The 115,343-nt window shown below is 59.8% G+C and carries 100 protein-coding genes and 1 pseudogene (1 of these 101 cut by a window edge); 52 read left to right on the top strand and 49 right to left on the bottom strand.

Annotated elements, in window-relative coordinates:
* The 5 genes from Q7W83_RS13935 to Q7W83_RS13915 form a co-directional block, all read right to left on the bottom strand.
* Nucleotides 1-762 carry the 5' portion of a lactonase family protein gene (locus Q7W83_RS13935; protein WP_458377482.1) on the bottom strand. Its footprint begins 408 nt before the window's first position, so 762 of the gene's 1,170 nt are visible here — the first part of the coding sequence; the start codon lies at nt 760-762; its stop codon lies beyond the left edge, outside the window.
* The gene (locus Q7W83_RS13930) at nt 755-1,066 is read right to left on the bottom strand and encodes a DUF5629 family protein (RefSeq protein WP_458377483.1); all 312 of its coding nucleotides are present in this window, start codon (nt 1,064-1,066) and stop codon (nt 755-757) included. Before Q7W83_RS13930 ends, Q7W83_RS13935 begins: the two co-directional genes overlap by 8 nt.
* 200 nt (nt 1,067-1,266) lie before the next feature.
* Nucleotides 1,267-2,847 (bottom strand): aldehyde dehydrogenase (NADP(+)), encoded by a 1,581-nt coding sequence (locus Q7W83_RS13925; RefSeq protein ID WP_473656205.1) that lies wholly within the window; start codon nt 2,845-2,847, stop codon nt 1,267-1,269.
* Nucleotides 2,848-2,857: 10 nt separating this feature from the next.
* Nucleotides 2,858-3,850 (bottom strand): AraD1 family protein, encoded by a 993-nt coding sequence (gene araD1 / locus Q7W83_RS13920; RefSeq protein WP_473656204.1) that lies wholly within the window; start codon nt 3,848-3,850, stop codon nt 2,858-2,860.
* Between the two features lie 153 nt (nt 3,851-4,003).
* Nucleotides 4,004-5,326, bottom strand: a complete 1,323-nt coding sequence (locus Q7W83_RS13915; protein WP_150630586.1) for an MFS transporter — start codon at nt 5,324-5,326, stop codon at nt 4,004-4,006.
* 192 nt (nt 5,327-5,518) lie between these two features.
* Between Q7W83_RS13915 and Q7W83_RS13910 the strand changes: the two genes are divergently transcribed.
* The 3 genes from Q7W83_RS13910 (at nt 5,519) to Q7W83_RS13900 (ending at nt 13,095) form a co-directional block, all read left to right on the top strand.
* The gene (locus Q7W83_RS13910) at nt 5,519-7,255 is read left to right on the top strand and encodes an IlvD/Edd family dehydratase (protein ID WP_150630585.1); all 1,737 of its coding nucleotides are present in this window, start codon (nt 5,519-5,521) and stop codon (nt 7,253-7,255) included.
* A 208-nt stretch (nt 7,256-7,463) separates the two neighbouring features.
* On the top strand, nt 7,464-8,183 hold the full coding sequence (locus tag Q7W83_RS13905; protein WP_084320617.1) for a FadR/GntR family transcriptional regulator: 720 nt from the start codon (nt 7,464-7,466) through the stop codon (nt 8,181-8,183).
* A 214-nt stretch (nt 8,184-8,397) separates the two neighbouring features.
* Nucleotides 8,398-13,095 carry a dermonecrotic toxin domain-containing protein gene (locus tag Q7W83_RS13900; RefSeq protein ID WP_473656203.1) on the top strand — a complete coding sequence of 1,566 codons (4,698 nt, stop codon included), beginning with the start codon at nt 8,398-8,400 and terminating at the stop codon, nt 13,093-13,095.
* Nucleotides 13,096-13,156: 61 nt separating this feature from the next.
* On the opposite strand, the gene Q7W83_RS13895 is transcribed toward Q7W83_RS13900, so the two are convergent.
* The 8 genes from Q7W83_RS13895 to Q7W83_RS13860 all read right to left on the bottom strand — a co-directional run bounded on the left by Q7W83_RS13895 (nt 13,157) and on the right by Q7W83_RS13860 (nt 23,705).
* Entirely contained in the window at nt 13,157-15,541 is a 2,385-nt protein-coding gene (locus tag Q7W83_RS13895) for an efflux RND transporter permease subunit (protein WP_150630583.1), read from the bottom strand.
* A gap of 28 nt (nt 15,542-15,569) precedes the next feature.
* The gene (locus Q7W83_RS13890) at nt 15,570-16,643 is read right to left on the bottom strand and encodes a WD40/YVTN/BNR-like repeat-containing protein (RefSeq protein WP_150630582.1); all 1,074 of its coding nucleotides are present in this window, start codon (nt 16,641-16,643) and stop codon (nt 15,570-15,572) included.
* A 544-nt stretch (nt 16,644-17,187) separates the two neighbouring features.
* Complete coding sequence (pepN, locus tag Q7W83_RS13885; RefSeq protein WP_473656202.1) at nt 17,188-19,845, bottom strand: aminopeptidase N; 2,658 nt, start codon at nt 19,843-19,845, stop codon at nt 17,188-17,190.
* Nucleotides 19,846-19,855: 10 nt separating this feature from the next.
* Nucleotides 19,856-20,686, bottom strand: a complete 831-nt coding sequence (locus Q7W83_RS13880; protein ID WP_150630580.1) for a DUF2797 domain-containing protein — start codon at nt 20,684-20,686, stop codon at nt 19,856-19,858.
* Nucleotides 20,683-20,943, bottom strand: a complete 261-nt coding sequence (locus tag Q7W83_RS13875) for a YeaC family protein (protein ID WP_150630579.1) — start codon at nt 20,941-20,943, stop codon at nt 20,683-20,685. The genes Q7W83_RS13880 and Q7W83_RS13875 overlap by 4 nt, the downstream gene beginning before the upstream one ends.
* 34 nt (nt 20,944-20,977) lie before the next feature.
* Complete coding sequence (locus tag Q7W83_RS13870) at nt 20,978-21,847, bottom strand: rhomboid family intramembrane serine protease (protein WP_150630578.1); 870 nt, start codon at nt 21,845-21,847, stop codon at nt 20,978-20,980.
* The gene (locus tag Q7W83_RS13865) at nt 21,844-22,818 is read right to left on the bottom strand and encodes a metallophosphoesterase (RefSeq protein ID WP_473657624.1); all 975 of its coding nucleotides are present in this window, start codon (nt 22,816-22,818) and stop codon (nt 21,844-21,846) included. Before Q7W83_RS13865 ends, Q7W83_RS13870 begins: the two co-directional genes overlap by 4 nt.
* Nucleotides 22,815-23,705 carry an NAD(+) kinase gene (locus Q7W83_RS13860; protein ID WP_007906781.1) on the bottom strand — a complete coding sequence of 297 codons (891 nt, stop codon included), beginning with the start codon at nt 23,703-23,705 and terminating at the stop codon, nt 22,815-22,817. The genes Q7W83_RS13865 and Q7W83_RS13860 overlap by 4 nt, the downstream gene beginning before the upstream one ends.
* 112 nt (nt 23,706-23,817) lie before the next feature.
* Here Q7W83_RS13860 and Q7W83_RS13855 point away from each other — a divergent pair, with 112 nt between their 5' ends.
* Nucleotides 23,818-24,768, top strand: coding sequence for a DUF1853 family protein (locus tag Q7W83_RS13855; protein WP_150653303.1), 951 nt, complete (start codon nt 23,818-23,820; stop codon nt 24,766-24,768).
* 113 nt (nt 24,769-24,881) lie between these two features.
* Here Q7W83_RS13855 and Q7W83_RS13850 read toward each other — a convergent pair whose 3' ends face one another.
* The 3 genes from Q7W83_RS13850 to Q7W83_RS13840 all read right to left on the bottom strand — a co-directional run bounded on the left by Q7W83_RS13850 (nt 24,882) and on the right by Q7W83_RS13840 (nt 27,777).
* The gene (locus tag Q7W83_RS13850; RefSeq protein ID WP_150630575.1) at nt 24,882-26,165 is read right to left on the bottom strand and encodes an arsenic transporter; all 1,284 of its coding nucleotides are present in this window, start codon (nt 26,163-26,165) and stop codon (nt 24,882-24,884) included.
* Nucleotides 26,166-26,197: 32 nt separating this feature from the next.
* Nucleotides 26,198-26,545, bottom strand: coding sequence for a metalloregulator ArsR/SmtB family transcription factor (locus Q7W83_RS13845; RefSeq protein WP_473656201.1), 348 nt, complete (start codon nt 26,543-26,545; stop codon nt 26,198-26,200).
* Between the two features lie 128 nt (nt 26,546-26,673).
* Entirely contained in the window at nt 26,674-27,777 is a 1,104-nt protein-coding gene (locus Q7W83_RS13840; RefSeq protein ID WP_473656200.1) for a DUF2855 family protein, read from the bottom strand.
* A 55-nt stretch (nt 27,778-27,832) separates the two neighbouring features.
* Between Q7W83_RS13840 and Q7W83_RS13835 the strand changes: the two genes are divergently transcribed.
* The gene (locus Q7W83_RS13835; protein ID WP_150630572.1) at nt 27,833-28,492 is read left to right on the top strand and encodes a TetR/AcrR family transcriptional regulator; all 660 of its coding nucleotides are present in this window, start codon (nt 27,833-27,835) and stop codon (nt 28,490-28,492) included.
* Between the two features lie 16 nt (nt 28,493-28,508).
* Here the strand turns inward: Q7W83_RS13835 and Q7W83_RS13830 are convergent, their stop codons facing one another.
* Complete coding sequence (locus Q7W83_RS13830) at nt 28,509-29,069, bottom strand: NADPH-dependent FMN reductase (RefSeq protein ID WP_150653300.1); 561 nt, start codon at nt 29,067-29,069, stop codon at nt 28,509-28,511.
* A 176-nt stretch (nt 29,070-29,245) separates the two neighbouring features.
* Between Q7W83_RS13830 and Q7W83_RS13825 the strand changes: the two genes are divergently transcribed.
* Both Q7W83_RS13825 and Q7W83_RS13820 read left to right on the top strand, forming a co-directional pair.
* Nucleotides 29,246-29,497 carry a hypothetical protein gene (locus Q7W83_RS13825; RefSeq protein ID WP_150630570.1) on the top strand — a complete coding sequence of 84 codons (252 nt, stop codon included), beginning with the start codon at nt 29,246-29,248 and terminating at the stop codon, nt 29,495-29,497.
* An 88-nt stretch (nt 29,498-29,585) separates the two neighbouring features.
* Nucleotides 29,586-30,479 (top strand): LysR family transcriptional regulator, encoded by an 894-nt coding sequence (locus Q7W83_RS13820; protein ID WP_150630569.1) that lies wholly within the window; start codon nt 29,586-29,588, stop codon nt 30,477-30,479.
* Here the strand turns inward: Q7W83_RS13820 and Q7W83_RS13815 are convergent.
* The 5 genes from Q7W83_RS13815 to Q7W83_RS13795 all read right to left on the bottom strand — a co-directional run bounded on the left by Q7W83_RS13815 (nt 30,445) and on the right by Q7W83_RS13795 (nt 35,654).
* Complete coding sequence (locus Q7W83_RS13815) at nt 30,445-31,059, bottom strand: GNAT family N-acetyltransferase (RefSeq protein WP_150630568.1); 615 nt, start codon at nt 31,057-31,059, stop codon at nt 30,445-30,447. The two genes, Q7W83_RS13820 and Q7W83_RS13815, sit on opposite strands and share 35 nt — an antisense overlap.
* A gap of 14 nt (nt 31,060-31,073) precedes the next feature.
* Entirely contained in the window at nt 31,074-33,329 is a 2,256-nt protein-coding gene (locus Q7W83_RS13810) for an Orn/Lys/Arg family decarboxylase (protein WP_150639191.1), read from the bottom strand.
* 128 nt (nt 33,330-33,457) lie between these two features.
* Complete coding sequence (gene dnaQ / locus Q7W83_RS13805; protein WP_150630566.1) at nt 33,458-34,216, bottom strand: DNA polymerase III subunit epsilon; 759 nt, start codon at nt 34,214-34,216, stop codon at nt 33,458-33,460.
* A 136-nt stretch (nt 34,217-34,352) separates the two neighbouring features.
* Nucleotides 34,353-34,805, bottom strand: a complete 453-nt coding sequence (rnhA, locus tag Q7W83_RS13800) for a ribonuclease HI (RefSeq protein ID WP_008028618.1) — start codon at nt 34,803-34,805, stop codon at nt 34,353-34,355.
* 90 nt (nt 34,806-34,895) lie between these two features.
* Nucleotides 34,896-35,654, bottom strand: coding sequence for a methyltransferase domain-containing protein (locus Q7W83_RS13795; RefSeq protein ID WP_150639192.1), 759 nt, complete (start codon nt 35,652-35,654; stop codon nt 34,896-34,898).
* A 65-nt stretch (nt 35,655-35,719) separates the two neighbouring features.
* Here Q7W83_RS13795 and gloB point away from each other — a divergent pair, with 65 nt between their 5' ends.
* The 8 genes from gloB to fabI all read left to right on the top strand — a co-directional run bounded on the left by gloB (nt 35,720) and on the right by fabI (nt 46,550).
* Complete coding sequence (gene gloB, locus Q7W83_RS13790) at nt 35,720-36,487, top strand: hydroxyacylglutathione hydrolase (protein ID WP_473656199.1); 768 nt, start codon at nt 35,720-35,722, stop codon at nt 36,485-36,487.
* 98 nt (nt 36,488-36,585) lie between these two features.
* Nucleotides 36,586-38,031 (top strand): transglycosylase SLT domain-containing protein, encoded by a 1,446-nt coding sequence (locus tag Q7W83_RS13785; RefSeq protein WP_150630563.1) that lies wholly within the window; start codon nt 36,586-36,588, stop codon nt 38,029-38,031.
* A 346-nt stretch (nt 38,032-38,377) separates the two neighbouring features.
* A complete protein-coding gene (locus Q7W83_RS13780) occupies nt 38,378-40,186 on the top strand; it encodes an extracellular solute-binding protein (protein WP_412072590.1) in 1,809 nt (602 codons plus the stop codon).
* The gene (locus tag Q7W83_RS13775) at nt 40,183-42,024 is read left to right on the top strand and encodes an extracellular solute-binding protein (protein WP_150630561.1); all 1,842 of its coding nucleotides are present in this window, start codon (nt 40,183-40,185) and stop codon (nt 42,022-42,024) included. The genes Q7W83_RS13780 and Q7W83_RS13775 overlap by 4 nt, the downstream gene beginning before the upstream one ends.
* Nucleotides 42,025-42,027: 3 nt before the next feature.
* A complete protein-coding gene (locus Q7W83_RS13770; protein WP_150630560.1) occupies nt 42,028-43,101 on the top strand; it encodes a microcin C ABC transporter permease YejB in 1,074 nt (357 codons plus the stop codon).
* Between the two features lies 1 nt (nt 43,102).
* Complete coding sequence (locus Q7W83_RS13765) at nt 43,103-44,122, top strand: ABC transporter permease (protein ID WP_010459784.1); 1,020 nt, start codon at nt 43,103-43,105, stop codon at nt 44,120-44,122.
* Nucleotide 44,123: 1 nt separating this feature from the next.
* Nucleotides 44,124-45,734 carry an ABC transporter ATP-binding protein gene (locus Q7W83_RS13760; RefSeq protein ID WP_150630559.1) on the top strand — a complete coding sequence of 537 codons (1,611 nt, stop codon included), beginning with the start codon at nt 44,124-44,126 and terminating at the stop codon, nt 45,732-45,734.
* Nucleotides 45,735-45,755: 21 nt separating this feature from the next.
* Entirely contained in the window at nt 45,756-46,550 is a 795-nt protein-coding gene (fabI, locus tag Q7W83_RS13755; RefSeq protein WP_008152082.1) for an enoyl-ACP reductase FabI, read from the top strand.
* 60 nt (nt 46,551-46,610) lie between these two features.
* Here the strand turns inward: fabI and Q7W83_RS13750 are convergent, their stop codons facing one another.
* Nucleotides 46,611-47,501, bottom strand: a complete 891-nt coding sequence (locus Q7W83_RS13750; RefSeq protein ID WP_150639195.1) for a LysR family transcriptional regulator — start codon at nt 47,499-47,501, stop codon at nt 46,611-46,613.
* A gap of 115 nt (nt 47,502-47,616) precedes the next feature.
* On the opposite strand from Q7W83_RS13750, the gene Q7W83_RS13745 reads away from it, so the two are divergent.
* Nucleotides 47,617-48,042 carry a VOC family protein gene (locus tag Q7W83_RS13745; protein ID WP_458377492.1) on the top strand — a complete coding sequence of 142 codons (426 nt, stop codon included), beginning with the start codon at nt 47,617-47,619 and terminating at the stop codon, nt 48,040-48,042.
* Here Q7W83_RS13745 and Q7W83_RS13740 read toward each other — a convergent pair.
* The 5 genes from Q7W83_RS13740 to Q7W83_RS13720 form a co-directional block, all read right to left on the bottom strand.
* A complete protein-coding gene (locus Q7W83_RS13740) occupies nt 48,020-48,610 on the bottom strand; it encodes a GGDEF domain-containing protein (protein WP_150630555.1) in 591 nt (196 codons plus the stop codon). The two genes, Q7W83_RS13745 and Q7W83_RS13740, sit on opposite strands and share 23 nt — an antisense overlap.
* 74 nt (nt 48,611-48,684) lie before the next feature.
* Nucleotides 48,685-49,263, bottom strand: a complete 579-nt coding sequence (locus Q7W83_RS13735; RefSeq protein ID WP_150630554.1) for a hypothetical protein — start codon at nt 49,261-49,263, stop codon at nt 48,685-48,687.
* Between the two features lies 1 nt (nt 49,264).
* Entirely contained in the window at nt 49,265-51,433 is a 2,169-nt protein-coding gene (locus tag Q7W83_RS13730; protein ID WP_473656198.1) for a xanthine dehydrogenase family protein molybdopterin-binding subunit, read from the bottom strand.
* Nucleotides 51,434-51,448: 15 nt separating this feature from the next.
* Complete coding sequence (locus Q7W83_RS13725; protein ID WP_045061614.1) at nt 51,449-51,904, bottom strand: (2Fe-2S)-binding protein; 456 nt, start codon at nt 51,902-51,904, stop codon at nt 51,449-51,451.
* A 242-nt stretch (nt 51,905-52,146) separates the two neighbouring features.
* Nucleotides 52,147-52,992, bottom strand: coding sequence for an oxidoreductase (locus tag Q7W83_RS13720; protein WP_150630552.1), 846 nt, complete (start codon nt 52,990-52,992; stop codon nt 52,147-52,149).
* A gap of 113 nt (nt 52,993-53,105) precedes the next feature.
* Here Q7W83_RS13720 and Q7W83_RS13715 point away from each other — a divergent pair, with 113 nt between their 5' ends.
* On the top strand, nt 53,106-54,029 hold the full coding sequence (locus tag Q7W83_RS13715) for a LysR family transcriptional regulator (protein ID WP_150630551.1): 924 nt from the start codon (nt 53,106-53,108) through the stop codon (nt 54,027-54,029).
* Here the strand turns inward: Q7W83_RS13715 and Q7W83_RS13710 are convergent.
* Both Q7W83_RS13710 and Q7W83_RS13705 read right to left on the bottom strand, forming a co-directional pair.
* Nucleotides 54,013-55,167, bottom strand: coding sequence for an NnrS family protein (locus Q7W83_RS13710; protein ID WP_150630550.1), 1,155 nt, complete (start codon nt 55,165-55,167; stop codon nt 54,013-54,015). The genes Q7W83_RS13715 and Q7W83_RS13710 overlap by 17 nt on opposite strands.
* Nucleotides 55,167-55,415 (bottom strand): transmembrane sensor/regulator PpyR, encoded by a 249-nt coding sequence (locus Q7W83_RS13705; RefSeq protein WP_150639198.1) that lies wholly within the window; start codon nt 55,413-55,415, stop codon nt 55,167-55,169. Before Q7W83_RS13705 ends, Q7W83_RS13710 begins: the two co-directional genes overlap by 1 nt.
* 282 nt (nt 55,416-55,697) lie before the next feature.
* Between Q7W83_RS13705 and Q7W83_RS13700 the strand changes: the two genes are divergently transcribed.
* The 5 genes from Q7W83_RS13700 to Q7W83_RS13680 all read left to right on the top strand — a co-directional run bounded on the left by Q7W83_RS13700 (nt 55,698) and on the right by Q7W83_RS13680 (nt 61,266).
* Nucleotides 55,698-56,222, top strand: coding sequence for a sigma-70 family RNA polymerase sigma factor (locus Q7W83_RS13700; protein WP_150630548.1), 525 nt, complete (start codon nt 55,698-55,700; stop codon nt 56,220-56,222).
* Nucleotides 56,223-56,226: 4 nt separating this feature from the next.
* Entirely contained in the window at nt 56,227-57,210 is a 984-nt protein-coding gene (locus Q7W83_RS13695; protein WP_473656197.1) for a FecR domain-containing protein, read from the top strand.
* A gap of 103 nt (nt 57,211-57,313) precedes the next feature.
* Nucleotides 57,314-59,800 (top strand): TonB-dependent siderophore receptor, encoded by a 2,487-nt coding sequence (locus Q7W83_RS13690; protein WP_473656196.1) that lies wholly within the window; start codon nt 57,314-57,316, stop codon nt 59,798-59,800.
* 93 nt (nt 59,801-59,893) lie between these two features.
* The gene (locus Q7W83_RS13685; RefSeq protein WP_150630545.1) at nt 59,894-60,397 is read left to right on the top strand and encodes a VOC family protein; all 504 of its coding nucleotides are present in this window, start codon (nt 59,894-59,896) and stop codon (nt 60,395-60,397) included.
* A 35-nt stretch (nt 60,398-60,432) separates the two neighbouring features.
* Nucleotides 60,433-61,266: an AraC family transcriptional regulator gene (locus tag Q7W83_RS13680; RefSeq protein WP_150639201.1), complete on the top strand. Its 834-nt coding sequence runs from the start codon at nt 60,433-60,435 to the stop codon at nt 61,264-61,266.
* An 8-nt stretch (nt 61,267-61,274) separates the two neighbouring features.
* On the opposite strand, the gene Q7W83_RS13675 is transcribed toward Q7W83_RS13680, so the two are convergent.
* A complete protein-coding gene (locus tag Q7W83_RS13675; RefSeq protein ID WP_150639202.1) occupies nt 61,275-61,862 on the bottom strand; it encodes a LysE family translocator in 588 nt (195 codons plus the stop codon).
* Nucleotides 61,863-61,947: 85 nt separating this feature from the next.
* Nucleotides 61,948-63,279: an aminotransferase-like domain-containing protein gene (locus Q7W83_RS13670; RefSeq protein ID WP_473656195.1), complete on the bottom strand. Its 1,332-nt coding sequence runs from the start codon at nt 63,277-63,279 to the stop codon at nt 61,948-61,950.
* 101 nt (nt 63,280-63,380) lie between these two features.
* On the opposite strand from Q7W83_RS13670, the gene Q7W83_RS13665 reads away from it, so the two are divergent.
* The 12 genes from Q7W83_RS13665 (at nt 63,381) to Q7W83_RS13610 (ending at nt 75,263) form a co-directional block, all read left to right on the top strand.
* Nucleotides 63,381-64,277: a DMT family transporter gene (locus tag Q7W83_RS13665; RefSeq protein WP_150639204.1), complete on the top strand. Its 897-nt coding sequence runs from the start codon at nt 63,381-63,383 to the stop codon at nt 64,275-64,277.
* A 91-nt stretch (nt 64,278-64,368) separates the two neighbouring features.
* Nucleotides 64,369-64,989 (top strand): LysE family translocator, encoded by a 621-nt coding sequence (locus Q7W83_RS13660; protein ID WP_458761475.1) that lies wholly within the window; start codon nt 64,369-64,371, stop codon nt 64,987-64,989.
* Nucleotides 64,990-65,188: 199 nt separating this feature from the next.
* The gene (locus Q7W83_RS13655) at nt 65,189-66,271 is read left to right on the top strand and encodes a bifunctional transcriptional activator/DNA repair enzyme AdaA (RefSeq protein ID WP_473656194.1); all 1,083 of its coding nucleotides are present in this window, start codon (nt 65,189-65,191) and stop codon (nt 66,269-66,271) included.
* 33 nt (nt 66,272-66,304) lie between these two features.
* A complete protein-coding gene (locus Q7W83_RS13650) occupies nt 66,305-67,117 on the top strand; it encodes an isocitrate lyase/PEP mutase family protein (RefSeq protein ID WP_458377499.1) in 813 nt (270 codons plus the stop codon).
* Entirely contained in the window at nt 67,114-67,731 is a 618-nt protein-coding gene (locus Q7W83_RS13645) for a DNA-3-methyladenine glycosylase family protein (protein ID WP_150630537.1), read from the top strand. Before Q7W83_RS13650 ends, Q7W83_RS13645 begins: the two co-directional genes overlap by 4 nt.
* Before the next feature lie 203 nt (nt 67,732-67,934).
* Nucleotides 67,935-69,524 (top strand): lactate dehydrogenase, encoded by a 1,590-nt coding sequence (locus Q7W83_RS13640; protein WP_150630536.1) that lies wholly within the window; start codon nt 67,935-67,937, stop codon nt 69,522-69,524.
* A gap of 165 nt (nt 69,525-69,689) precedes the next feature.
* Nucleotides 69,690-70,295: an SCO family protein gene (locus Q7W83_RS13635; RefSeq protein ID WP_150630535.1), complete on the top strand. Its 606-nt coding sequence runs from the start codon at nt 69,690-69,692 to the stop codon at nt 70,293-70,295.
* The gene (locus tag Q7W83_RS13630) at nt 70,295-70,783 is read left to right on the top strand and encodes a copper chaperone PCu(A)C (RefSeq protein ID WP_150639209.1); all 489 of its coding nucleotides are present in this window, start codon (nt 70,295-70,297) and stop codon (nt 70,781-70,783) included. Before Q7W83_RS13635 ends, Q7W83_RS13630 begins: the two co-directional genes overlap by 1 nt.
* A 227-nt stretch (nt 70,784-71,010) precedes the next feature.
* A complete protein-coding gene (locus tag Q7W83_RS13625) occupies nt 71,011-71,412 on the top strand; it encodes a PaaI family thioesterase (RefSeq protein WP_150639210.1) in 402 nt (133 codons plus the stop codon).
* Between the two features lie 57 nt (nt 71,413-71,469).
* Nucleotides 71,470-71,958, top strand: coding sequence for a GFA family protein (locus tag Q7W83_RS13620; RefSeq protein WP_150653281.1), 489 nt, complete (start codon nt 71,470-71,472; stop codon nt 71,956-71,958).
* Nucleotides 71,959-72,065: 107 nt separating this feature from the next.
* Complete coding sequence (locus tag Q7W83_RS13615; protein WP_473656193.1) at nt 72,066-74,315, top strand: TonB-dependent siderophore receptor; 2,250 nt, start codon at nt 72,066-72,068, stop codon at nt 74,313-74,315.
* Nucleotides 74,316-74,474: 159 nt separating this feature from the next.
* On the top strand, nt 74,475-75,263 hold the full coding sequence (locus Q7W83_RS13610; protein WP_458377501.1) for a MipA/OmpV family protein: 789 nt from the start codon (nt 74,475-74,477) through the stop codon (nt 75,261-75,263).
* 120 nt (nt 75,264-75,383) lie between these two features.
* Here Q7W83_RS13610 and Q7W83_RS13605 read toward each other — a convergent pair whose 3' ends face one another.
* From Q7W83_RS13605 to Q7W83_RS13595, 3 genes are all read right to left on the bottom strand, one after another.
* Nucleotides 75,384-76,670, bottom strand: a complete 1,287-nt coding sequence (locus tag Q7W83_RS13605; protein WP_150630529.1) for an ATP-binding protein — start codon at nt 76,668-76,670, stop codon at nt 75,384-75,386.
* On the bottom strand, nt 76,671-77,378 hold the full coding sequence (locus Q7W83_RS13600) for a winged helix-turn-helix domain-containing protein (protein ID WP_150639214.1): 708 nt from the start codon (nt 77,376-77,378) through the stop codon (nt 76,671-76,673).
* A gap of 229 nt (nt 77,379-77,607) precedes the next feature.
* Complete coding sequence (locus Q7W83_RS13595; RefSeq protein ID WP_150630527.1) at nt 77,608-78,216, bottom strand: MiaE family protein; 609 nt, start codon at nt 78,214-78,216, stop codon at nt 77,608-77,610.
* A 160-nt stretch (nt 78,217-78,376) separates the two neighbouring features.
* Between Q7W83_RS13595 and Q7W83_RS13590 the strand changes: the two genes are divergently transcribed.
* The gene (locus tag Q7W83_RS13590) at nt 78,377-79,240 is read left to right on the top strand and encodes a universal stress protein (RefSeq protein ID WP_150630526.1); all 864 of its coding nucleotides are present in this window, start codon (nt 78,377-78,379) and stop codon (nt 79,238-79,240) included.
* 120 nt (nt 79,241-79,360) lie between these two features.
* On the opposite strand, the gene Q7W83_RS13585 is transcribed toward Q7W83_RS13590, so the two are convergent.
* Entirely contained in the window at nt 79,361-79,831 is a 471-nt protein-coding gene (locus Q7W83_RS13585; protein ID WP_008028699.1) for a DUF1289 domain-containing protein, read from the bottom strand.
* A 408-nt stretch (nt 79,832-80,239) separates the two neighbouring features.
* Between Q7W83_RS13585 and acnB the strand changes: the two genes are divergently transcribed.
* Nucleotides 80,240-82,849 carry a bifunctional aconitate hydratase 2/2-methylisocitrate dehydratase gene (acnB, locus tag Q7W83_RS13580; RefSeq protein WP_150639225.1) on the top strand — a complete coding sequence of 870 codons (2,610 nt, stop codon included), beginning with the start codon at nt 80,240-80,242 and terminating at the stop codon, nt 82,847-82,849.
* A gap of 70 nt (nt 82,850-82,919) precedes the next feature.
* On the opposite strand, the gene Q7W83_RS13575 is transcribed toward acnB, so the two are convergent.
* Both Q7W83_RS13575 and Q7W83_RS13570 read right to left on the bottom strand, forming a co-directional pair.
* Complete coding sequence (locus Q7W83_RS13575) at nt 82,920-84,590, bottom strand: SulP family inorganic anion transporter (RefSeq protein ID WP_473656192.1); 1,671 nt, start codon at nt 84,588-84,590, stop codon at nt 82,920-82,922.
* Between the two features lie 182 nt (nt 84,591-84,772).
* On the bottom strand, nt 84,773-86,053 hold the full coding sequence (locus Q7W83_RS13570) for a serine/threonine transporter (protein ID WP_150653278.1): 1,281 nt from the start codon (nt 86,051-86,053) through the stop codon (nt 84,773-84,775).
* Between the two features lie 370 nt (nt 86,054-86,423).
* On the opposite strand from Q7W83_RS13570, the gene Q7W83_RS13565 reads away from it, so the two are divergent.
* The 7 genes from Q7W83_RS13565 (at nt 86,424) to Q7W83_RS13535 (ending at nt 92,124) form a co-directional block, all read left to right on the top strand.
* Nucleotides 86,424-86,807: a tautomerase family protein gene (locus Q7W83_RS13565; protein ID WP_150639216.1), complete on the top strand. Its 384-nt coding sequence runs from the start codon at nt 86,424-86,426 to the stop codon at nt 86,805-86,807.
* Nucleotides 86,808-86,835: 28 nt separating this feature from the next.
* On the top strand, nt 86,836-87,420 hold the full coding sequence (locus Q7W83_RS13560; RefSeq protein WP_473656191.1) for a TetR/AcrR family transcriptional regulator: 585 nt from the start codon (nt 86,836-86,838) through the stop codon (nt 87,418-87,420).
* A gap of 447 nt (nt 87,421-87,867) precedes the next feature.
* Nucleotides 87,868-88,389 carry a DUF4822 domain-containing protein gene (locus Q7W83_RS13555; protein ID WP_191623652.1) on the top strand — a complete coding sequence of 174 codons (522 nt, stop codon included), beginning with the start codon at nt 87,868-87,870 and terminating at the stop codon, nt 88,387-88,389.
* A gap of 100 nt (nt 88,390-88,489) precedes the next feature.
* Nucleotides 88,490-88,930 carry a hypothetical protein gene (locus Q7W83_RS13550; protein WP_150639217.1) on the top strand — a complete coding sequence of 147 codons (441 nt, stop codon included), beginning with the start codon at nt 88,490-88,492 and terminating at the stop codon, nt 88,928-88,930.
* A gap of 211 nt (nt 88,931-89,141) precedes the next feature.
* Nucleotides 89,142-90,107 carry a 2-hydroxyacid dehydrogenase gene (locus tag Q7W83_RS13545; RefSeq protein WP_458377505.1) on the top strand — a complete coding sequence of 322 codons (966 nt, stop codon included), beginning with the start codon at nt 89,142-89,144 and terminating at the stop codon, nt 90,105-90,107.
* Nucleotides 90,108-90,250: 143 nt separating this feature from the next.
* A complete protein-coding gene (locus Q7W83_RS13540) occupies nt 90,251-91,318 on the top strand; it encodes a phosphotransferase family protein (protein WP_150639219.1) in 1,068 nt (355 codons plus the stop codon).
* A 38-nt stretch (nt 91,319-91,356) separates the two neighbouring features.
* Nucleotides 91,357-92,124: an SDR family oxidoreductase gene (locus Q7W83_RS13535; RefSeq protein WP_150630518.1), complete on the top strand. Its 768-nt coding sequence runs from the start codon at nt 91,357-91,359 to the stop codon at nt 92,122-92,124.
* A gap of 466 nt (nt 92,125-92,590) precedes the next feature.
* Here the strand turns inward: Q7W83_RS13535 and Q7W83_RS13530 are convergent, their stop codons facing one another.
* The 5 genes from Q7W83_RS13530 to Q7W83_RS13510 form a co-directional block, all read right to left on the bottom strand.
* A complete protein-coding gene (locus Q7W83_RS13530) occupies nt 92,591-92,842 on the bottom strand; it encodes a DUF1652 domain-containing protein (RefSeq protein WP_150639220.1) in 252 nt (83 codons plus the stop codon).
* A 184-nt stretch (nt 92,843-93,026) separates the two neighbouring features.
* The gene (locus Q7W83_RS13525; RefSeq protein WP_473656190.1) at nt 93,027-94,523 is read right to left on the bottom strand and encodes a helix-turn-helix transcriptional regulator; all 1,497 of its coding nucleotides are present in this window, start codon (nt 94,521-94,523) and stop codon (nt 93,027-93,029) included.
* 121 nt (nt 94,524-94,644) lie between these two features.
* Complete coding sequence (locus Q7W83_RS13520; protein ID WP_458377506.1) at nt 94,645-95,661, bottom strand: RHS repeat-associated core domain-containing protein; 1,017 nt, start codon at nt 95,659-95,661, stop codon at nt 94,645-94,647.
* A gap of 142 nt (nt 95,662-95,803) precedes the next feature.
* Nucleotides 95,804-97,087 (bottom strand): Zn-dependent hydrolase, encoded by a 1,284-nt coding sequence (locus tag Q7W83_RS13515; protein WP_150630514.1) that lies wholly within the window; start codon nt 97,085-97,087, stop codon nt 95,804-95,806.
* Nucleotides 97,088-97,253: 166 nt separating this feature from the next.
* A complete protein-coding gene (locus Q7W83_RS13510; RefSeq protein WP_150639222.1) occupies nt 97,254-98,738 on the bottom strand; it encodes an NCS1 family nucleobase:cation symporter-1 in 1,485 nt (494 codons plus the stop codon).
* 551 nt (nt 98,739-99,289) lie between these two features.
* Here Q7W83_RS13510 and hydA point away from each other — a divergent pair.
* The 3 genes from hydA to preA all read left to right on the top strand — a co-directional run bounded on the left by hydA (nt 99,290) and on the right by preA (nt 103,529).
* Nucleotides 99,290-100,729, top strand: a complete 1,440-nt coding sequence (gene hydA / locus Q7W83_RS13505) for a dihydropyrimidinase (protein ID WP_150630512.1) — start codon at nt 99,290-99,292, stop codon at nt 100,727-100,729.
* A 157-nt stretch (nt 100,730-100,886) separates the two neighbouring features.
* The gene (locus Q7W83_RS13500) at nt 100,887-102,254 is read left to right on the top strand and encodes an NAD(P)-dependent oxidoreductase (RefSeq protein ID WP_458377507.1); all 1,368 of its coding nucleotides are present in this window, start codon (nt 100,887-100,889) and stop codon (nt 102,252-102,254) included.
* On the top strand, nt 102,255-103,529 hold the full coding sequence (gene preA / locus Q7W83_RS13495; RefSeq protein WP_473656189.1) for an NAD-dependent dihydropyrimidine dehydrogenase subunit PreA: 1,275 nt from the start codon (nt 102,255-102,257) through the stop codon (nt 103,527-103,529). It begins immediately after the preceding gene.
* 115 nt (nt 103,530-103,644) lie between these two features.
* Here the strand turns inward: preA and Q7W83_RS13490 are convergent, their stop codons facing one another.
* The gene (locus Q7W83_RS13490) at nt 103,645-104,265 is read right to left on the bottom strand and encodes a TetR/AcrR family transcriptional regulator (protein ID WP_017339437.1); all 621 of its coding nucleotides are present in this window, start codon (nt 104,263-104,265) and stop codon (nt 103,645-103,647) included.
* Between the two features lie 146 nt (nt 104,266-104,411).
* Between Q7W83_RS13490 and copC the strand changes: the two genes are divergently transcribed.
* The 6 genes and pseudogenes from copC to Q7W83_RS13460 all read left to right on the top strand — a co-directional run bounded on the left by copC (nt 104,412) and on the right by Q7W83_RS13460 (nt 110,114).
* Nucleotides 104,412-104,777 carry a copper homeostasis periplasmic binding protein CopC gene (gene copC / locus Q7W83_RS13485; RefSeq protein ID WP_150640001.1) on the top strand — a complete coding sequence of 122 codons (366 nt, stop codon included), beginning with the start codon at nt 104,412-104,414 and terminating at the stop codon, nt 104,775-104,777.
* 3 nt (nt 104,778-104,780) lie between these two features.
* Nucleotides 104,781-105,637 (top strand): annotated as a pseudogene (gene copD, locus Q7W83_RS13480) (copper homeostasis membrane protein CopD).
* 255 nt (nt 105,638-105,892) lie between these two features.
* A complete protein-coding gene (locus tag Q7W83_RS13475) occupies nt 105,893-107,191 on the top strand; it encodes an OprD family porin (protein WP_150630507.1) in 1,299 nt (432 codons plus the stop codon).
* A 199-nt stretch (nt 107,192-107,390) separates the two neighbouring features.
* Nucleotides 107,391-108,209, top strand: a complete 819-nt coding sequence (locus Q7W83_RS13470) for an NAD-dependent epimerase/dehydratase family protein (RefSeq protein ID WP_412071787.1) — start codon at nt 107,391-107,393, stop codon at nt 108,207-108,209.
* A gap of 53 nt (nt 108,210-108,262) precedes the next feature.
* Nucleotides 108,263-109,150 (top strand): SMP-30/gluconolactonase/LRE family protein, encoded by an 888-nt coding sequence (locus tag Q7W83_RS13465; protein WP_150639997.1) that lies wholly within the window; start codon nt 108,263-108,265, stop codon nt 109,148-109,150.
* An 85-nt stretch (nt 109,151-109,235) separates the two neighbouring features.
* Nucleotides 109,236-110,114 carry an aldose 1-epimerase gene (locus Q7W83_RS13460; RefSeq protein WP_150639996.1) on the top strand — a complete coding sequence of 293 codons (879 nt, stop codon included), beginning with the start codon at nt 109,236-109,238 and terminating at the stop codon, nt 110,112-110,114.
* Here the strand turns inward: Q7W83_RS13460 and Q7W83_RS13455 are convergent.
* The 5 genes from Q7W83_RS13455 to pqqC all read right to left on the bottom strand — a co-directional run bounded on the left by Q7W83_RS13455 (nt 110,099) and on the right by pqqC (nt 115,318).
* The gene (locus tag Q7W83_RS13455) at nt 110,099-111,826 is read right to left on the bottom strand and encodes a PAS domain-containing hybrid sensor histidine kinase/response regulator (protein WP_150630503.1); all 1,728 of its coding nucleotides are present in this window, start codon (nt 111,824-111,826) and stop codon (nt 110,099-110,101) included. The two genes, Q7W83_RS13460 and Q7W83_RS13455, sit on opposite strands and share 16 nt — an antisense overlap.
* Nucleotides 111,810-112,973: an alcohol dehydrogenase-like regulatory protein ErcA gene (ercA, locus tag Q7W83_RS13450; protein WP_150630502.1), complete on the bottom strand. Its 1,164-nt coding sequence runs from the start codon at nt 112,971-112,973 to the stop codon at nt 111,810-111,812. The genes Q7W83_RS13455 and ercA overlap by 17 nt, the downstream gene beginning before the upstream one ends.
* A 203-nt stretch (nt 112,974-113,176) precedes the next feature.
* Complete coding sequence (gene pqqE, locus Q7W83_RS13445; protein WP_150630501.1) at nt 113,177-114,319, bottom strand: pyrroloquinoline quinone biosynthesis protein PqqE; 1,143 nt, start codon at nt 114,317-114,319, stop codon at nt 113,177-113,179.
* A complete protein-coding gene (gene pqqD, locus Q7W83_RS13440; protein WP_150630500.1) occupies nt 114,297-114,569 on the bottom strand; it encodes a pyrroloquinoline quinone biosynthesis peptide chaperone PqqD in 273 nt (90 codons plus the stop codon). The genes pqqE and pqqD overlap by 23 nt, the downstream gene beginning before the upstream one ends.
* Complete coding sequence (pqqC, locus tag Q7W83_RS13435; RefSeq protein ID WP_150630499.1) at nt 114,566-115,318, bottom strand: pyrroloquinoline-quinone synthase PqqC; 753 nt, start codon at nt 115,316-115,318, stop codon at nt 114,566-114,568. The genes pqqD and pqqC overlap by 4 nt, the downstream gene beginning before the upstream one ends.
* Between the last annotated feature and the right edge of the window lie 25 nt (nt 115,319-115,343).

Raw genomic sequence — 115,343 nt, 5'->3', positions numbered from 1 at the left:
GCTCATTTCCATGGTCAGCCACGCGTGTTTGCCATCGGCGCTGAACAGCAAGTGCCGCGGCCCGCTGCCGGGCGGCAACTGGACCGACGCGGGCGTCGCCGCGGTCAACGGCAAGTTCGGGTTGGCCTTCGGATCGAAGCGATAGACAAAAATCTTGTCCGCGCCCAAATCATTGGAGAACACAAACTTGCCATCCGGCGAGGACACCGTCGAATGCACATGCGCCGACATCTGCCGCTCGGGGTTGACCCGGCTGGACGGATGACTGCTCATTTGCACCACGCTTTTGAGCGTGCCATCGGCGCCCACCGGCAACACCGCCAGCGTGCCGCCCGGGTCTTCAGCCACTGAATAGTTGCTGACGAACAGGTGGCTGGCATCGCCACTGAGGCTCGAATGGGTCGGTTCGTTGCCCAGGCTTTGGACCTGATTGATCAGGCTCAGTGCGTGGGTTTTGGCGTCGATCGCGTAACTGCTGACGCGCCCGACCGGGTCTTTCTGTCCCGGGCCGTTTTCGTTGACCACGAACAGGTGACGCTGATCCTTGGACAGGGTCAGCCAGGACGGGTTTTCGCTGTTGACCACTTGCGACGGTTTGGCGTCGATCAGCCCTGTGCCGCTGTCGAAATTCAGGCGATAAAGGCCTTGGCTTTGCCCTGCGGTGTAGGAGCCCACGAGCAATTGATAGTTGTCGGCGCAGGCGGCCTGAACACCCAGTACGCCAATGCTGCCGGCGATCAACAGCGGCCAGAGGTTACGCATCCCCTTGCTCGTCGTCTTCGTCGTCTTCGTCTTCGTTGTCGCCGCTGACGCCGTCGCCAAGGCAGACCAAGCGGTGTTCGCCGCCGTTGTCCCTGATCAGCCAGCTCTGCAAAGTCGGGTCGAAGGTTGCCGCTTGAATCTGCGCGGGGGTGAATTCCCAATGCAGCGCATTTCTACCATCGATGCATTCGATATGCAGATTGTCATCCTCATCGAGGGCGAATTCGAAGGCATGCAACCCGTCGATTTCCACCATTCCGCAGTGTTCGAGGGCGTTGAGCAGGGTGTCGGTTGGGGCAGTCATGGCAGTCAATCTTTGAAGGGGAAAGACGCAATGATAGCTCAATGAGAGAGCGATCCAGTGCCGGTCACAAAATGCGTGTACACCCCTAACAACTGTGGGAGCGAGCCTGCTCGCGATGGCGGTGTACCAGTCAAAGAATTGTCGACTGACACTCCACCATCGCGAGCAGGCTCGCTCCCACAGGGGGCTGCGTTTAGTTTTTAGATTGCGTCGCGCGAAGGTTGTCCATCCACCAACCGCTGAATGCGCAGCGGATTGCCATTCTTCAACGCCTCCGGCAGCAAGTTGTCGGGATAGTTCTGGAAGCACACTGGCCGCAGGAATCGATCAATCGCCAGCGTCCCCACCGACGTGCCACGCGCATCGGACGTGGCCGGGTACGGCCCGCCATGGACCATCGAATCGCAGACTTCCACCCCGGTCGGATAGCCGTTCAGCAGGATCCGCCCGACCTTTTGCTCGAGCAAGGCCGTCAACTCACCGAATTGCTCGAAGTCGGCCGGTTCACCAATGACAGTCGCCGTCAGTTGCCCGTGCAGGCCATTTAAAGCAGCGCTGAGTTGCGCCTGATCCGCCACTTCGACAAACACGGTGGTCGGGCCGAAGACTTCTTCCTGCAGCACGTCATCACCGTCGAGCAACAAACTGACATCGGCCTTGAACAGCTGCGGCTGCGCCTGATGGCCTTGCTGCGGGCTGCCGGCCAGATGCTCGATGCCGGGATGCGCGAGGAGTTTTTGCAGGCCTTGGCCATAACTGCTCAAGGTCCCGGCATTGAGCATCGTTTGCGCGGGCTGATCGTTGATCAACCCCGTCACGTGCTGCACAAACGCACTGAACTGCGCGGAGCGAATGCCGATCACCAGACCGGGGTTGGTGCAGAACTGGCCGCAGCCTTGTACCACTGACGCGGTCAGGTCGCGGGCCACGCTTTCAGCGCGAACGGCCAGGGCCTGGGGCAAGACGATCACCGGGTTGATGCTCGACATCTCGGCAAACACCGGGATCGGTTGTGGGCGCGCCGCCGCCATGTCGCACAACGCGCGGCCGCCCTTGAGCGAACCGGTGAAACCGACTGCCTGGATCGCCGGGTGCTTGACCAGCGCTTCGCCGACCCCGCCACCGTAGATCATGTTGAACACACCGGCCGGCATACCGGTTTTTTCTGCGGCGCGGAGAATGGCGTCGGCCACGAGCTCGGCCGTGGCCATGTGACCGCTGTGCGCCTTGAATACCACTGGGCATCCGGCAGCCAAGGCTGACGCGGTGTCGCCGCCGGCGGTGGAAAACGCCAACGGGAAGTTACTGGCCCCAAACACGGCGACCGGGCCGAGGCCGATGCGGTACTGGCGCAGGTCGGGACGTGGCAGCGGCTTGCGCTCTGGCAGGGCCTGATCGATCCGTGCACCGTAGAAATCACCGCGCCGCAGCACCTTGGCGAACAAGCGCATCTGGCCGCTGGTGCGACCACGCTCGCCTTGAATACGGGCGGCGGGCAACGCGGTTTCCCGGCAGACCAGGGCGACGAAATCATCGCCCAGCGCATCCAGCTCATCGGCAATCGCATCGAGAAATTGCGCGCGACGCTCGGCACTCAGGCTGCGGTAGGCCGGGTAAGCAGCAGCGGCTGCCTTCGCGGCGGCATCGACTTCTTCCGGCGTGGCCTGGAAGAAATCGTGAGGCAATACTTCGCCGGTGCTGGCATCAACGCTGTTGACGATGATCGTACCGACAGCGCTGCGCTGGCCGCCGATGTAGTTGTGACCGAGTAGCTGGGTCATGGGTTGCTCCTTAAAGAATGCCGATGGTGCCGGGTTCGAAGGCCGCTGCAACCGGCGCGATGCCGTTGATCAACGGCGCACCGAACTCGGCCTGACTGATCTCGAACACGTCACCCGGTTGGGTGCGAATGCCGTCGGCAAAGGACAGGGTCGCGGTGCCAAAGAAATGAATGTGCACGTCGCCCGGACGCAGGAACTGGCTGTATTTGAAATGGTGGTATTCGAGGTTTTCCAGGCTGTGGCACATGTTGGCCTCGCCGCTGAGAAACTCGTTCTGCCACAGCACTTCGCCGTCGCGCAAAATGCGGCTGGTGCCCGCCAGATGTTGGGGCAACTCACCCACCCGAAGTTCCGGCCCATAGCTGCAACTGCGCAGTTTGGAGTGCGCCAGATAGAGGTAGTTCTTGCGCTCCATGACGTGATCGGAAAACTCGTTGCCCACCGCATAACCGAGGCGATACGGCTTGCCGTCGTGGCCGATGACGTATAGACCGCTGAGTTCCGGCTCTTCACCCGCATCTTCGGCAAACGGCGGCAGCGGGAACGGTTTACCCGGACGCACGACGATGCTGCCGTCACCCTTATAGAACCATTCCGGTTGCACACCGGCCTGCCCCGCTGCCGGTTTGCCGCCCTCCACGCCCCATTTGAAGATGCGCATCGTGTCCGTCATCGCCGCTTCATCACCGGCCTGCTGATGCATCTTGTCCCGCGCCGAAGCACTGCCCAAATGAGTCAGGCCGGTGCCACTGACGAGCATGTGCGCCGGGTCCGGATGGTCCAGCGGTGGCAGGATGCGCAGCTGGGTCAGCAGCTCTGCATACTCGTGGCTGATGCCCAGGCCCAGGGCATTCACCTGTTGCTCAAGACTGACGCCCGCCTCGATCGCCGCCAACGCGAGATCGCGCACCGCGCGCGCGTCCTGCACTTCGCGTACCAGACTGCCCTCGACCACGCCAACCCGGCGCTCGCCGTTAATCAATTCGAATTGAACCAAACGCATGGATTTTCTCCTGTTTATTGAGAACACCACGGCCCCTGTGGGAGCGGGCTTGCCCGCGATAGCGATCTGTCTGACACATCGTTGGTGCATGTGCCGCCGTCATCGCGGGCAAGCCCGCTCCTGCAAGATCTGCGGTGATTACCTTATTTCCTGTCAGGTGCGGGTCGCGCCACGCGCGCTGGCGGCAAACTGGTCGGCGGGCAACACATGCTTGCGCTCCAGCACGCGGTAGACCACGCCCGTCAAAATCAACCCGAACACCATCACTCCCGAAAGGAAATACAGCCCCGAAGCCAGGTTCCCGGTGTATTCCTTCAGCGCGCCAATCACGAACGGACCGATGTAACCACCCAGGTTGCCCACCGAGTTGATCAGCGCGATCCCCGCCGCAGCACTGGCGCCGGCGAAGAAACGACCCGGTAACGTCCAGAACACCGCAGTGCAGGAAAACAGCGCGAAAGCCACCAGGCACAGCGCCGCCAGTTGCAGCACCGGCACCGTCAGCCAGGCACTGAGAAACAGGCCGATGGCACCCAACACATACAACACCGCCAGATGGCCGTAGCGATCATTCAAACGGTCGGAACTGCGCGGGATGATCAACAGACCGATGATCCCGAAGATGTACGGCACCGACGACACGAAGCCCGTCACCAGGTCAGTGCCACCGAACTGCTTGATCAGCGTCGGCAACCACAGGCCCAGGCCATAAATGCTCAAGGTCACTGGCAGATAAAACAGCGCCAGCAGCAACACGCGTTTGTCCTTGAGCGCATGCAACGGATTGCCGTGACGGGTCTGGCCGTACTCTTCAAGGTCCTTCTTCAACTCGCCGGCCAGCCAGTCTTTCTCGGGCTGATCCATCCATTTCACCTGTTGCGGACCATCCGGCAGCCAACGCAGCACCGGCCAGGTCAGCAGGATCGCCGGGGAACCGATGACGATGAACAGCCACTGCCAGCCGTGCAATCCAAGGATGCCGTCCATGCCGAGCAGGCCGCCGGACACCGGGCCGGTGATCAGCATGGCGATCGGTTGGGACAGGATGAACAGCCCGAGAATCTTGCCGCGATGGCGAACCGGGAACCACTGCGTGATGTAGTACAGAACGCCCGGGAAGAACCCGGCTTCGGCGGCGCCGAGTAGAAAGCGCATCACATAGAAGCTGTGCGGCCCCTGAACGAAGGCCATGCCGATGGTGATGGCGCCCCAGGTGACCATGATCCGCGCAAACCAGCGCCGCGCGCCGAAGCGTTCGAGCATCAGGTTGCTGGGGATTTCCAACAGGAAGTAGCCAATGAAGAACAGCCCGGCACCGAGGCCGTACGCCGCGTCGCCAATACCGATGTCGGCGCCCATGTGCAGCTTGGCGAAGCCTACGGCGGAGCGATCCACATAGGCGATCAGGTACAGCAGGATCAGGAAGGGAATCAGTTTCAGCGTGATGCGACGAATAAGCCGCAGTTCCTGGCTCATGAGATCGGTCTCCGATTGTTGTTGTTATAGAACCTCGGGGGACACCTCTCGCCAAAAATGCCAGGGCCTTCCCTCCGTTGAATCGGACTATATAGTAATACTATTTGAGCAACAACACTTCCAAACAGGGGAAATTGAGCTTATGTTACGCCTCAGCCCGAACAATATAGTCATACAATAAGAGAATCGATCATGTCTGATAAGAAACCCACCCTGCGCTCCGCCCAATGGTTTGGCACGGCCGACAAGAACGGCTTCATGTACCGCAGCTGGATGAAGAATCAGGGCATCGCCGACCACCAGTTCCACGGCAAACCGATCATCGGCATCTGCAACACCTGGTCGGAACTGACCCCGTGCAACGCGCATTTCCGCCAGATCGCCGACCACGTCAAACGTGGCGTGATCGAGGCTGGCGGTTTCCCGGTGGAATTTCCGGTGTTTTCCAACGGTGAATCGAACCTGCGTCCGACCGCCATGTTCACCCGCAACCTGACGAGCATGGACGTCGAAGAAGCCATTCGCGGTAACCCGATTGACGGCGTGGTGCTGCTGACCGGCTGCGACAAAACCACCCCGGCGCTGTTGATGGGCGCGGCCAGTTGCGATGTGCCGGCCATCGTCGTCACCGGTGGGCCGATGCTCAATGGCAAGCACAAGGGCCAGGACATTGGCTCGGGCACCGTGGTCTGGCAGCTCAGTGAACAAGTGAAAGCGGGCACCATTACCCTCGATGACTTCCTCGCGGCCGAAGGTGGCATGTCCCGCTCCGCCGGCACCTGTAACACCATGGGCACGGCCTCGACCATGGCTTGCATGGCCGAAGCGCTCGGCACTTCCCTGCCCCACAACGCGGCGATTCCAGCGGTCGATGCGCGTCGCTATGTGTTGGCGCACATGTCCGGCATGCGTGCGGTAGAAATGGTTCGCGAAGACTTGAAGCTGTCGAAAATCCTCACTAAAGAGGCCTTCGAAAACGCCATTCGAGTCAACGCGGCCATCGGTGGTTCGACCAATGCCGTGATTCACTTGAAAGCCATCGCTGGCCGCATCGGCGTGGACCTCGAGCTGGACGACTGGACCCGCATCGGTCGCGGCATGCCGACCATCGTCGACCTGCAACCGTCCGGGCGCTTCCTGATGGAAGAGTTCTACTACGCCGGCGGTTTGCCTGCGGTGCTGCGCCGCCTCGGTGAAGCCAATCTGATTCCGCATCCGAACGCCCTCACCGTCAATGGCAAGACGTTGGGCGAGAACACCAAGGACTCGCCGATTTACGGTCAGGACGAAGTGATCCGTACCCTCGACAACCCGATCCGCGCCGACGGTGGTATTTGCGTATTGCGCGGCAACCTGGCGCCACTGGGTGCCGTACTCAAACCGTCCGCCGCCAGCGCAGAACTGATGCAGCATCGCGGACGCGCCGTGGTGTTCGAGAACTTCGACATGTACAAGGCGCGGATCAACGATCCGGAACTGGACGTGGATGCCAACTCGATTCTGGTGATGAAAAACTGTGGGCCAAAGGGTTACCCAGGCATGGCCGAAGTCGGCAACATGGGCTTGCCGGCCAAACTGCTGGCCCAAGGCGTGACGGACATGGTGCGCATTTCCGATGCGCGCATGAGCGGCACCGCGTACGGCACGGTGGTGTTGCATGTGGCACCGGAAGCGGCAGCCGGCGGGCCTTTGGCAGCGGTGAAGGAAGGCGACTGGATCGAACTCGATTGCGCCAACGGGCGCTTGCACCTGGACATTCCGGACGCCGAACTGGCGGCGCGCATGGCCGATCTGCAACCACCGCAGCAGATGATCCTCGGTGGATACCGCCAGCTGTACATCGACCATGTGCTGCAGGCTGATCAAGGGTGCGACTTTGACTTCCTGGTCGGTTGCCGCGGGGCCGAAGTCCCCCGCCACTCTCACTAACCTCGCAAAACCCTGTGGGAGCGGGCTTGCCCGCGATTGCGGTGGATCAGTCGCCTTCAATGGTGAATGTGATGGACCCATCGCGGGCAAGCCCGCTCCCACATTTTGATCTTCATTGGACGCAGGACCGTGCTTGCTCGGGCGACCGTCCTCGCCGCGCCTGCTATCATGCGCGGCACCTCCATCGCACAGGATCGCGCCGTTCCCCATGGATTACCGCAAACCCTCCGACCGCAAAAGCATGCACTCGCGCATCGTCCAGGAACTGGGCATGCAGATCGTTTCCGGACGCTTCAAACCGGACGACAAGCTGCCCGCAGAAGCCCTGTTGTGCGAGGAATACGCGGTCAGCCGGCCGGTGCTGCGCGAAGCCACGCGTGTATTGGTCGCCAAAGGCCTGGTGTATTCCCGTCCGCGGGTCGGCACGGTGGTCAAGCAGCGCAAGGAATGGCACATGCTCGACCCGGATGTGCTGCACTGGCTGATGCAAAGCAGCCCGCAGAATCAGTTCTTCGATCTGCTGACCAGTGTGCGCAGCATCATCGAACCGGCTGCCGCAGCCCTCGCCGCGCAGTTCGCCACCGACGCGGACATCGCCTCCATCGGTGAAGCCTACCAACGCATGGAAGCCGCGCCGACCCCCGAAGCGCTGTTGCAACCGGACCTGGATTTCCACAGCCGCATCGCCGACGCAACGCACAACGATTTGCTAGCGAACCTGTGCAACATGCTGTCGGTAGCAATTGCCGAAGCGTTGAAGCATTCCAACCAGCGGCCGAACCTGCATGAATTGGCCTTGCCACGGCACAAGGCGATTCTCACGGCGATCGAAAATCGCGATGCGCTGGGTGCACGGCATGCGACGCTGGTGCAGCTGGATGATGCGCGCAGTGCGTTGAATGTGGTGCTGGGCACCGATCCTTCGTAAACCAACGCGATCCCTTGCAGGAGCCGGCCTCTACAATGGGTTGTGTGAATCTTCAGATGTAAAAAAGCCGCAACCCTGAGGTTGCGGCTTTTTCGTTTCCGGCCTGAAAACCTTCCTTGCCCCATCGAATCGAACAATGTGCGGTAACCCGCTACCGCACATCCCTTTCGATTAGGTTTTACGTTGAGCAACCACTCATGCAAAGGATTGCATCATGCCCACACCTGCATCACCGCCCGCCACCGCGAGCAACACAGACATCATCGCGCGGGCGGTTCACAACCGATTCAACACCCGACCGACATTGCGCTCGCAAACCGCCCGCATGCTCAAGGACGGCATTCTGGAAAAATACCCGCAACTGGCGTTCGACCCTGACCTGACCAAAGTCGCCCAACCGACCCCGGAGGGAGGCTGGCGGCTCACGCCGCTTATGGATTTGGTGCTTGAGTATCTCGCCAGCGGTACATTCCCGGATTTTAGCGAGCAATTCGGTCGCATCTGCTTTTTGACCAACCGTGCCCCTGCACGACTCGCCGTCAACAGCACCTCATCGCGGCGGCCTGAGCTGCAAGTGATCGCGGATGTCATCCGCGAGTTACCCGACATTCTCTACATCGGCGCTCAGGAATCATTGAAGGACTGCTGGAACGAAAAAGACCAGACCGGCGTCAGCCGCTGGCAATGGCTGGGGGATCTGCTCGCCGGCGTGCTGAAAACGTCCGCGACGCGTCTCGCGGAGACTAATGCGTCCCAGGCCGAGATTCTCCTGGAGTTGGCGCGCCAACCCGACAACCGTGAACGCCTTCAGCGACCCTGGGTCAAAGGTGCTATTGAAGCCTGTACGCTTCAAATCACGCTGAGCAGAGGTGAAGTGACGATCACGCTGCAGACGTCGGATATCCTGGTGATTTACGGTGATACCCATTTGTTGTGCAGCGTGACCGGCGACATCGAGTCGTTCCCGTCCAAGCAAGCCTTCGGTGCTGCATGGAATGCGCGGTTGCAGCAAGACTTCACGGCCGATTCCATCACCTGGAAACGTTTTGCACCGGACGGCAACATTTTTGATACCCAGGCAGCCCTGCTGCTGAACCAGCAACTGCAAGACCTGGAATCGCTGAAACTGCCCGCACGCCAGAGCCTGGCGGAACTTGAAAAACGTTTTGATGCAATCACCGATGTGGCTGCACGGTTTATCGGCAGCGACCACCACCCGATGCACCTTCAATCCCTGCAGGCGTCGATGCCCGAGTGGTTGCAGGGTGCGGGCGGCAGTGATCGCATGGCGTGGCGCAAATACACGTTATCGATGGCCAGCGCCAAACAACAGACACAGGGACGTTCGTTGCGCGACGGCGTCGTTGACCTTCGCACGTTCACCAGAAATGCACTGCATGAGCAAATGCTCAAAGACCAGCCCCTGGCCCCCGGCTACAAGTCCGATGAGCTGGAACTGACCTTTCATGTGCCCGTTGGCGACTTGGGCAGTGGCTACCTCGAACCAGTCCAGATGTCGCTGACCGATCTTGCGATCAAAAATCTCGCCGGCAAACCCAAAGGCCGGATGACCATCCGCCACACCGCAAACCAACTGATTCAAGACTGGACCACCGAGGCTTATTTACTGGAGCTGGTGAATCGAGTCGATGTCGGAAAACATTACCCCGAGTACTTAGAAGCGCAACTGCTTGGCGATAGTCCCGAGGCCAAGGAACGCCAGCGACTGTTCGGTCTTGAACTTAGCGTAGGTATGCCGCTGCGCGCCCTGGAACATTCGATCAAGGGTGAACACGGCTTCACTTTCCCGGGCTATCGATATGTCGATGCATTGTTCCAGCCGTTGGCTGCCGAGCGCGTCGTCGAGGAGCAGTCGATTGTCATCAGGCCTTTGGCATTTCAACGCAAGGCTGGCGCCACCTGTGATGTCGTCAGCAACATGTTCATCATCGAGCCCAAAGACCTGACGGCGGGCGGCCCGCATATTCTTTACCGACCGCTGTACCCGGATCCCCTGCACCAATACCCCAGCCGTCAGGACTTGCTGAGCGCCATTGCGCAAACCGGCCCTTTGCAAACCAGTGTGCTGACCTGGCTGCCGGATCGCGCACGGCCGATCTACGACAACAACGGGTTCATCGAACCCCACATTGTTCACTTTCATGCCGGCGACGAATTCTCACCACCGGATAAGCCGAAACCGGCGATTCTCGCAGGCGACGAAGCGGTCGGTGACTGGCTCACCGCGCTGGAAGAAGGTCGATTGCTGGCCAGTCTGTTCGTCAGCAATGCACGTGCACTGATTGATCTGGCAGACCGGCAATCGGTGTCGAATGCCGAGAGCCGTTGGGCGATCATCCTCGAGGGTGGCTGGCTGGTATTCAACAACGTGATTCTGCCGCTGTTACGCGGCCCCGCCATGGTCGTGGGCTGGATGCTGCAAATCGCCCACAGCCTGATCAACGATCTTCCCGCACTGGACAGTGATGACCCAAAGGCGCGGAACCAGGCATGGGTCGACGTGCTGTTGAACATTGGCCTGGTGGTTCTACATGTGGCCCGAGAGCAAGGTGCCCCGGCACTTTCCGACAGCACGGTGACGGAAATTCAGGGCCCCCTCGCCTCCCTGCGCCGTCCTTCACAGACATTCTCATGGCCCACCGAACCGACCATCACCGAGGACTCCCCGGGCCTGCCTTCCGAACCGCCGGGCAGTGGCAATACCCTGCTCGACTTCAACCTGTCGAGCGCTCGCGATTCGGCATCGGCCCGGTTGTTCAACACGTTGCGGGAACTCCAGGTGCCATGGCCGACACCTCTGCCAGCGCGCATTACAACCGGCACCTTCAAAGGCTTGTACCGGATTGGCAACACCTGGCACGCCACCGTCGCCGGCCTGCTGTTTCGCGTCAGTATCGTGCCCGGCTTCGGCGAAGTGTATTTGATTCACCCGGAACACCCGGATCATCCCGGCATCAAGCTCAAGACCGATGGCAATGGCCACTGGACCCTGGATCAGGGGTTGAAGCTGCTTGGCGGCGGGCGCAATGCGCGAATCAATGCCCAGCGAGAAATGACGCAACAACGCATCAGCCTGCTGCAACTCAATCGTCAGGAGTTCGTGGATCAACAAACGCGGGTGCAGAAGCGTGTCGACATCGCTGAGAACCTGATGCAGCTGAAAAAAAACGATCCTGCCAGCACCGAGCTCGATCGCGCCACGTATAGGCAACGCTTCGTTGATGAGCTGGACAAACAGACCGAAACCTACGCCACGCTATTGGCCGAGATCAGGGAATTGAGCGAATTGACCAAATCCGATCCCGATCCCCTGCAATTGTGCAACCTGTCAGAAAACCTCATCAACAACGCTCGCAAACGGGTCGTCATCCTTGACTGGGAGCGCGAAGCTATCGATAGCGAATACACGGACTTGAAAGACGGGATCAGGCATCTGCATGAAGCGATAATTCGCGAGGGCGACGTGGTACTGGATCGCTACTTTGAGTTCATGCGCAAAACCGCCGAAATCAACGAAACCATGATCAAGCTTTTTGAACAGGTAGACGGTCGGCTGCTGGAACTCAAGCAGATCCCTCGCCTGGGCATGGAGTACTGGAAGCGACTGACCAGCAACAGGCCCGAGAATGAAATGACGGCACTGCGAATCAAGAGCTATCAATTAAGCGTCTTGCGCCTGCTCAGCCTCAAGGCCCTCGGAAGCAATACCATGGGTGTGCTCGAACGCACCCTCAGCCCCCTGCTGTTGCTGTCTCGGTCCCATGCCGAACTGCAAACGGACCACACCTACATCAATAGCGATCGAATCGCCGTTCTGGATAACCTCGTCGATCAGTACAACAAGGCACAGGATGGTCTGGAAGCGATAGGCATTTTCAGTACCGATGAGCTGCAAACACACCCTTTCAATCGACTGCGCGAACTCATTGATCAGTTGCGTGTGGATGCCGAGCGACGTCTGGCGCAAGCGCTTCAACTGCAGCCACAACCGGAGGAACCGCCCGCGTCAGCATCCGGCTCCAGGCCGCCGGTGAAACGTCCTGATTCACGGCCCAGCCGCAAGCGGGTTATCAACACCGCCAAGGGCGCGTTTATCGGCGATCTTCGCCAACGGGTGGCCAACCAGGGAGGAGACATTGTCGACATCAACGACCCTTTCGAGGAAAAGCCACTGGCTTCGTTTCATGAACACGAGCCTAACGTCTGGGTAGAAGTTGTCGATGTCAGGCCCGTAACACCCAAGGCTCCACGCCCCTATCAGCAGGTCAAGGGCGATGCTCGCAAAGCCTTGGCCGATACCGATAAACACGTGCAAAAGATCGAGGGTTACGCGCAACGCGCCAGTTCTCCCAAGGAAATCGAAGAGCAACTGCAGCGCGAGGCACAAAAACTGATCGGGTACGCCGATAGCCTGGAACATCACGAAAGCCCGCCGGCCAACCGGGCTCCCGACGTTTCGCTGATCCACGGCCTGCGGGACAAGGCGCGCAACCTTTACACCCAGGCGAGTGACCTTCGTACTCGCATGACCCTCGCCCGGCCGCCCACTAGCGAGGGTGTGGAGTTCCTGCTGCGCAACAATGCGATTTTTGCGCGAATCATCGGCCAGCGGGTTCAGCTCAAAACCGGACGCAAGGATTTCATGCAGGAGTACGTCTTGTTGAATAAAGAAAATCAACCCTGGTGGTACGCACATTTTCACTACGCCAACGCAGAGGACGCCAAGGCTGACTACAGCCAGGCGCATCTGAAAACCAGGGAGCAACGTTTCGAAACCTACGAATCGGCCATGGCCAAGGCAAAAGATCCGAAGCAACAAATCGCCATTCATCATGGAATCATCAGCAAGGAACTGGCCAGCAGCGATTTCTTGCCGCTGCTACCGCGCTGAGCTGTTCAATCGCCCATAAAAAAGCCGCAACCCGTGTTGCGGCTTCTTGTTTTGCTTGAGGTTAGTGAGCAAACAACGAATTGCCCTTCTGTCCTGCCAGTTTCTCCGGCTTGATCAGGAACCGCGCCAGCGCTGGCAGCAGCCACAGCGCGCCGAACATGTTCCAGAGCAGCATGAAGGTCAGCATCAGGCCCATGTCGGCCTGGAACTTGATGGCCGAGAAGATCCAGGTGCACACGCCGATGGCCAGGCACAGACCGGTGAACAATACGGCTTTACCGGTGGACTTCAGCGTTTGGTAGTACGCCTCTTGCAACGGCAGACCGGCACGCAGGAAGCTTTCCAGACGGCTGTAGATGTAAATGCCGTAGTCCACGCCAATCCCCACACCCAATGCCACCACCGGCAAGGTCGCGACTTTCACGCCGATGCCCATGAAGGCCATCAGGGCGTTGCCGAGTACCGAGGTCAGCACCAGTGGCAAAACGATGCACAAGGTCGCCGCCCAGGAGCGGAAGGTGATCATGCACATGGTCGCGACGCAGATATAGACGAGGATCAGGATGGTCAGTTCGGATTCCTTGATCACCTCGTTGGTGGCCGCCTCGATGCCGGCGTTACCGGCGGCGAGGATGAATTCCAGGCCTTCCTTGTTGTTCTCCTTGGCGAAGTCCTGAACGGCATGGACCGCACGATCCAGCGTTGCAGCCTTGTGATCGTTGAGGAACACCAGCACCGGCGCCAGGGAGCAACTGTTGTTGTACAGGCCATCAGCCCGGGCGATGGAGTTGTTCAGCACGTCCGGGTTGCGCGACAGGGTTTCCCATTTCAGGTTGCCCTCGTTCATGCCCTTGATCATCTGCTTGGACACGGTCACCAGCGAGATCGCCGACTGCACGCCCTCGGTGTTCTGCATCTTCCACATCAGCTCGTCGATCGGCGCCATCGCTTCGTAGCGCGAGCAACCTTCGGACTTGGTCTTGACCATCACCACCAACACATCGGAACTGGTGGAGTAGTTGCTGATGATGAAGTTGTTGTCCTTGTTGTAGCGCGAATCCGGACGCAACTCTGGAGCACCCTGGTCGAGGTCGCCGATTTTCAGGTTCTGGCTGTACCAGAGGCCGCCACCGAAGGCCAACAGGGCCAGGACAATCGACACCGGGGCGACTTTCGGGCTGGCGAAGTTCGACAGCAGGCGCCAGAACGGGTGTTCGCGGTGCGCGTCTTTCTTGCTGCGCTCGACAGCGCGCTTGCTGATGCCGGCGTAGGAAATCGCCACCGGCAGCAGGATCAGGTTGGTAAATACAATCACCGCCACGCCAATGGATGCGCCGATGGCCAGCTCGCGAATCACGCCGATGTCGATGATCAGCAGCGTAATGAAGCCCACCGCATCCGCAAGGATCGCGATCATCCCCGGCAGGAACAATTGGCGAAAGGTGCGCCGCGCCGCAGTCAACGCGTTGTCGGCTTCACTGGACTGCAACGCGATGCCGTTGATCTTCTGTACGCCGTGGGAAATACCGATGGCGAAGATCAGGAACGGCACCAGCATCGAGTACGGATCCAGCCCGAAGCCGAAGAAGTGCATCAGGCCGAGCTGCCAGACCACCGCCACCAGCGTCGTGGTCAACACCGCCACGGTGCTGCGCATGCAGTTGGTGAACCAGTACAACAGAATCAGGGTGATGACGAAGGCGACACCGAAGAACATCACCACCATCACCAGACCATCAATCAGATCGCCGACTTTCTTGGCGAAACCGACGATGTGGATCTGCACGTTGGGGTTCTGTTTCTCGAACTTGTCGCGGATCTTTTCTTCCAGCTCGTGGGAGAACTTGCGGTAGTCCAGGGCCAGCAGCTTGCCCTGGTCCTGCGGGTCCGGGTAGGACTCCAGCAGCGGGATATCGACGATGCTCGACTTGAAATCGTTCGCCACCAGACGCCCGACCTGCCCGGACTTGAGCACGTTGTTGCGCAACAAATCGAGACTCTGCTGGGAGCCGTTGTAGCTCTGCGGGATCACTTCACCCCCGGCGAAGCCCTCCTCCGTCACCTCGGTCCAGCGTACGCTCGGACTCCACAGCGACTTGAGACCGGAACGGTCGACGCCGGAGATGTAGAACACTTCGTCGTTGATCTGACGCAGGGTCTCCATGTACTCCTTGGAAAAGATGTCGCCGTCGGTGGCTTCAACCGAAATGCGAACGGTGTTGCCCAGGTTCGCCAGATCGTTACGGTGCTCCATCATCTTTTGAATGAATGGATGCTCGAGCGGGATCATCTTTTCGAAACTGGTGGACGGCCGGATCAGCGTCGCCTGCCAGAACAGGAAAATACTGACCAACAGGCAGATCACAATCACTGCCGGGCGGTTGTTGAAAATCAGGCGCTCCAGAAACGTCGCCTTGTCTTGGTGATGGCTGCTCAAGGATGTCATAGACCCGCCTTCTTATTATTTGCCCGGCTCATTTGGACGACCCGTTTTTTCCATTCTCTGCGCCGGCGCCAGTTGGCGAGGTGACGCGAACGCCGCCCTGTCCTGCCAGAATCAGATTGCCGTTGCCTGCCGCGGTGACCGCCGAAACGGAAATGCGATCGGGACGGTTGAACACGCTGAAGGTTTCGCCGTTGTCGTTGCTGCGAATCACCGAGCCGCCGTTGCCGACGATCACGATCGAACCATCGTCAAGCAAGGTGGCGCCAGACAGACCGAACTCCAGCGCACCTCGGGTGGCTTTCAGCTCGACCGGCTCCCAGGTGCTGCCGAAATCGGTGGAGCGAAACAGGTTGCCGCGCAGACCGTAGGCCAGCAGCGTGTTGGCCTCGGCGGTGCCGATCACACCGAACAACGAGCCTTCGTATGGGCCTTCAAGCTTTTCCCAGGTCTGTCCCCAATCAGCGGAGCGGAACATGCTGCCCTGCTCGCCGACGATGAACAGCCCGGCATCCTTGACCGCGGCGATGCCGTTGAGGTGGTACTGGTCTTCGTTGTCCAGGCGATCGCTGACGTCTTCCCAGTTCTTGCCGCCGTCGGTGGTGGCCAGCAACGCGCCGTAAGCGCCTACGGCAAAGCCGCTGTTGGCGTCCTGGAACCAGACGTCGAGCAGCGGCGATTCGCGTTTAAGGTCTTCGTATTGTTTGGTCCAGGTGACGCCGCCGTCCTCGCTGGCGAGGATCTGTGCATCATGGCCGACGGCCCAGCCGTGTTGGTCATCGACAAAAAACACCGAGGTCAGCAGTGCACGGGTCGGCACCTTGGCCTGGGTCCAGGTTGCCCCTTGGTCATCGGAATAAAGAATGTGCCCGCGATCGCCGACCGCCACCAGGCGCTTGCCGGCGTGCACGACGTCGAGCATCAGGCTTTTGCTGGCCTTGGCGGATTCAACGGAATAGACAACGTCGGTGGCTGGCGCCGCAGCGGCCAGCGCAGGTGCCGACAACACGGCACAGCCCAACAGCGAGAGCGCTGTAGCCAGCAATGCGAATTTGCGCAGTGCCGGCGGGCGGCAGATACCCACACCCATGACAGGCTCACTCATAGACCTTCCCCCATTATTATTGTTAGGTCGTTCAACCTTTCAGGGCGCCGTTAGGGGTGCTCGCTGGGATTGAGTCGTTAGGAGCATAGTCCTGAAACCCGCAATCCAGAGCCCCTTCGGAAGCTGGCTTATCCTATCGGTGTTTGGAAAGGTCTGACAATCGACGCCACGTTATGTTTTGTTAACCTGGGGGGATGGGGGCAGGCTGAATGGTGGGGTATCAGGTAGGGTGATTGGTCTTGTCGGTTGGTGGTTGGTGTCCATAACCGTTGCTGCGGGGCTGCCTACCGGCCGGCCTGTCGTTTGAAGCGTTCGCGTTCCCCTGTGGGAGCTGGCTTGCCAGCGATGGACGTCCGGACACAGCGTTCATTCAGACTGCACGCGTAATCGTTAACGTCCATCGCTAGCAGGCTAGCTCCCACAGGGGTTTCGGGTACATCCGCGAGAACAGGCCGGCTGTCAGGCCGCCTTCGCGGGCAAGTCGGATCGCCGCACCGCCGCCCCCACAGGAGTCGAGTGAACACCTGCGGGAGCAAACCCAAACTCACGCCAGGCTTTTGCTGACCACTTCAAACACATCGCTGGACAGTTGACCCGAAGCGCGAATCCGCTCCAGCTCGCCTTTCATCAATGCCTGACGGGCGTCGTCATATTTGCGCCAGCGGGTCAGCGGCGCCAGTTGGCGCGAAGCGATCTGCGGGTTGAAGCCGTTCAGTTCGATCACCAGATCCGCGAGGAAGCGATAACCCGACCCATCTGCCGCATGGAAGTTGATCAGGTTCTGCCCGGCAAACGCACCGACCAGCGCCCGCACCTTGTTCGGGTTCTTGATGTTGAACGCAGGATGCTGCATCAACTGACGCACACGCTCCAGCCCACCCGGCAACGTGCTGCCCGCCTGAACACTGAACCACTGGTCCATGACCAGCGGGTTGTCCTTGAAGTGCTCGGCAAAACTCGCCAGCGCCCGCGCCTTGTCTTCTTCGAACGACGAGTTGACCAGCACGGCCAACGCTGTGAGGCGCTCGGTCATGTTGTCGCTGGTTTCGAACTGCTCAAGCGTCGCCGCCAGGACTTCAGGCTTACCGCTCAACATCAGGTAAGACAGCGCAATGTTCTGCAATGCGCGACGGGCAAAGTGCTCGGCCTCGGCCACGTACGGGGTTTGTTTCGACAGATCGCGGTTGGCCTGGTAACGCAGCCACAACGCTTCGAACAAGCCGTCCACCAATTGCTTGCGGGTAAACTCGCGGGCGATGTGGATGGCATCGACGTCCGCCACTTCGCTGATCTCGGTCAGATACGCTTCACCCGGCAACGACAGCATTTCAGCCACCATCGCCTGATCCAGTGTTTCGTCCGACAGTACAGTGCGCAACGCGGAAACCAGACGCTGATCCAGTACCAGCGTCTCGCCCTTCTGTTGCTGAGCGATCAGTTCCTGCAGCACTTGAACCGACAGTTGCTGACCCGCGTCCCAGCGATTGAAGCCGTCGCTGTCGTGCTGCATCAGGAACATGAGTTGATCGCGGTTGTACGGGAAGCTCAGTTTCACCGGCGCCGAGAAACCGCGCAGCAGCGAAGGCAACGGCTGTTCAGCGATGTCGACAAACGTGAAGGTCTGCTCCGCTTCAGTCACCGAAATGACCCGCGAAGTACCCTGAGCGCTGGCTTCACCGGAAAGACGCAACGCAATGGCCGCGCCTTTGGAGTCCAGCAGGCCCAACTCGACAGGAATCACGAACGGCAGTTTTTCAACCTTGTCCGGGGTGGCCGGGCAGCTCTGGCGGAAGGTCAGGCTATAGGTTTTTGCGGCGGCGTCGTAGGACTCGCTCACTGCCAAGCGCGGCGTGCCCGCCTGGCTGTACCAGCGTTTGAACTGGGTGAGGTCGACACCGTTGGCATCTTCCATGGCCTTGATGAAGTCGTCGCAGGTCACGGCCTGGCCGTCATGGCGGTCGAAGTACAGGTCACTGCCTTTACGGAACCCTTCGGCACCGAGCAAGGTGTGGATCATGCCGACCACTTCCGAGCCCTTTTCGTACACGGTCAGGGTGTAGAAGTTGGAAATCTCGATGAAGCTGTCCGGGCGCACGGCGTGGGCCATGGGACCTGCGTCTTCGGCGAACTGGTGAGTGCGCAGGTAAGCCACGTCCTGAATGCGCTTCACGGTTGCCGAATTCATGTCGGCGGAGAAACCGGAATCGCGGAACACGGTGAAGCCTTCCTTCAGCGACAACTGGAACCAGTCGCGGCAGGTCACGCGGTTACCCGACCAGTTGTGGAAGTATTCGTGGGCAACGATCGCTTCCACGCGCTGATGCGCGGCGTCGGTCGCGGTTTCGGCGCGGGCCAGCACGGCGCTGGAGTTGAAGATGTTGAGGCCCTTGTTCTCCATGGCGCCCATGTTGAAGTCGTTGACCGCGACAATCATGAAGATGTCCAGGTCGTACTCGCGACCGTAGACCTCTTCGTCCCAGCGCATGGACTTCTTCAGGCTGTTCATGGCGTGCTGGCACTTGTCGATGTTTTCCGGTTCGACATAAATGCGCAGCGCCACGGAGCGCTCGGTCATGGTGGTGAAGGTGTCTTCGACGCACCACAAATCACCGGCCACCAGCGCGAACAGGTAGGCAGGTTTCTTGAACGGATCTTCCCAGGTCGCCCAATGGCGGCCGTCTTCGCCCGGACCACTGGCAATCGGGTTGCCGTTGGACAGCAGCACCGGGTAGCTGTGCTGCTCGGCAACCACCGTTGTGGTGAACGTGCTCATCACGTCCGGACGATCGAGGTAATAGGTGATCTTGCGGAAGCCTTCGGCCTCGCACTGGGTACAGAACATCGTGCCGGACTTGTACAGGCCTTCCAGCGCGGTGTTGGTTTCCGGGTGGATCTTGACGCTGGTGTCGACGGTGAACGTGGTGCTGGTCGGCTGCAGGGTCAGGTGATTTTCGGTCAGTTGGTAATCGGCATCGCTCAACTCGCGGTCGGCCAACGTCACCGACAGCAGTTCGAGTTGCTGGCCGTCCAGCACCAGCGGCGGCAGGCCCGGACCACGTTCAGGGTTGCGGCGCATCACCAGTTGCGCATGGACCAGGCTGTGGTCCTCGAACAACTCGAAGGTCAGGTGCGTCTCGTCGATCAGGTACTCAGGCGCCTGATAGTCTTTCAAATAGATCATCTTCGGTTGTTCGGTGCGCATGCTGGAGTCCTTACTGATGCACGGCGAGCTGATAAGCCGTGTATTTACGAATATTGATCACGCCGGTGTCGAAGATCAGGTACTGGCCCTTGATTCCCAGCAGAGTGCCTTCGGCAATCGGGTTCTTGTCCAGGTTGAAGCTGACGATTTTGGCCGGGTACTGCTCGACCGGATAGCGGATTTCGAGCGGTTCCACATCGGCAATAGTCTGGATTGCCTGTAGGCCGAATCGTTCCTGCAAACCCTGCAAACCTTCGGCGCAGCTATCGAACAGCTGATCGCGAACCTCGGCCAGATCCACCGAAACCGCTTCGCCCTTGAGTAAAGCACGCCAGTTGGTCTTGTCCGCCACCTGACTGCGAAACAGGTCTTCGACGAAGCCCGACTGCTGGCGGGTCGAAACACGCATGATCGGCAACGCCTGACGGGCGCCCTGGTCGATCCAGCGGGTCGGCAGCTGAGTCGCGCGGGTAATCCCGACTTTGACCCCGGACGAGTTCGACAGATACACAATGTGATCGGTCATGCAGAACTTCTCGCCCCACTCCGGCTCACGGCAGGTACCCGCGTCGTAGTGGCAACGCTCCGGGCTCATGATGCAGATATCGCACTGCGCCAGTTTGGTCATGCACGGGTAGCAGTAACCCTGGCTGAAGCTGGTTTTGGTCTTGCGCCCGCAATGGGAGCAGTGGATCGCCCCGAGGTACTCAAGACGCACCGTCGTGCCGATCAACGGATTGACCGGTACCTCGACGTCGCCCAGACGAAACGCATACTGCACGTCGGACCCGTCCAGGCGCGCCGACATTTTACTGACTGCACCGCGGCCAATCTCGATCAATGGATGGCATCCGACTTGAACAGGATATTCGGCACTTCAATCGACTTCGAGCTGCATTCCTGCACCCCCATGTAACCGGTGCGCTGGTCTTCGGGCAGGTTCTGGATTTCCCAGGCGATCATCGCTTGCAGCGACAGTTCGCGTTGCTCGGCGGTGAGTTTGCCGCCATCGGACCATTTGCCGATTTCCACCGCCAGTTTCAGGCTCTGGTAGATGTCCGGGGTGATGTTCTTGATCATTTCGTTGAAAGAGGACATTGGGTCTCCGCGCTCTTTGATTCACGTAACTGTTTTAGACGGCCAGTTTACGGCGGTTGTACAAACCACCCAACAAACCGGTGAAGCATCCGATGAGTAACCCGCCGACGTGGGCGGCGTTGGCGATTTCACCGAAGCCGATCATCGAGACCAGCCCGGACAGGCACAGCAGCAGCCACACCAGCATCATCACCAGCACACCGCGCGGCAGGCGATAAGCCCGATTTGGCGACAGCAACTGGAAGATCCAGCAATGCCCGAGCAGGCCGTACAGCACGCCGGACAACCCGCCAAACAAGGTCGGGCCGCTGAAATAAAACTGGGCGTAGTTCGACACCAGGGCGAACAGCAAGGTCAGGCCGATCAGGTTGATTGCGCCCTGACGCGACTCGATGCGTCGGCCCAACTCCCAGTACCACATGCCGTTCATCGCCAGGTGCAGGAAACCGAAGTGAATCAGCATCGGCGTCACCAGGCGCCACCACTGCCCCGCCGCCAGGCTGTCGGCCAGTGGCACAAAATGGATGTACTCGCCAACCACCCGAAAATCGAGAAAGGTCAACCAGCGCATGGTGTCGAGGTTTTCGCCCAACAGCGTCACCGCGCCGACGATCAGGCTCAGCAACAGCACCAGCGCCGTCGCTTTGGCGTGGCGCAATTGCTCGACGAAACCGGGACGCTTCGTTGTTTTCGCCACCGGAATATCCAGCTGCTGATCGGGATCACCCGCTGGAAAACGCTCGTACAGCGCACGCACGTCTTCACTGATATTGGCGGGCACCCACAGCACCTGCTCGCCCTGCTCTTCACTGACCCGATGCGGCACCTGCATGCGTTGCAGCAGCTTGACGAACCCGCTCAGGTCCACCGCCAACGGCAGGCGTAAAACGGCCACGGCACTCATCGCAGGGCCTCCGGCCGTTCGACATCGACCCAGACGAACTTGTGCGGATCGAGCCGGGTTTCCTGGTCCAGGCGATAGGCAACCAGCTTGCCGTAAAGCACCGCGCTGTAATCCAGGCAGGCCAGGTTCGGGCGGATCGGCGCCGGTTTGCCGCTGCGCCAGTAGTGGCCGACGAACAGCAAGGGCTCGTCAACACCATAGCGCAGCAAGGTGTTTTTCTCGGTGGACGACAGCGGCGTCCGGGCGACGGGTTCAGGCAAGGCGTCAGGCTGGAACACAATGTCTCCGTAGGTTTGCGGATCGTCCTCCCAGAATTTGGTACGGAAGAACGAGCGCGTCAGGCCATCGCCACTGGTCATGGTCAAGCCGTCAGGCAAGCGCATGTCGGTGCCGCGCAACAAGCGATCGAACACGGTGCAGGCAAAACTGCCCGGCACCGCAGAGGCCTGGAGGAAATGTTCATCGACGCAACCGTCGGAAAACAGCGTGCGCAGCGGCTCGATGAGGCCCGAATCCCAACACGCGTGGACCACTCGGAAACGCCCGGCATCCACAAACAGCGGCAATTCGTAGAACCATTGCTGGAAGTCATGCCAGTCGGCGGGATGATCTTCAAATTGGGTCAGGGTTTCACCCAGCAGGCGCGCGTGCCGCGGCGTGTGTTCACGGACGAATTGCTTGCCGCTGCCCGGCGGCGCCGGTGTGCTCCAACCAAGCGCGTTGAATTCATGGTTGCCCATGATGCACAACGCCTGGCCGGCCTCGACCATGTCGTGGACGATGTGCAGCGCCTCGCGAATCCGCGGGCCGCGGTCGATGATGTCACCGACGAACACCGCCATACGCGACGAATGCCGCCAGACGCCACCCTGTTTGTGATAGCCGAGCCGGTCGAGCAAGTGCTCAAGGGTCAGAGCGCAACCGTGCACGTCACCGATCAGGTCATAACTTCGCGCGGGATCGAGCATCAGTCGCCTCCACCCCCCAACTTGCTGCCCCAGCCGAGTTTGGTCCGGCAGACTTCGTAGTAGTTGTGGTCCAGCGGATGAATCAGCCGCAGCTTCTGCGCTTTTTTGCTGATAGTGATGGTGTCACCCGGCGCGCAGGTGAAATGGTTCTGCCCGTCACAGGAGACTTGCGGGTAGATCTGCATATCCTTGGACACGACGATTTTCAGCTCACTGTTGCCATCGACCACAATCGGTCTACCTGACAAGGTATGGGGGTACATCGGCACAATCACAATAGCGTCGAGCTTGGGATGCATGATCGGGCCACCTGCCGACAGCGCATACGCGGTTGAACCGGTCGGCGTGGCGACGATCAGGCCGTCGGCCTTCTGGCTGCAGACGAACTGGCCGTCGATATACAGCTCGAATTCGATCATGCGTGTCGATTTGCCGGGATGCAGCACCACGTCATTCAGCGCATCGCCCTGGCCGATGGCCTCGGCGTGGCGGCGGACTTCGGCTTGCAGCAGGAAGCGGTTTTCCACCAGATAGTGGCCGTCGAGCACTTCGGCGACTTTGACTTCAAGTTCATCAGGGCGAATATCGGTCAGGAAACCGAGGCTGCCACGGTTGATGCCGAGCACCGGAATATTATGTCGGGCCAGTGCGCGCGCGGCGCCGAGCAGGCTGCCGTCACCGCCGACCACAATCACCATGTCGCAGACTTCGCCAAGCATCTTGCGCGACGAGGTTTGCAGGCCATGGCCCGGCAGGACCTCGGCGATGGTGTCTTCAAGGATCACATGCAGGTGACGATCGAGCAGAAACCGTTTCAGTCGGCGGACGGTATCCAGCACCTGCGAACTGCCCAGGCGACCGATGATGCCGATATTACGAAATTGCTCCATGGTGCCCCTACGGTCTGCGACGGCCAAAAGCACGATTATGGGCGAAAGCGCGGGATAGACAAAATCCTTTCAGCCACAAGGGTGTACTCATGTTTAGGGCTATGCTCGCAAGATGATCCTATTTCCCGATTTGCTGCTGTTACCCCACCAGTTGCGCCACCCCGAAGTGCGCGACCTGGCCTGGGTCATCCTCGCGCCACCGATGCTCGAGGCCACGCCGTGGCCGCAACGCCATCCACTGGCCGGCAGTGACTGGGTGCAGGCGCCGGAACGGCTGGAGCTGTGGCTGCGGCAACTGGATCGTGACAGTTATGACCTGCTGCACTGGCTGGCCCAGGCCCGGACCCGGCGCCTGGGTTTGTATTACGAACGGTTGTGGCAATACGCCGTGCGCCATGCACCGGGCATCGACCTGATTGCCGCGAACATGCCCATCCGCCGCGAAGGCCACACGCTGGGCGAACTGGACATGCTGCTGCGCGATCGCGACGGCGTGCATCACCTGGAACTGGCGATCAAGCTTTACCTCGGCCCGCAAGACGGCAATGGGCGTGACACCGCGCAATGGCTGGGGCCGGGCTGCCACGATCGACTGGACCGCAAACTGGCGCATTTGAGTCAGCATCAGTTACCGATTTCCGCCCGGCCGGAGAGCCGTGAAGTGCTGGCGGCGCTGGACATTCAACAGTTCAGTGCGCATTTGTGGCTGGGTGGGTATCTGCTGTATCCGTGGCCGGGGCAGTCCCAACCACCGGACGGCGCACATCCGCAACATTTGCGCGGAAGCTGGCTGCATCAAAAGGACTGGAAGGATTTTGTCGCACAGCGCCCGTCCGGGCGCTGGCAACCCCTGCCCCGCCATGCCTGGCTGGCGCCGGCGCATTATCCGGTGGAGCAGACCTGGAACACGGAACAGCTGGAGGCGTGGCTCGTCGATCTGGAGCCGCTGGCGCCGGCGCAATTGCTGGTGCGGTTGATCGAAAATGCCGATGGGGATTGGGAAGAGGCAGAGCGGTTGTTTCTGGTGGCGGATCTTTGGCCGAATGTGCCGGGCAGTGGTTGAGATTTGTAGCGGCTGTACCGACTCCATCGCGAGCAGGCTCGCTCTCACAGGGCCTTCATCATAAGGATGATCCAGTGTGGGAGCGAGCCTGCTCGCGATGGGGCCAACCCGGTCTAAACGGACAACCGCACAGCCAGCGCCGCCAACGTCACCAACAACACCGGCACCGTCAACACAATCCCGACCTTGAAGTAATACCCCCACCCGATCCGGATATTCTTGCGCTCCAGCACATGTAACCACAGCAACGTCGCCAGACTGCCAATCGGCGTAATCTTCGGCCCCAGGTCGCTGCCGATGACGTTGGCGTAGATCATTGCCTCCTTCACCACCCCGGTCGCCTGGCTGGCATCAATCGACAGCAAACCAATCAACACCGTCGGCAGATTGTTCATCATCGACGACAGCAGCGCCGTCAGCACACCCGTGCCCATGGCCGCGCCCCAGACGCCATAACCGGCGAAACCGTCCAGCCAACCCGCCAGATACCCGGTGAGCCCGGCGTTGCGCAGCCCGTAGACCACCAGATACATGCCCAGCGAGAAAATCACGATCTGCCATGGCGCTTCTTTCAGCACCTTGCGCGTAGAAATCTTGTGGCCTCGGGCAGCAATGGCCAGCAGCAACGCCGCGCACACCGCCGAAATGGCACTGATGGGAATGCCCAGCGGTTCCAGCGCAAAACAGCCAAGCAACAGGATCAGTAACACCGCCCAACCCGCGAAAAAAGTCGCCCTGTCGTGGATGGCGCTGGCCGGATGCGCCAGTTGCTCGGGATCGTAATCCTTGGGAATGTCGCGTCGAAAGAACCACATCAGCACCGCCAGCGTCGCCGCGACGCTGACCAGGTTGACCGGGATCATCACCGCCGCGTAGCGATTGAAACTGATGTGGAAGAAGTCGGCGGAAACGATGTTCACCAGGTTCGACACCACCAGTGGCAAGCTTGCGGTGTCGGCGATGAACCCGGCGCCCATCACGAACGCCAGGGTCGCCGCCGGGGAAAAACGCAACGCCAGCAGCATGGAAATCACAATGGGCGTGAGGATCAGCGCCGCGCCGTCGTTGGCAAACAGCGCCGAGACCAGCGCGCCAAGCAGCACCATGTAGGCAAACAGCTTGCGCCCACTGCCCCGCCCCCAACGGGCGACGTGCAGCGCCGCCCAGGCGAAGAACCCCGCCTCGTCCAGCAACAGGCTGATGATGATCAGCGCGACAAAGGTGCCGGTGGCGTTCCAGATGATCTGCCAAACCAGCGGGATATCGCTCAGATGCACCACCCCGAAAATCAGCGCCAGCACCGCACCGAGTACCGCACTCCAGCCGACGCCCAGGCCTTTGGGTTGCCAGATCACCAAGGTAATGGTCAGCAGGAAAATCAGCGACGCTACAAGCATCCGAAGCAGCCTTCAAAAAGTGGAAAGAAAAATCAGCAGCAGCGAACCGGCCGGTCAGCCATCGCCTGCAAACGTGCAACATCGGCGGCGAGCCATTCAACGTTGGCGGACAGCGCCCCCTGCAACAGCGTGATGACCCACGGCAATAGTTGCGGATGCAGGCGATAAAATACCCATTGCCCCTGACGACGATCCGCCAGGAGCCCGTTGCTGCGCAATTGCGCCAGATGACGCGAGATCTTCGGTTGGCTGAGGTCCAGCCCGGCAGTCAACTCACACACGCACAACTCGCCTTCGCGGGCAATCAGCATGGCGATACGACTGCGCGTGTCATCGGCCAGGGCCTTGAAAATATCGACGGGACCACGGGAATCGGACATGAGGGGGAACACGCCTCCAGACAAACGAGGCGTGAATATATGGAATTTCGAATATTCAGTAAAGCAAAGACTTGAAACACCTGCCCTGTAGCAGCTGCCGAGCCTGCCGCTACAGGAGGTCGCTGAACTTACAGCCGAATCACATGCCCTTCCACCGGCGCGACCTGTCCATGAAACAGCCGGGAAATGATGTTCTGCGCCGCTTCATAGCCTTCACGCTCAACCACGTGCAGCAACGGATTTTCCACCGCGGTCACGTGCCGATAAAAACGCTGCAAGCCCTCACCTATATGCCGACTGACGCCTTCGGGGCCCCAGTCGGCATTGCGCTTGCGGATCTGGATCGGTGCGAAAAAGAACACCGGCTGCGGCCCCTCGATGGCCGTCAACCGTGCCTCTTCGGTGCTCTGCGCAGACCCGGCGAAACAGCTGTAAACCAACTGCCCGGCAAAATGCTGGTGCACCCGGTCACGTAAATCCAGGTCGCCGGAAAAATCCACATAGAGCGTTGGACGGTCATTGGCCAGGCTCGCCAGCTCTGAGTAGGACACCGTTCGCTCATAACACCCGAGTTTCTCGACAAACGCCTTGTTGCCGGCGGATGTCAGCGCCACCCGTTCCAGATCGGGCTGATTGTCCAGACACACCGCCGTGCCATACGCGGTTTTGCTTGAAGCGCTGGAGAACACCAGCCGGATCGCGCCGAAGAACTGATTGTCCTGAAGGAAGTCCGCCAGCATCGACGAGGTCAGAAACAACGGTTTGAGCAAAATCTGCAGGTTTTCGGTTTCAGGGCTGTAGTACTGATCCCAACTGCAACGGGTGTATTGGTTGTAGGCCGACGTCAGCGCCTGCCGATGTTGCGCAGCATCATAGAAACCACGGTCGGTAACACGCTCCGGACGCATCCAAAGATGGCTGGCAATCGGAAAATAGCCGTAGAAACGCTCTCCTGTGCTTACGCCCTCAACCGTTGAAGCAATCACATCGGCAAAACCCCAGGCCGGTATGTGGCCCCATTCAGCCAGTCCCGTAGGAAAGAACCCCCAGTAATTCATCGAATCACCATACGCGGCGTAGGTAATGTTGTTGGTGGTCAATGCACAGCGGTCGATCTTCAGGATCACCTCCCCATCAGCCGGAATCAGACTACGCGGCTCCCGTTCGATTCGACTCTGGTCGAGGGCGTTTTTGCGGGTGATCAGCCGTGTTACCGTGCTCGGACGTTGCATCTTTCAAACTCCTGCTGCGAGTGAATGGCGGGTAGCACCAGAGTAGTGGCAGCCGATGAAGAGCGGGTTCGGAAACTCAAGGGGCAGCGTCCCCACCCTCAATCCCCGCGCCAAGCCGTTGAAACGGCCGAGTCAGGCTCGGGCGATTTTCACCGTCGAGGCGATTTACGAGGCGTTTGTTCGGATTTGGCTGCGCGACGGCTGGTCGGGGTTGACCACTCGCGAAGTGGCGCTGGAAGCAGGCGTTGCCGTCGGCACGCTGTACGACTATTTCCCGAGCAAGGAAGCTTTGTTGTCGGGGTATATCCGACATTGGCTGGATACCTTGTTACAGCACCTTGATGAGCACGTCATTCGAGCGGACGACCTGGCCTGGCCAACCCGCATCAAACGTCTGGTACGCCTGACCTGCGACGCGAGCAATGCCGGGCAGCCACTGTTTAACCATGAAATGCTGGCTTTAGAACACCAGATCGCCGAATCCAAGCATCATCGGCGGGTGTACCAGGAGTTGTCGCAAAAATGGCGCGAGGCCTTTGCAGCCTGTAGCGACTTGCCCACACAACCGTCAGAAACGACCATCGACGCCTGGGTGATCATGGCCTGGGGCGGGCGTCGTTATTGCGTCACCGCACAAGCGGCGGCGGAGCAAACCGCCGCATGGCTGTCGGAAATGGAAATGATGATCTGTAGCCGATTGCTAACAAAACCGTAGGAGCGAGCGGTATTTGTCAGACCTTCTTGTGCTGCTCGACCCACTTCCCATAAGCATCAATGAATTTCTGCAAGAATGGCCTGACCGACTCCGACAGATTGCCGGCCTCGTCGAACGCCGATCCCGCCCCGCTCAGGTAGGCTTCCGGCTGCTGCATGCACGGCACATCGAGAAACACCATGGACTGGCGCAAATGATGGTTGGCGCCGAACCCGCCGATCGCCCCCGGTGAAACGCTGATCACCGCACCTGGCTTGCCACCCCATGCACTCTTGCCATACGGACGCGAACCGACGTCAATTGCGTTCTTCAACGGTGCAGGGACCGAACGGTTGTACTCGGGGGTGACAAACAGCAACGCGTCGGATGAACTCACTTGTTGCCGGAAAGTGCTGTAGGCTGCCGGCGGTGATTCGCCATCGATGTCTTCGTTGTAGAGCGGCAGGTCGCCAATTTCGACGATGTTGAGTTTGAGATGTGCAGGCGCCAGATCGGTCAGGGCCAACGCCACCTTGCGATTGATCGATTCCTTTCTCAAGCTGCCGACCAGAACGGCGATCGTGTAGACGTTGCTCATGGAAGATTCTCGACTGTCCGATGGAAAGAGCTTGTAGTTATAGATGACGATTCAAGCAGTGGGCGACTGAAAAACGCCGCCACTGACTATTTTTTTCCTGTAGGAAAACTTACCTCGCCCAACCACGGTCTACAGAACCGCAAATTGAGTGATTTATCTCCAGAGGTTCTAAGCAGATGGCAGCAGTACTCGTCGGTCAGTTCCATGCAAGAGACGCGGAAGGCCGTGTCTATTCCGTGCATGAGTTCCAGGAATCCACCCCGTCGGCAGACGGTCTCACCGCTGTCACCACTTACAAGCTGGCCATTGGCGATCGTGTGAAGAAGCTCGATGACAACCAGTTTTTGCTGGTGCAATCGGACGTCACCATCGTGCGCGAACCCGACACCTATGTCGGCAACCTGCCGGAAACCAACGTCGCTTCATAACCTCGCGTTATGAGCAGAAGTCATATGCGCGGACTTGGGTTAGGATTCAGCCACTGACTCCCCCACCTGCTGAACATGGACTTCACGCATGCGTTTACGTCATATCGAAGTGATCCAGGCGCTCTTGCAGACCGGTCACCTGGGCACCGCCGCCGAATGGCTGCAGTTGCCAGTGGCCGAGGTCGAAAGCATTCTGCGCGACGCCGAGAGTCAGTTGGGTTTCATGCTGTTTTCCAGCGTGCGTGGACGCTTGCAGGCCACGCGCGAGGCGCGGGAGCTACAGGTCGAAATCGCCCACGTCTACGATGCGCTTGAGCCGGTCCAGCGACTGGCCAGCAGCCTCAAGCAATATCAGGCCCCACCCCTTCGCATCATTTGCACGCCGCCCCTGGCGCAACAGTTGTTGCCACAGAGCATCGCGGCGTTGCGCCGGCGTCTTCCCGACGTGCCTTGCAGCCTCCTGAGCCAACCCACCCGCGATATCGTCAGAAGCCTGCTGCTGCGCGAAAGCGATCTGGGCCTGAGCCTGCACGATCCCGATCACGCCGATGTTCATTGCCAGGTGATTGCCCAGGGCAAACTCCAGCTGCTGGCACCCCATGGCTGGCTGCAACCGAAGCAGAAGTACATTTCGCTGCAAGACCTGGCGGGGCAGTCGATGGTTGGCCTGGAAGGTCATGATCCGCTGAGCCCGGCGCTCGACAACAAACTGCATGCCCTGCGCCCTGCCCCGGTGATCCACACCCGGGTTCAGACACACCAGATGATGCGCAGCATGGTCGAAGCCGGTGAAGGCCTGGCGATTGTCGACCCGTTCACCGCGCTCGGGGCCAAGTCGGCCGGTCTGGACGCCTGCCCGTTGGCGCCCGCCGTGCCAATCAGCGTCTACGCCCTGACCCTGAAAAACGGCGAGCCGTCACCTGCTGTTCAAGCACTGTTGGACATTGTTACGGAACAAGCCGTGGCGATGTTGGCGAGCTGATCGGGTTTTCCAGCGGATTGTCGAATAATCGATACCAAAACAATGCGATTTCGGCGGTGTTCGGGTCGATGCCGCGATAGCGCAGATGATCCACGCCCCCCATCACATAACCGCAGCGTTCATACAGCCGGCACGCGCCCAGATTGTTGTTCTGGGTTTCGAGCATGATGCCCGGCAGTTTTTTCTTGCGACTCCAGAACTGCGCCACATCCAGCAGCGCCTTGGCCACGCCATGGCGGCGGGCTGGCGCATGCACCGCCAACTCGTCGATATGGGCGAAACCGTTCCAGTTGGTGCTGACCACCAGGTGGCCCACCGGCTCATCATCGAGATAAGCCATGAAAATCGCGCTGTCGGCGGCGTCGCGGAAACTGCTGAATTCCTCGGGATCAATGCCATAGCACTTGCGGTAAGGGGTGATCGGCGTCACCGGCCACTGCTCGACCGGCTTGCCGATGTCGGCTGCGCCATAGGCCGTGACTTCAAAACTGAAATCACTGCCCCAGATGTAAGCCGCAAAGCCGTCGTCAGCAACACGAACAGACAGGCCTGGGTATTTTGGATTCATGACCGGTTGCATACTGGGAAAGGTCCTCACTCCTTGATGCAATCGACGGTGTAATGCCGCCCATTGCCCTCGTCTTCGTGTTGCAAGCCGTGCACATCAGCGACAAACCCCGGAAAACTGCTGTCGAACGTGCGGGCAAACGCCAGGTAATCGATGATCGAGCGGGTCGACTCGGTGAAACGTTCGCCGGGCATGATCAACGGGATCCCCGGTGGGTACGGCACCAGCATCACGGCGGCGATGCGGCCGTCCAGCGCGTCGATCGACACCGCCTCCACCTCGCCCCGCACCAGTTGATCATAGGCGTCGGCCGGCTTCATGGCGATTTCCGGCAGCACGGTGTACATGCGTTTGAGGTGTTTGGCCGTGGCGTTGCTGCGGTAGCAGGCGTGCAGTTGATCGCACAAATCGCGCAACCCCATGCCTTTGTAACGAGCGCCATCCTGTTGCGCCACACAGGGCAGACAGGTCGCGAGACTGACATTGGCGTCGTAGCTGCGCTTGAACTCCAGCAACTCGGTCAGCAACGTGCTCCATTTGCCTTTGGTGATGCCCATGGAGAACAGCACCAGAAACGAATAGAGCCCGGTCTTCTCGACCACCAGCCCGCGCTCCCAGAGGAATTTGCTGACCACCGCCGCCGGAATTCCGCGCTCGCTCAACGCACCGCCGGCGGTGAGACCCGGCATTACCAGCGTGACTTTGACCGGATCGAGCAGCACATAGTCATCGGTCACGCCGCCAAAGCCGTGCCAGTCGGCATCGGGCTGCAGCAGCCAGTCTTCGGTGACGACACGCTCGATGCCTTCAACCGACGGCGGCTGCCAGATGGAGAACCACCAGTCATCAGCGGCAATGTGCTGACGCAAATTGGCCAGTGCCCGACGGAAACTCAGGGCCTCGTCGAACATTTCCTGTAACAGCGAGCGACCCGCCGGGCCTTCCATCATCGCCGACGCCACATCCAGAGAGGCGATGATGCTGTACTGCGGCGACGTCGAGATGTGCATCATGAACGCTTCGTTGAAGCGGTCGCGATCCAGTTGCCGGGCGCCGCCATCCTGAACATGAATCATCGAGGCCTGGCTGAACGCTGCCAGCAGCTTGTGGGTGGAATGGGTGGTAAACACCAGCGGGCTGTCCACGCTGCGCGAAGTGCCCATGCCGTAACGCCCGGCGAAGAACTCGTGAAACGCCGCGTAGGCATACCAGGCTTCATCGAAATGCAGCACTTCGACGCTGTTGCCCAGGCTTTGCTTGATCAGTTCGGCGTTGTAACACAGGCCGTCATAGGTGGAATTGGTCACCACCGCCAGTTTGACTCTGGGCTCACGGCCCTTGGTCAGCGGGCTGGCATCGATCTTGGCCTGGATCGATTCGCGGCTGAATTCACTCAGCGGAATCGGGCCGATGATCCCCAGTTCGTTGCGCTCCGGACACAGGTACAACGGGATGGCGCCGGTCATGATGATCGAGTGCAGCACCGATTTGTGGCAATTGCGGTCCACCAACACCAGGTCATCGCGGGCGACCATGGAATGCCAGACGATTTTGTTGGCAGTCGAGGTGCCATTGATCACGAAAAAAGTGTGATCGGCGCCAAAGTTACGCGCCGCTCGCGCTTCCGCCTCGGCCAGCGGCCCGGTGTGATCGAGCAGCGAACCCAGTTCCGGCACCGACACCGACAAGTCCGAACGCAGGGTGTTTTCCCCGAAAAACTGATGAAACGCTTGCCCCACCGGACTCTTGTGATAGGCCACGCCGCCGCCATGGCCAGGCGTATGCCAGGAATAATTGGAGTCGGCGGTGTGTTGCACCAAAGCCTTGAAGAACGGCGGCAGCAGGCCATCCAGGTATTTACGCGCGGCTCGCGCAACCTGCCGCGCCAGAAACGGCACGGTGTCTTCGAACAGATAAAGAATGCCGCGCAGCTGATTGAGCTCGTCCATCGCATCGGCCGGGGCGTTTTCCAGCGTCACTTGCTCGCCCAGCGCGAAGATCGGCAAGTCCGGCGCGCGAACCCGCGCCAGGCTGATCAGTTCGGCCATGTTCTGCAGCAGATGGGAATTGGCGCTAGGGTCCTCGGCGGCGATCAGCATGCACGAGAGGCCATGATGGGTCGACGCGACCAGCCGCCCCTCGGCGTAATCCACCGCCGAGACAATGCTGAAGCCTTCCTGCTCCAGCTCCCGGGCGATGCCACGCACGCGATCACCGGCGACGGTGTCGGCCTTGATGTCGCGATGGACGATCAGGACCGGGAATTTCAAATCTTTGTACATGGGGCTCAGTGTCCTGAGGCGGCAGACCATGGTCTGCCAATATCCTCAGGGTAGAGGGTTGGAGCGGATGTGGCGAGCGCCGATGCCCCGAAATGGGTCAACCGGCGCACCCTCATGTCGCCATCCACTCAGGCCTGCGCCTCAGCCTCGACGAGTTGTTGCCACAGCGATGGAGCACCCGCGGATTTGGCGATGACTTCCAGACGGGCCACGTGTTGCGCCAAATCATCTTCACTGGCGCGGATGATCCGGGTTGGCTGGCGATCGGCCGGCAAGCGACGGATTTCCGTGGCGGAATTGTCCGCGCCTTCACCGGAACCGTTGCCGTCGGACGCATTACCGGCCAGCGACAGGCTGGTCTGGCCGCCAGTCATGGTCAGGTAAACGTCGGCGAGAATCTCGGAGTCGAGCAAGGCGCCGTGAAGTTCACGGCCGGAGTTGTCGACGCCATAGCGTTTGCACAAGGCGTCGAGGCTGTTGCGCTGCCCCGGGTGACGTTCCCGGGCCATCATCAGGGTGTCGAGGATCGAGCAGTGTTGCGTGATGTCGGCGCGATCGTGCTGGCCCATCAGGGCGAATTCGTTGTTGATGAAACCAACGTCGAACGCCGCGTTATGGATGATCAGCTGCGCGCCCTTGATGAATTCGAAAAACTCATCAGCCACTTCATTGAAGCGCGGCTTGCCTACCAGGAATTCGTTGGTGATGCCGTGGACACCAATGGCGCCTTCGTCACTCTCGCGGTCCGGCTGCAGGTAAACGTGAAAATGCCGGCCGGTCAGGCGCCGACCAATCAACTCGACACAACCGATTTCGATAATCCGGTGGCCGTCGGTCACCGGCATGCCGGTGGTTTCGGTATCGAGTACAACGGATCTGGTGGCCATCAGTGCTCAGCTCTCAACGGGTCAACGTACAAAAGCGGCGATGTTAACACGCTCGCCGAGGCTTTCAGATAGACCGTGTCGCCCCAATCGCCGACAAGCCGGCGAAGGGGACGACGCGGTCATTGAGGCGTTTACGCTAGGCCTGCTTGTAACCACGCACTTCATCCACGCCACGGTTGGCCAACTGGTCGGCCCGCTCGTTACCGTGATGCCCGATGTGCCCGCGCACCCACTTCCAGGTGACATTGTGGCGGTTGACCTGCTCGTCCAGCAGCTTCCACAAGTCAGCGTTTTTCACTGGCTCTTTTGCCGCCGTTTTCCAGCCACGCTTCTTCCAGTTGTCCATCCATTCGTTGATGCCTTTCATCACATACTGCGAGTCCGTCACCAGCAGCACGTCGCAGGAACGCTTCAGTTCTTCCAGCCCGCGGATCGCGCCCATCAGTTCCATGCGGTTGTTGGTGGTGTTGGCTTCGCCACCCCAGAGTTCTTTTTCAACGCCCTTGCACACCAGCAGTGCGCCCCAGCCGCCTGGGCCAGGATTGCCCTTGCAGGCGCCGTCGGTGAAGAGTTCTACGCTATCGCTCATGCCAATCTATCCAGAAAATGCGGTGGCCCGCCGATCGTTGATCGACGATGCCCGAGGCCGGGACGCGCCCGGCCGGGAATATAAAAAGTGTTACGGCTCGATGTTGCGGCGGTTGACCTTGGCCATCGGCAATGGAATCAACTTGCCCATAGGCTCGCGACGCTCTTGACGCACCGGTCGCAGGCCAACCACGATCTTGCGTGCGACCAGTAAATAGAAGCCGCCACCCGAGAGTTGCCAGTCACCGGCCTTGCGCTCCCACCCGGCCAAACGGGCTTGCCAGGCGGGGGACGCAAGCGGCGGACGATAGCACCCGAAGCGGCGTTTCTCCAGCGCGAAGCCCAGCAGGTTCAGCCAGTCGGCGACCCGCGAAGGTGAAATGCATCGAGCCTTGCGCAGGGCGTCATGGGCGAATACATGACGCAAGCCCCAACTGCTCCAGGGGTTGATTCCGACGATCAGCAAATGCCCGCCGGGCCGTACGCTGCTCGCCGCTTCGCGCAGCAAACCATGGGGCGACAGGCAGAAATCCAGACCGTGCTGCAACACCACCACGTCGGCGGCATGTTCGCTCAACGGCCAGGCCTGCTCTTCACAAACAATTTCGACACCCGGCAATGGCGCACCCAGCCGCACATTGCGCTGAACCTGCGGCGCCGACGGCGGTGTCTCGGCCGAAGGACCGTAATGCACCAGATAGCCACCGAAGAAACGCCCAAGCTCGTCTTCGAGCATGCGTCGTTCTTCGTCCAGCAGGAATTGCCCGATGGGGCCGGACAGCCATTCACGGGCCGCGCTGATCAGGGCCAGCCAGTCAGGATCAGCCTGAGCGAACGCTTTATCAGTCATTGCATTCTCCAACGCGCCAGGAAGTTCTAAGATGCGCCATTGTTTTCCGCTTGGCGAATCCGACGATGATACAGATCAGTGCCCTGCCTGCCTTCTCCGACAACTACATCTGGTTGTTGCAAGACCCTGCCACACGACGCTGTGCGGTGGTCGACCCCGGCGATGCCGCGCCGGTTCAGGCCTGGCTCGCGGCGAATCCGGGTTGGGCACTGAGTGATATTCTGATCACTCACCATCATCACGACCATGTCGGCGGTGTCGAGCAGTTGAAAAAAGCGACGGACGCGAAGGTCTACGGCCCGGCCAGTGAAACCATCCCCGCGCGAGACGTCGCGCTCAAGGACAACGACCGTATCAGCGTGCTCGGCTGCGACTTTGAAGTCATCGAAGTAGCCGGTCACACATTGGGACACATCGCCTTCTATCACCAGGGCCTGCTGTTTTGCGGCGATACCCTGTTCGCCGCCGGTTGCGGGCGGTTGTTCGAAGGCACCCCCGAGCAAATGCACACCTCCCTGACACGCCTCTCGTCGCTTCCCGAAGATACTCAGGTGTATTGCGCGCATGAATACACCCTGAGCAATCTGCGCTTCGCCGCAGCGGTCGAACCCGGTAATCCGCACACGGCCGAACGACTGGCAAAAGTTACCGAACAACGCGCAGCGGGCATCATCACGCTACCTTCATCGATTGCTCTGGAAAAGCTGACAAACCCGTTTTTGCGTACCGGCGAAACATCCGTTAAAGAAAAATTGGACGAACGGAATGGCACCGATAACCGGGCTCCGAGTGCGGTTTTTGCTGCTCTGCGGGCATGGAAAGATACGTTCTGACAGGGCTGCGGTCGGTGCGAAAAATCTGAATGGTTGACCGCAGGGGGTGCGCTTTCTAGAATCGCCCGACATTTTTGCCCGGAACTTACTTCCAGCCAATGTCGTCATCTATTCGTAAAGCCATCAATTCAGACGCATTGACCCGCTTGGCTCAAGCCATAGCGGTGGCTGTGTCCGCCACTCTGGCGGGCTGTTCCAGCCAGGTGCCGCAGACCGACGCGGCCCACACCCCTAATATCGCCGCTCGAGCCAAACAGAAGCCCATCTGGCTCAGCGAAAAACCGACCCCGCAAATTCCACAGGACGTCTGGGAGCGCATGCGCCAAGGCTTCCAGTTGCAGGAAGGCCTGGGCGTCAACCCGCGCATCGAGCAACAGCGCCTGTGGTTCGCCAGCAATCCATCGTTCCTCGAAAACGCCGGCGAACGCGGCAGCCTCTACATTCACTACATCGTCGAACGCCTTGAAGAACGCAACATGCCGCTGGAGCTGGCGCTGCTGCCAGTGATTGAAAGCGCCTACAACCCGATGGCCTATTCCCGGGCCGACGCGGTTGGCTTGTGGCAATTCATTCCCTCTACCGGACGTTACTTCAACCTGCGCCAGACCCGCTTCTACGATGGCCGACGCGACATTACCGCTTCGACCACCGCTGCGTTGGATTACCTGACACGCCTGCACGACATGTTCAACGGCGACTGGCTGCTGGCCCTCGCGGCTTACAACGCGGGTGAAGGCACGGTCAGCCGGGCCATCGAGCGTAACGAAAAGCTTGGCCTGCCCACCGATTACTGGAACCTGCCGCTGCCGTCGGAAACCCAGGCCTATGTGCCGAAGTTGCTGGCCCTGTCGCAAGTGGTCCTGGCGCCAGAAGCCTACGGCGTGAACCTCAATCCGATCGCCAACGAACCGTATTTCCAGGTCGTCGAAATCAACCAGCGCATGGACCTGTCCAAGGTGGCTGCGGTGGCTAACATCGACGAAGACGAACTGTTCCAGCTCAACCCGGCCTTCAAGCAGCGCACCACCACTCTAGACGGCCCTCAACATTTGCTGGTGCCGACGTCCAAGGCGCAACTGCTGACGGCCAGCCTCTCGACCATGCGTCCCGAAGAGCTGATCAGCAAGAAGCCGCTCAAACCGGTGTTCGAAGGCGCAGACGACACCCAACTCGCCGGCCTCAAACGTGCCTACCGCGTCAAACGTGGCGACAACCTCGGCACCATTGCCAAGGCCAACAAGGTCGACGTGAAAGACCTGCAACGCTGGAACAAGCTGACCGGCAAGGACCTCAAGGTCGGTCAGACGCTGGTGATGCAGGACAAGACCAAGCGCAGCTCCGGGCGCGTCAACACCGTAGTGGCAGCCAACACCAAGACGAAGGCCAAAAAATCGCAGTCCCAATACAAGGTCCAGCAAGGTGACTCGCTGTACATCGTGGCCAAGCGTTTCAACGTTGAAATGCAACACCTCAAGCGCTGGAATCCGCGTGTCGGCCAGGCGCTGAAGCCGGGTCAGATGCTGACGGTCGCTTCGCCGCACTAAAAAAAGCCCCTGACTTCAGGGGCTTTTTTTTGTCGAAATACCATAAACAGGTTCACACAAACCTTGTAGGAGCCAGCCTGCTGGCGATGGGCTCAAGTGCGCCGTGTTCAACCAGATTTCACGCGTTATCGTTAACGACCATCGCCAGCAAGCTGACTCCTACAGGGTTTGTGTGCGACGAGCGATCAAATAGGCTTCCAAGCCTCCACGAGGAATCTGCGCCGGCAATTAAGGGGTCGTTAAACCCCTGTCTTTTTCCTGTCCATACAAGCTGTTACTGTACGGCCCACAAAGCCCAAGCCGCCTGGATCGGATCTCTGACTTGAAGCGTCCCCTCCTCCTTCTCCTGATCAGCCTGGCCTTGAGCTCCTCCGCAAGCGCGACGATCAGCGAAAGCCATGGTTATGCGCAGTTCGGCACGCTCAAGTACCCGGCCAGATTTACCCACTTCGACTGGGTCAACCCGCAAGCGCCCAAGGGCGGTACGTTGCGGGTGATGGCGTTTGGCACCTTCGATACGCTCAATCCCTACACGTTCAAGGGGTCGAGCCCGGTTTCCACCGCGAACTTCCTGCAATACGGCATCAACGAGCTCAACGAACCGCTGATGGTCGGCACCGGCCAGTACGCGCCGTCCGGCGACGAGCCCACGTCCAGTTATGGCTTGATTGCCCAATCGGTGGAATACAGCGAAGACCGCAGCTGGGTGGTGTTCAACCTGCGCCCCGAAGCGCGCTTTCACGATGGCACGCCGATCACCGCGTACGACGTCGCGTTCTCTTACCGGTTGCTGCTCAAGGAAGGCCACCCGCAATACCGCACCAATCTTCAGGAAGTGTTGCGGGTCGACGTGCTCAACCCGCAGCGCATCCGTTTCGTCTTCAAGCGCGCTGGCAATCCCTTGCTGATCCTGCGCCTGGGCGAGTTGCCGGTGCTGCCGCAGCATTACTGGAAAGGTCGCGACTTCAAGGCGACCACCTTCGAGCCGCCGCTGGGCAGCGGGCCGTACCGCATCACGGCGGTCACGCCCGGGCGCCAGATTGTGTTTGAACGGGTCAAGGATTATTGGGGCAAGGACCTGCCAGTCAATCGCGGCAAGTACAACGTCGACCGCATGGAAGTCGAGTTCTACCGCGACAGCGACGTCGCGTTCGAAGCCTTCAAGGCCGGCGAGTTCGATATCTACATCGAACACCAGGCGAAAAACTGGGAAAACGGTTACAACTTCCCGGCCATGCGACGGGGCGACGTCATCAAGGCGCAGATCCCGCATCAGATCCCGACCCAGAGCCAGGGCCTGTTCATGAACACCCGGCGACCGGCGTTTTCCGACGCCAGGGTCCGTGAAGCGCTGGGGCTGATGTTCGACTTCGAGTGGACCAATCGCACGCTGTTCAGCGGCGCCTACAAGCGCGCCATGAGTTACTACCCCAACAGCGAGTTCTCGGCCACCGGCCTGCCGGTCGGGCATGAATGGTTGATGCTCAAGCCGTACCGCGAGCAATTGCCCGCCAAGCTGCTCACCGAGCCGTTCAGCCTGCCGCAGACCCAAGGGCGCGGGATTCCGCGGGAAACCATGCGCCAGGCCCTGAGCCTGCTCGCCGAGGCCGGCTGGAAGCTCAACGGTCAGCGGATCGAAAACGCCAAGGGCCAGCCGCTCTCCCTTGAGATCCTGCTGGTCAACCCGAACCTGGAACGCATCCTCCAGCCTTATGTCGAGAACCTCGCCAGCATCGGCATCGACGCCCGACTGCGCACGGTGGATCGCGCCCAATACAAACAGCGCCTCGACCAGTTCGACTTCGACATGATCCTGATGACCCTGAACCAGACCCTCAGCCCCGGTCTGGAACAATGGCAGTATTTCCACTCCAGCCAGGTCGGGGTCAAGGGCAGCAAAAACTACGCGGGCATCGCCAATCCGGTGGTCGACCATTTACTCGAGAAACTGCTCTCCGCACAGACCCGCGATGAACAGGTTGCCGCCGGCAAAGCCCTGGACCGCGTGTTGTTGTGGCAGCACTACATCATTCCCAACTGGTACCTCAATTATCACCGCCTGGCCTACCGCAACCGGTTCGCCTTCGTCACCACGCCGCCCTATACGCTGGGCCTGAGCGCGTGGTGGCTGAAATCTTCGGAGAAAGATCGATGAAACCCCTACGCGCCCTGCTCTTGCAGGCCAGCGGCCTGTTGTTCGCCGGGCTGGCCTGCGCCGCCCCGCAACACGCCCTGACCTTGTACAACGAGCCGCCGAAATACCCGGCCGGCTTCAAGCATTTCGACTACGTAAACCCCGACGCGCCCAAGGGCGGGATCTTCCGTCAGGCTGGTTTCGGTGGCTTCGACAGCCTCAACCCGTTTATCAGCAAAGGTGTGCCGGCCGACGATATCAGCCTCATCTACGACACCCTGGCCAAGCAGGGCCTCGACGAACCGTTCACCGAGTACGGCCTGGTCGCCGGCAAAATCGAGAAAGCCCCGGGCAACGATTGGGTGCGTTTCTACCTGCGCCCCGAAGCGCGCTTCCATGACGGTCATCCGATTCGTGCCGAAGACGTGGTGTTCAGCTTCGAGACCCTGATCAAGGACGGCGCGCCGCTGTACCGCGGTTACTACAGCGACGTCGCCGAAGTGGTCGCCGAAGACCCGCTCACCGTGCTGTTCAAGTTCAAACACACCAATAACCGCGAACTGCCATTGATCCTCGGTCAGTTGCCCGTGCTGCCCAAACACTGGTGGGCGACCCGGGATTTCAACAAGGGCAACCTGGAAATGCCGTTGGGCAGCGGTCCGTACAAGGTCAGCGAGGTGAAGGCCGGGCGCTCGATTCGCTATGAGCGGGTCAAGGATTACTGGGGCAAGGACCTGCCGGCCAACCGCGGTTTCTTCAACTTTGACGTGATGACCACCGATTACTACCGCGACAACACCGTGGCCCTGGAAGCGCTCAAGGCCGGACAGTTCGATTACTGGCTGGAGATGAGCGCGAAAAACTGGGCCAATGCCTACAACATTCCGGCGGTCAGCGAAGGCCGACTGAACAAGGAACAGATCCCCAACGGTAACCCGACGGGCATGCAGGGTTTTGTCTTCAACCTGCGCCGACCGGTGTTCCAGGACGTGCGGGTGCGCCAGGCGCTGACGTTGCTGCTGGACTTTGAATGGACCAACAAGCAACTGTTCAACGGCGCCTACGTGCGCACCCGAAGTTTTTTTGAGAACTCGGAAATGGCCGCCACCGGTTTGCCAGATGCCGAACAGTTGGCGATCCTCGATCCGTTCCGCGGCAAGATTCCCGAGCAGGTGTTCACCGAGGCCTTCCAGAACCCGGTGACCGATGCCAGCGGCATGATCCGAACGCAGCAGCGCAAGGCCTATCAACTGCTGCAAGAGGCTGGTTGGCGGATCGTCGACGACAAAATGGTCGACGCCACCGGCAAACCGGTGACCATCGAGTTCCTGCTGGCCCAGACCGAGTTCGAACGCGTGTTGCTGCCGTTCAAGCGCAACCTCAGCGACCTCGGAATTGATATGGTGATCCGCCGGGTCGATGTCTCGCAGTACATCAACCGCGTGCGTTCGCGGGACTTCGACATGATCGTCGGCAGCTTCCCGCAATCCAACTCGCCGGGTAACGAACAGCGCGAGTTCTGGATGTCTGCCGCCGCCGACAAGCCCGGCAGCCGCAACTCCATGGGGCTGAAAGACCCGGTGGTGGACCAACTGGTCGAGCAACTGATCAACGCCGATTCGCGCAAAAGCCTGGTGGCCCACGCCCGGGCACTGGACCGCGTGCTGCAATGGGGCTATTACGTGATCCCCAACTGGCACATCAAGACCTGGCGCGTGGCTTACTGGAACCACATCGGTCATCCGAAAATCTCACCCAAGTACGACATCGGCACGGCCACCTGGTGGATCAAGCCCAACGTGACACCGGCGATAGAAGTCGAAACCAAACTGCAAGCCGACCCTGCGGGCACGGAGTAATAGATGCTGGCGTATATTTTTCGGCGACTGCTGCTGATCATCCCGACGCTGCTCGGCATTTTGCTGATCAACTTCGTGATCATCCAGGCCGCCCCCGGCGGGCCGGTGGAGCAGATGATTGCCAAGCTCGAAGGCTTTGAAGGTGCCACCAGCCGCATTGCCGGCGGCGGTGCCGAAGTGTCGGTGGCCGGTTCGGCCTATCGCGGCGCCCAAGGCCTGGACCCCGCGCTGGTGAAAGAAATCGAGCACATGTACGGCTTCGACAAATCGGCGCCGGAACGGTTGTGGATCATGGTCAAGAACTACGCCACCCTGGATTTCGGCGACAGCTTCTTCCGCGACGCCAAGGTCATCGACCTGATCAAGGAAAAGATGCCGGTGTCGATCTCCCTCGGGTTGTGGAGCACGCTGATCATGTACCTGGTGTCGATCCCGCTGGGGATCGCCAAGGCCACGCGGCACGGCAGCCACTTCGACGTCTGGACCAGCTCGGCGATCATCGTCGGCTACGCGATCCCGGCGTTCCTGTTCGCCATTCTGTTGATTGTGGTGTTCGCCGGCGGCAGCTATTTCGACTGGTTCCCGCTACGGGGACTGACCTCGAACAACTTCGATGAACTGAGCATGGGCGGCAAGGTGCTCGATTACTTCTGGCACCTCGCGTTGCCAGTCACCGCTCTGGTGATCGGTAACTTCGCGACCATGACCCTGCTGACCAAAAACAGCTTCCTCGACGAAATCAACAAGCAGTACGTGGTGACGGCCAAAGCCAAAGGCCTGACCAATCACCGCGTGCTTTACGGCCACGTGTTCCGTAACGCCATGCTGCTGGTGATTGCCGGCTTCCCGTCGGCGTTCATCGGGATCTTCTTCACCGGTTCGTTGCTGGTCGAGGTGATCTTCTCCCTCGACGGACTGGGGCTGATGAGTTTCGAAGCCGCGATCAACCGCGATTACCCGGTGGTCTTCGGCACGCTGTTCATCTTCACCCTGCTGGGCCTGGTGGTGAAACTGATCGGCGATCTGACCTACACCTTTGTCGACCCACGCATCGATTTCGAAAGTCGGGAGCATTGAGATGAACCTGTCCCCTCTCAATCGCCGGCGTTTCGAATTGTTCAAGGCCAACAAGCGCGGCTGGTGGTCGCTGTGGCTGTTTCTCGTGTTGTTCGGCCTGAGCCTCGGTGCCGAGCTGATCGCCAACGACAAACCGCTGGTGGTGCATTACGACAACGGCTGGTACTTCCCGGCGCTCAAGCGTTACCCGGAAACCGCGTTTGGCGGCGAGTTCCCGCTGGAAGCCAATTACAAGAGCCCCTACATCCGCGAACTGCTCAAGGCCAAGGACGCCTGGGTGCTGTGGGCGCCGATTCCCTACAGCTACCAAAGCATCAACTACGACCTGAAAGTCCCGGCCCCGGCGCCCCCGTCGGCCGACAACTTGCTGGGCACGGACGATCAGGGCCGCGATGTGTTGGCCCGGGTAATTTATGGGTTCCGGATTTCGGTGCTGTTTGCCCTGACGCTGACCATTCTCAGCTCGATCATTGGTGTGATTGCCGGCGCCTTGCAGGGTTTCTATGGCGGCTGGGTCGATCTGGCCGGGCAGCGTTTCCTGGAGATCTGGTCCGGGTTGCCGGTGCTGTATCTGCTGATCATTCTCGCCAGTTTCGTCCAGCCGAATTTCTGGTGGCTGCTGGGGATCATGCTGCTGTTCTCGTGGATGAGCCTGGTGGACGTGGTGCGCGCCGAGTTCCTGCGCGGGCGCAACCTCGAATACGTACGCGCGGCCCGGGCGCTGGGGATGCAGAATGGCGCGATCATGTTCCGCCACATCCTGCCCAACGCGATGGTTTCGACCATGACCTTTATGCCGTTCATCCTCACCGGCGCCATCGGCACGCTGACCGCCCTCGACTTTCTGGGCTTCGGTTTGCCGCCGGGCGCGCCGTCGCTGGGTGAATTGGTGGCTCAGGGCAAATCCAACCTGCAAGCGCCGTGGCTCGGCATGAGCGCGTTTGCGGTGCTGGCGTTGATGTTGAGTCTGCTGGTGTTCATCGGCGAGTCCGCTCGCGATGCCTTCGACCCGAGGAAGTGAAATGAATCAGGACAATCTGATCGAAGTGCGCGACCTGTCCGTCGAATTCGTCGTCGGTGATCGCTGTCAGCGCGTGGTCGAAGGCGTAAGTTTCGACATCAAGCGCGGCGAAACCCTGGCGCTGGTGGGTGAAAGCGGTTCCGGCAAATCGGTGACCGCGCACTCGATCCTGCGCCTGCTGCCCTACCCGCTCGCCCGACATCCGTCCGGCACCATCGAGTATTCCGGGCAAGACCTGCTGAGCCTTAAAGAGAAAACCATCCGCCATATCCGTGGCAACCGGATCGCCATGATCTTTCAAGAGCCGATGACCTCGCTCAATCCGCTGCACTCGATCGAGAAGCAGATCAACGAAGTCCTGGGCATCCACAAAGGTTTGATCGGCAAAGTCGCGACCAAACGTACGCTGGAACTGCTGGAAATGGTCGGCATTCCGGAGCCCGAAAAGCGCCTGAAAGCCTTGCCCCACGAACTGTCCGGCGGCCAGCGTCAACGGGTGATGATCGCCATGGCCCTGGCCAACGAGCCGGAACTGCTGATCGCTGACGAGCCGACCACCGCGCTGGACGTGACCGTCCAGCTGAAAATCCTCGAATTGCTCAAGGAATTGCAGGCCCGCCTGGGCATGGCGTTGCTACTGATCAGTCACGATTTGAACCTTGTGCGAAGAATTGCGCATCGCGTATGTGTCATGCAGCGCGGTTGCATCGTCGAACAGGCATCGTGCGAAGAGTTGTTCCGCGCGCCGCAGCATCCGTACACTCGGGAACTGCTGGCAGCGGAGCCCAGCGGCAAGCCGGCAACCAATGTAATCGGGCCGCCCTTGCTGCAGGTCGAGGACCTGAAAGTCTGGTTCCCGATCAAGAAAGGCTTGCTGAAAAAGACCGTCGATCACATCAAAGCGGTGGACGGGATCAATTTCAGCCTGCCACAGGGCCAGACCCTGGGGATTGTCGGCGAAAGCGGTTCCGGCAAATCGACGCTCGGTCTGGCGATTTTGCGGCTGATCGGCAGCAAAGGTGCGATCCGTTTTGAAGGCAAGCAGCTAGACTGCCTGACGCAGCAACAGATTCGACCGCTGCGCCGGGAGATGCAGGTGGTGTTCCAGGACCCGTTCGGCAGCCTGAGCCCGCGGATGTGCGTGAGCCAGATCGTCGGCGAAGGCCTGCGGATTCACAAGATGGGCACCGAGGCGGAACAGGAACAAGCGATCATTGCGGCACTCAAGGAGGTAGGTCTGGATCCGGAAACCCGGCACCGCTACCCCCACGAATTTTCCGGCGGGCAGCGGCAGAGAATCGCCATTGCCCGGGCATTAGTGCTAAAACCGGCGCTGATATTGCTGGACGAGCCGACATCGGCCCTCGACCGGACAGTGCAGCGCCAAGTGGTGGAGCTTTTGCGTTCACTGCAAACCAAGTACAACCTGACGTATCTGTTTATCAGCCATGACCTGGCTGTCGTCAAAGCGCTGAGCCACCAGTTGATGGTGGTCAAGCATGGCCAAGTGGTCGAACAGGGAGACGCGCAAAGTATCTTTGCCGCCCCCCAACATCCGTATACACAGCAGTTGCTGGAAGCCGCTTTTCTGGCACCAGCCACTGCGCAATAACCTGAAAGAGAGGAGCAACACATGGGTTTTCTCGCCGGTAAGCGCGTACTGATCGTCGGTGTCGCCAGCAAGCTGTCCATCGCATCCGGCATCGCTGCCGCCATGCATCGCGAGGGCGCTGAGCTTGCCTTCACTTATCAGAACGACAAACTCAAGGGTCGTGTCGAAGAGTTCGCACAAAGCTGGGGTTCCAACCCGGACCTGTGCTTCCCGTGCGACGTGGCCAGCGATGAAGAAATCGCCAAGGTCTTCGTTGAGCTGGGCAAAAAGTGGGATGGCCTGGACTGCATCGTGCACTCCGTCGGCTTCGCCCCGGGCGACCAACTGGACGGCGACTTCACCGAAGCCACCACCCGTGAAGGTTTCCGCATTGCTCACGACATCAGCGCCTACAGCTTCGTGGCCCTGGCCAAGGCTGGCCGCGAAATGATGAAAGGCCGCAATGGCAGCCTGCTGACCCTGTCGTACCTGGGCGCCGAGCGCACCATGCCGAACTACAACGTAATGGGCATGGCCAAGGCTTCGCTGGAAGCTGGCGTCCGTTACCTGGCCGGCTCCCTGGGCCCGGACGGCACCCGCGTCAACTGCGTATCGGCTGGCCCGATCCGCACCCTCGCCGCTTCCGGCATCAAGAACTTCCGCAAGATGCTGGCCGCCAACGAAGCGCAAACCCCGCTGCGTCGCAACGTCACCATCGACGAAGTCGGCAACGCCGGCGCCTTCCTCTGCTCGGACCTGGCGTCCGGTATCAGCGGCGAAATCATGTACGTGGATGGTGGTTTCAACACCACTGCGATGGGTAGTCTGGAAGAGTAATCTTCGGCTCGTCCAATAAAAAACCCGCCTGCACAGGCGGGTTTTTTTGTGCCTGAAATTTCAGAGTTCACCGCAATCCCCTATGTTCAGGTCGATTGGGGTGAGGCAGTTGGCAAACAATCGCTGGATCGGTTGTGTACGCTGGCTGTAGCGCTGCAACAGGACGATCTCGCGGTAGAACGTCAGCTCGCCCAACCGGATGATCCTGACCTTCGCACCATATTCAAGCCATAGCCCCGCCTCGGGAAGCAACGAGATACCCAGCCCGCATTCAACCATTTTCACGATGGCTTCCAGTTCATCCAGCTCCAAAGCCACCTGCACATCAATGTGCTGCTCACGCAGAAAACGCGTGACCAAGCGGCCCCCAAACGAATTGCGGTCATAACGCACGAGCGGGTGTTCTGCCAATAACCGCAACGGATCGTCGCCAGCAAGGTCAATCGGCACGATCAACACGAACGGTTCGCGGCGAATGACCTGCGCCGCCAACTCCTTGGGCAACTCGAACGGCGGTTTGATCAGGATGGCCAGATCAACCTCCCCGGTATCGACCTGGCTCAACAGGTTCAACGACACCCCTGGCACCAGTTTCGGTTCCAGCAACGGCGCTTGCTGGCGCAATCGCAACAACGCCTGGGGCAACAAACCGGTCTGGGCAGTGGCCACCGCGCCAATTCTCAATTCGCCGCGGTACTCGCTGACGTCGTCGCTGACCGACATACGACTGAAGGTTTCCAGCATGTCCCGAGCCATCGGCAAGGCCCGCTGCCCTGCCGCATTGAGAATCGCCTGACGCCCCGTGCGATCGAACAAACGAATGCCCAGCGCCTTTTCCAAATTACGCATCTGCGCGCTGACCGCCGATTGGGTCAGGCCGATGTGCATGCCGGCGGCGGCGAATGTGCCGTAGCGTGTCACAGCGATAAAAGTCTTCAACTCACGCAGCATGACCGGTCTCGATTGATCGAATTAATTTGAGCTCGGTGCAAAAACTAACGTCTTTCAATCAAAAATCACAGCGCTAAACTCAGTTCCAACCACCGACCAACTGCGAGGCTCAGCCATGCAACTCTCCCCTTTCCACTTGGCCATTCCCGTGTACGACCTGGCAGCCGCACGCCGTTTTTATGGTGAGGTCTTCGGCCTCGAAGAAGGCCGATCCAGCGACCATTGGGTCGATTTCAATTTTTTCGGCCATCAACTGGTGATTCACCTGGCGCCCAAAAACGCCTCTCAAGAAGCGGCGCACACCAACGCAGTGGACGGGCATGACGTGCCGGTGCCGCATTTCGGCGTAGTGTTGGGGATGGACGAATGGGAAAGTTTGGCTGAACGACTGAAAGCCCGTGACACCCGCTTCGTGATCGAACCCGGCATTCGGTTTCAGGGTCTGGTGGGCGAGCAAGCCACGATGTTTCTGTTCGATCCTTGCGGCAATGCGCTGGAGTTCAAGGCATTCAAGGACATCAGCCAGTTGTTTGCCAAGTGAAGGCATCGGCCTCAGCCAGCAATCCCTCGACCGAACCGTGACGCACAGGGTCATACTCGATCTGGCCAATGCTGAAGCGAATGTCATAACCGCGACGCATCGTGGCGTTGCGCTCGTCGAGGATTTCTTCGAGCCGCGACTTGATGGCGCCAATGTCCACCGCGCTTGAACCGGTCAGCAACGCAACAAACTCGTCGTCGCCAAGCCGGCCAACCACATCGTTTTCGCGAAAGGCGATACGCAGTACGTCGGCAAAGGTTTTCAGGGCGTTATCACCCTCGGCGCGGCCATACAAATAGTTGATGTGTTTGAAATTATCGAGATCGAAAAACAGCAGCGTGGCCGGTTTTTCGAGGCGCTGACAGGCGTCCAGCCCCAATTGGGCCAGTGTCATGAAGCCGTGACGGTTGGACAGCAGCGTCAATTCATCCATGCTCGCCATCTGCACGCCAATCACGTCCTGCTCGGCCTTGCGGGCCAGATCGCGCAGTAATTGACGCTCTTGCTGGGGCGACAGCAAAGGGTCTGCATGAACGCCGTGTTTGACCGGTTTGCCTGGGATCAGCATGACTCACTCCATGGGCGGGTATGTTCTTTAGAGTCGTCGATACCCGGTTTGACTCACTGTTAACGGACCGCCGGTCAACTGCCCGCCACCGGGCAAGGCCCTCCCGCCTCGGCCCAGCGCTTGAATTGAGTGACGAAAATGTCGTGCGGCACCGGCACCGGCGCTCGCCCTTCACCCGGATTCCAGCCCCAGAGCACCAGTTTGTCGTCGCTGACATGCTTGATCAGCGCGGCGAAATCCCGGTCGCCGTTGCTGCTGCGATCCTTGATCATCGCGCACAGCTTGTCAGCCGGCAGGCCGATCCAGGCCATTTTGTGCGCCGCTGGCGGCAGGCTCCAGTGCGGCGCACCCGGCGGTGCATGCGGGCCGTAACTGGCCGGCGGATTGCTGTCGGCGTGGCAAGTGGCACACGGCAAACCGGCCGCACCCTTGCCATCCATGCCGCGTACGACGTTCATCGCGTGGGGAATGCCGGCGTCGAACTGCAACGGTGAATCACCGGGAATATGGCAATTCTGGCAACGCGGGCTTTGAAACACCTTCTGTACGGTATCGAAAGCCTTCAAGGCTTCCTTGTCCTCCGCGAACAGGTCTGTGGCGTAGACCGTCAGGCCGACCAGCACCACTGCGCCCAGAATCAGATGTCGTCTCATCTCACACCCCCGACAGTTGCAAGGGCAGTTCGCGCAACCGTTGCCCGGTCAGGGCAAACACTGCGTTGGCCACGGCCGGCGCCGTTGGCGGTACGCCAGCCTCGCCGATGCCGCCGGGCTTGTCGGTACTGGGCACGATATGCACTTCGACCACCGGCATTTCGTTCAGTCGCAGCACCTGATAGTCGTGGTAATTGGACTGCACCACCTGGCCATTTTTGAAGGTCAGTTTGCTGTGCAAGGTAAACCCGAGACCGAAGGTGATGGCCGACTCCATTTGCGCCGCGATGCTCAGCGGGTTGACCGCAATCCCGCAGTCCACCGCGCACACGACCCGGTGCACGCGAATTTTCAGGTTGTCCTGGGACACCTCGGCAACCTGCGCGACGTAGCTGCCGAACGACTCATGCACCGCGACACCCAGCGCATGCCCATCCGGCAATGGCGCTTTCCAATTGGCCTTCTCGACCGCCAGGTTCAGCACACCCAGATGCCGCGCATGGTCCTTGAGCAAGGTGCGTCGGTATTCCACCGGATCCTTGCCCGCCGCCTCTGCCAGCTCGTCGATCAGCGACTCCATCACGAACGCCGTGTGGGTGTGCCCGACCGAACGCAGCCACAACACGGTGATGCCGGTTTTCGGCGAATGCAGTTCCACCTGATGATTGGCCATCCCGGCAAGGTAAGGACTGTCGGCAACACCTTCGACCGACGTTTTGTCGATACCGTCCTTGACCATGGTGGCCGCAAACGCTGTGCCTTCCATGATCGACTGCCCGACCATCACGTGCTGCCATGCCGTCGGCATCCCGCCGGCGTCCAGGCCGATACGCGCCTGGTGCAGGAACGCCGAGCGGTAATAGCCGCCGCGAATGTCGTCCTCACGCGACCAGACCGTTTTCACCGGCTCGCCCGCCGCCTTCGCCACTTCGACGGCCTCGGCGACAAAGTCCGAAGTCGGGTTGGCCCGACGGCCGAAGCCGCCGCCCAGAAACTCGGTATGAATCTCGACTTGCTCGGGTTTGAGCCCGGTGATTTTTCCCGCGATCATCTGATCCAGCGTCTGGAACTGCGTACCGGTCCAGATCTCGCATTTATCCTGAGTGATTTTCACGGTGCAATTGAGCGGTTCCATCGGCGCATGAGCCAGGTATGGCACGCTGTACTCGACGTCAATGGTCTTCGCCGCTTTGCGCAAAGCGCCCTGCGCATCCCCGGCCTTGCTCGCCGAAGTGCCCGGCGTGGCGGCGAGTTTGCGGAAGCTCTCCAGCAGATGTTGAGTGTCGAGCCCGGTGTTCGGCCCCAGATCCCAATCGATCTTGAGTGCATCGCGCCCCAGTTTCGCCGCCCAGTAATGATCGGCAATCACGGCGACGCCCGTCGGCACTTGCACCACTTTGTGCACGCCCGGTATCGCCAGCGCTTCGGCGCCTTCATAGGATTTGACGCTGCCGCCGAACACCGGCGCGCGGGCAACCATCGCGGTCATCAGGCCGTCGAACTGCACGTCGATCCCAAACCTGGCTCGACCGGTGATTTTCTCCGGCGTGTCCAGGCGTTTGGTGGGTTTACCGATGACCTTCCAGTCTTTCGCTTCCTTGAACGTGATCGACGCCGGGTCCGGTGCCGGCAACTTGCCCGCATCATCGGCCAGTTCGCCGTACGTGGCGCGGTTGTCGCCGGCAATCACCACACCCGACTCGGTGCGGATGGCCGAAGGTGCGACATTGAAGCGCTGGGCGGCAGCGTCGATCAACATCAACCGCGCCGCTGCGCCTGCCTGACGGTAGCGATCGAACTCCATCCAGGTCGAGGTCGAACCGCCGGTGATTTGCATCCCGCCAAACCCGGCCAGACCATAGTCGGCGGCCGAGGCCGGGGAATGTTCGACGCGGATTTTCGACCAGTCGGCGTCCAGCTCTTCAGCGATGAGCATGGTCAGACCGGTCCAGATGCCCTGGCCCATTTCAGAATGGCCGAGCAGCACGGTGACGCTGTTGTCGTTACTGATTCTTAAAAACGCGTTCGGTGCGAAGACGTTGCCCTGATTCTCGGCGCCCATCGCAAAACGGTGGGCGCCGGGGATGACAAAGGCGATCACCAGCCCACTGCCCAGCACTGCGCTGCCCTTGAGAAACCCACGGCGTGATAACGGATTGCTGCTGTTCATGGCGTATGCCTCCCATCAACCGATGTCGGCGGCGCGTTTGACCGCGGCACGGATCCTGGGGTAGGTGCCGCAGCGGCAGATGTTGCCGGAGAGCGCCTGGTCGATGTCGCTGTCGGTGGGTTTGGGGATCTTCGCCAGCAGCGCCGCCGCCGACATGATCTGCCCGGACTGACAATAACCGCACTGGACCACATCGAGTTCTGCCCAGGCTTGTTGCACCGGGTGCGAACCGTCGGCAGACAGGCCTTCTATGGTGAGGATTTTTTGCCCATGGGCCACCGCCGTGGCGGGCGTGATGCAGGAGCGCAACGGCGCCCCGTCGACATGCACGGTGCAGGCGCCACACTGGGCCATGCCGCAACCGAATTTGGTGCCGGTCAGGTGCGCGACATCGCGCAGGACCCAGAGCAGCGGCATGTCCGCGGGGACGTCCAGCGCCTGATCCTTGCCATTGATATTGAGGGTCAGCATTGCGAATTCCTCAGGTTCACGGTGACGCCGTTTGTGTCGGTGGGTCGGCGTTATCCTTTCAGCTAAGCGCAAAATGCCGGGCGAGACCGGTTCATCGACCACCGGTCACACACAGACTACCGAGAAACTGTAGGAGCGAGCTTGCTCGCGATGGTCTAAAGGACGCCGCGTTTTTCCAGACAACACGCGTTATCGTTAGCGACCATCGTGAGCAAGCTCGCTCCTGCAGTGGCATCAAGCATTTAGAAGTCGGTTGACACTGACACCTCACGCCACATCTGCAATTCGCTGGCGACAAACGCGTTTTTGCCTTCGATCGCCGCGACGCAGTCACTGCCCAGCGGCAGGCGCAGCGGTGCTTTTTCCGCTTCGACCAGGGTGATCATGACCTGGGCCAGTTTGTCCGGATCACCGGGCTGATTCAGGGTCACGGCTTTGGCGATCTTGCGCACTTCACCGGCAGTGCTGTCGTAGTCGGCAATCGACGAAGGCGACTCCACCAGCGAATTGCCTTCAAGGAACTCCGTGCGGAAGTAGCCGGGCTCAACGACGGTGACTTTGATGCCCTGCGGCTCCAATTCGGCATGCAGCGCTTCACTCAAGCCTTCGACGGCGAACTTGGTCGAGCAGTAAACGCCGAAACCCGCCCCCGACCTGTAACCACCCACCGACGACAGGTTGATCACATGCCCGCTGCGAGCGGCGCGCATGTGCGGCAGGACGGCACGCGTGACGTTCAACAAGCCGAAGACATTGGTTTCGTACAGGCGCCGCACTTCATCGGCACTGGCTTCTTCCACCGCGCCCAACAGACCGTAACCGGCGTTGTTGACCAGCACGTCGATGCGTCCGAAGTGCTCGATGGCAGCCTTGGCGACCGCAATGCCCTGTGCTTCGTCGGTGACGTCGAGGGTGACGGCCAGCAAACCGGCTTGATCGCCAAAACGCTGAGTGATGCTGCTGGCATCCCGGGCGGTGGCAACCACGGCGTCACCGTGGGCCAGTGCAGCGGCGGCGATTTTTGCGCCGATACCGCGAGAAGCGCCCGTGATGAGCCAGATACGTTTGAAGGTGTTGGACGTGGTCATGAGCGTATTCCTTGTTTGCAGTGGGGGTAGGCACAAGGTACGCAGGATGATTGCCCGTAAAAATGCCCTCGTGTTACAAGCACTATGAAACGCTCTTTCATAATGGCGCCCCGATGAATCACGATCCTTTCGATGGCTTGACCGAGTTTCTGGCGGTGGCCGAGCACAAGAGTTTCACCCTGGCCGCAACACGCTTGGCAGTGACCCCCACCGCTGTCAGCCATGCGATCAAATTGCTCGAGCGCCGCACGGGCGTGTTGCTGTTCCAGCGCACCACGCGCCGGGTGGCGTTGACCGAAGCCGGGGCCAGCCTGTTTGCGCGGTTGCGGCCAGCGGCCAGTGAAATCGATGAGGCGCTGACGGGGCTCAGCGGGTTTCGCGATCAGCCCATGGGGACGCTGCGCCTCACCGCGCCGCGGCTGTCCGGCGCCTTGTTGATCGAGCCGCTGATTCCGTTGTTTCGCGAGGCCTATCCGCAAGTCACTCTCGACATTTCCCTCGATGACGCCACGGTGGACCTGATGGCCGGCGGCTTCGATGCCGGGATCCGGCTGGGCGAGTCGATCGAAAAAGACATGATCGCGGTGCGCCTCACGCCCGACCTGCAATGGTCGGTGGTGGGTGCGCCGGAGTACTTCGCCAAGGCCGGCAAACCGGCCAGCCCTGAAGACTTGACCCGTCATCAATGCATCGGCTTTCGTTTCTCGACCTCGGGGAGCGCGCATCGCTGGGAATTTCGCCGCGAGGGGCGCGACTTTACGGTGGGCGTCGCGGGCGGCGTGATCGTCAATGATCGAAGGTTGCTGGTGGCCGCCGCCCGCAGCGGTTCGGGCCTGGCGTATGCCTGTGACCTGGAGATTGCCGACGAGTTGGCGGACGGCCGACTGGAGCGAGTGCTGCAGCCGTTCGTGCCGCTCAGTTCGGCGCTGTACCTGTATTTTCCCAGTCGAACCCAGACTCAACCGAAGCTGCGCGCCTTTATCGATCTGGCAACGCGGTGGATCGCCGAACAGGGAGGCCTTAAACCCTCGGTTTGAGCAATACGTCGGTGTAGCGCACCAGGAACAGTCCGAACGCGGCACACCAGAACAGGGCGGACAGCGCCAGTGCGCCCCCGGAGAACGGCACCAGAAACACCCGGCACAGGCCGGCGATCAACAGCAGGACAAACCCGACCACAATCGTTTTCGACGGCTGCAACAACCGCCCGGTATGACCGAGGCTGACCCGGGCAATCATCGCCAGGATCAAGCCACCGATCCCGCCGACAGCCAGAGAATGCGTGGCCAGACTTTGTTGCGGCATTGCACCCGCGTGCCATAGCGCCATGGCCAGCGCGGCAATCGCCAGCCACGCATACGCCAAATACAACGACCACAGCAGCGGCACCCGCCAGATCCCCCGGTCATGCCAACGCCACAGGCGCAGCAGGTGCAACCCGCCGAGCAATAAAAACAGGGCCGCGAGCCACCCTCGTGGGATGTCGTTCAAACCACCGGCAAAGGAAACGGCGGCCAGCAAACTGCCCGCCAGCAACACTCTGGTTTGCAGCGGATGCACAGGGCTGGCCGCAGGACGATTCAAACCGCGTTGAATAAAGAACGGAATCACGCGCCCGCCAATCACACTCATCAACGCGCCGATCAACCACACGGCCGCGAGTACACCGCGCCGTTGCAGGCCGACGTCATCGGTCGAAATCCCCCACAGCGTCATGGCCTGAGTCGCGGCCAACAGCGCGACGACCAGCAGAATCGGATAGTTGTCGCGTTTGCCGGCAGCCACCAGGTCCCGACCCAGCACCCATGCCAGCAACGGCAGAAAAGGTAGTTGCAGCGCAATCAACGCAACCCCGGGAATGGGCATCAGCCACGCCAGTCGCGCCAACAGCCATACCAGCAGCAGACCGATCAAAGGCCAACCGTTGAGCCCCGCACGCCCGGTCCAGTTCGGCACCGCCGTGAGCAGGAACCCGGCGATGATCGCCGCTGCGAACCCGAACGGCATCTCATGCCGATGCCAGCTCAGCATGCCGCCGACCGGTTGCGCATCCGGCAAGCGTCCGTACAACCACACGGCCCAGATCGCCACGGCGATGGTTGCAAACCCGGCGCCGGCCAGGAAAAACGGGCGAAAGCCAAGGCTGAACAGCGGTGCGGCAGCGAACTGTCGCATCAGGCCACCGCCCTGACCAGACGACTGCCCAACCGATGCTGGGCCAGCAGGCGCATGACGTAGCCGATCTTGATCAGGGTCGGGCCGATGATGGTCATGGAATGCATCGAGACCAGCACCACGATCGGCAAATGTCCGGCGTAAAGATAAGCGCCGTAGATCCCCGCCAGTAGCAGCGCCAGGCCCGCGCCCAGGACTTTGCTCGACAGCTGCAGGACGTTCTGAGGATTGCTGAAGTAAGCGAACATTTTTCCGTACTCCCGAATCGAACCAGTTGTACGTTAGTTACTTCAGGTTTCGTGCCAGGTTCATCACACCTGTAAATCAGTGGGTTAGAGCGTATGCAGTCAATTTGACCCAAACGAATAATAGTCAATATGACACCTAAAGACGTCATATTGACTGCACGAAAACTCACACCATCTAAAAGCAAACCAATATCATTTGCACACAGCAGAACCTTTTGTTTTAATCGCGACCAATTCTTATTTGCAACCACGGCGCCGGTCGCCCATGGATATCTGTTCACGATGATGGTCGCCGATTCTTCCAGCGTTCAGAACCTCTACGTCACTCATCACCGCTGGCTGCATGAGCTGCTGCGCCGTCGCTTGAGCAATGCGTTCGATGCCGCCGACCTGGCCCATGACACCTTTATCCGCGTGCTCAAGCGCCCCCAGGTGTTCGATTGCGAAAGCCGCGAGCGCTCCTACCTGGCCACCATTGCCCGGGGCTTGTGCATCGATCACTGGCGGCGTCGGCAGCTGGAACAGGCGTGGCTTGAGACGCTGGCTGCACGCCCGCAGGCGGTTCAGCCGTCGCCTGAGCAACGGGCAATCATCGTCGAAACCTTGTACGAAGTGGACGCCATGCTGCTGCGTCTGCCCAAGCGCGTGCGCGATGCCTTCATCCTCGCCCAGCTGCACGGCCTGCCCTACCGCGCCATCGCGGAAGAAATCGGCGTGTGCGAGCGCATGGTGAAAAAGTACCTGGCGCAGGCACTGATGCACTGCGCGATACTTGAGGCCGAACTCGATGGCCTGTTGATCGAGTAACGCCATGCCCTCCCTTTCTTCCAACGCGATCAGCCATGCCAGCCTGGAACAGGCGGCGCAATGGTATGTGCAACTCAACGATCAGCACGTCGGCGAACAGGAACGTCAGCGCTGGCAAGCCTGGCTGGCGCAAAGTGGTGATCATCAGGCGGCCTGGCGCTATGTCGAGCGCGTTGGCCAGCGCTTCACCGCGCTGCAGGCTGATCACCCGCAGGCCGCCGGTCTTGTTCTGCGCAATACCGCGCGCTCGCCGATCAGCCGCCGGCAGACCGTCAAGAGCCTGCTCATCCTCGCGTCGGGCGGGCTACTGGGCTGGAGCGCCTGGCGGGAAACCTCGCTGCCGGACGCTCTGGGCCGATGGACCGCCGATCTTTCTACGGGCACCGGCGAAACCCGGGAAAGCCTCCTCAGCGACGGCAGCCGCCTCTGGCTTAACGCCCTCAGCGCGCTGAATGTGCGTTTCGACACCACGCAGCGCCTGCTGCTATTGAGTGCCGGGGAAGTGTTGATCGATACCGCCAAGGACAGCCGCCGAGCGTTTCTGGTACAGACCGCCGAAGGCCGGATGCGCGCGCTCGGCACTCGTTTCAGCGTGCGCCAGGAACAACAGCGGACATTGCTGAACGTCTACGAGGGCGCGGTCGAAGTTCGAACGACGGCAGGCCAGGTGCAGGTGGTCGAGGCCGGACGACAACTGGCGTTCACGCAAAACCACACACCGCCCTCCACCGAAGCAGCGGCGGGCCGCGAAGCCTGGCGCCGCGGTCTGTTACTGGCGGACAACCTGCCACTGGGGCAGTTGATCGAAGAACTGAGCCGCTACCGTCCGGGGCATCTGGCGTGCGACCCGGCCATCGCCGGTTTGCCGGTGATGGGCTCGTTTCCGCTCAAGGACACCGATCAAGCCTTGCGCCTGCTGGAAGCGGCGTTACCGATACGTGTCGAAAAAACCATGGACTGGTGGGTCAACGTCGCGCCAAAAGCGTGAACCCAAAACATTTCAACGCCACAGTTCCCTTTTTGGTTTTTCGTTCGGTTAACCCTGTGAAGCCCTTCAATTGCCGATCGATCTGATTCCAGGGAACAGCCTTTTGCGCGACTCCTTCGCTCGCACGCGTTTTGCCTTGCGCCCGTTGGCACTGGTCCTTCCGATCGCGTTGCTGAGTCTTGCCCCGACCTTCGCCCACGCCGAAACCGCCGACGCCAATGAACAGTCAGGCAGCCAGAAGCGCTATTACGTGATCGCTGCCGGCTCGTTGGTCAGTGCACTCAACCGTTTTGCCGAACAGGCGGGGATATTCCTCGCCGGCCGCAACGAACTGGCGAGGGATAAACACAGCCCGGGGCTTGAGGGCGAATTCACCGTGCAACAGGCCTTGCAGCGTTTGCTGCAAGGCAGTGACTTGCAAGCCCAGCCTCAGGGTGACCGCGGCTATGTCCTGCAGGTCGCCCCCACGGCGGATCGGCCGCTGGAACTGGGCACCACCAACGTTTCCGGCCAAGTGCCCGGCGCCATCACCGAAGACAGCCACGCCTACACCCTTGGATCGACGTCTTCAGCGACCGGGCTGCCGCTGTCCTTGCGTGAAACACCGCAATCGGTGTCGATCATCACCCGGCAGCAACTCGACGATCAGGGCTCCACCAGCATCGCCGACGCCCTGCGCCGTGTGCCTGGCGTCAGCGTGCAGAACTACGACAGCGAGCGTTGGGAGTTCTCCAGCCGTGGCTTGCCGATCACCAATTTCCAGTACGACGGCGTCAACACCGACTACGACGGCGTCTACGATTACGGCACCACCAGCACCGACATGGCGACCTTCGATCGCGTCGAAATCATCAAGGGCGCCACCGGTCTGATGACCGGCTCGGGCGACCCATCGGCCACCGTCAACCTGGTCCGCAAGCGCCCGACCAAAACATTCAAGGCCTCGATCACCGGCGCCGTCGGCTCCTGGGACAACTATCGCAGTACCGGTGATATGGCTGGCCCGCTGACCGAGAGCGGCCACGTGCGCGGGCGTTTCGTCGGTGCGTATCAAGATCGCAGCGCCTACCTGGACAACTACCGCAACACCCGCGACATCGCGTACGGCATCCTCGAGGCCGACCTGACGCCGGGCACCCTCGTGACCTTCGGTATCGACCAGCAAAATACCCGCTCCCGTGGCGCCAGTTGGACCGGTTTCCCGATGTACAACAGCGACGGCTCGCGGACGCACTTTTCCCGTTCGTTCAACCCGGCCACCGACTGGAGCCGGCGCGACTTCACCAACCAGACGATTTTCGCCTCGGTGGAACAGCAACTGGCGAATGACTGGACGTTAAAGGTCAGCTACGACCGCAAGCATCGACAACACGACACCTTCCTCGCCTCGGCCAGCGGCGGCCATCCGGACCCGCTCACCGGCAACGGCATGTTTATGTACATGGGCCGGTTCAAGGGCGATCAGTTGCAGGACAACCTCGACGTCAACTTCACCGGCCCGTTCAGCCTGGCGGGCCGCGAGCATGAGTTGATCGCCGGTTTCGTGACGATGCACACCCGTCAGGACATTCCGGTGCACGGTTCGACTTACCCGCCCTTGGGCGGCAGCATCTTCGACTGGCGCGGCGAGTTCGCGAAGCCGGACATTGCCAGGGTCGGCGACAACGACATCGTCCAGCGTCAGACCGGTGCCTACCTGGCCACCCGACTCAGGCCAACCGACGACCTGGCGGTGATTCTCGGCGCCCGGGTCAGTCAGTTCACCGCCAACGATGAGCTGGACTACATCGACCCGAACACCCGGGATGTGCACGACAGCTACCGCCAGACCGGCGTGGTCACCCCGTATGCCGGGCTGATCTACGACCTCGACGACACCTGGTCGGTGTACACCAGCTACACCAGCATCTATCAGCCGCAGATGAGCAAGGACGCCGAGCGCAAACTGCTCGACCCGGTGCACGGCGACAGCTACGAGGCCGGGCTCAAGGCCGAATTCCTTGACGGGCGCCTGAACGCCAGTTTCGCGGTGTTCCGTATCGAGCAGGACAACGTTGCCAAGTACGTCAGCGGCGTCGATACCGAGTCGGTGTACCGCCCGGTGCAAGGCGCCACGACCAAAGGTTTTGAAGTCGAAGTGGCTGGTGAAGTGATGGAAGGCTGGAATCTGTCGGCCGGCTACAGCTACAGCCACACCCGCGATGCCAAGGGCGATTACGTCTACGGCTCGATCCTGCAAACCACCGCGCCGGAACAGGTAGTTCGGGTGTTCAGCACCTACCGGCTGTCAGGGTCGTTGGAAAAACTCACCGTCGGCGGCGGCGTGAACTGGCAGAGCGAGTTCTTCGGCCATGTGTTCCAGCCCAACCCCAATGACCCGGTCAACTTCGGCCAGCCTTCGAAGATCTCCCAGCAAAGCTATGCCCTCGTGGACGTCATGGCGCGCTACCGCTTCAACGATCACCTGAGCACCACGCTGAACGTGAAGAACCTGTTCGACCAGACCTATTACACCGGGCTCGGCAACTTTGGCACCGGGTTCTACGGCGAACCTCGCAATGTGCAACTGACTACCCGCTGGGATTTCTGATCGGCAAGTTGTCGATCTACGGTACTTCCGGACCACTGCGGGCTGACTACGCTGAACGTTCAGCACGAGTGACCCGTGGAGAGGATTACCGCCATGCAACGCGTTCAGAAACTCACGCCCTGCCTGTGGTTCGACGATCAGGCGGAGGAAGCCGCGAAGTTTTACTGCTCGGTGTTCGATCATTCAAAAATCACCGCCACGACCTACTACGGCCACGCCGGCTTCGAATTCCATGGCCGCCCCGAAGGCTCGGTCATGACGGTCAGCTTCGAGCTCGACGGCCAAAGCTTCACCGGCCTCAACGGCGGTCCGGTGTTCAAGTTCGGCGAGGCGATCTCGTTCCAGGTCAATTGCCAGACCCAGGAGGAAGTCGATCACTTCTGGGATGCCCTGAGCGCCGGGGGCGTCCCTCAGGCCCAGCAATGCGGCTGGCTCAAGGACAAGTTCGGCCTGTCGTGGCAGATCGTGCCGATCGTCCTGATGGACATGATGAAAGACCCCGACACGGCAAAATCCCAGCGCGCCATGGAGGCGATGCTACAAATGAAAAAACTCGACATTGCTGCACTGCAACGAGCCTTTGACGGCGAGAGCTAATACACTCCGGGGCTGACCTGCCGAGGACACCGACGATGAAGCCCACCGCTGGCAAAGACGCCGACAAGGCCCCACGCTTCTGGCGCGACGACGCCCTGCCCTTCATTGAGGCCCGCTCCATCGCCGACGGGCGCCAGGTCTGTTACACCCGGCATGCCCACGAGCACTTTTCTATCGGCTCGATCACCGCCGGACGCAGCACTTATATCCATGAGCAATCGGAATTTCAGGTCAGCGCCGGCACCGTGGTGCTGATGAACCCTGGCGACGTCCACGCCTGCAATCCGATCGATGACCAGCCCTGGTCGTACCTGATGCTGTACGTCGCGACGCCGTGGCTCACCGACTTGCAGCATCAACTGGGGTTCAGCAGCGACTTGGCGTTTCGGCGGTTTTCCATCACCCATACGTCTGACGCCAGCCTGTTTGTCGGCCTGAAGGCGTTGTACGAAATACTGGTCGACAGCGAGCAGGACGTACTGAGCAAACACAGCGCGGCGGTCGAGTTCTTCACTGAAGTGCAGCAACGACTCAACCCCGGCGATCAGCCCCTGCGCGAGCCCAATTTCAAACTGGAGCGCGCCGCTGACTACATCCGCGACAACTGCACGCAACTGCTCAAACTCGAAGACATTTGCGACGCCGCGCAACTGTCACCGTCCTATCTGATCCGCGCCTTTAAACAGCATTACGGCATGACGCCCCACGCCTTCCTGGTCAATCGACGCATCCAGTTTGCTCAGGATCGCCTGCGCAGCGGCAAGCTGATCGCCGACGTGGCGCTGGAAGCAGGGTTTGCCGATCAGGCGCATTTTCAGCGGGCGTTCAAACAGCATCTGGCGGCAACACCGGGGCAGTATCGCGGCTGAATGTTCGATCAAGGCAGTAACAGATACATCGCGCTCATCGCCAGCAACAACGCCATGATCCGGTTGAACAAGCGCATCCCCGCCGGGTTGTTCAGATAGCCGCGCAAAAAAGTCCCGGCGTACGCCCAGCAGCCGACGGACAGGTAGCAGATCACCAGATACACCGCGGCAAACTGCCAGACCAGCCGCGCCTCGCCGTCTGCGACGAACGCGCCCATGCCGGCCACACAGGCCAGCCAGGCTTTGGGGTTGAGCCATTGCATGACGGCGCCATACAGCATCGACGGCGCCCGCCCCGACTCCTTCGCGTCGAGTTGCCCGTTGTCCGCTGCCAGTTTCCACGCCATGAACAACAGAAACGCCACGCCGGCCAGTTGCACCACCCGCGTCAGCGCCGGCCATGTCTGCAACACTTCATGCAGCCCCAACCCCATCAATACCAGTAGCAACACAAAGCCCAGTGTTGCGCCGGCCACGTGGCGCTGACTGGCGCGAAAACCGAACTGCGCGCCGGAACTCAGCGCAACAATGTTCACCGGTCCCGGTGTAATCGAGGCCACCAGGGCAAACGCGGCCATAGAAATAATCAGACTCATTGCATACCTTCTTCAATTCAGTTGAACCAGGCCTCAAGGTAAGGCGCGGGCTGGTCCGCGTATTGAAGAAAACTGCCCACCCGTTCTAGGAATAAGCGCCGACCACCCGCTTCACTTTGATCAGCGCTGATCGAAGCGAATCCATGTCCACCGACCCCAGCGCCAACCGGATCGCATGCGGTACATGGACCGAGGTTGCAAAAGGTTCGGCAGTGGAAACCGCGACTTGCTCGTGCATCAGCTCGACCGCGATCTGGTCCGCTCGGGCGTCTTCCGTCAGTGGCAACCACAGAAAGTACGAATTCGGATGAGTCATGCAGCGCAGTCCTTTCAGTAGATCGGCGGCCATGGCTTGCCGGGCCTGTGCGTCCGCACGCTTTTGCGCTTCCAGTTGGCTCACGGTTCCATCGTCGAGCCATGCGCAGGCAATCGCTGTCATCACGCCGGGAGTGTTCCAGGTGGTGGCCCTGATTGCGCGCTCAAGCGCAGGCACTTTCTCGGCCGGCGCAGCGATGAAGCCCACGCGTAGTCCCGTGGCGACATTCTTGGAGAACCCCGACACGTAGACGGTTCGTTCCGGCGCCAATTCGGCCAAGGGCGCCGGGGCGTCTTCGACCAGAAAGGCGTACGCAGCGTCTTCAATGATCAACAGGTCATGCTGACGTGCAATCGACACGAACTGATCTCGCCACTGTGCATCCATGACCCAACCCAGCGGGTTATGCAGCGTGGGCATGCTGTAGACGGCCCGCACCGACCGGCGCCGGCAAAGCGCTTCGAACGCCTCAAGGTCAGGCCCGGTCTCCGTGGCGGGAATGGGCACGATTTCCAGGTGCAGCGATTCGGCCAGCACCTTGAAACCGGTGTAGGTCAACGCATCCGCCGCGATCACATCGCCTGGTTTGAGCAACGCCATCATCGTCACCGCCAATCCATGCTGGGCACCGCTGACGATCAATACCTGCTCGGCCTGGACGCTCAACCCGCGTGAGACCAGATGGTTCGCAATCGATGCGCGCTCATGCAGGCGCCCGGCATGGGGCTGATAGCGCAAATGAGCTTCCAGGTCGCCGGACAACGCGAGTTGACGCAAGGCCGTTCGCAACAGATCCGCCTGACCGGGTAATGACGGGTAGTTGAAGTTGAGATCGGCCATACCCACGGCAACCACGTGCTGGCTGACGCCTTGGCCGGGGGGAAGCGATGTCTCTCTGACGAACGTGCCCCGGCCGGTTTCACCACTGACCAGGCCCATCGCCTCAAGCTCTGCATAAACTCGGCTGGCGGTCACGAGCGCCAACCCGTGCTCAGCGGCGAGCTTGCGATGGGTTGGCAAGCGCGTACCGGGCAACAAATGTCCTGAACGGATGTCTGCGGCAAAGGTGTCGACCAGCGACTTGTAGCGCAAACGAGGCATAGGGCGATGTATCCATGACAATTTTTTGATTGTCTTTATAGTCGGCCATACGATGCGCTCAAGGCAACCCGCCAAGAAAACAATCATCGAGTGTGACCTCAATGGAACGCGTATCGAACCTGCACAGCCAGCCCCAGGAAAAGACCACCAACGGGTGGATCAACGGATTGATCGGCGTACTGATCTTCAGCGGCTCGCTACCGGCCACGCGCTTGGCGGTGCTGGAGTTCGACCCGGTTTTCCTGACCGTCGCACGGGCAACCATCGCCGGCATTCTGGCGCTGTGCATGCTGTGGCTGTTCAAGGAGAAGCGTCCTGCAAGGAACCAGCTGTTGCCGTTGTTCATCGTGGCCATGGGCGTGGTAGTCGGTTTCCCTCTGTTGACGGCGCTGGCGCTGCAATACGTGACGTCGGCACACTCCATCGTCTTCGTTGGCCTGCTGCCCCTCGCCACCGCCGTGTTCGGTGTGATCCGTGGTGGTGAGCGGCCGCGACCAGTGTTCTGGTTTTTCTCGGTCCTGGGCAGCCTGCTGGTGGTGGGATTCGCCGCCTCCCAAGGCCTGACCGCCTCACCTGAAGGCGACCTCCTGATGCTGGCGGCGATCCTAGCCTGCGGCCTCGGTTATGCCGAAGGGGCGAAACTGTCCCGGACACTGGGTGGCTGGCAGGTGATTTGCTGGGCATTGGTGCTGTCGCTGCCGGTTATGGCGCTGTTGACGTGGTGGCTCGCACCCGCATCGTTCTCGGGGATCAGCACACCGGCCTGGTTCAGCCTGGGATACGTGTCGCTGTTCAGCATGCTGATCGGTTTTGTTTTCTGGTATCGGGGGCTGGCGCAGGGCGGGATTGCGGCCGTGGGACAGTTGCAGTTGCTGCAGCCGTTTTTTGGCTTGGCGCTGGCGGCGACGTTGCTTCATGAGCAGGTCAGCATTGGCATGCTGGCGGTGACTGTTGCGGTGATTTTGTGCGTGGCGGGGGCGAAGAAGTTCGCGAAATAATCGATTGTACGGTGCGTGCCACCCGCCACTGTATGAGTCGACCCACGCGGCACCTGTGATAAAAATATCGCTCTCGCTTCTGGAGCCGATCATGGACCTCGCCACCCTCGCCCTTTTCCTCCCGGCCTGCTTCGCCCTGAACATGGCACCGGGTCCGAATAACCTGCTGTCAGTCAGCAATTCGACACGCTACGGCTATCGTACGGCGTGTGTCGCCGGGGTCGGTCGGCTGCTGGCATTCGCCGGGATGATCGCCCTTGCCTCGGCGGGTTTGGCGGTCGTGTTGCAAACCTCGGAGTTGTTGTTCTACGGGATCAAGATTGTCGGCGCGGCATACCTGTTTTACCTCGCCTGGCAATTGTGGCGCGCGGATCCGGGGGTTGAAAACGCTGTGAACGGCGTGCCGGCGGGAACGCTGACATTGGCGCGGCAAGAATTCCTGGTGGCAGCCGGCAACCCGAAGGCGATCCTGATTTTCACTGCATTCCTGCCCCAGTTTGTCGACCCGAACCAGGCCGTGACACCGCAATTCGCAGTGTTGGGTGCGCTGTTCCTGGCGCTGGAATGGATTGCCATTGGCGCCTACGCCTACATGGGCCTGCACATGCGCCGCTGGTTTGCGAAGCCTCGGGGACAGCGGATTTTCAACCGCTGCTGCGCGGGGTTGTTGTCGGCGGCGGCTTCGGTGCTGTTGATGGCGCGTCGGGCCTGAACACCTTCACTTACTGAAGGAGCGAGCTTGCTCGCGATGAATTCAGGAGGACCGCGTGTAGCCAGAAAACACGCGTTATCCTTAAGACCATCGCGAGCAAGCTCGCTCCAACAGTGGCCTAACCAGTGATGACAGGCATCAAAAATTCACTGTCGATTTTCCGGTGGAGCCCCCGGCCAACGCGCCTTATGCTCGAACCATGAACCTACAAAACGCGATGCTTCCGCCCCACGCCGAGATGGTTCGCGCCATGCTCGAACGAGACACCACCTACGAGGGGGTGTTTTTTACTGCGGTCAAAACCACCGGCATCTTCTGCCGCCCCAGTTGCACGGCGCGCAAACCGAAACCGGAGAACGTCGAGTTCTTCGCCCATGCCGATGACTGCCTGTCCGCCGGCTACCGCGCCTGCCTGCGTTGCAAACCGCTGGACGCGGCCGCCATCGCGCCGGACTGGGTACAGAAGCTGCTCCAGTCGGTGGACGCCGATTCCGAGCTGCGCTGGACCGATGCCCAGTTGCTGGCCGAAGGCATCGAGCCGCTGAAACTGCGACGCTGGTTCAAGCAACATTTTGGCATGACCTTCCATGCCTGGTTGCGCACCCGACGCCTCGGCATGGCGCTGGGCGGGATCAAACAGGGCGATTCCATCGACAGCGCAGCGTTCGATTCCGGTTACGAGTCCCTGAGCGGGTTTCGCGATGCCTTCCAGAAATCCTTTCACATCACCCCCGGTCGTGCGGCCAATAGCGAGCCCTTGCTGTTCACGCGCCTGACCACGCCGTTGGGGCCGATGATCGCCATGGCCGAACGGCGCGGGCTGGTGCTGCTGGAGTTTCTCGACCGGCCGGCGCTGACCCGGGAAGTCGAAGCGTTGCAGAACCGTCATGGCTATGCGGTCGCGCCCGGGCACAACGTTCACTTACAGCAGATCGATACAGAGCTGGCCCTGTATTTCGCCGGCAAGCTGACCGAATTCAAGGTGCCGCTGCACTTGCCCGGCACCGAATTTTCCCGGCAGGTCTGGGCCGAACTGGCGAAAATCCCCTACGGCCAGACCAGCACCTACGGCACCATCGCCGCGCGGTTGGGCAAACCCGGTGCCAGCCGCGCCGTGGGCCTGGCCAACGGGCACAACCGGATTTCGATTGTCTTGCCCTGCCACCGGGTGATCGGTGCGGACGGCTCCTTGACGGGCTATGGTGGAGGACAACCGCGCAAGGCGTTTCTGCTCAGACTGGAAAACGCTGCGGTGCAGGTCACGCGACAACTCGCGTTCTGACTCATGGCTGGTTTTCATAAGGAAGGAAATTCGATGAACACGCTCGACCAGCAATTCCACAGGCTGCATCAGGACGGTCTGCTGATTCTCACCAACGTCGCCGATGCCGCCGGGGCGCGCATCGTCGAGCAACTGGGCTGCAAAGCCGTGGCCACCAGCAGTGCGGCAGTTGCCTGGTCTCACGGTTACCCGGACGGCAATACCCTGCCCCTCGAACGCCTGGTCTCGACCATCGAATCCATCGCCCGCGTGATTTCCCTGCCGTTGACCGTGGACATCGAGGCCGGCTATTCCGATGACCTGACGCGGGTTGCCGAGGTGATTGATGCGGTGATCGCTGCCGGTGCCGTCGGGATCAATATCGAAGACGGTGCATCCCCGCCCGAGCTGCTGGCCCGCAAGATCGAAATCGCCCGTCAGGTTGCCGAGCGCCGCGAGGTGAAGCTGTTCATCAACGCCCGCACCGATGTGTACCTCAAGAGCCTGGTGCCGGCCGAAGACCGCGTCGCGGAAACGCTCAAACGCGCGGCGCTGTATCAGGCGGCGGGTGCTGACGGGCTGTTCACGGCCGGCGTTTCCGCGGAGTACGAGATCGCTGCGCTGTGCCGTGGTACCCCGCTGCCGCTGAATGTACTGGGGCTGCCGGGGTTGCCGTCACCTGAAGCGTTGAAAGCGCTGGGCGTTCGCCGGTTGAGCGCCGGTTCCGGTATCGCCGAGTTTCTTTACGGTGCGATGGCGGGCCTGGCCAAAAGTTTTCTGGAAACCGGCAAACTCGATAGCAGCCAACTCAAGGCGTTCACCTATGGGGAATTGAACGCACTGCTCAAGCCTGTGGTGAACGCTTGACCGATCCTTACTTGCCAGCGACGGCGTTTCTCGCGTCCATTGACGACGACTGGGCGCGCCACATCGCAGCCATCGGCCCCTGCCTGCACCAGCCGCATGCGGCGCGTGATCCGTATGAGTCGCTGGTGCGGGCGATTGCCTATCAGCAACTGCACGCCAAAGCCGGGGATGCGATTATCGGTCGGCTGCTGGCGGTGTTTCCTTCGGCGGCGTTTCCGCGTCCTGAACAGATTCTGGCGACCGGGTTTGATCAACTGCGCGGGTGTGGTTTTTCCGCGAGCAAGATTGCGACCATTCAGGGCATCGCTCAGGCGGCGCTGGACGGTGTGGTGCCGGATTATCCGACGGCCCTGGCGATGGACGATGAAGCGTTGATCGAGCGGTTGATCACATTGCGCGGGGTTGGCCGCTGGACGGTTGAGATGCTGCTGATCTACAGCCTGGAGCGGCCGGATATTTTACCGGCCGATGATTTCGGGGTGCGCGAGGGGTATCGGCGGTTGAAGGGGTTGGAAGTGCAACCCACGCGCAAGCAGATGGTGGAGATCGGATTGGGATGGAGCCCTTATCGGACAGTGGCTGCCTGGTATTTATGGCGGGTGCCCAACAAGTAGACCGCGTTATCGTTCATCGCTAGCAGGCTAGCCCCCACAGGGGTCTCATGAACGCTGGAGATCCACTGTGGGAGCTAGCCTGCTAGCGATGGCGTCAGCCCATTCATCACACATCCAGAGCCACCGGCACTCGCACCTCAAGTTGTGCCCCCCCCTGCCGACAAGCCCTGTAGGAAACTACTGGTACTCAGCATGGAGCAGCTATGACTGTCATCTCTTCAATCTCTTCCTTGCCGCCACTGGCGGTCGTCAGGAGTGCTGCCACCCAGCCCGCCGTTGGCACTACCACCGAATCAACAGCCGCCCTGTCTTCCCCCGCATCGATTGTCACCTTGCATCAAGATAACAACACCATCAATGCGCAGACTTACACCTCTCGGGGTGTCATTGCGGAGCCTGATGCTCCGCTTGCCTGGGAATACACGCAGCCTGACAAAGTGTCGTTTCGCATGGGTGGCAATTTCGGAAACGCTTCAGCCAGCGCCCGGTTCCGGGGACTGGGTGAGACACTGCTTCTGCAGCTGGCGCAATCCAACCAGAACATCTCCCAGTCGGTCATTCGCTCATCGACCGGACGGGAACTTGGACCGGCAGAGTTGGCGGCTGCTCAAGCCAGAATCCACAGTGGCGTTGCAGACAACAGCATCAACCTGACCCTGAAAACAGCTAGCGGAAAAACCGTCGAGATCACCCTGTCCAGTCAGGATAACGCGTTGGCGGTGCAGGCTCAGGTCCAGGGTGGCGACCTCAGTAAAGAAGAACTTGCCGCGCTTGGCGCCATGGCCAAAGGATTTGAATCGGCCATCCAGGGCCTCACCGCCGTTCCACCGCAACTCAAGCTGGATGCGCTGGCCCAGTTCGACACTGGCGTGTTTTCCTCGGTCGACCTGACCACCCGGTTCAAGCTCGACGATGACAGTACGCAGAGCCTTGAGCTGCATGCCGACGCAAGCCAGCGCCAGGTGCGCATGAGCGGTGCGGCAGGCGATTTCGACATGTCCGTGGACCTGAAAAACGCCGCCATCCTCGGCGACAGCAATCAGAAAGCCAAGGCGCTCGCGAGCTACCTGCGTCAAATAGAAGCGGCGCGCGATCGAGGCGACGGCGACCAGAATCTGCTGTCGATGTTCGAGAGTGCATTCAAGACCGTGCACAGCAGCTACCCGGAAAGCCGCGCTGTTACCGGACCTCAGGCGCTAACGGCGATCAAGCTGACGGACACCGACCGTAGCGTTCTCACCGGCCTCGCCGATTTCAGCGCGACGGTCACCGAGAAAACCGTAAACGGCAATCCTGCGCGGCCTGGTGAACTCGACTCGTTCAACTATGGATTATCGCAGTCCACGCAATCCAAAGGTCAGGATCAGTTCAATCGCAAGGTCGTCCAGAATCAGCAATCGCATCTGACAGCCCAATACCATAAGCCACTGCATGCCGGACAAAAGCTGGAACTGACGACTGACCCACAATCCCAGAACTATCAGTATTACCAGATCGACGATCAGGCCAGCAGCACGAGCAGCATCGGCTATGTCAAAGGTAAGTTGGTCGAAGCGTCCGTCAGCCATTCGGCAAGCCAGTCCACGCGCATTTCCAAATATGTAATGGGGCGTCTGGATGAAGATAACGTGACACCTGTCTCGTCTTCGAAGACGCAAAATCTCCTCGGTCTTCTGCAACAGGCACTGCAAGAAGACAAACTGGCGAAACAGGGACTGGGTACGTCAAACACCTTGGCCGCTATCCAGGACAAGGTGATGTTGGTTAGCAGCCCGATGGAGATTAAGGACTGACCCGAAAACCGATGCCGGTTCGGGAATTCGCTGCGTCAGTTTGTCGCAAGTTATGAGTAATCCTTTGAAGCGTATAATCGATGCCCTCCGCTAAACCGGCATGCATCATAGACGCCCTGTCCGAGGATGATTATCCGTTCGGGCTCATCAAAAGGTCTGTAGAACATGAGTGTTTCGTTGACCCGCCGCCAGGTGGTTGCAGGTATCGGCTTGTTCAGCCTTGGCCTCCTCGCTGGCTGTGACAATAGCGTCAGCCTGTCGTACAAGTACGGCAAGGACCTGAGCGACAAGATCCTCGGACGGACATTCAAACTCAAGGACTCTGAAGGCAACCTCACAACGCTCTCGAGCTTTCGTGGTTTGATGCCTATGATTTTCTTCGGCTTCACCCAGTGCCCGGCGGTATGCCCCACTACCCTGGCTCGCGCAGCGCAAATCAAGAAACTGATGGGAAAAGACGGGGATATTCTCCAGGTCGTCTTCATTACGCTGGACCCGGAGCGGGACACGCCGGCGGTGCTGGATGCCTACGTCAAGACGTTTGATCCCTCATTTGTCGCGCTCCACGGAACACTCGAGGAAACGGCGGAAACGGCCAAGGAGTTCGGGGTGTTCTACGAAAAAATCCCGAGCGGCTCGACCTACACGCTCTCTCATACAGCGACTAGCTATGTGTATGACACAAGAGGCAGGTTGCGCGTTGGACTGTCCCAGTCTCTTTCTGCACAAGAGTGTACGGAAGACTTGCTAACCGTTATGGAGGTCTGCTGATGAACTCGAATGCCATTAAAACTGCCATCAATGTGCGCGTTCAAACGGCTGTCCTGGGGCTTTTTCTGCTGGGAACGGCGCTTCAGGTTTCAGCCCAGACTCAAGTGGAAGACGCCTGGGTACGCGCCACCGTTGCCGGGCAACAAGCAACCGGAGCGTTCATGACGGTGACCGCGAGCAGCGACAGCAAACTGCTAAGCGTGCAAACACCGGTAGCTAAAATTGTGCAGATTCACGAATCAACGATGAAAAACGACGTGATGAGCATGCAACCCGTGGACTTCGTCGCTTTGCCCGCAGGGAAAGCGGTCACTCTGGATCCTCATAGCTATCACGTGATGCTGATCGACCTGGTAGGCCAGGTCAAAGAAGGCGACAAAGTGCCGCTGACCTTGACCGTCGAAAACGCCAATGGCGAAAAAGAGTCCATCAAGGTTGAGGCTGAAGCGCGCGCGCTGAATACGTCGGATCACAGCAAAATGCATTGATGGCTGGGAGTCACCCAGACATCGTTGGCGTTCAGTGGGACCGCGTTATCGTTCCTCGCTAGCAGGCTAGGGTCTCATGAACACTGGAGATCCAATGTGGGAGCTAGCCTGCTAGCGATGAGGCCTTAATATTCACCATAAATCCACCCACCCATCACCCTTCTTTATCCACCATGACATCCCCCAGAACCCGGCGCATGTTGATGCCTCAACCGGAGGGATTCGCCATGCTTGATGCACTCAAAAAGATCAATTCAACGTCCGCCTTCAACCGCTGGGCGGGTTTCGACGTCACTCGCGCCACGCCGGGCGAGGTGGAACTGACCATGGCTTTTCGCGAGGCGGACATGGCGCAATACGCAGGCTTCCTGCATGCCGGCCTGATTGGCGCGCTGCTCGATACCGCCTGTGGGTTTGCGGCCGGAACGGTCGCTGGCAATGTCCTGGCATCGCATTTTTCGGTGAATTGCCTTGCACCCGCCGTCGGTGAAGTGTTCATTGCGCGCGGCCAGGTGGTGAAGTCCGGCAAGAAGCAGGTGTTTGCCCGTGCCGAACTGTTCGCACAAACAGGGGATCAGTTGAAGCGGGTGGCAACCGGCGATGCGATCCTGGTGCCGATCCAGCAGTGAACCACCGGTTTTCGGGGCGGTCAGGGAAGTAACAGCCAATCATTTGGAGGTTCTGCCATGCGACTCGAAGGCTCCTGCCACTGCGGCGCCGTGTCATTCAGTCTGACCAGCACCCACCCCTACCCTTACCAACGTTGCTATTGCTCGATCTGCCGCAAGACCCAGGGCGGTGGCGGTTACTCGGTCAACATCGCGGGCGATTCAGCCAGCCTCAAGGTGCGCGGTCGAAAATCCATCGCGATCTATCACGCGCGACTCAAGGACGAAGGCGACAAACGCGCCCACCGCAGCACGGCAGAGCGGCACTTCTGCTCGGAGTGCGGCTCGGGCTTGTGGCTGTTTAGCCCTGAATGGCCGGAACTGATTCACCCGTTTGCCTCAGCCATTGATACGGCGTTGCCGGTACCACCCGAGTACACGCACGTGATGCTCAATTCGAAAGCGCCGTGGGTGGAGGTCCCGGCGCATGCCGGTGATCGGCAGTGCAAGATCTGGCCCGAGGAGTCCATCGCACAGTGGCACGAGCGACTGGGGCTGGCTCGCTAATCAAAACCTCGATTTTTTTGCACACGGCAGTTCCCCTTTGCGTTTTTCGTTCGGTTAACCCTCAGAAGCCTTTCACTTACCGATCGATTCGATACAAAGGGATCTCCATGTCGCACCCACTTGCCGCGCGTTTCCGTTTTGCCCTGTGCCCCTTGGCTCTGGCCCTTCCGGCCGCTCTGCTGAGCCTGGCCTCCACCGCCCATGCCGCCGAAACAGCCACCGGCAAAACGGCAACCAAGGACGATGGCGCGCTGCAACTGGGGGCGACGAACATCGAGGGCGTCGCCTTGGGCGCAACCACCGAGGACACCCATTCCTACACCACCGGTTCAACGTCTTCGGCCACGGGCCTGCCTTTGTCGATCCGCGAAACACCGCAATCGGTCACGGTGATCACCCGTCAGCAGATGGACGATCGCGGTGTGCAAAGCATCAGCGACGCGTTGCGCAATACCCCCGGTGTTTCGACGCAGAAGTACGACAGCGACCGTACCGAGTTTGCCGCCCGCGGCTTTGCCATCACCAACTTCCAGTACGACGGGGTCAACCAGCCTTACGACGGTGTTTATGGGGAAAACCCGAACAACAGCGACGACTCCGCCAGCCTTGACCGCATCGAGGTGATCAAGGGCGCGACCGGCCTGATGACCGGCTCGGGCGACCCGTCCGCCACCGTCAACCTGATCCGCAAGAAGCCGACCAAAGAGTTCAAGGCCTCGATCAGCGGCACTGTCGGTTCGTGGGACAGCTACCGCACCGCCGGCGATGTTTCCGGTTCACTGACTGACTCGGGCAACGTGCGCGGACGCTTTGTCGGCGTGTACCAGGACAAGGATTCCTACATTGACCATTACAGCCAGAAGAAAGACCTGTACTACGGCATCCTCGAAGCCGACCTGACTGACGATACCCTGCTGACGTTCGGCATCGACAAGTCCAGTGCCACCCCTCGCGGCAGCTCCTGGACCGGTAACGCGACGTACTTCGCCGACGGCGGCCGTACCGATTTCTCGCGCAGCTTCAACCCGGCAGCTGACTGGAGCCGTCGCGATTTCGACGAAATCAGCTACTTTGCCTCGCTGGAACAAGCGTTGGCCAACGACTGGAAGTTCAAAGCCAGCCTGAGCGAGAAAACCACCGATCACGACACCCAGCTGGCCTCGGCCGGCTATGGCAATCCGGACCGCGCGACCGGCGAAGGCATGTCCTTATTCTGGGGTCGTTTCGAAGGTCATCGCGTGCAGGACACGGCCGACGTAAACGTCTCCGGCCCCTTCACGCTGGGCGGTCGCGAGCATGAACTGGTGGCCGGCGTCATGGCGTCCCACTCCCGTCAGACCGGTTCCACCTACGACATCAGCGCCTTCGAAAGTGTCCCGGGGAGCATCTACGACTGGGAAGGTCGTCTGCCGAAACAGGAATTCCCGGTAAACGGCAAATACGAACGCACCCAGAGCCAGAACGGTGTTTACCTCGCCACCCGCCTGCGCCCGACCGATGATCTGTCGGTCATCCTCGGCAGCCGCCTGAGCACCTTCAAGTACAACGAAGACTACCGCTACATCGCGGCCTCACCGCTGGACGACACCCACGCGAGCTACAAGGAACACGGCATCGTCACGCCGTATGCCGGCGTGGTCTACGACCTGAACGATGTGTACTCGGTGTACGCCAGCTACACCTCGATCTATCAGCCTCAGACCTACAAGGATGCCAGTGGCATGACCCTGGCACCGGTTGAAGGCGACAGCTATGAAACCGGGTTGAAAGCCGCTTACTTCGATGGCCGGTTGAATGCCAGCCTGGCGTTGTTCCGCATCGAGCAGGACGGCGTCGCCGAGCAGACCGGCACCAACGCGATCACCAACGAAGGCATCTTCAAAGCCGTCGACGGCACCACCACCAAAGGTGTGGAACTGGAACTGGCCGGCGAACTGGCCGAGGGCTGGAACCTGACGGCCGGTTACACCTACGCACGCACCCGAGACAAAGACGAACAGCGGATCTTCGGCTACCCGCTGTCCACCAGCAAGCCTGAGCACGTGGTACGGACGTTCACTACCTATCGCCTGCCTGGCGCCCTGGACAACGTGACCGTCGGCGGCGGCATCAGCTGGCAGAGCGCCTTCTACGGCAAAATCTACAGCGCTCCCGCGGGCGACTACACCTCAATCAAACAGGGCGGCTACACCCTCGTGGACCTGATGACCCGTTACCAGTACAACGAGCACCTGAGCTTCACCGCCAACGCCAACAACGTCTTCGACAAGAAGTACCTGTCCGGCCTGGGCAACTACGACACCACGTTCTACGGCGAGCCGCGCAACCTGATGCTGACCACCCAGTGGGACTTCTAAGCTGAACCTGTGGCGAGAGGGTTTACGCTCTCGCCACAGGCTTCTCACTGTTCGCCAAACCCGTTCACAGTCTTTGACAGTTTTGCGACAAAGCTGCCAAAGATTGCCGGGCGGCACCCGCCTAGCATGGGCGCATCCAATCTCCCCCAGGGTGCTCCCATGCTTCGTTCGCTGTATTTGCCTTTGACTTCTTTCTGTCTGTTCCTCCCCTGCGCCGCCTTGAATGCCGAAGACTGGCACTACAGCCTGCGCGCCGGTGCTGCCAGTGCGCCGCGTTACAGCGGCAGCGATGAACGCGTGGTGGCGCCGCTGCTGAGTGGCGAAATCGTCAGCCCTTATGGTTTTTTTCTGGACACTGGAAAGGGCTTGGGCTGGGCATTTGACGAGGATGACTTCGGCCTCAGCGTGTACGTCGGCGCCAGTGATGTACGCAAGGATCGCAAGACCGGGTTCAAGGGCTCCGACGAGCTGGACGGCATGGGCTCGATCAAGTTACGACCGGTGCTGGGGCTCGACGGGACGTATCACATGGGGCCGATCATTCTCGGCGCCAGTTATGAACACGCGCTGGAAGAAGACGACGATGAACACGACACCGGCTCAGCCTGGAATCGCTTGAAACTGAGCATCAGCGCGCCGTTTTACGAGGGTGACCATGGCAAGGTCGTGGGCAGCCTCAACAGTCAGTTTGGCGACGGTGATTACATGCGCACCTGGTACGGCGTCAGTACGGGTCAGGCGGCGCGCAGTCAATTCCGAGCGTATGACGCTCATGGCGGGCTGTTGAGTCGCGGGGCGGACTTGACCTGGTCGTTGCCAATCAATGATCAATGGAATGTGTCGACGGTGCTGGCGGTGCAGTATCTGGCCAAAGAGGCGGCGGACAGCCCGATTGTGGAGCGGCGGATGCAGACTTCGCTGGCTGGGCAAGTGGTGTACAGCTTTTGATTTGAGGTGATGCAGATGACGCCATCGCGGGCAAGCCCGCTCCAACATTGGATTTGTGAACGACATAGATCCATTGTGGGAGCGAGCCTGCTCGCGATGGCGTACTCAAGAACGCCACAATTAATCCTGATGCGCCCACGTCATACGAAACGACGCCCCACCCCATGGCGAATCCGCCACGTCCACTTGCCCGCCATGGGACTGGGACACCCGCCTGACCAACGCCAAACCCAGGCCAAACCCACCCGTGCGGCGATCTCGACTGGCGTCCAGGCGAGAGAACGGCTCAAAGATCTTCTCCCGACCGGCCACCGGCACACCCGGCCCATCATCGTTGACCTGCACTTCGTAATGATCACCGGTGCGCACCAGCGACACCTCCACACGCTCATCGGCATAGCGAATGGCATTGCGCAGCAGGTTGATTACCGCGCGCGCCATGAAGCGCGGTTCGATGCGTACCTCATCGACCTGACACTCGACAATCAGCAGCTGTACTCCCGCCGCCTCGGCCTCCAGCGCCACGCTGCCGACCACGCTGTCGAGCCAACTGTTGGCCTGAATATTTTCCCGCGTGATCACCGTGGCGCCGCGCTCGAGGCTGGCGTAAGTCAGCAGCTCCGAGACCATTTCTTCCAGCTCGCCGAGGTCGGCGTACATGTCGGCAATCAGTTCACGGCGCTGAGTCGGATCGGATTGTTGCTTGAGCTGATCAAGCTCGAACGACAACCGTGCAATCGGCGTGCGCAATTCATGGGACACCGCGTTGGTCAACTCACGTTGATTGGCGATCAGGCCTTCGATGCGTGCGGCCATCAGGTTGAAATGTTCAGACAGGTCGCGAATGTTCGAGCGCTTGGACAGCTGGATCCGCGCCGACAGGTTGTTGTCGCCAAAGCGTTCGGCGGCGAGGCGCAGTTTTTCCAGGTCTCGCCAGTGCGGACGCACCCAGAAAAACAACACGAAACCGATCATCACCGCGATCATCAGATAGGCCGTGGCAATATAGAACGGCATCAGACTCGGCTCGGCCGGCAGCTTGATGCTGAGCAACTGCGAGCCGTCGTCAATGCGCGAGATGAACTGCGTGTACTTGTCACGAAGCACCAGCAGGCCTTGGGCCAACTCGCCTTTCTCCTGATCGGTCAGGGCCAGTTGATCCGTTTCGACCAGGCTCAGGCCCAAGCCATAGTGAGGGCGCACGGCTGCCAGTTGGCGCTCCCGCGCCGAACCGTCCAGGCCACGCAACTGCTCCACCAGCGACCAGGCCTGGCCCCGCACCGCCTCGCGGTTGTAGCTCTGCATCTGACCGTCGAGCAATGCATCGAACGTGCGTTCAACGGTTTGCAGCCCCAGTACCAGGCCAACCGTCATCATCAGAAACAGTCCGAGAAATAACCGCAGCATTTACAGCTCCCACGCGAACGGATTGAACAGGTAGCCCTTGCCCCAGATAGTCTTGATGCACACCGGTTCGCGCGGGTTGTCCTTGAGCTTGCCGCGCAACTTGCTGATATAGACGTCAACGCTGCGGTTGAGACCATCGAAGGCAATGCCGCGCATGCGGTTGAGGATGTCGTCGCGGGACAGGGTCTTGCCCGCCGCGCTGGCCAGCAACCACAGCAGCTCGAATTCCATGGTGGTCAGTTCAATGCCCTCACCCGCCAGGCGCACTTCGCGGCAGCTACGGTCGATGCTCAGGTGGCCGAATTCCAGCGAGCTGCACACACTGCTGTCCGGCGTTTGCCGGCGTTGTAACGCGCGCAGGCGGGCCAGCAATACCGGCGGTTTGATCGGCTTGATCACGTAGTCATCGGCGCCGGATTCCAGGCCAAGGATGTGATCGAGGTCGTCTTCCTTGGCGGTGAGGATGACGATCGGTGTATCGGACACGCTGCGAATTTCACGACACACGTGCAGGCCACTCTGGCCCGGCAGCATCAGGTCGAGTACCACTATTTTCGGCTTGAAGTCGAGGAACGCGGCCAGCGCGAGATCACCGCGGTGCACCTGCAACACCTCAAAGCCGTGTTGGGACAGGAAGTGCGCGATCAGCCCGGCGAGCTTTTCGTCGTCCTCCACCAGCAGTACTTTGCCAAAACCCAGGTTTTCCATAACGAACGCGTGCCAACCCTTGTGAAGTGGGCGGCATTATGGCGCCAATCGCGGTCGGGACGGCTATCGCAGGCAGCAAAAACCGGCCGCTGGGGCCGGTTTTCAGTGATCTTTCATACTCTTAAGAGTTTTTAACAATTCAGGCGCGAAAGATCACACCTGTAGGCGCCCGCTTGCCGGCGATAGCGATCTAAGGGCCACCATCGCCAGCAAGCCGGACGCCTACCGGTTATGCGGCAGCCGGGACGCCACTGTGGAAACGGAATTCCACGTCCGGCGATTCGATCAGCTCCTGTTCGGCCACGCGGACCCGGTCGATCACCTGAGCGATGTCCTTGGCGTCACCGTACTGGTAGGCCAGTTTCAGGTAACCCTGAAAATGCCGGGCCTCGCTTTTCAGCAGGCCGAAGTAGAACTTGCCCAGTTCTTCGTCCAGATGCGGCACCAGGGCCTCGAACCGCTCGCAGCTACGGGCTTCGATGAACGCACCAACGACCAGGGTATCCACCAGTTTGACCGGTTCGTGACTGCGCACCACTTTGCGCAGGCCTGAGGCATAACGCCCGGCCGAGAGCTGACGCAGCCCGATCTTGCGCTTCTTCATCAGGCGCATGACCTGTTCGTGGTGCACCAGCTCTTCCCGGGCCAGCCGCGACATCAGGTTGATCAAATCAACATGGGAGTGATACTTGGCGATCAGGCTCAATGCCGTGCTGGCCGCCTTGAATTCGCAGTTCTTGTGGTCGATCAGCAAGGTTTCCTGATCGGCCAGCGCGGCCTGGACCCAGCCGTCCGGGGTGCGACAGCCGAGGAACTCGTGAATTTCGGGAAGGATCATGGGGCTCACGGATAAAAGGTTCAAAACGAAGGGCGCCGATTATACCGGCCCGCCGTCAGACCACCAGTCGCGACCGTTGATATGCATCAAGTCCCGAATGCGCAACCAGCAACTATAGTTGTGCAACGCCACGCTTTTTTACCCTCTGGAGATCCCGATCATGCAAGCCATTCGCAGCATTCTGGTGGTCATCGAACCCGAACATTCGGAAAGTCTGGCGCTTAAACGGGCCAAGCTGATTGCCGGCGTGACCCAGGCGCATCTGCATCTGCTGGTGTGCGACCGCAAGCATGACCACAGCGGCATGCTCGGCGTACTCAAGGCTGCGCTGCTTGAAGACGGCTATAGCGTCACCACCGAACAAGCCTGGAACGAAAGCCTGCACGAAACCATCGTCGATGTGCAGCAGGCCGAAGGTTGCGGGCTGGTGATCAAGCAGCATTACCCCGACAGCCCATTGAAAAAGGCCCTGCTGACCCCGGGAGACTGGAAACTGCTGCGCGCTTGCCCGACGCCGGTGCTGCTGGTCAAAACCTCGAAGCCCTGGACGGGCGGTGTGATTCTGGCGGCGATCGACGTGGGTAATACCGATAATGAGCACCGCCATCTGCACAACACCATCATCGATTACGGGTATGACATCGCCAGCCTTGCCAAGGCTCATCTGCATGTGGTCAGCGCCCATCCCTCACCGATGCTGTCGGCGGCCGACCCGACGTTACAGCTGAGTGAAACGATCGAGGCGCGCTATCGCGAGCAATGCAAGGCGTTTCAGGCCGAGTTCGACATCGATGATGAGCACCTGCATATCGCGGAAGGTCCGGCGGATGTATTGATTCCGTACATGGTGCACAAACTGGGTGCGGCGGTGACGGTGATTGGCACAGTGGCGCGGTCCGGGTTATCCGGGGCGTTGATCGGGAATACGGCGGAAGTGGTGCTGGATGCAGTGGAGAGTGATGTGCTGGTGTTGAAGCCGCAGGAGATCGAGGATCATCTGGAAGAGATGGTGTCCCACCATTGAGATAGTGGCGCCCATCAGGCCGCCATCGCGGGCAAGCCCGCTCCCACAGTGGATCATGTTGGAACACATTTATGCGTTCACTGCTAATCCCTGTGGGAGCGGGCTTGCCCGCGATGCTTTTCAGCCGCCGAAAGCGTCTTTGAGGAAACCCGGCGCAATGTACCGCTGGTAATGCGCCTCCGAGAGCAAAAAGAACTCCCGATCAATCGCATCGCGCAACTCCGGCAGGTTCCAGTCGCGAAACTCCGGCATCAACACCATCCCGTAGGCCTCCAGATTGTTGATCACCCGCGCGCCTCGGGCGATCAACTGATAGGCCCAGCAATATTCCGACTGATGCGGCACAAAGCGAATCTTGCGCTGCTCCAGTTGCAGACGCAGGCGTTGGGGATCGAAAACCTCCAGCTTGCTGGCCATCACCTGGGACAACAACTGCTCGAGCCGCAGCCATACCGCGCGCTTCTCCTCCTCGTTGTAACCGTTCCAGTTGATCACTTCATGGTGGAAACGCTTGCAGCCACGGCAGACCAGGTCACCGTAAACAGTGGAGCAAAGGCCGACGCAGGGGGTCTTGATGGTCTGATTGGGCATAGGTCAGGAGAACACGGGAAAGCAGAACAGGCCGGCATGTTAGCCCTTTGTCTAACATTGATCACCCCTCAATCTTGAGGGGCTAACTTACCTTTATATTTTTTTTGCCGTAGAATCAGCCAGCCTTTTAAGGCGCCAATGTCCGTTAGAAGCTGTTTTCAAAGCGTCACGAGCACAGTCGTTCCTTCAGAGCGGTGTTGGCGAAGGGTTTTTCCAGCGGGGAAAAGCCCAACGCCAACCCTCATCAGCTCCCCGTTCTGCAGGCGTAAAACTTTGAAAGCAGCTTCTGTAAGGAATTGTCGGTAATTCTGGCTAAGTGGCCCACAACGCCACGCAGCGCATGAGTACGGCAATTTCGGGATGAGCGTCCCGGACACCCATTTGGGACCACTGATGAGGGTAATAACTGTGCTTGAAGCCTACCGCAAACATATCGAAGAGCGCGCAGCACTGGGTATCGTTCCCCAGCCGCTTAACGCCGAACAAACTGCAGGCCTGGTTGAGCTGCTGAAGAATCCCCCGGCTGGCGAAGAAGCTTTCCTCGTTGACCTGATCACCAATCGCATACCACCTGGCGTGGACGAAGCGGCCTATGTAAAGGCCGGTTTCCTGTCTGCCCTGGCCAAAGGCGAAGCCACTTCCCCTCTGATCGACAAGAAACGCGCTGTAGAACTGCTCGGCACCATGCAGGGCGGCTACAACATCGTGACCCTGGTTGACCTGCTCGACGACGCCACACTGGCCCCTGTCGCTGCCGCTCAGCTCAAGCACACCCTGCTGATGTTCGATGCGTTCCACGACGTCGCGGAAAAAGCCCGCAACGGCAACGAACACGCCAAAGGCGTTATCCAGTCCTGGGCTGACGGCGAGTGGTTCCGCAACCGCCCTGTCCTGGCCGACAAGATCAGCCTGCGCGTGTTCAAGGTCACCGGCGAAACCAACACCGACGACCTGTCCCCTGCTCCGGACGCCTGGTCCCGCCCGGACATCCCGCTGCACGCCCTCGCCATGCTGAAAATGGCCCGCGAAGGCATCGTGCCTGACGTCCAGGGCGTTACTGGCCCGATGAAGCAGATCGAAGAAATGCGCGGTCAAGGCTTCCCTATCGCCTACGTCGGTGACGTGGTCGGTACCGGTTCTTCGCGTAAATCGGCGACCAACTCGGTGCTGTGGTTCTTCGGCGACGACGTTCCTTACGTGCCGAACAAGCGTGCTGGCGGCTTCTGCTTCGGCAGCAAGATCGCTCCGATCTTCTACAACACCATGGAAGATGCTGGCGCACTGCCGATCGAATTCGACGTGACCAACATGAACATGGGCGATGTGATCGACCTGTATCCGCATGCTGGCAAAGTCTGCAAACACGGCACCGACGAAGTCCTGACCACCTTCGAAATGAAGACCCCGGTTCTGTTGGACGAAGTTCGTGCCGGCGGCCGTATTCCGCTGATCATTGGTCGCGGTCTGACCGACAAGGCGCGTGCCGAGCTGGGCCTGGGCCCTACCGATCTGTTCAAACTGCCAGAAGCACCTGTCGACACCGGCAAGGGCTTCACCCTGGCACAGAAAATGGTCGGCAAGGCGTGCGGCCTGCCAGAAGGCAAAGGTGTTCGTCCAGGTACGTACTGCGAACCGAAAATGACCACCGTCGGCTCTCAGGACACCACCGGTCCTATGACCCGTGACGAACTGAAAGACCTGGCGTGCCTGGGCTTCTCGACCGATCTGGTGATGCAGTCCTTCTGCCACACCGCGGCTTACCCCAAGCCGATCGACGTGACCACCCACCACACCCTGCCAGACTTCATCATGACCCGCGGCGGCGTTTCCCTGCGTCCGGGCGACGGCATCATCCACAGCTGGCTGAACCGTATGCTGCTGCCGGACACCGTCGGTACCGGTGGTGACTCGCACACCCGTTTCCCGATGGGCATTTCGTTCCCGGCCGGCTCCGGTCTGGTTGCGTTTGCTGCGGCCACCGGCGTTATGCCGCTGGACATGCCGGAATCGATCCTGGTGCGCTTCAAAGGCAAAATGCAACCGGGCGTCACCCTGCGTGACCTGGTTCATGCCATTCCTTACTTCGCGATTCAGGCCGGCCTGCTGACCGTCGAGAAGAAAGGCAAGAAGAACGCCTTCTCCGGCCGCATCCTGGAAATCGAAGGCCTGGACAACCTGAGCATCGAGCAGGCTTTCGAGCTGTCCGACGCCTCGGCTGAACGTTCGGCTGCCGGTTGCACCATCAAGCTGTCGAAAGAATCGATCACCGAGTACCTGAACTCCAACATCACCCTGCTGCGCTGGATGATCGGCGAAGGCTACGGCGATGCGCGTACCCTGGAACGTCGTGCTCAAGCGATGGAAGCCTGGGTTGCCAACCCTGAGTTGATGGTTGCCGATGCTGACGCCGAATACGCTGAAGTCATCGAAATCGACCTGGCCGACATCAAAGAGCCTGTGCTCTGCGCGCCGAACGATCCGGACGACGCCCGTCTGCTGTCCAGCGTTGCTGGCGAGAAGATCGACGAAGTGTTCATCGGTTCGTGCATGACCAACATCGGTCACTTCCGCGCTGCCGGTAAACTGCTGGATCAGGTCAAAGGTCAGCTGCCAACCCGTCTGTGGCTGTCGCCACCGACCAAAATGGACGCTCACCAACTGACCGAAGAAGGCTACTACGGCATCTACGGCAAAGCCGGCGCACGCATGGAAATGCCAGGCTGCTCGCTGTGCATGGGTAACCAGGCACGTGTAGAGCCGAACTCCACTGTGGTGTCGACGTCGACTCGTAACTTCCCGAACCGTCTGGGTGACGGCGCGAACGTCTACCTGGCTTCGGCCGAGCTGGCGTCCGTTGCGTCCATCCTGGGTCGCCTGCCGACCGTCGAGGAGTACATGGAATACGCTGGCAAGATCGACAGCATGGCGGCTGATGTTTACCGCTACCTGTCCTTCGACCAGATCGCCGAGTTCCGTGAGGCTGCTGCGAACGCCAATATCCCGGTCGTTCAAGCCTAACGTTACAACGCTGTAAAAAACGCCGCCCATCGTGAGATGAGCGGCGTTTTTTTATGTCCGGAAGGCTCGCTCACACAGGTAATGTGGTTGGCTTGAGGGCTTGTTGAACTGCGCCATCGACACTCAGCCCACTGAGAATCACCTGCTCCAGTTCCTGAATCGGCAACTTCGCCAGCACCCCTTTTGCCTGATGCTTGAGCCGCGCCAGAATCAGCAGTTTGTCCTCGGCGCGCACCTGCATGAAGAACGCCTCCAGTGCTTCGATGCTGGTGCCGTCCAGGTCGGGCGACTCTTCGAGACTGAGAATGACCGTATGCACCGGTGGCTCCGCGTGCCGCGCCAAGTGCAATGCACCGCCGAGAATGCGCTCCACGTTGGCGAAAAACAGCGCCTCGCTGGGCCGCACGATCAGCACACCGGGGATTTCCTTCGCCTCGGGATGTCGATGCAGATCAACAAAATCGTGACCTCCCGCCATTTGCCCCAATACCTGGATATCAGCCGACGACATCTGCTTAAGCATCAGCACCACGCTGATCGCCACCGCCAGCAGTAAACCGTCCAGCACGCCCAGCACCAGCACCGCTGCCACCGCGCAGATCACCAGCAGGCGGTCGCGGCGCCAGATGAAATACCGGCCCAACGGTTGGAGGCTCAAGCCGCGGGCCAAGGCATGAATGACGATGGCGGCCAGCACCGGCTCGGGAGTCAGGGCGATCCACGGCAACACCGTCAGGACAATGAGCAACACCACCCCCGCCGCCACCGCCCCGGCCAGTCGCGAATTGGCGCCCGCCGCTTCATTGGCCGATGTCGCCGAGTAACCGGCGCCTGCGGGCATGCCATGAAACAGCCCCGATAGAAGATTGGCCGCACCGAGGGCCAGCAGATCGCGGTTGGAAGAGACGCGGTCGCCGTGTTTGAGTGCGAACGAACTGATCGAGCCGAAAGACTCTGCATACAGAATCATCACCATGGCGAACGCCAGTTCACCCAGGCGCAACCAGTCGGTGAACGGCAACACCGGGAGCTGCGGTACCTCAAGACTCAAATCGATAACGCCGATCAGTTTGACCCCGTAGGCCGGCAGGTTCAGCCATTGGCCCGCCGCGATGCCGAGCGCCACCACCAGCAAGCCGCCGGGCAAACGCTTGACCCGCGCGCACAGCCACAACAACAGCAATGCCCCTGCCGCGACCAATGCCCCGACTTTATTCCACTGCGGCCACTGCTCCAGCAGTTGCGGCAGGAAGCGGATCACGTTGCCGGTGCTCAAGTGAACATCGACGATGCTCGCCACTTGCTTGAGGATGATGGTCACGGCCAGCCCCAATGCAAAGCCGCGCAGCACCGGTTTGGCGATAAATGAAGTGACGCTGCCGAGTTTGAATAACCCGGCCAACAGGAAGTAACCACCGGTCACCAGTACCAGACCGATCGCCAAGGTCATGCGCAAGGCAGAATCGCCATTGGCCAGCGTGGCGGTGGCGGCAGCCAGAACGGCCGCTGACGACGAGGTTGCGGAAACGATGGCAAACCGGCTGGTGCCGAACAGTCCGTAACACAGCAGCCCGGCAAACAAGGCAATCACCCCGGCCTGTGGCGGTAACGAGGCAATGCTTGAATAGGCGACCGCCTCGGGCAGCAACAGACCGGCAATCGACAGGCCGGCCATTATGTCCAGCCAACGGTGGGGTGTATCGGCACGGGGTTGCGCCGATGCGCCAGGGGCACGAGCCATGAAGCGTCTCCAGTGACAGCGCTCTACGCCGCGCCGATGCAGCCGCAGCTTAGCCTTTTATCTCGGGGGACAGCTGTTCTGGATCAGGTCAAATCATCCTCGAACCCGTGTGCCAAACAAAAAAACGGCCAACCCGCAACGCGGATCAGCCGTAATTTCATCAACCAAGCAAACAGCAGAAATCAAGCACTCAGCGAATAAATCAACGCCGAAATAGCCACCAGACCAACCGCCGTCACAAACACATTGGACGCTTGACCACGGAAACGTGCCATCGCCGGCACTTTGCGGATTGCATACATCGGCATCAGGAACAGAATCGCCGCAATGATCGGGCCGCCGAGGGTTTCGATCATTCCCAGAATGCTCGGGTTCAGCGTCGCCACAATCCAGCACACCACCAGCATGAACGCCGCGGTCATACGGTCCAGGGTCTTCGGCGCTGGACGCTTGCCGCTCTTCACGATCAGGCCTTTCAGACCTTCGCTGGCACCGATGTAGTGCCCCAGGAACGACTTGGAAATCGCCACAAAGGCAATCAATGGTGCCGCAAACGCGATGGTCGGGTTGCTGAAGTGGTTGGCCAGGTACGACAGAATCGACAAGTTCTGCGCCTTCGCTTCCGCCAGTTGCGCCGGCGACAAGGTCAGCACGCAGCTGAACACGAAGAACAGCACCATCACCACCATCAATACGTGCGCGCGGGACAGGATCTGCGAGCTGCGCTCTTCGGCGTGCTCGCCGTAGCGCCGCTTCTGGTCCACCGCGAACGCCGAGATGATCGGCGAGTGGTTGAACGAGAACACCATCACCGGAATCGCCAGCCACAAGGTGTGCAGCAGCGCCGACGGCTCAGGCAACGTCGATGCCGTGGTGAGGATGCCACCGTTCCAGTGTGGAACCAGGAACACCGCCAGAAACAGCAACGCCACGATGAACGGATAGACCATCAGGCTCATCGCCTTGACGATCACCTGCTCGCCGCAACGCACCACCGCCAGCAGGCCGAGGATCAGCACGAACGACAGCACGGCGCGCGGTGGCGGCATGATGTGCAGTTGATGTTCGAGGAAACTGCCCACGGTGTTGGTCAGGGCCACGCTGTAAATCAGCAGGATCGGGAAGATCGCGAAGAAATACAGCAAGGTGATCAGCGCACCGGCCTTGATGCCGAAATGTTCTTCCACCACTTCAGTGATGTCCGCGCCTTCACGACCGGACAACACGAAGCGGGTCAGGCCACGGTGCGCGTAAAACGTCATGGGGAACGCCAGCAGCGCCAGGATCAACAACGGCCAGAAACCGCCCAGACCCGCATTGATCGGCAAAAACAGCGTGCCTGCCCCAATGGCCGTGCCAAACAGGCCGAGCATCCAGGTGGTGTCATGGCGATTCCAGCTCTCAAGGCTGACGGGGTTCGCCGCTACATAGCGTTCGTTGACGCTATTGGCCTGATCATTCATCCGGTGGGATCTCCGCATTCCGGTCAGTTGCTACCCGGTCAGGACGAGTCGGAAAAATCCGACAGGCAGCGCCCTGGCCGAAACAGGGGCGCGATTGTCCGGGATTAATGAGCAGAAGCAAAGACTTAGCTGAGGAATGGTTATGCGGATCAGATCGTTGGGGACGACATAAATCCCTGTAGGAGCGAGCTTGGTCGCGATGGCGGCAGCAGATTCAGCATCACAGTGACCGGTAGCTCGCTCCTGCAGGGATTCGGGCTGTCTTCAGGAGCTGCGTCACGACGTTTCATCGCCACACAAAAAAACTTTCTTGATAAAGGTTATCCGTCATGTATTTTGATCAAACCTGCTTTCCTTCCGGAGACCTCCCATGCCACTGGTTCGCGTCGACATCAAAAAGCATCAGGACCCCACCCACGCCAAACGCATCGGGCAGTTGATCTACGCCGCCATGCACAGCGCCATTGGCGTACCGGAAAACGATAATTTCCAGATCCTCGCCGAACACGACGAGCAACACTTCATCTTTGACCCGCAATACCTGGGGATCAACCGCACCGACAAGCTGGTGGTGATTCAGATCACCCTCAGCGAAGGCCGAACCGTCGACCAGAAGAAACTGCTCTACAAAACCATCGCCGAGAGCCTCAACACTGAACTGGCGGTGCGCCTGGAGGACATTTTCATTAATCTGGTCGAAGTGAAAAAAGAGAACTGGTCGTTCGGCAACGGCATCGCCCAGTACGCCCTCTGATCTCCATCCTTAACTTTGTGAGCCGCCAATGCCCCGTGTTTCCCGCAAGCAAGCCGAACTCAACCGCGAGATTATCGTCGAGGCGGCTACGCGGCTGTTTCGCGAACGGGGCGTGCACGGCATCAGCGTTATCGATGTCATGGCGGCAGCGGGCCTGACCCATGGTGGCTTCTATGGGCATTTCGAGTCCAAGGAAGCCTTGGCTCAGGAGGCCAGTAGCCGCGCGTTCCAGCAATCGGCAGATCGCTGGAAAGACTGGATCGCCGCCAATGAAGACAAGAACACAGCCCGCCAGGCCTTGATCAAATCCTATCTGTCGGCTGCCAGCCGCGACAATCCGGGCGACAGCTGCCCGGTGGCGGCGTTTGCCGGGGACATGTGCCACGAAACCGCCCAAAGCGGCCTGCGCCAAACGTTCATGGAAGGTCTCGACTCCTTGCTCGGCACATTCGCGCCCCTGATGAACACCGGCGATGACGCCCGCGATCATCAGCAAGCGCTGGTGCAGTTCTCGCTGATGGTCGGCGCCCTGACCTTGGCCCGCGCCACTCAAGGCGAGCCGTTATCCGATGAAATCCTTGAAGCAGCAGTGAGCTCTCTGACCCGAGTTTGAATCCGCTCCTCACACCATTAACCTTTTTTAGTACTCCATCAACCCCCTCGCATCAATGGATGTTTATAACCGCCCCCCTTGCAAACTTTGTGATTATTTATTGTCAGCCCCATGCAAACTTCAGGCATGACAAACATAAATACTACATAAGCAATCACTGCATCACCACTCTTCGTCATGTATAAAAATATTTCAGCCAACAGATGAAGCAAATACGAGCAACATCTATCGCCCTGCAATGCCGACAGGTAGGCAGGTAGGAAAAATCCGACAGCAAAGTCATAAAAACATATGCGCCAGAATATTACCTGCATTAACAAAATACCCAATTGTTACAAACAACTACCAAACTATTGAACACCTCCCCACTCCAGGCTTATAGTTTTTGCGCTTTTAATCTCGATCATTGATTGATGGCGAGCGACCAATAGACAAGGAGTTATCCGTTTGCAGAAAAAAACTTTTACTTCTACATGCCTGCTTCTAACGGCACTGCTTTGCCCCCTCGGTAGCTTTGCGCAGCAAGCTTCGACCATCGACGTTCGAGAACTGGCATCCTCTCCTCGATGGCTGACAACCAAGGTCTATATAGAGGGAGCACCACAAACGGACGTAAAAGCTAATTATCCTGGCGTGGTGGGAATATCGACGTGGGATCCCGAGCGCAATCGCTATGAGTTTTTTTACACCGATACGGGGGAGTCAAAGTACAACAATGGCGGTGGAGGTTACTTCTTTGTCACCGGCGATTATAAAACCCATATTCTGGTACCCGATATCGGGCCAACCAAAACCGTTGTCAGAAGACTGGAAAAATTAGATCGAAGTGAATTCACTTATTCTCGCGAAGTGCCCCGCGACATGGTCGCCAACAACCCACTTGTGCGCATCTATGTAGTTCATGCCCCGTACACTGGCACAGTGGATACAAAGTCGAGTATGAAGTCCGACCTGAACATCACACGATGAAACCGGCCAACCCGTCGGACATAAACGGACGCCGCCAACCTCGCTTTAATAGCACTATCGTTTAACCAAAATCCCCGGAATGAAAATGCGGAATTTCAACATGCAAAAAACAATTAAAACAGTACTGATATCTACACTGCTGATATCCTCGGCCTTCTGCGGAGTCGCCAGTGCGCAATCCCCAACCGCCCCCCTTGCAAAAACTGCCGTTGCCACCCCAGATAATGCTGTCATGCTCACCGTATTTTTAAAACATGATCAGTCGAGACCATTGGGTGAACTAAAAGCTCAGCTAGCCAAGCAAGGATTTTATAAAACATTTCCACCTGCCGGCGTAGAAGTTGTTAGCTGGAACATAATGATGGGCATCGGGCAAGTCGTCACACTCCGTCTTCCGGCCTCTCGTCTGGCGGAAGTAAACCTTGCACTCGAAAATACAGCGTGGGGAACTTACAGAACCGAGTTTTATCCGACCTACGATTTCAAAGCGATAGCGCTGGCGGAACAAAACAAGGCACAACAAATGCCAACTGCCCAGTGACACTTGCAGCAGCACACTGAATTTACAGTGTGCTGCACAATGACGTGACACGGCCTCCGGCCACCCTGAACCGTGAATTTGCTTCTTCCGGGAAGCAGTCCAGACTAAGCAAGTACCGCTCTGCGATTGACGATCATTGCCAAGCAGCTCGGGGATCAGCACCCTGAAACTATTTTGCGCCCAACGCAACGACGACCACAGGAGCATAGCAATGCCCGCAACCGTTCTGGTACTGGTTGAAACCATCAATGATTACTTGCCGATTCTGGAGCATCAGGGTTTTCACCTGATTCTGGCGCCCACCCCCGCCGAGCGCGCCGAGGCCATTGCCACCCATGGCGGGCGGATCGATGCGGTCCTGACCCGCGGCCCGTTGGGTTTGTACGCTGACGAAATAGCCGCGCTGCCGGCGCTCAAGATCATTTGCGTCATCGGTGCGGGCTACGAACACGTCGACCTGCAAGCCGCCGCCGACCGGGGCCTGACCGTCACCAACGGCGCTGGAGTCAATGCTTCTTCGGTTGCCGACCACGCGATGGCGATGCTGCTTTCGCTGGTGCGCGATATCCCGCGTTGCGACGCCGCCGTAAGACGGGGCGAGTGGCCGAAAATCATGCGCCCTTCCCTCGCCGGCAAACGCCTGGGAATCCTCGGCCTCGGTGCCGTTGGCATGGCCATCGCCAAACGCGCTGCCAACGGCTTCGACATGACGGTCAGCTACCATAACCGCCAGCATCGCAGCGATGTGCCGTACAGCTTCTGTTCGACGCCCACCGAACTGGCCCGCGTCTCGGATTTCCTGGTGGTGGCCACACCCGGCGGGCTCGGCACCAGAAACCTGATCAATCGCCCGGTGCTGGACGCTTTGGGTCCCAACGGTTTCCTCATCAACATCGCTCGTGCCAGTGTCGTGGTGACCGCCGATTTGATCAGCGCACTGGAACAGCGACGCATTGCCGGCGCGGCACTGGACGTCTTCGACCACGAACCTCAGGTGCCGGACGCCTTGAAAGCCTTGGGCAACGTTGTTCTCACGCCGCACGTCGCGGGACTGTCTCCGGAAGCGACCCAGGGCACGGTCGAACTGGTCGGGCGCAACCTCATGGCGTTCTTTTCCGGTGAACCGGTGCTCACCCCGGTCACTCTGCCGACCACTGCAAATCAGGCAGCGCTGTGACAACATTCAAACAGGTGTATCAAAAGCAATGATTGGCCGGCAACACGCTCACCTATAAGGGCTGATCGTGGTTGTCGGTGCCGGGTACGCGCATTAGATTAGCCAATAGTCTCAGGCCTCCAGAATAAGCAGAAGGGATAAGCATGGCGCTTACTGACCAGTCCACCCGTATCCGCTCCGGCGAAGAACTCGATGCCAGCCTGATCGATCCGTACCTCAAGGCCCACATTCCAGGCCTCAGTGGCTTGCCGCAAATCAGCCAGTTTCCTGGCGGTGCATCCAACCTCACCTACCTGCTGGAATACCCCGAACAGGAGTTTGTCCTGCGTCGGCCGCCGTTTGGCCACAAGGCCAAGTCTGCCCACGACATGGGGCGCGAATTCCGCATTCTCAATCAATTGCGCGACGGCTTCCCGTATTGCCCCAAAGCCTACGTGCACTGCACCGACGAGTCGGTGATCGGTGCCGAGTTCTACGTGATGGAACGGGTCAACGGAATCATCCTGCGCTCCGAACTGCCGCCGGAACTGGGCCTCGATTCGGCGAAAACCGAAGCCCTGTGCAAGAGCTTCATCGACAAGTTCGTTGAATTGCACCAGGTCGATTACAAGGCCTATGGGCTCAGTGACCTCGGCAAACCTGAAGGTTACGTCGCGCGGCAGATCAAAGGCTGGAGCGATCGCTACGAAAAAGCCCTGACCCCGGATGCGCCGCAGTGGGAAGCGGTAAAAGCCTGGCTCAACGACAAGATGCCGGCCGATCACCCGACCTCGAGCATCGTGCACAACGACTACCGCTTCGATAACGTGATCCTCGACCCCAACAACCCGATGCAGATCATCGGCGTGCTCGACTGGGAACTCACCACCCTTGGCGATCCGCTGATGGATCTGGGCAACACCCTCGCCTACTGGATCGAAGCCGGCGACCCGGCGCCGGTGCAACTGATGCGGCGCCAGCCGAGCCACGCACCGGGCATGCTGACCCGCCGCGAATTTGTCGATTACTACGCCCAACGCGCCGGCATCCAGATCGACAACTTCGATTTCTACTACACCTACGGCCTATTCCGCCTGGCCGGCATCGTGCAGCAGATCTACTACCGCTTCTTCCATGGTCAGACCCAGGACAAACGCTTCGCACAGTTCATTCACATGAACAAACTGCTGGAGCAGATGAGTTTGCAGGTCATTCAGAAATCCAGCCTCTGATCCAGGCCCTCTAATAAGACTTTTCATAAGGGAATCCCATGTCCAAGACTCAGTTGTTCGACCTCGACGGCAAGATCGCTTTCGTCTCCGGCGCCAGCCGCGGCATCGGTGAAGCCATCGCCAAACTCCTGGCCCAGCAAGGCGCCCACGTCATCGTTTCGAGCCGCAAACTCGACGGCTGCCAACACGTAGCCGACGCCATCATCGCTGCGGGCGGCAAAGCCACCGCCGTTGCGTGCCACATCGGTGAAATGGAACAGATCAGCCAGGTCTTCGCCGGCATCCGCGAACAGTTCGGCCGCCTGGACATCCTGGTCAACAACGCGGCGACCAACCCGCAGTTCTGCAACGTGCTGGACACCGACCTCAGCGCGTTCCAGAAAACTGTCGACGTCAACATCCGCGGCTACTTTTTCATGTCCGTTGAAGCCGGCAAGCTGATGCGTGACAACGGGGGTGGCAGCATCATCAACGTGGCGTCGATCAACGGCATCTCGCCGGGGATTTTCCAGGGCATCTATTCGGTGACCAAGGCTGCGGTGATCAACATGACCAAGGTATTTGCCAAGGAATGCGCGCAGTTCGGGATTCGCTGCAACGCCCTGCTGCCTGGCCTGACCGACACCAAATTTGCCTCGGCGCTGGTGAAGAACGAAGCGATCTTGAACACTGCGCTGCAGCAGATTCCGCTCAAGCGAGTGGCGGATCCAAGCGAAATGGCCGGTGCAGTGCTTTATCTGGCCAGTGATGCATCGAGCTACACCACCGGCGTTTCGCTGAACGTGGATGGCGGCTTCCTGTCCTGATTGGAAATACTCGGCGCTGACGCAGACCTGCAGGTGCCGGATTGCTGGCGACAGGCGACATCAATGTTGATTGATGCGCCGCACCGCCAGCAAGCCTGCTCCTGCAGGGATCAGACGTTTGGCTCACTGAGTGACGCAGCGGGTCGTGGTAGTCACCCGCGTTACCTCCCCCTCAGCCTTCATGTCACCCATGACATCGGTTTTATCCATGGTCTGACAGGTGCGCACAGGCGGTGGAGGTGGTGCAGCGGGTGGAGGTGGCGGCGGACTGGCACAGCCACCGAGAATGACGACACAGAATGCAAACGGTGTGAAAACGCGTTTCCCAAGACTTTTCATAGGATGACCCGCGGAAAGTGATCGACAAGTTTGTGACAACAAAACCCTGCCAAAAAGTTCACGGGTGGCCATAGAAAAGCTGATTTTGCGGGTGTTCACGTCCGGTCAGCAGTCAAAACCGACACAACTAGCACACGGGATCGGGTCGATGCAGTGTGTTGCATTCCAGTTCGTAGCGCAGTTCCTCAATGAGCGCTGCAACCGCTTCGCTGGTCTTGAGCGTTGTCACGTTTAACCCGCTGACCACCAGATCCACCTGCCCCGACACCGGATGGTAGAGCTTCACCGTCAACGAATGATCACCGGTGATCGTGCACTCACAGGCCAGGGGAGAAAAGCTGCGTTCCAGTTGCAGCCGCAGTTGCGCCAGGTGAATCATTGCGATTGACCCTCGTGGCAAGGTACTGCAAGGGGGATGCACTTGTACGGCATGGCTGATCCTTAGGCGACTTGAAAAGGCGCGTGCGGATATTCCTCGGACCCGCTCGCACACTCTCAGCCTATGCGCCGTCGCCCCCTGTCAAAACATGAATTTGCACCACCTCAATTAGTGCATTTGCACCTTAGCGCTGCCCCCTGTTTCGCGCCGTGCCTGAGAACAATCCACGCTCACGCGCCCAGACGATCGCCTCGCTGCGGCTGTGCACATCGAGCTTGGAATACACCGTTGCTACGTGATTGCGTACCGTGTTCGGCGCGAGTTTCAGGCGCGCAGCGATCTCCTTGTCGGCCAGGCCTGCGCAAATCAGCTCCAGCACATCACGCTCCCGGGCCGTCAGATCGGTAAACGACACACTGGGCAATTTCGGCGAACTGACGCTTTTCACATTGGCGAGTTTTTCAATCAACGTGCGGCTGAACCAGGATGCGTCTTTCATGACTTCCTCGATCGCCGCCAGCAACTCCAGTTCGGTGCGTTTGCGCTCGGTAATGTCCATCAACACCAGAAGGTAACAAGGGTTGTCCTGAATGTTCACCGTGTCGGCAGAAATCGCGCAATCGATCAGGTCAGTGTTTTTTTTACGGATACGCACATCGATGCGATCCAGGCTGCCGGTTTTCTCCAGCACCGCAAACAGCCGTGTACGGGCGCCCGTGTCGTGGATGAAATCGATTTCCGCGAGCGTCTTGCCCAACACTTCTTCGCTGGGGTACGCGAGCGTATCGAGAAAGGCTTCGTTGACGTCGATCACCACCTGATCGTCAGCACCGCACACGAGGGTGGGCACCGGGGTCAGTCGAAAAGCCTTGGCGAAACGTTCCTCGCTTTGGCGCAGGGCCACTTCAGCCTTGTGTCGAGGCTCCATGTCGACGAAAGAAAACAGCATGCAGTCTTCGGCGTTCAGCTCCAGCGGCTGACCCGCAACAATCACCTGCTTGCTGCTACCGTCGGGCAACTTCAGCTCAGCCTGCATTTGCGGGATGGTCGCGTGTTCGCGCAAACGCTCGATCGCCAGGTCTTTCTTCTCGGCGCCTTCAAGGATGTCGAGCTCATAGGTCGAAGCGCCGATGACTTGATCGCGGGCATACCCGGTCATTTCCAGAAAACCCGCATTGACCTTGATGTAACGCAAATCGCTGAGGCGGCAGATCACCGCCGGGGCCGGGTTGGCGTTGAAGGTCCTTTCAAAACGCTGCTCGGCACTGGCCCACTCGGTGACATCGTTAATGATCAGCACCAGCGACTCCGGCTCCCCGCTACTGGTCGCCAGCACCATGCTGCGCACATTGTGGACCCAGGTGCGGTCCTCGTCGGCTGTCGACGTTACTTCCACCAGTACATCGCTGAAGGTCTCGCCACGAGCAACTCGGTTGATCGGGTAATTGTCGGCCGTTACCGGGTGGTTATTGCGATAGCGCAAAGCGAAAAGCCGGGCATATTCCGTGGCGTTCGCGCCCAACTCGCTGATCCGGCTGACGCCGTGCATGGCCAGGGCGGCGTCATTGGCCCACAGAATGGTCTGGTCGAGTTCCAGCAGAATCACCCCGTCGGACAAACCGGCGATGATCTGTTGCAACTGGCGGCGATTGGTTTCGGTGGTCAGGACGTCCTGGCTCATTGGCTCTCCACTGATGTGTCCGCACCACCTCGTGATGCTGTGTGAAGATGTGGACCGCTGCAGTCTTCGATAGTGCAAAGCACTTGTTCGACCTTGCAATCCTCTCACGTAGCCACAGAAACTACCGTCGAATACTGCCAACTGTCCGGGCGGGAGAAACAGGAGGTTTCGAGAGCATTCTATTTGCTGCCACGGCATCGTCCATTCTCTCTATCGAGCCTAACAATTGGCGCATGGGCAGATTATTAGCATTCCCGAACAGATACTTAAATCTTACTGAAATATTAGTTTGCCCTACGCCATCTGGGGGTGAGACCGACCCAGGCCCATCAGATTCAGACTTCGTAACTAAACTAAAATTCTCTCTTTCCATTTGTGCCGTGTGCCTATCCACTCTCAACTTTACCTTACTAAGCTTTCTATACTGATTCTTATTAAGGTCAACCCTGAACAGCGTATTTTCATCACCAGAAAAACCACCAAGAGTTTTTATGGGCCTACCGTCCAAATACACAACTTCTGCAGCGAGCAATTTCTTAAATACAGAACTCGACGATTGTCGAGACGTGAAAATATTTTTTAAAGGTTTAGTAAAAACAGACCCAAAAGAATGGCCATCAGGATCACTTCGCAGTATTGGCTCCCCCTCACAATAGGCATACGCATTTAACCCACCCTTTCCAAACGGACTCCAACTATCAGGCGTATTTAACCGCATTAACACCGGATTGAACTGCCGATAGCCATTTCCCAAATGATAATGCCCAGTCACCCGATCCGGACATTCGCCATTGAACCCCAGCAAACCGAGCACGCCATTTACCATTGGACGATAACCGTATGGCGTATAGACGAAGAGGCGAGTCGAAGTCGCGTCGAGTGCGTGTAATACCGAACGCTGAAGATCCGTCGCCAGCAAAGCGATTTCCACCTTGGCCCCCTCATACTTTCGCTCCGCCAACAACCGGTCTTCGCATTGCACGATACTGCGTTGCACCGCATCTTGAACCTCAGTAGCCAGGCGGGCTTTGCAATGGAAACGCTGGATAGCCTCTTGATCGAATGGAGCGCATGTGGTCTGACGATCCAGAGGATCGTACCCGTAGAGGCACAAGGTTTTACCGGTTGACGTAGGCATTGGCAGAGCTCCATGCAAGATCCGACAGCAGGAACCAAAGCTTCGAAGTTTTTGCAGCCTTTGCCTACTATCAGAACTGCTAGTGCATACCCCCTCACTCAACAACGGCATCGGTTGAGGGCGGCATGCGATCTTTTGATTTTCAAGCCGCCAGTTGGCCCCCAGCAATCGCTGCCGAAGCCGCCAGCATCGCGCGCAACAACACCGCACACCCGGCCGCCAGGTCATCCGGCGCGGCGTTTTCGATTTCGTTGTGGCTGATGCCGCCTTCGCATGGCACGAAAATCATCCCGGCGGGGCCGAGTTCAGCGAGAAAGATTGCGTCGTGCCCTGCTCCGCTGACGATGTCCATGTGCGACAAGCCAAGCCCTTGGGCCGCACCGCGTACCGCTTCGACGCACCCCTTGTCGAAGTACAGCGGCGGGAAGTCGGCGGTGGGTGTCAGTTCGAAAGTCAGGCCGTGCTCCTCGCAGGTGGTTTCGATCACTTCACGGACTTCGGCGATCATCGAGTCGAGTCTTGCCGGTTCCAGATGACGGAAATCCAGGGTCATGCGCACTTCGCCGGGGATGACGTTGCGTGAGCCGGGATAGGCTTGCAGGCAGCCGACGGTGCCACACGCGTGAGGCTGGTGGCCAAGGGCGGCACGGTTGACCGCACCGACGATGACGGCAGCGCCGACCAGTGCATCCTTGCGCAGGTGCATCGGGGTCGGGCCGGCATGGGCTTCGACGCCGCGCAATTTCAAGTCGAACCATTTCTGCCCGAGGGCGCCCATCACCACGCCGATGGTTTTGTGTTCGTCCTCAAGGATCGGGCCTTGCTCGATGTGGGCTTCAAAATAGGCGCCGACCGCGTGACCGCTGACTTTTCGTGGCCCGGCATAGCCGATGGCGTTCAGTGCTTCACCGACGGTGATGCCTTCGGCGTCGACCTTGGCCAGGGTTTCTTCGAGGGTGAATTTTTCTGCAAACACGCCAGAGCCCATCATGCACGGTGCGAAACGCGAGCCTTCTTCATTGGTCCAGACCACCACTTCCAGCGGCGCTTCGGTTTCCACGCCCAGGTCGTTAAGCGTGCGCAGCACCTCGACCCCGGCGAGTACCCCGAAGCAGCCGTCGAATTTGCCGCCGGTGGGTTGGGTGTCGATGTGGCTGCCGGTCATCACCGGCGGCAGGTTCGGGTTGCGACCAGGGCGACGGGCGAAGATGTTGCCGACGGCGTCGATGCTGACGGTGCAACCGGCCTCCTCGCACCACCCGACGAAAATGTCTCGGGCCTGGCGGTCGAGATCGGTCAGGGCCAGGCGACAGACGCCGCCCTTGACCGTGGCGCCAAGCCTGGCCAAGTCCATGAGCGACTGCCACAAGCGGTCGCGGTTGATGTGCTGATGGGTGGATTGCAGAACGTCTACGGCCGCGTTCATGGTGATCTCCTCAGGCTGTTGTTATAGGTTTTTTCAGGCAATTCTCGGGTGTGTTCGAGGCCGTCATCGCGGGCAAGCCCGCTCCGACAGGGATTGAGGTCGAACACAAATGTTGTGCACTCCCAATCAATTGTGGGAGCGGGCTTGCCCGCGATGAGGCTCGAACTCACACCGCAGATTTCGCAACAGACGGGCTGGGCCGCATCGAGCACAACCCGTAATAAATCAGCCCGCCCAGCGCCGAGCCCGTGAACCAGCCGTAACTGTAAAACCAGCTGAATGCATCGCTGCCCAACGACAACAACGTCAGTACCACCGGCACCCCGAACGCGATGAAACCGAACCAGTTCCACGCCGGATACACGTCATCGCGATACAAACCAGCCAGATCCAGTTGCTGTTTCTTGATCAGGAAATAGTCCACCACCATGATCCCGGCGATCGGCCCGAGCAGGCTCGAATAACCCAGCAGCCAATTTGAATAGACGGTTTCCAGGCTCATGTCCGAGACAATCAGCCCAAGCTTCTTCAGCAATTCATGCCCCATCAGCAACAGCCCCACCAGCCCGGTGAGCAACACCGCTTTGGTGCGGTTGATCACCTTCGGCGCGATGTTCTGGAAGTCGTTGGTCGGGGACACAATGTTGGCCGCGGTGTTGGTGGACAGCGTGGCGATAATGATCAACGCCATGGCCAGCGCGACCCAGACCGGGCTCTGGATATGCCCGATCAAGGTGACTGGATCGGACACGGTCACGCCCACCAGTTTCACCGACGCGGCGGTCATCACCACGCCCAGCGAGGCGAACAGGAACATGGTCAGCGGCAAACCGATAATCTGCCCGACAATCTGATCTTTCTGGCTCTTCGCATAGCGACTGAAGTCGGGAATGTTCAGCGACAACGTCGCCCAGAACCCGACCATCGCGGTCAGCCCGGCAGCGAAATAGCTGACCACGCTGGCACCTTCCGGACGTTTGGCCGGGATCGCCAGCAATTCGCTCATCGACACGTTCGGCATGGCCCACACCAACAAGCCAACACCTACCAGTATCAGCAACGGTGCCGAGAGCGTTTCCAACCATTTGATCGACTCGGCGCCGCGAATCACCACCCACAGGTTCAGCGCCCAGAAGATCATGAAACCGATGACTTCGCCGGTGCCACCGAGGGATTTCCAGCCCTCGAACACCGAGCCCAGAAACAAGTGAATCGCCAGCCCGCCGAACATCGTCTGGATGCCGAACCAGCCACACGCCACCAACGCACGAATCAGGCAAGGAATATTGGAACCAAGGATGCCGAAGGAAGAACGCAGCAACACCGGAAACGGAATGCCGTACTTGGTGCCGGGGAAAGCATTCAGTGTCAGCGGGATCAACACAATGATGTTGGCGAACAGAATCGCCAGCAGCGCTTCACCGACGCTCAGGCCGAAGTAGGCGGTCAGCACCCCGCCGAGGGTGTAGGTCGGCACGCAGATCGCCATACCGACCCACAGCGCGGTGATGTGCCATTTGTTCCAGGATCGTTCGTGCACCTTGGTCGGTGCCATGTCGTGGTTGTATCGGGGACTGTCGAGGACATCGCTGCCGGCTTCTAGCTCGAACAAGCCGTCGCGCTCGGTCACTTGTGATCTGATCTGTTGCATGGCCGCTCCACTGTTCTTTGAATTATTTTTTGCTCATCAGGGGCTGGTGGCATCAATAAACGTGCCGGGCACCCCGATTGCGCATCGGGCAGTTCCATAAAAACTTTGCAACTTACTGATGTTTATCAGTTTTATATCTATCTGCGATGAGTAATCGGTCACTTGTCTGTGCACTCAGGCTAAAGCCCAGGCAAGTTGTCCGAACCGTCAGGACTCAATCTGGTGCGTTGATCTTTTTTTCAAACTTGCGCATCAACCATAGACCATTCTCAAGCGGCTGATTTCACATAAGAAATCTCGTCTATTTTTAGAACCTGTCAAGTGCGTCAAAATGGTGAGAGGTCTCACCATTTTGGTGATTAATCGTTTTAGTTCTTATTTATCAACTACTTAAAAAAGATATATGCTTATAAAAAATATTCTTGCTCAATCCTTGAACTCATACTAGCTTCTATTCCTGACAGCACTGACAGGAATACTCCTGTTGGCGCACGCTTCATATAAAACATTTAGAACCGGCACAAGTCGGTCATGCCTGCGAGGAACTCGGAATGTCTCTGTTGATCCGTGGCGCCACCGTTATTACCCATGATGAAAGTTATCGCGCCGACGTCTATTGCGCCGACGGCGTGATCAAAGCCATCGGCGACAATCTTGATGTTCCGGCGGGTGCCGAGGTGCTCGACGGCAGTGGCCAATACCTGATGCCCGGCGGCATCGACCCGCACACCCACATGCAACTGCCCTTCATGGGCACCGTGGCCAGTGAAGACTTTTTCAGTGGCACGGCGGCGGGACTTGCCGGTGGCACCACGTCGATCATCGACTTCGTGATTCCCAATCCGCAGCAATCGCTGATGGAGGCTTTTCATCAGTGGCGCGGATGGGCTGAGAAGTCGGCCTCCGATTACGGTTTCCACGTTGCGATCACCTGGTGGAGCGAGCAGGTCCGCGAAGAGATGGCCGAGCTGGTCAGTCAACACGGGGTCAACAGCTTCAAGCATTTCATGGCCTACAAAAACGCGATCATGGCGGCCGACGACACGCTGGTGGCGAGTTTCGAGCGCTGCCTGGAGCTGGGCGCGGTGCCGACGGTGCATGCAGAAAACGGAGAACTGGTTTATCACCTGCAACGCAAGCTGATGGCGCAGGGCATCACCGGCCCTGAAGCGCATCCGCTGTCGCGTCCGTCGCAGGTCGAAGGTGAAGCGGCGAGCCGGGCCATCCGCATCGCCGAGACCCTGGGCACGCCGCTATACCTGGTTCACGTGTCGACCAAGGAAGCCCTCGACGAAATCACTTACGCCCGCAGCAAGGGTCAGCAAGTCTACGGTGAAGTATTGGCCGGGCATCTGCTGCTGGACGACAGCGTCTATCAACACCCGGACTGGCAGACCGCCGCCGGTTACGTGATGAGCCCGCCGTTCCGTCCTCGCGGCCATCAGGAAGCGCTTTGGCATGGTCTGCAATCCGGCAACCTGCACACCACCGCCACCGACCACTGCTGTTTCTGCGCCGAGCAAAAAGCCGCGGGGCGTGACGATTTCAGCAAGATCCCGAACGGCACCGCCGGTATCGAAGACCGCATGGCCGTGCTGTGGGATGAAGGGGTGAACACCGGGCGTTTTTCGATGCAGCAATTTGTGGCACTGACCTCCACCAACACCGCGAAGATCTTCAACCTCTACCCGCGCAAGGGTGCGATTCGCGTCGGAGCCGATGCGGACTTGGTGCTGTGGGATCCCGAGGGCACACGGACAATTTCGGCGAAGACCCATCACCAGCAAGTCGACTTCAACATCTTCGAAGGCAAGACCGTGCGCGGCGTGCCGAGCCATACGATCAGCCAGGGTCGGGTGGTCTGGGCCGACGGGGATTTACGCGCCGAGCGGGGTGCCGGGCGGTATGTCGAACGGCCGGCGTACCCGGCGGTGTTTGATTTGCTGAGCAAGCGGGCGGAGTTGAATCAGCCGGTTGCCGTGAAACGCTGAGATCGAGACCTTCGACCTCATCGCCAGCAAGCTGGCTCCCACAGGGTAAACGCATTCCAAATGTGGGAGCCAGCCTGCTGGCGATGAGGCCCGTTCAGACACCGTACAAACCAATGCCCACCAGAGGCATCACCTCAATAACCGTGAGGCCAACACCGTGATCAAGACCCTGACCCACCTCCCGCATCCCTATGAGAATGCGGCCGCCCTCGCCGGCCATTTCACCGATCTGGCGCCGCCGCTCAACGACCGCCAGGCGCATCTGGAAGCCTCGCGCTGTCTGTATTGCTACGACGCGCCGTGCGTGAATGCCTGTCCGAGTGAGATCGATATCCCCTCGTTCATCCGCAATATCCATCAGGACAACGTGCAAGGCGCCGCACAGAAAATCCTCTCGGCGAACATCCTCGGCGGCAGTTGCGCCCGGGTCTGTCCGACGGAAATCCTTTGCCAGCAAGCCTGCGTGCGCAACAACGCCCATGAATGCGCGCCGGTACTGATCGGCCTATTGCAACGCTACGCCGTGGACAACGCGCACTTCAGCGAACACCCCTTCCGTCGCGCCGCAGCCACCGGCAAGCGCATCGCCGTGGTCGGTGCCGGCCCGGCCGGTTTGTCCTGCGCTCATCGCAGCGCCATGCACGGGCATGACGTGGTGATTTTCGAAGCCAGGGAAAAGGCTGGCGGCCTCAACGAATACGGGATCGCCAAGTACAAACTGGTGGACGACTACGCACAGAAGGAGCTGGATTTCCTGTTGCAGATCGGCGGTATCGAAATCCGTCACGGGCAAAAACTCGGTGAAAACCTGACCCTCAGCGAACTGCATCAGCAATTCGACGCGGTGTTCCTCGGCCTCGGTCTCAACGCCAGCAAACAGCTTGGGCTGAATCACGAAGAGGCACCCGGCCTGCTCGCCGCCACCGAGTACATCCGCGAATTGCGCCAGGCGGATGACCTGAGCCAATTGCCCCTCGCGGATCATTGCATCGTGCTCGGCGCCGGCAACACCGCCATCGACATGGCCGTGCAAATGGCCCGCCTCGGGGCACATGATGTGAATCTGGTGTACCGCCGTGGCGTCGAGGACATGGGCGCCACTCACCACGAACAGGACATCGCCAAAGCCAATCAGGTGCGTTTGCTGACCTGGGCGCAACCCGAAGAAGTGCTGCTCGACGATCAAGGCCAAGTACGCGGCATGCGTTTCGCTCGCACACACTTGGTGGAAGGTCGCCTGCAAACCAGCGGCGAAACCTTCGAACTGGCGGCCGATGCGATTTTCAAAGCCATCGGCCAGGCTTTCGACTCGAGCGCGCTTGGCGATCCGCTGGCTCGCGAACTCAAGCGTTCTGGCGATCGAATTCAAGTCGACGAGCACCTGCGCACCAGCATTCCCGGCGTGTATGCCGGTGGCGACTGCACCAGCCTAGATCAGGACCTCACCGTGCAAGCCGTGCAGCACGGCAAGCTGGCTGCCGAGGCGATCAACGCTCAATTGATGCTCAACGTGGAGGCCGCGTAAATGGCTGATCTTTCGATTGTCTTCGCCGGCATCAAATCCCCCAACCCGTTCTGGCTGGCCTCCGCGCCGCCGACTGACAAAGCCTACAACGTGGTCCGCGCCTTCGAGGCCGGCTGGGGCGGCGTGGTCTGGAAAACCCTGGGTGAAGACCCGGCGGCGGTCAATGTGTCGTCGCGCTACTCGGCGCATTTCGGCGCCAACCGTGAAGTGCTGGGCTTCAACAATATCGAGCTGATCACCGACCGTTCCCTGGAGATCAATCTGCGGGAAATCACCCAGGTGAAAAAGGACTGGCCGGACCGTGCGCTGATCGTGTCGCTGATGGTGCCCTGCGTCGAAGAATCGTGGAAATACATCCTGCCGCTGGTGGAAGCCACCGGCGCCGACGGCATCGAACTGAACTTCGGCTGCCCCCACGGCATGCCGGAACGGGGCATGGGCGCGGCGGTCGGTCAGGTGCCAGAGTATGTCGAACAGGTCACGCGCTGGTGCAAGACGTATTGCTCGCTGCCGGTGATCGTCAAGCTGACGCCGAACATCACCGACATCCGCGTCGCTGCCCGTGCGGCCCATCGCGGCGGCGCCGATGCGGTGTCGCTGATCAACACGATCAACTCGATCACCAGCGTCAACCTGGAACGTATGGTCGCCAACCCCACCGTCGGCAGCCAAAGCACCCATGGCGGTTATTGCGGTTCGGCGGTGAAGCCGATTGCGTTGAACATGGTCGCCGAGATCGCACGCGATCCGCAGACTCAAGGCCTGCCGATATCGGGTATCGGCGGCATCGGCAACTGGCGCGATGCGGCGGAATTCATCGCACTGGGCAGCGGCTCGGTGCAGGTATGCACCGCGGCGATGCTGCATGGCTTTCGGATTGTCGAAGAATTGAAGGACGGCTTGTCACGCTGGATGGACAGTCAGGGTTACGCCAGCGTGTCCGAATTTTCCGGGCGGGCGGTGGGCAATACCACGGACTGGAAATACCTGGACATCAACTATCAGGTGATCGCGAAGATTGACCAGGAGGCGTGTATTGGCTGTGGGCGTTGCCATATCGCTTGCGAAGACACTTCCCATCAGGCGGTGGCCAGTCTCAAGCAGGCAGACGGCACGCATAAATACGAAGTGATCGATGACGAATGTGTGGGCTGCAATTTGTGCCAGATCACCTGCCCGGTGCAGGATTGCATCGAGATGGTGCCGATGGAGAACGGCAAGCCGTTTCTGGACTGGAATCATGATCCGAGGAATCCGTATCACGTTGCGGTCTGAAATCTTCGGCGCCTGATCTGACGCCATCGCGAGCAGGCTCGCTCCCACATTTGAAATGCATTCCAATGTGGGAGCGAGCCTGTTCGCGATGAGGCCGGCAGCACCACTCGAGATTTTAAGGCTCCAGACCGATCCCGCGCAAAATCACACTCGTCACCGTCTGCACCGCCCGCTCAAACTGCATGTCCGACAGCGGCTGGTGATCATTCAGGATATTCACCTGATGATCAAAGTCCGCGTAATGCTGAGTCGACGCCCAGATCATGTACAGCAGGCTGGAAGGCTCCACCGGCAGGATGCGTTTGTCGTCCACCCACTGGCGAATTTTCGCTTCTTTCATCTTGGCCCAGTCGTACAGGCTGACGTCGAGTTTCTCACCCAGCGTCGGCGCGCCGTGGATGATTTCGTTGGCCCAGACTTTCGAGCCGTAAGGCCGGCTGCGCGAATGGTTCATCTTGGCGCGGATGTAGCTGCTGAGCACCACGCGCGGGTCATCGAACATCTCGAAACACAACGCGTCCTGCTTCCAGACCTCCAACAAATCGAACAACACGGCGCTGTACAACTCGGTCTTGGTGCTGAAGTAGTAATGCAGATTGGAGCGCGGCAGTTGCACTTCGGCGGCAATGTCGGCCATGGCGGTGCCGCCGAAACCTTTTTCGGCGAAGACCTTTTCGGCCCCGAGCAGAATTTTTTCGACGTTACTGCGGCGAATCTCGATCTTGTGATTGCCCATGAGGGCTCCCTGACAACAGCGTTGCTCAAGACTAGCATCCGCTCTACATCGCGGCGACAGCCTAAACCGAAACTTCCTACACCCGCCCGCCGGCGCTCGCAGTTAAACTGCCCGCCTTCTTCGAACCTGCCTCTGAGGTACCCGCGATGCTTTTCAAGAAAACCCTGACCACCGCAGCCCTGCTCGGCTCGCTGCTCGCCGCCTCATCGGTCTTTGCCCACGCCCATCTGAAAGAGCAGGCCCCAGCGGCCGACAGCACCGTCAGCGCGCCCTCGGAGCTGCGCCTGGTGTTTTCCGAAGGCGTCGAAGCGACGTTCAGCAAAGTCACCCTCAGCAAGGATGGCGCCGACGTGCCGGTGAAAAGCCTGGCCACCCAAGGCAGCGATAAAAAGACCTTGATCGTGACCCCGGCCGCGCCATTGGCGGCGGGTGCTTACAAAGTGGAATGGCACGCGGTGTCGGTCGATACCCACAAAAGCGAAGGGGCCTACAGCTTCAAGGTTGGCCAGTAATTCATGACGAGCGCGATGGTGCTGTGCCGCTTCCTGCATTTCACCGTGGTGCTGATGCTGTTCGGGGTCTGGGTATTCAGGCCGCTGCTGTTGGGTCGTGAAGCATTGCTGGACACACCTCTGGCGCGAGTCAGCCGCTGGCTTGCGCTGGTCGCCTTGATCAGCGGCATCGCCTGGCTGCTGCTGATCACCGCCAGCATGGCCGGTGCGTGGGACGCCGCGCTCGATCCATCGACCTTGCGCCTGGTGCTGGGCAATACATTTTTCGGTCAGGTCTGGCGCTGGCATCTGCTGCTCAATGGTTTGCTGATGGTTGTGCTGCTCACGCCACTTCACTCGAACCAGCCCTTGCGCCTGGCCCTTGGCGGCCTGCTGTTGGTGACATTGGCGCCGGTCGGTCACGGCGCGATGCTCGATGGTCTCAGCGGTCAGTTGCTGATTCTCAATCAAATCATTCACCTGACCTGCGTCGGGGCCTGGCTCGGGGGTTGTTGTTGCTGGTGATGATCCTGCGGCAACCGGCTGGCCATGCTGTCCGCGAAATACTGCAACGCTTCAGCGGTGTCGGTTATGCGCTGGTGGCGGGATTGGTGATTACCGGGCTGATCAATGTGCGGGTACTGACCGGGCAGTTCTGGCCGACCCCGTTGCTCTCCGGTTTTGCGTTGATTCTGCTGATCAAGGTGGTGCTGGTCATCGCCATGCTGGGTCTCGCGCTGTTCAATCGGCTGCGGATCAAGGATTGCGAAGAACGCCTGGCGACGCTCAAAACCAGCGTGATTCTGGAATGGTTGCTGGGAATCGGCGCGGTGGCGGCGGTTTCACTCCTGGGCACCATGCCCCCGATGATCACGGGGTAAACACCCTCCTTGCCGCCGATGGCATGCCTGAGATCGCCATCGCCAGCAGGCCGGGCTCCTGCAGCGGCAGCGGTGAAATGACCTTTTTCGACAAACCGCATACCTGCGACATGATCAACCCGCTCGTCGAATTGCCTCAGGTCATCGTACAACTTCCGATTGACACAACTCGAAACACTCGCAAATAATCGCCCCCTTGTTGTACGACGACGTATAACAAACATAAAAACAACAAGAAACTTAGGGAACGTCACAGTGAGCAAACTCGCCCGAAATTCCTCCACCAGCACCTCTCGCCCTACCTTCGCACGCCGTCATACCCTGAGCCTCATTGGTTGCAGCAGCCTGGCCGTACTGGCGATGCCTGTGACCAGCCACGCCGAAGGCTTCGTCGATGACGCCAAGGCCACGCTGAACCTGCGTAACGCCTACTTCAACCGCAACTACACCAACCCGACCTACCCCCAGGGCAAGGCGGAAGAGTGGACGCAAAGCTTCATCCTCGACGCCAAGTCCGGGTTCACGCCAGGCCCGGTCGGTTTTGGTGTGGATGTGCTGGGCCTGTACTCGCAGAAGCTCGATGGCGGCAAAGGCACCGGCGGCACGCAACTGCTGCCGATTCACGATGACGGTCGCCCTGCCGACAACTTCGGTCGGATGGGAGTGGCGCTCAAAGGCAAGATCTCGAAAACCGAATTGAAGGTCGGCGAATGGATGCCGGTACTGCCCGTCCTGCGCTCGGATGACGGCCGCTCCCTGCCGCAAACCTTCCGCGGTGGCCAGGTGACCTCTACCGAAATCAGCGGCCTGACGCTCTACGGCGGCCAGTTCCGCCAGAACAGCCCGCGCAACGATGCGAGCATGGAAGACATGTCCATGAACGGCAAAGCCGCGTTCACCTCGGACCGTTTCAACTTCGGCGGTGCTGAATACCAGTTCAACGAGAAACGCACTCAGGTCGGCGTCTGGTACTCGGAACTCAGCGACATTTATCAGCAGCAGTACTTCAACCTCAGCCACAGCCAACCCATCGGCGACTGGACACTTGGCGCCAACCTCGGTTTCTTCAACGGCAAGGAAGATGGCAGTGCCCTGGCGGGCGACCTGGACAACAAAACCACGTTCGCGATGCTGTCCGCCAAATACGGCGGCAACACCTTTTACGTCGGCCTGCAAAAGCTGACCGGTGACAGCATCTGGATGCGCGTCAACGGCACCAGCGGCGGCACACTGGCCAACGACAGTTACAACTCAAGCTACGACAACGCCAAGGAAAAATCCTGGCAGTTGCGTCACGACTACAACTTCGTCGCCCTCGGCATTCCCGGCCTGACCCTGATGAACCGCTACATCAGCGGTGATAATGTACACACCGGTGCCATCACCGACGGCAAGGAGTGGGGCCGCGAAACGGAGCTGGCTTACACTGTGCAGAGCGGCGCGCTTAAGAACCTCAACGTAAAATGGCGCAACGCGACCATTCGCAAAGACTTCAGCAACAACGAGTTCGATGAAAACCGCATTTTCATCAGCTACCCGATTTCGTTGTTGTAAGACGTTTCCCGGCTGATCCAAAACCTGTAGGAGCCAGCAAGCTGGCGCCTACAGGAGATAGCGTTCGTGACGGTTACCCTCCGTCAATTTCCACAAAAGTTGCGTTGACAAGACCCGGAAACCCTAACGATACTTCGACACGGTCGTACGACAACTTACAACAAATTCAACAACAATAATTTCGCGCCCAGGAATTTCCATGACCAGCACTTCCCAAGTCCCTTTCAATCGCCTGCTGTTGACCGGTGCCGCCGGTGGCCTCGGTAAAGTGCTGCGCGAAAGCCTGCGTCCTTACGCCAAGGTGATTCGCCTGTCGGACATCGCCGACATCGCCCCCGCCATCGATGACCGCGAAGAAGTTGTGACCTGCGACCTCGCGGACAAGCAAGCCGTGCATCATCTGGTCGAAGGCGTGGACGCCATCCTGCACTTTGGCGGCGTCTCGACGGAACATTCGTTTGAAGACATCCTGGGCGCCAACATCTGCGGCGTATTCCACATCTACGAAGCGGCGCGCCGCCATGGCGTGAAACGGGTGATTTTCGCCAGTTCCAACCACGTCATCGGTTTCTACAAACAGGATGAAGTGATCGACGCCCGCTCCCCTCGCCGCCCGGACAGTTACTACGGTTTGTCCAAGTGCTACGGCGAAGACGTGGCCAGCTTCTATTTCGACCGCTACGGCATCGAGACCGTCAGCATCCGCATCGGCTCCTCGTTCCCGGAACCGCAAAACCGTCGGATGATGAGCACCTGGCTGAGCTTCGGCGACCTGACTCATTTGATCGAATGCGCCCTGTACGCCCCGAACGTCGGCCATACCGTGGTCTACGGCGCTTCCGATAACAAGAACGTCTGGTGGGACAACCGCTACGCCACTGCGCTGGGTTATGCACCAAGGGACACGTCTGAAGTGTTCCGCGAAAAAGTCGAAGCCCAACCGATGCCGGCTGCGGATGATCCGGCCATGGTTTATCAGGGGGGTGCCTTTGTCGCGTCCGGCCCGTTCGGTGACTGAAGCCTCCTGTTTCACTTGATCCCCACAACAAAAAGCCCAGGGAATGAGTTGCCATGCAAGCCGAATTGATTGTCGATGCCCGTAACGGGGTCGGTGAAAGCCCGGTCTGGGTTCCTGAGGAAAACGCCCTGTACTGGGTCGATATTCCCGCCGGGGGCCTGCAACGCTGGAGTGCCGAAACCGGCCATGTCGAGGCCTGGACGGCACCGGAAATGCTCGCCTGCATCGCGCGTCACCGCGATGGCGGCTGGGTCGCCGGGATGGAAAGCGGGTTCTTCCGCCTTCAAACGCACAACGACGGCAGCCTCGACAGCGAACTGCTGGCGCCTGTTGATCATTCCCGTACGGACATGCGCCTCAACGACGGTCGCTGCGACCGTCAAGGGCGTTTCTGGGCCGGCAGCATGGTACTGAACATGGGCGCCAACGCGGCCGAGGGCGCGTTGTATCGCTACAGCGCCGGAGAACGCGGGCCGCTCGGTGCGCAACTGGGTGGATTCATCGTGCCCAACGGCCTGGGTTTCAGCCCGGATGGCCACACGATGTACCTGTCGGACTCGCATCCTTCGGTCCAGCAAATCTGGGCCTTCGATTACGACATCGACAGCGGCACACCGACCAACCGTCGGGTGTTCGTCGACATGAATCACTTCTGCGGTCGCCCCGATGGCGCCGCCGTGGACGCCGAAGGCTGCTATTGGATCTGCGCCAACGACGCCGGGCTGATACACCGTTTCACCCCCGACGGACGCCTGGACCGCTCCCTCACCGTACCGGTAAAAAAACCGACCATGTGCGCTTTCGGCGGCAGTCGGCTGGACACTCTGTTCGTGACCTCGATCCGCCCCGGTGACGACCATGACGAACAGTCACTGGCGGGCGGCGTGTTCGCCCTTGATCCGGGCGTGAAAGGCCTGCCGGAACCTCGCTTCAACCCCTGATTGAAAACGCGTTACCTGTAGGAGCCGCCCGCAGCAAGCCGGCTCCTACACATTATCCCCGTACTCATTCCTATCGCGGGTCAACATGACGCCAACACTGCTCGAACTCGAAGACGAATTCACTCACCTCACCCTCGCCCCCGAACTCGGCGGCAGCATCGTCAACTGGACCGTCAACAGTTCGGGGCAGCCCCTGTTGCGCCGCAGTGATACGCACGCGCTGAACACCGGCCTGCCCGGCAAACTCGGCTGTTTTCCTCTGGTGCCATGGTCCAACCGCATTTCCGACGGTGGTTTCGATCGTCCGGACGGCTGGCTTGCGCTCGAGCCCAACAGCCTCACCGATCCGCTGCCGATTCACGGCAGCGCCTGGCAGCAGCCGTGGCAGTTGGTTTCGCAAACCCGTGATGAAGTGGTGCTGCAACTCGACAGCACCACGCCGTTCGCCTATCGCGCCCGGCAGCGGTTTCATTTGAGCGAGGGCAAACTGAGTATCGAATTGCACGTCACCCATCTGGCCGAGTACGCGGCGTGGCACGGTTTGGGGCTGCACCCGTATCTGCCGCGCACTGCCGACACGCAGTTGCAGGCAAAAGCCGGGAAAGTCTGGTTATGCGACGCTGCCAAACTGCCCACACGACTGAGCTCGTTGCCCGCCGATTGGGACTTCCAGCACCTCAAGGCCCTGCCCGACACGCTGGTCGACAATGGATTCTGCCAATGGGATGGGCATTGCCTGATCCAGCAACCCGACCTCGGTTATGAACTGGAATGCCAGGCCAGCGGCAGCGATTACTACCTGCTCTACTGCCCGGTGGACCTGGCGTTTTTCTGCATCGAACCGGTGAGCCATCCGGTCAATGCGCACCACTTGCCCGGTCGGCCGGGTCTGGTGTTGCTGGAGCAAGGTCAGTCCGCCGAGCTGGGTTTCAGCCTGCAATACCGCGCTTACCCCAATAACTGACTCAACACTGCGCGCAACTTGCCGGGTTTCACCGGTTTGTTCAGCAACGGCGCATCCAGTCGCTGCAAGGAGCGCCGGCACTGGTCGGTGCGGTCCGCGGTGATGATCACCGCCGGAATGGTCTGGCTGAAATGCTCGCGTAAATGCCGCACCACCTCACACCCCACCACCCCGTGATCGAGGTGATAGTCCGCCAGAATCAGTTCCGGCGCCTGGCCCTGCAACGCGGCCAGTGCCGAGGTCTCGTCGGTGGCGACGACCACTTCGCAGCCCCACTGCCCGAGCAATGCGCTCATGCTTTGCAGAATGCTCACTTCATTGTCCAGCACCAGCAAGCGCCGGCCCGGCAACGGATTGCCGGTGCCCGGCTGGGGCGCCGCGAGGCTGATGGGCAACGGAACCTCATGGGAAATCGGCACCTCAATGCTGAACATCGAGCCGCGTCCCGGCAGCGAATGCACCTGGATCCGGTAGTCGAGGATCTTGGCGATGCGCTCGACGATCGCCAGCCCCAGCCCCACACCTTTGCGGTCGGCGGCGCGGCCGACGTCCAGTTGATTGAACTCGAGGAAGATCGAGTCGAGGCGATCCGCCGGGATCCCGCGCCCGGTGTCCCAGACTTCCAGACGCAGCCAGTCGCCGCGCCGCCGGGCCCCGAGCAAAATGCTGCCCTGATCGGTGTAGCGGCAAGCATTGCTGAGGAAGTTGCGCATGATGCGGGTCATCAGGCGCAGGTCGGTGCGAATGGCGAAATCGCCCATGTGCACGCGCAAACGCAACCCGGCCGCATCGGCCACTGACCGGAACTCGGACACCAGCGGCCCGAGCAATTCATCGAGGCGATACAACGCGACATCCGGTTTGACCGCAGCCTGATCGAGCCGGGAGATGTCCAGCAAATCGGTGAGCAAATCTTCTGCCCCTTCCAGGGCCTGATGGGTGCGTTCGACCAGCACCTGTTCGACGTCCGGCAGCTTGCGTTCACGCAAGGTCGAAATCAGCAAACGTGCGGCGTTGAGCGGTTGCAGCAGGTCATGACTGGCGGCGGCGAGGTATTTGTCCTTGCTGCGATTGGCGGCCTCGGCAGCGTCCCGGGCATCGCGCAAGGCCTCGGTGATCTGTTTACGCTGGGTGATCTGTTGCTGCAGGTTGCGGTTGGCTTCGAGCAATTCGTCGGTGCGCGCAGTGACACGTTGTTCCAGCTCGTCGTTGAGCTGTTGCAGCCGTTGCTGGGCCTGTTTGCGTTCAGTGATGTCAGCGACAAACCCCTCCACCAGCGCCTCTTGATCGGGCTTGAGCAGTAGGTTCATCAGCACATCGAGGCTGCTGCCGTCCTTGCGCCGTAACTGGGTTTCATAGCCGTGGAGGCTGCCCTGATGCCGAAGGATTTCGCCGATGTTTTCCAGTTCCCTGGCACCGCCGACAAACAGGTTGCTCGCCAGATCCGCCAGGGAAAACAGCACGTCCTGAGGGTTTTCATAGCCCAGCATCCGCGCCAGCGCCGGGTTGGCGGCGCGCATGCCTTCGAGCAGGCTGGCCTGGAAGATCCCGTGCACCGCATTTTCGAACAGCCACTTGTAGCGATTGCGCTCGGCTTCGAGCTCGTCGAGGCGCGCGGCGAGTTCCGGGTAATGGCTCTTGCGCGCCGAGTGACTGCCTAATCCGAGTAACCCGGCCAGCGCACGTTGTTGTTCGTCAGAGGGCTTCGCCATAGACGACCTCGACATCACGCTGACTGGATTCGCGCGGGTTGGTCAGGATGCACGGATCGTGCATGGCATGTTGCGACAGGAACGGGATGTCCGCCGTGCTGACGCCGTGCAAACCGAGGGTTTCGTGGAAGCCGATGGCGTGTTTCAGCGCGATCAGATGTTCAACCAGACGCCCGCAGATCTGCCGGTGATTGAGGCCTCGGCAATCGATGCCGAACGTCTCGGCAATCACCTTGAACCGTTCCGGCGCGGAGCTGTAATTGAAGGCCACCACGTGCTCCACCAGCACCGCGTTACACAAGCCATGCGGCAAGTCGAGAAAACCGCCGAGGCTGTGGGACATGGCGTGCACCGCGCCGAGGATCGCGTTGGAGAACGCCAGCCCGGCCTGCATGCTGCCGAGCATGATCTTCTCGCGCAGGGCGATGTCGCTCGGGTTGGCGATCATCTGCACCAGGTTGCCGTTGATCAGGCGCATGGCTTCCAGCGCGTGGGGGTCGGTCAGGGGTCCGTGGCCAGTAGACACAAAGGCTTCGATGGCATGCACCAACGCGTCGATGCCGGTACAGGCCGACAGGAACGGGTCCATGCTCAGGGTGGTTTCCGGATCGATGAGCGACACGTCCGGCACCACCGCTTTGCTGACGATGGAGAACTTCATGCGTTCTTGCTGGTTGGAGATGATCACGAACTGCGAGACATCCGCCGAGGTGCCGGCGGTGGTCGGGATCAGGATCAGCGGCGGGCTGGGCACGCGGATGGTGTCCACCCCTTCGAACTCGAGGATGCTGCGCCCGTGAGCGACAACAATGCCGATGCCCTTGCCGCAATCCATCGGGCTGCCGCCACCGACGGCGACGATCACGTCGCAATGGTTTTCCCGGTACAACTCGGCACCGAGCATGACCTCCTCGACGCGCGGGTTGGGTGAAACGTCGCTGTACAGGAAGTAATCGATGCCCTGGGCTTGCAGGCTGGCCTCGACATCGGCGACCCAACCGGCGGCGATCACACCGGGATCGCTGACCACCAGGACCTTACGCGCACCAAAGGTCTTGGCATAGTTGCCGACGTTGTGCCGGCAACCGGCACCAAAGATGATTTCAGGGGAAACGAATTTACGTAGCTGACTGAGACTCTGGCTCATTGGAAAGCCTGTTTTTTATTGTTTTGGAAGGTAAAGCCACACTAACCCATCCGGCTGCGAATGCAATCAGACCTATGGGTACACCGCAGATCCCTGTGGGAGCGAGCCTGCTCGCGATGGGGTCGGCACATTTAGCATCTGTATTGCCTGACAAACCGCTATCGCTAGCAGGCTAGCTCCCACAGGGATTTGTGTCGCTGTATTCATCCGCGATAGATCAGCCGCGATGCCTTCTCGTTACGCAAGATCAAATGTTCCATCCCCAGCCCCGGCGCATCGGCTTCCTCGCGTGCCTTGAGGATCACACCGTGGTGCGGCGACTTGCTGCACACCGGGTCGGCATTGGCGGCATCGCCGGTCAGCATGAACGCCTGGCAGCGACATCCTCCCAGGTCCTTGTGCTTTTCATCGCAGGAGCGGCACGGTTCCTTCATCCAGTCGTCGCCGCGAAAGCGGTTGAAACCGAAGGAGTCGGTCCAGATGTGCTCGATGCTGTGTTCGCGCACATTCGGGAACGTCACCGGCAACTGCCGGGCGCTGTGACAGGGCAACGCCGTGCCGTCCGGGGTGATGTCGAGAAACAGATTGGCCCAGCCGTTCATGCAGGTCTTGGGGCGTTCTTCGTAGTAATCCGGGGTGACGAAGATCAGTTTGCACGGATGGCCCTGCGACTCAAGCCGTTCACGGTATTCGTTGGTGATGCGCTCGGCGCGCTGCAATTGCTCGCGGGTCGGCAACAGGCCCACGCGGTTGAGCTCGGCCCACCCATAGAACTGACACGTGGCCAGTTCGACGAAATCCGCTTCCAGCTCCAGGCATAAGTCGATGATGCGGTCGATGCGGTCGATGTTGTGCCGATGGGTGACGAAATTCAGCACCATCGGGTAACCCTGGGCTTTCACCGCACGGGCCATGGCGAGCTTCTGTGCGAATGCCTTGCGCGAGCCGGCGAGCATGTTGTTGACCGCTTCGTCGGCAGCCTGAAAGCTGATCTGGATATGGTCGAGCCCGGCGACTTTGAAATCATGGACTTTCTGCTCGGTCAAACCGATGCCCGAGGTGATCAGGTTGGTGTAGTAACCCATGTCCCGTGCGGCTTTGATCAACTCCGCCAAATCCTGGCGCACCAACGGCTCGCCACCGGAAAAGCCCAGTTGCGCAGCGCCCATTTCGCGCGCCTCACGGAACACGCGAATCCACTCTTCGGTACTCAACTCCGCGCCTTGCTGGGCGAAATCCAGTGGATTGGAGCAATACGGGCATTGCAACGGACAACGATAAGTCAGCTCCGCCAACAGCCACAGCGGCGGCCCCGGCGGCGAATCATTCGATCCAGAATTGAGCATGGGCCACCTCCAGAAACGCCAGCACGTCCTCATCGATCCCCGGCACACCGGGGAAACTCGCGGAGAGTAAATCAATGATCGCCGCCACGCTGCGCTGACCGTCCAGCAGATCGAGAATCTGCCCGGCACTGGCGTTGAGTTTAATCATGCCTTCGGGGTACAGCAGCACATGGCAGTCCTGACGCGGCTCCCACTGCAAGCGAAACCCCTGGCGCAAGGTCGGTGACTGCGCACGTTTGATCAGGCTCACAGTGCGATCCCCCGATGCCAGACGCGTTCGGTGGTCACCGTGTGATACGGCGGGCGTTGCAGCTCGTAGGCCATGCTCATGGCGTCGAGCATGCTCCACAGCACGTCGAGTTTGAACTGAAGGATTTCCAGCATCCGCTGCTGCCCTTCGACGGTGACGTAATGCGCCAAGGTGATGCGCAAACCGTGCTCGACATCACGCCGCGCCTGGCTCAGGCGCGTGCGGAAATAGTCATAGCCGGCGACGTCGATCCACGGGTAATGCGTGGGCCAGGCGTCGAGCCGCGACTGGTGGATCTGCGGTGCGAACAGCTCGGTCAGCGAACTGCTGGCCGCTTCCTGCCAGCAGGCACGACGGGCGAAATTGACGTAGGCGTCCACGGCAAAACGGACGCCGGGCAATACCAGTTCCTGGGACAGGATCTGTTCACGGTCCAGGCCCACCGCTTCACCGAGGCGCAGCCAGGCTTCAATGCCGCCTTCGCTGCCGGGCACACCGTCGTGGTCGAGAATCCGCTGCAGCCATTCGCGGCGCACGTCGCGGTCCGGGCAGTTGGCCAGGATGGCGGCATCCTTGAGCGGAATGTTGATCTGGTAGTAGAAGCGGTTGGCGACCCAGCCTTGAATCTGCGCGCGAGTGGCGCGACCGGCGTACATGGCTTGGTGGAACGGGTGATGGATGTGGTAGTACGCGCCTTTGGCGCGCAGGGCGGCTTCGAATTCGCTGGGAGTCATTGGGGTGTCAGTCATTGCGGTTCTCCGGGGACGACCGGTG

Source organism: Pseudomonas sp. 300 (genome assembly GCF_055803035.1).
The sequence above is the reverse complement of the archived record's forward strand: the minus strand, read 5'-3'. Positions and strand labels throughout refer to the sequence as shown.

What these genes read in the sequence shown, in the direction of transcription:
- Q7W83_RS13930 (WP_458377483.1), bottom strand. Translation starts at nt 1,066, where the DNA reads ATGACTGCCCCAACCGACACCCTGCTCAACGCCCTCGAACACTGCGGA.
- Q7W83_RS13925 (WP_473656205.1), bottom strand. Translation starts at nt 2,847, where the DNA reads ATGACCCAGCTACTCGGTCACAACTACATCGGCGGCCAGCGCAGCGCT.
- araD1 (WP_473656204.1), bottom strand. Translation starts at nt 3,850, where the DNA reads ATGCGTTTGGTTCAATTCGAATTGATTAACGGCGAGCGCCGGGTTGGC.
- Q7W83_RS13915 (WP_150630586.1), bottom strand. Translation starts at nt 5,326, where the DNA reads ATGAGCCAGGAACTGCGGCTTATTCGTCGCATCACGCTGAAACTGATT.
- Q7W83_RS13910 (WP_150630585.1), top strand. Translation starts at nt 5,519, where the DNA reads ATGTCTGATAAGAAACCCACCCTGCGCTCCGCCCAATGGTTTGGCACG.
- Q7W83_RS13905 (WP_084320617.1), top strand. Translation starts at nt 7,464, where the DNA reads ATGGATTACCGCAAACCCTCCGACCGCAAAAGCATGCACTCGCGCATC.
- Q7W83_RS13900 (WP_473656203.1), top strand. Translation starts at nt 8,398, where the DNA reads ATGCCCACACCTGCATCACCGCCCGCCACCGCGAGCAACACAGACATC.
- Q7W83_RS13895 (WP_150630583.1), bottom strand. Translation starts at nt 15,541, where the DNA reads ATGACATCCTTGAGCAGCCATCACCAAGACAAGGCGACGTTTCTGGAG.
- Q7W83_RS13890 (WP_150630582.1), bottom strand. Translation starts at nt 16,643, where the DNA reads ATGAGTGAGCCTGTCATGGGTGTGGGTATCTGCCGCCCGCCGGCACTG.
- pepN (WP_473656202.1), bottom strand. Translation starts at nt 19,845, where the DNA reads ATGCGCACCGAACAACCGAAGATGATCTATTTGAAAGACTATCAGGCG.
- Q7W83_RS13875 (WP_150630579.1), bottom strand. Translation starts at nt 20,943, where the DNA reads ATGTCCTCTTTCAACGAAATGATCAAGAACATCACCCCGGACATCTAC.
- Q7W83_RS13870 (WP_150630578.1), bottom strand. Translation starts at nt 21,847, where the DNA reads ATGAGTGCCGTGGCCGTTTTACGCCTGCCGTTGGCGGTGGACCTGAGC.
- Q7W83_RS13860 (WP_007906781.1), bottom strand. Translation starts at nt 23,705, where the DNA reads ATGGAGCAATTTCGTAATATCGGCATCATCGGTCGCCTGGGCAGTTCG.
- Q7W83_RS13855 (WP_150653303.1), top strand. Translation starts at nt 23,818, where the DNA reads ATGATCCTATTTCCCGATTTGCTGCTGTTACCCCACCAGTTGCGCCAC.
- Q7W83_RS13850 (WP_150630575.1), bottom strand. Translation starts at nt 26,165, where the DNA reads ATGCTTGTAGCGTCGCTGATTTTCCTGCTGACCATTACCTTGGTGATC.
- Q7W83_RS13845 (WP_473656201.1), bottom strand. Translation starts at nt 26,545, where the DNA reads ATGTCCGATTCCCGTGGTCCCGTCGATATTTTCAAGGCCCTGGCCGAT.
- Q7W83_RS13840 (WP_473656200.1), bottom strand. Translation starts at nt 27,777, where the DNA reads ATGCAACGTCCGAGCACGGTAACACGGCTGATCACCCGCAAAAACGCC.
- Q7W83_RS13835 (WP_150630572.1), top strand. Translation starts at nt 27,833, where the DNA reads ATGAAGAGCGGGTTCGGAAACTCAAGGGGCAGCGTCCCCACCCTCAAT.
- Q7W83_RS13830 (WP_150653300.1), bottom strand. Translation starts at nt 29,069, where the DNA reads ATGAGCAACGTCTACACGATCGCCGTTCTGGTCGGCAGCTTGAGAAAG.
- Q7W83_RS13825 (WP_150630570.1), top strand. Translation starts at nt 29,246, where the DNA reads ATGGCAGCAGTACTCGTCGGTCAGTTCCATGCAAGAGACGCGGAAGGC.
- Q7W83_RS13820 (WP_150630569.1), top strand. Translation starts at nt 29,586, where the DNA reads ATGCGTTTACGTCATATCGAAGTGATCCAGGCGCTCTTGCAGACCGGT.
- Q7W83_RS13815 (WP_150630568.1), bottom strand. Translation starts at nt 31,059, where the DNA reads ATGCAACCGGTCATGAATCCAAAATACCCAGGCCTGTCTGTTCGTGTT.
- Q7W83_RS13810 (WP_150639191.1), bottom strand. Translation starts at nt 33,329, where the DNA reads ATGTACAAAGATTTGAAATTCCCGGTCCTGATCGTCCATCGCGACATC.
- dnaQ (WP_150630566.1), bottom strand. Translation starts at nt 34,216, where the DNA reads ATGGCCACCAGATCCGTTGTACTCGATACCGAAACCACCGGCATGCCG.
- rnhA (WP_008028618.1), bottom strand. Translation starts at nt 34,805, where the DNA reads ATGAGCGATAGCGTAGAACTCTTCACCGACGGCGCCTGCAAGGGCAAT.
- Q7W83_RS13795 (WP_150639192.1), bottom strand. Translation starts at nt 35,654, where the DNA reads ATGACTGATAAAGCGTTCGCTCAGGCTGATCCTGACTGGCTGGCCCTG.
- gloB (WP_473656199.1), top strand. Translation starts at nt 35,720, where the DNA reads ATGATACAGATCAGTGCCCTGCCTGCCTTCTCCGACAACTACATCTGG.
- Q7W83_RS13785 (WP_150630563.1), top strand. Translation starts at nt 36,586, where the DNA reads ATGTCGTCATCTATTCGTAAAGCCATCAATTCAGACGCATTGACCCGC.
- Q7W83_RS13775 (WP_150630561.1), top strand. Translation starts at nt 40,183, where the DNA reads ATGAAACCCCTACGCGCCCTGCTCTTGCAGGCCAGCGGCCTGTTGTTC.
- Q7W83_RS13770 (WP_150630560.1), top strand. Translation starts at nt 42,028, where the DNA reads ATGCTGGCGTATATTTTTCGGCGACTGCTGCTGATCATCCCGACGCTG.
- Q7W83_RS13765 (WP_010459784.1), top strand. Translation starts at nt 43,103, where the DNA reads ATGAACCTGTCCCCTCTCAATCGCCGGCGTTTCGAATTGTTCAAGGCC.
- Q7W83_RS13760 (WP_150630559.1), top strand. Translation starts at nt 44,124, where the DNA reads ATGAATCAGGACAATCTGATCGAAGTGCGCGACCTGTCCGTCGAATTC.
- fabI (WP_008152082.1), top strand. Translation starts at nt 45,756, where the DNA reads ATGGGTTTTCTCGCCGGTAAGCGCGTACTGATCGTCGGTGTCGCCAGC.
- Q7W83_RS13750 (WP_150639195.1), bottom strand. Translation starts at nt 47,501, where the DNA reads ATGCTGCGTGAGTTGAAGACTTTTATCGCTGTGACACGCTACGGCACA.
- Q7W83_RS13745 (WP_458377492.1), top strand. Translation starts at nt 47,617, where the DNA reads ATGCAACTCTCCCCTTTCCACTTGGCCATTCCCGTGTACGACCTGGCA.
- Q7W83_RS13740 (WP_150630555.1), bottom strand. Translation starts at nt 48,610, where the DNA reads ATGCTGATCCCAGGCAAACCGGTCAAACACGGCGTTCATGCAGACCCT.
- Q7W83_RS13735 (WP_150630554.1), bottom strand. Translation starts at nt 49,263, where the DNA reads ATGAGACGACATCTGATTCTGGGCGCAGTGGTGCTGGTCGGCCTGACG.
- Q7W83_RS13730 (WP_473656198.1), bottom strand. Translation starts at nt 51,433, where the DNA reads ATGAACAGCAGCAATCCGTTATCACGCCGTGGGTTTCTCAAGGGCAGC.
- Q7W83_RS13725 (WP_045061614.1), bottom strand. Translation starts at nt 51,904, where the DNA reads ATGCTGACCCTCAATATCAATGGCAAGGATCAGGCGCTGGACGTCCCC.
- Q7W83_RS13720 (WP_150630552.1), bottom strand. Translation starts at nt 52,992, where the DNA reads ATGACCACGTCCAACACCTTCAAACGTATCTGGCTCATCACGGGCGCT.
- Q7W83_RS13715 (WP_150630551.1), top strand. Translation starts at nt 53,106, where the DNA reads ATGAATCACGATCCTTTCGATGGCTTGACCGAGTTTCTGGCGGTGGCC.
- Q7W83_RS13710 (WP_150630550.1), bottom strand. Translation starts at nt 55,167, where the DNA reads ATGCGACAGTTCGCTGCCGCACCGCTGTTCAGCCTTGGCTTTCGCCCG.
- Q7W83_RS13705 (WP_150639198.1), bottom strand. Translation starts at nt 55,415, where the DNA reads ATGTTCGCTTACTTCAGCAATCCTCAGAACGTCCTGCAGCTGTCGAGC.
- Q7W83_RS13700 (WP_150630548.1), top strand. Translation starts at nt 55,698, where the DNA reads ATGATGGTCGCCGATTCTTCCAGCGTTCAGAACCTCTACGTCACTCAT.
- Q7W83_RS13695 (WP_473656197.1), top strand. Translation starts at nt 56,227, where the DNA reads ATGCCCTCCCTTTCTTCCAACGCGATCAGCCATGCCAGCCTGGAACAG.
- Q7W83_RS13685 (WP_150630545.1), top strand. Translation starts at nt 59,894, where the DNA reads ATGCAACGCGTTCAGAAACTCACGCCCTGCCTGTGGTTCGACGATCAG.
- Q7W83_RS13680 (WP_150639201.1), top strand. Translation starts at nt 60,433, where the DNA reads ATGAAGCCCACCGCTGGCAAAGACGCCGACAAGGCCCCACGCTTCTGG.
- Q7W83_RS13675 (WP_150639202.1), bottom strand. Translation starts at nt 61,862, where the DNA reads ATGAGTCTGATTATTTCTATGGCCGCGTTTGCCCTGGTGGCCTCGATT.
- Q7W83_RS13670 (WP_473656195.1), bottom strand. Translation starts at nt 63,279, where the DNA reads ATGCCTCGTTTGCGCTACAAGTCGCTGGTCGACACCTTTGCCGCAGAC.
- Q7W83_RS13665 (WP_150639204.1), top strand. Translation starts at nt 63,381, where the DNA reads ATGGAACGCGTATCGAACCTGCACAGCCAGCCCCAGGAAAAGACCACC.
- Q7W83_RS13660 (WP_458761475.1), top strand. Translation starts at nt 64,369, where the DNA reads ATGGACCTCGCCACCCTCGCCCTTTTCCTCCCGGCCTGCTTCGCCCTG.
- Q7W83_RS13655 (WP_473656194.1), top strand. Translation starts at nt 65,189, where the DNA reads ATGAACCTACAAAACGCGATGCTTCCGCCCCACGCCGAGATGGTTCGC.
- Q7W83_RS13650 (WP_458377499.1), top strand. Translation starts at nt 66,305, where the DNA reads ATGAACACGCTCGACCAGCAATTCCACAGGCTGCATCAGGACGGTCTG.
- Q7W83_RS13640 (WP_150630536.1), top strand. Translation starts at nt 67,935, where the DNA reads ATGACTGTCATCTCTTCAATCTCTTCCTTGCCGCCACTGGCGGTCGTC.
- Q7W83_RS13635 (WP_150630535.1), top strand. Translation starts at nt 69,690, where the DNA reads ATGAGTGTTTCGTTGACCCGCCGCCAGGTGGTTGCAGGTATCGGCTTG.
- Q7W83_RS13630 (WP_150639209.1), top strand. Translation starts at nt 70,295, where the DNA reads ATGAACTCGAATGCCATTAAAACTGCCATCAATGTGCGCGTTCAAACG.
- Q7W83_RS13625 (WP_150639210.1), top strand. Translation starts at nt 71,011, where the DNA reads ATGCTTGATGCACTCAAAAAGATCAATTCAACGTCCGCCTTCAACCGC.
- Q7W83_RS13620 (WP_150653281.1), top strand. Translation starts at nt 71,470, where the DNA reads ATGCGACTCGAAGGCTCCTGCCACTGCGGCGCCGTGTCATTCAGTCTG.
- Q7W83_RS13615 (WP_473656193.1), top strand. Translation starts at nt 72,066, where the DNA reads ATGTCGCACCCACTTGCCGCGCGTTTCCGTTTTGCCCTGTGCCCCTTG.
- Q7W83_RS13610 (WP_458377501.1), top strand. Translation starts at nt 74,475, where the DNA reads ATGCTTCGTTCGCTGTATTTGCCTTTGACTTCTTTCTGTCTGTTCCTC.
- Q7W83_RS13605 (WP_150630529.1), bottom strand. Translation starts at nt 76,670, where the DNA reads ATGCTGCGGTTATTTCTCGGACTGTTTCTGATGATGACGGTTGGCCTG.
- Q7W83_RS13600 (WP_150639214.1), bottom strand. Translation starts at nt 77,378, where the DNA reads ATGGAAAACCTGGGTTTTGGCAAAGTACTGCTGGTGGAGGACGACGAA.
- Q7W83_RS13595 (WP_150630527.1), bottom strand. Translation starts at nt 78,216, where the DNA reads ATGATCCTTCCCGAAATTCACGAGTTCCTCGGCTGTCGCACCCCGGAC.
- Q7W83_RS13590 (WP_150630526.1), top strand. Translation starts at nt 78,377, where the DNA reads ATGCAAGCCATTCGCAGCATTCTGGTGGTCATCGAACCCGAACATTCG.
- Q7W83_RS13585 (WP_008028699.1), bottom strand. Translation starts at nt 79,831, where the DNA reads ATGCCCAATCAGACCATCAAGACCCCCTGCGTCGGCCTTTGCTCCACT.
- Q7W83_RS13575 (WP_473656192.1), bottom strand. Translation starts at nt 84,590, where the DNA reads ATGGCTCGTGCCCCTGGCGCATCGGCGCAACCCCGTGCCGATACACCC.
- Q7W83_RS13570 (WP_150653278.1), bottom strand. Translation starts at nt 86,053, where the DNA reads ATGAATGATCAGGCCAATAGCGTCAACGAACGCTATGTAGCGGCGAAC.
- Q7W83_RS13565 (WP_150639216.1), top strand. Translation starts at nt 86,424, where the DNA reads ATGCCACTGGTTCGCGTCGACATCAAAAAGCATCAGGACCCCACCCAC.
- Q7W83_RS13560 (WP_473656191.1), top strand. Translation starts at nt 86,836, where the DNA reads ATGCCCCGTGTTTCCCGCAAGCAAGCCGAACTCAACCGCGAGATTATC.
- Q7W83_RS13550 (WP_150639217.1), top strand. Translation starts at nt 88,490, where the DNA reads ATGCAAAAAACAATTAAAACAGTACTGATATCTACACTGCTGATATCC.
- Q7W83_RS13545 (WP_458377505.1), top strand. Translation starts at nt 89,142, where the DNA reads ATGCCCGCAACCGTTCTGGTACTGGTTGAAACCATCAATGATTACTTG.
- Q7W83_RS13540 (WP_150639219.1), top strand. Translation starts at nt 90,251, where the DNA reads ATGGCGCTTACTGACCAGTCCACCCGTATCCGCTCCGGCGAAGAACTC.
- Q7W83_RS13535 (WP_150630518.1), top strand. Translation starts at nt 91,357, where the DNA reads ATGTCCAAGACTCAGTTGTTCGACCTCGACGGCAAGATCGCTTTCGTC.
- Q7W83_RS13530 (WP_150639220.1), bottom strand. Translation starts at nt 92,842, where the DNA reads ATGATTCACCTGGCGCAACTGCGGCTGCAACTGGAACGCAGCTTTTCT.
- Q7W83_RS13525 (WP_473656190.1), bottom strand. Translation starts at nt 94,523, where the DNA reads ATGAGCCAGGACGTCCTGACCACCGAAACCAATCGCCGCCAGTTGCAA.
- Q7W83_RS13520 (WP_458377506.1), bottom strand. Translation starts at nt 95,661, where the DNA reads ATGCCTACGTCAACCGGTAAAACCTTGTGCCTCTACGGGTACGATCCT.
- Q7W83_RS13515 (WP_150630514.1), bottom strand. Translation starts at nt 97,087, where the DNA reads ATGAACGCGGCCGTAGACGTTCTGCAATCCACCCATCAGCACATCAAC.
- Q7W83_RS13510 (WP_150639222.1), bottom strand. Translation starts at nt 98,738, where the DNA reads ATGCAACAGATCAGATCACAAGTGACCGAGCGCGACGGCTTGTTCGAG.
- hydA (WP_150630512.1), top strand. Translation starts at nt 99,290, where the DNA reads ATGTCTCTGTTGATCCGTGGCGCCACCGTTATTACCCATGATGAAAGT.
- preA (WP_473656189.1), top strand. Translation starts at nt 102,255, where the DNA reads ATGGCTGATCTTTCGATTGTCTTCGCCGGCATCAAATCCCCCAACCCG.
- Q7W83_RS13490 (WP_017339437.1), bottom strand. Translation starts at nt 104,265, where the DNA reads ATGGGCAATCACAAGATCGAGATTCGCCGCAGTAACGTCGAAAAAATT.
- copC (WP_150640001.1), top strand. Translation starts at nt 104,412, where the DNA reads ATGCTTTTCAAGAAAACCCTGACCACCGCAGCCCTGCTCGGCTCGCTG.
- Q7W83_RS13470 (WP_412071787.1), top strand. Translation starts at nt 107,391, where the DNA reads ATGACCAGCACTTCCCAAGTCCCTTTCAATCGCCTGCTGTTGACCGGT.
- Q7W83_RS13465 (WP_150639997.1), top strand. Translation starts at nt 108,263, where the DNA reads ATGCAAGCCGAATTGATTGTCGATGCCCGTAACGGGGTCGGTGAAAGC.
- Q7W83_RS13460 (WP_150639996.1), top strand. Translation starts at nt 109,236, where the DNA reads ATGACGCCAACACTGCTCGAACTCGAAGACGAATTCACTCACCTCACC.
- Q7W83_RS13455 (WP_150630503.1), bottom strand. Translation starts at nt 111,826, where the DNA reads ATGGCGAAGCCCTCTGACGAACAACAACGTGCGCTGGCCGGGTTACTC.
- ercA (WP_150630502.1), bottom strand. Translation starts at nt 112,973, where the DNA reads ATGAGCCAGAGTCTCAGTCAGCTACGTAAATTCGTTTCCCCTGAAATC.
- pqqE (WP_150630501.1), bottom strand. Translation starts at nt 114,319, where the DNA reads ATGCTCAATTCTGGATCGAATGATTCGCCGCCGGGGCCGCCGCTGTGG.
- pqqC (WP_150630499.1), bottom strand. Translation starts at nt 115,318, where the DNA reads ATGACTGACACCCCAATGACTCCCAGCGAATTCGAAGCCGCCCTGCGC.